Annotated in this window: 110 protein-coding genes, 2 tRNA genes, 1 pseudogene and 2 riboswitches (2 of these 115 running past the window's edge); of the genes and pseudogenes, 31 read left to right on the forward strand and 82 right to left on the reverse strand. The window is 69.4% G+C overall.

The features are described from left to right. Positions 1-235, reverse strand: the 5' portion of a protein-coding gene (locus tag ACYBYQ_RS12130) for a hypothetical protein (protein WP_459614446.1). 155 nt of this gene lie to the left of the window's left edge; the window shows 235 of its 390 coding nt (coding positions 1-235); its start codon is at positions 233-235; its stop codon lies beyond the left edge, outside the window. 57 nt (positions 236-292) lie between these two features. Further along, a complete protein-coding gene (locus ACYBYQ_RS12135; RefSeq protein ID WP_459614447.1) occupies positions 293-1,372 on the reverse strand; it encodes a sensor histidine kinase in 1,080 nt (359 codons plus the stop codon). A 206-nt stretch (positions 1,373-1,578) separates the two neighbouring features. On the opposite strand from ACYBYQ_RS12135, the gene ACYBYQ_RS12140 reads away from it, so the two are divergent. Together ACYBYQ_RS12140 and ACYBYQ_RS12145 are read left to right on the forward strand one after the other, a co-directional pair. Further along, on the forward strand, positions 1,579-2,274 hold the full coding sequence (locus ACYBYQ_RS12140; protein WP_459614448.1) for a LytR/AlgR family response regulator transcription factor: 696 nt from the start codon (positions 1,579-1,581) through the stop codon (positions 2,272-2,274). 94 nt (positions 2,275-2,368) lie between these two features. Beyond that, positions 2,369-3,610: a Bcr/CflA family multidrug efflux MFS transporter gene (locus ACYBYQ_RS12145; RefSeq protein WP_459614449.1), complete on the forward strand. Its 1,242-nt coding sequence runs from the start codon at positions 2,369-2,371 to the stop codon at positions 3,608-3,610. 48 nt (positions 3,611-3,658) lie between these two features. On the opposite strand, the gene ACYBYQ_RS12150 is transcribed toward ACYBYQ_RS12145, so the two are convergent. The 9 genes from ACYBYQ_RS12150 to ACYBYQ_RS12190 all read right to left on the reverse strand — a co-directional run bounded on the left by ACYBYQ_RS12150 (position 3,659) and on the right by ACYBYQ_RS12190 (position 10,919). Continuing rightward, positions 3,659-3,735, reverse strand: a tRNA-Pro gene (locus tag ACYBYQ_RS12150). A gap of 61 nt (positions 3,736-3,796) precedes the next feature. Next, on the reverse strand, positions 3,797-4,201 hold the full coding sequence (locus ACYBYQ_RS12155; RefSeq protein ID WP_459614450.1) for a MerR family transcriptional regulator: 405 nt from the start codon (positions 4,199-4,201) through the stop codon (positions 3,797-3,799). A gap of 105 nt (positions 4,202-4,306) precedes the next feature. Next, positions 4,307-4,657: an integration host factor subunit alpha gene (locus ACYBYQ_RS12160; protein ID WP_459618769.1), complete on the reverse strand. Its 351-nt coding sequence runs from the start codon at positions 4,655-4,657 to the stop codon at positions 4,307-4,309. 3 nt (positions 4,658-4,660) lie between these two features. Beyond that, positions 4,661-7,078 carry a phenylalanine--tRNA ligase subunit beta gene (pheT, locus tag ACYBYQ_RS12165; RefSeq protein WP_459614451.1) on the reverse strand — a complete coding sequence of 806 codons (2,418 nt, stop codon included), beginning with the start codon at positions 7,076-7,078 and terminating at the stop codon, positions 4,661-4,663. Between the two features lie 17 nt (positions 7,079-7,095). Further along, positions 7,096-8,118: a phenylalanine--tRNA ligase subunit alpha gene (pheS, locus tag ACYBYQ_RS12170; protein ID WP_459614452.1), complete on the reverse strand. Its 1,023-nt coding sequence runs from the start codon at positions 8,116-8,118 to the stop codon at positions 7,096-7,098. Between the two features lie 70 nt (positions 8,119-8,188). Further along, positions 8,189-8,548 carry a 50S ribosomal protein L20 gene (gene rplT, locus ACYBYQ_RS12175; protein WP_459614453.1) on the reverse strand — a complete coding sequence of 120 codons (360 nt, stop codon included), beginning with the start codon at positions 8,546-8,548 and terminating at the stop codon, positions 8,189-8,191. Between the two features lie 13 nt (positions 8,549-8,561). Further along, entirely contained in the window at positions 8,562-8,759 is a 198-nt protein-coding gene (gene rpmI, locus ACYBYQ_RS12180; protein WP_006387997.1) for a 50S ribosomal protein L35, read from the reverse strand. 265 nt (positions 8,760-9,024) lie between these two features. After that, entirely contained in the window at positions 9,025-10,542 is a 1,518-nt protein-coding gene (locus ACYBYQ_RS12185; RefSeq protein ID WP_459614454.1) for a YifB family Mg chelatase-like AAA ATPase, read from the reverse strand. Between the two features lie 89 nt (positions 10,543-10,631). Beyond that, a complete protein-coding gene (locus ACYBYQ_RS12190; protein ID WP_459614455.1) occupies positions 10,632-10,919 on the reverse strand; it encodes an accessory factor UbiK family protein in 288 nt (95 codons plus the stop codon). Positions 10,920-11,507: 588 nt separating this feature from the next. Here ACYBYQ_RS12190 and ACYBYQ_RS12195 point away from each other — a divergent pair. Beyond that, positions 11,508-11,846 (forward strand): P-II family nitrogen regulator, encoded by a 339-nt coding sequence (locus ACYBYQ_RS12195; protein WP_459614456.1) that lies wholly within the window; start codon positions 11,508-11,510, stop codon positions 11,844-11,846. A 34-nt stretch (positions 11,847-11,880) separates the two neighbouring features. Next, entirely contained in the window at positions 11,881-13,119 is a 1,239-nt protein-coding gene (gene amt, locus ACYBYQ_RS12200; RefSeq protein ID WP_459614457.1) for an ammonium transporter, read from the forward strand. A 158-nt stretch (positions 13,120-13,277) separates the two neighbouring features. Here the strand turns inward: amt and ACYBYQ_RS12205 are convergent, their stop codons facing one another. Continuing rightward, positions 13,278-13,883, reverse strand: a complete 606-nt coding sequence (locus tag ACYBYQ_RS12205) for a TetR/AcrR family transcriptional regulator (protein ID WP_459614458.1) — start codon at positions 13,881-13,883, stop codon at positions 13,278-13,280. Positions 13,884-13,964: 81 nt separating this feature from the next. On the opposite strand from ACYBYQ_RS12205, the gene ACYBYQ_RS12210 reads away from it, so the two are divergent. Continuing rightward, positions 13,965-15,257 (forward strand): MFS transporter, encoded by a 1,293-nt coding sequence (locus tag ACYBYQ_RS12210; RefSeq protein WP_459614459.1) that lies wholly within the window; start codon positions 13,965-13,967, stop codon positions 15,255-15,257. A gap of 28 nt (positions 15,258-15,285) precedes the next feature. On the opposite strand, the gene ACYBYQ_RS12215 is transcribed toward ACYBYQ_RS12210, so the two are convergent. Then, positions 15,286-15,960, reverse strand: coding sequence for an HD domain-containing protein (locus tag ACYBYQ_RS12215; RefSeq protein ID WP_459618770.1), 675 nt, complete (start codon positions 15,958-15,960; stop codon positions 15,286-15,288). A gap of 284 nt (positions 15,961-16,244) precedes the next feature. After that, positions 16,245-17,147 carry an ion transporter gene (locus ACYBYQ_RS12220; RefSeq protein WP_459618771.1) on the reverse strand — a complete coding sequence of 301 codons (903 nt, stop codon included), beginning with the start codon at positions 17,145-17,147 and terminating at the stop codon, positions 16,245-16,247. A 142-nt stretch (positions 17,148-17,289) separates the two neighbouring features. Here ACYBYQ_RS12220 and ACYBYQ_RS12225 point away from each other — a divergent pair, with 142 nt between their 5' ends. After that, positions 17,290-18,207 carry a pyridoxal-phosphate dependent enzyme gene (locus ACYBYQ_RS12225; RefSeq protein WP_459614460.1) on the forward strand — a complete coding sequence of 306 codons (918 nt, stop codon included), beginning with the start codon at positions 17,290-17,292 and terminating at the stop codon, positions 18,205-18,207. A gap of 10 nt (positions 18,208-18,217) precedes the next feature. Here ACYBYQ_RS12225 and ACYBYQ_RS12230 read toward each other — a convergent pair whose 3' ends face one another. Continuing rightward, positions 18,218-19,672 (reverse strand): sodium:solute symporter family transporter, encoded by a 1,455-nt coding sequence (locus tag ACYBYQ_RS12230; protein ID WP_459614461.1) that lies wholly within the window; start codon positions 19,670-19,672, stop codon positions 18,218-18,220. A gap of 109 nt (positions 19,673-19,781) precedes the next feature. Next, positions 19,782-19,896, reverse strand: a riboswitch (TPP riboswitch). 65 nt (positions 19,897-19,961) lie between these two features. Next, a riboswitch (TPP riboswitch) is annotated at positions 19,962-20,060 on the forward strand. A gap of 57 nt (positions 20,061-20,117) precedes the next feature. Here ACYBYQ_RS12230 and ACYBYQ_RS12235 point away from each other — a divergent pair. Next, positions 20,118-20,900 carry a 3-oxoacyl-ACP reductase gene (locus ACYBYQ_RS12235; protein ID WP_459614462.1) on the forward strand — a complete coding sequence of 261 codons (783 nt, stop codon included), beginning with the start codon at positions 20,118-20,120 and terminating at the stop codon, positions 20,898-20,900. A 20-nt stretch (positions 20,901-20,920) separates the two neighbouring features. After that, positions 20,921-22,207, forward strand: a complete 1,287-nt coding sequence (locus ACYBYQ_RS12240; RefSeq protein ID WP_459614463.1) for an LLM class flavin-dependent oxidoreductase — start codon at positions 20,921-20,923, stop codon at positions 22,205-22,207. Positions 22,208-22,258: 51 nt separating this feature from the next. Here ACYBYQ_RS12240 and ACYBYQ_RS12245 read toward each other — a convergent pair whose 3' ends face one another. Both ACYBYQ_RS12245 and ACYBYQ_RS12250 read right to left on the reverse strand, forming a co-directional pair. Beyond that, positions 22,259-23,062 carry a siderophore-interacting protein gene (locus ACYBYQ_RS12245; RefSeq protein ID WP_459618772.1) on the reverse strand — a complete coding sequence of 268 codons (804 nt, stop codon included), beginning with the start codon at positions 23,060-23,062 and terminating at the stop codon, positions 22,259-22,261. A gap of 17 nt (positions 23,063-23,079) precedes the next feature. Beyond that, positions 23,080-23,643, reverse strand: a complete 564-nt coding sequence (locus ACYBYQ_RS12250; protein WP_459614464.1) for a PadR family transcriptional regulator — start codon at positions 23,641-23,643, stop codon at positions 23,080-23,082. Between the two features lie 141 nt (positions 23,644-23,784). Between ACYBYQ_RS12250 and ACYBYQ_RS12255 the strand changes: the two genes are divergently transcribed. Then, the gene (locus ACYBYQ_RS12255) at positions 23,785-25,647 is read left to right on the forward strand and encodes an ABC transporter ATP-binding protein (protein ID WP_459614465.1); all 1,863 of its coding nucleotides are present in this window, start codon (positions 23,785-23,787) and stop codon (positions 25,645-25,647) included. 29 nt (positions 25,648-25,676) lie between these two features. On the opposite strand, the gene ACYBYQ_RS12260 is transcribed toward ACYBYQ_RS12255, so the two are convergent. Together ACYBYQ_RS12260 and ACYBYQ_RS12265 are read right to left on the reverse strand one after the other, a co-directional pair. Further along, positions 25,677-26,009: a hypothetical protein gene (locus ACYBYQ_RS12260; protein WP_459614466.1), complete on the reverse strand. Its 333-nt coding sequence runs from the start codon at positions 26,007-26,009 to the stop codon at positions 25,677-25,679. After that, positions 26,006-26,488, reverse strand: coding sequence for a BON domain-containing protein (locus ACYBYQ_RS12265; protein ID WP_459614467.1), 483 nt, complete (start codon positions 26,486-26,488; stop codon positions 26,006-26,008). The genes ACYBYQ_RS12260 and ACYBYQ_RS12265 overlap by 4 nt, the downstream gene beginning before the upstream one ends. Positions 26,489-26,740: 252 nt before the next feature. Here ACYBYQ_RS12265 and ACYBYQ_RS12270 point away from each other — a divergent pair, with 252 nt between their 5' ends. Beyond that, positions 26,741-27,739: an SDR family oxidoreductase gene (locus tag ACYBYQ_RS12270; protein ID WP_459614468.1), complete on the forward strand. Its 999-nt coding sequence runs from the start codon at positions 26,741-26,743 to the stop codon at positions 27,737-27,739. 3 nt (positions 27,740-27,742) lie between these two features. Here the strand turns inward: ACYBYQ_RS12270 and ACYBYQ_RS12275 are convergent, their stop codons facing one another. The 13 genes from ACYBYQ_RS12275 to ACYBYQ_RS12335 form a co-directional block, all read right to left on the reverse strand. Continuing rightward, a complete protein-coding gene (locus ACYBYQ_RS12275; RefSeq protein ID WP_459614469.1) occupies positions 27,743-28,732 on the reverse strand; it encodes an LD-carboxypeptidase in 990 nt (329 codons plus the stop codon). Further along, positions 28,729-29,178: a tRNA adenosine(34) deaminase TadA gene (gene tadA, locus ACYBYQ_RS12280; protein ID WP_459618773.1), complete on the reverse strand. Its 450-nt coding sequence runs from the start codon at positions 29,176-29,178 to the stop codon at positions 28,729-28,731. The genes ACYBYQ_RS12275 and tadA overlap by 4 nt, the downstream gene beginning before the upstream one ends. Positions 29,179-29,239: 61 nt before the next feature. Continuing rightward, positions 29,240-30,088 carry an HAD family hydrolase gene (locus tag ACYBYQ_RS12285; protein WP_459614470.1) on the reverse strand — a complete coding sequence of 283 codons (849 nt, stop codon included), beginning with the start codon at positions 30,086-30,088 and terminating at the stop codon, positions 29,240-29,242. Positions 30,089-30,217: 129 nt separating this feature from the next. Continuing rightward, on the reverse strand, positions 30,218-30,733 hold the full coding sequence (locus ACYBYQ_RS12290) for a hypothetical protein (RefSeq protein ID WP_459614471.1): 516 nt from the start codon (positions 30,731-30,733) through the stop codon (positions 30,218-30,220). A gap of 137 nt (positions 30,734-30,870) precedes the next feature. Next, complete coding sequence (mnhG, locus tag ACYBYQ_RS12295) at positions 30,871-31,206, reverse strand: monovalent cation/H(+) antiporter subunit G (RefSeq protein ID WP_459614472.1); 336 nt, start codon at positions 31,204-31,206, stop codon at positions 30,871-30,873. Then, entirely contained in the window at positions 31,203-31,484 is a 282-nt protein-coding gene (locus ACYBYQ_RS12300; protein ID WP_459614473.1) for a K+/H+ antiporter subunit F, read from the reverse strand. The genes mnhG and ACYBYQ_RS12300 overlap by 4 nt, the downstream gene beginning before the upstream one ends. Then, positions 31,481-31,960 (reverse strand): Na+/H+ antiporter subunit E, encoded by a 480-nt coding sequence (locus ACYBYQ_RS12305; RefSeq protein ID WP_459614474.1) that lies wholly within the window; start codon positions 31,958-31,960, stop codon positions 31,481-31,483. Before ACYBYQ_RS12305 ends, ACYBYQ_RS12300 begins: the two co-directional genes overlap by 4 nt. Then, on the reverse strand, positions 31,960-33,525 hold the full coding sequence (locus tag ACYBYQ_RS12310) for a monovalent cation/H+ antiporter subunit D (RefSeq protein ID WP_459618774.1): 1,566 nt from the start codon (positions 33,523-33,525) through the stop codon (positions 31,960-31,962). Before ACYBYQ_RS12310 ends, ACYBYQ_RS12305 begins: the two co-directional genes overlap by 1 nt. Positions 33,526-33,587: 62 nt before the next feature. Further along, positions 33,588-33,932, reverse strand: coding sequence for a Na+/H+ antiporter subunit C (locus ACYBYQ_RS12315; protein ID WP_459614475.1), 345 nt, complete (start codon positions 33,930-33,932; stop codon positions 33,588-33,590). Further along, on the reverse strand, positions 33,932-36,859 hold the full coding sequence (locus tag ACYBYQ_RS12320) for a monovalent cation/H+ antiporter subunit A (RefSeq protein ID WP_459614476.1): 2,928 nt from the start codon (positions 36,857-36,859) through the stop codon (positions 33,932-33,934). The genes ACYBYQ_RS12315 and ACYBYQ_RS12320 overlap by 1 nt, the downstream gene beginning before the upstream one ends. A 309-nt stretch (positions 36,860-37,168) precedes the next feature. Continuing rightward, positions 37,169-39,796, reverse strand: coding sequence for an AAA family ATPase (locus ACYBYQ_RS12325; protein ID WP_459614477.1), 2,628 nt, complete (start codon positions 39,794-39,796; stop codon positions 37,169-37,171). After that, positions 39,793-40,914 (reverse strand): metallophosphoesterase family protein, encoded by a 1,122-nt coding sequence (locus ACYBYQ_RS12330; protein ID WP_459618775.1) that lies wholly within the window; start codon positions 40,912-40,914, stop codon positions 39,793-39,795. Before ACYBYQ_RS12330 ends, ACYBYQ_RS12325 begins: the two co-directional genes overlap by 4 nt. Before the next feature lie 126 nt (positions 40,915-41,040). Further along, positions 41,041-42,345 (reverse strand): D-amino acid dehydrogenase, encoded by a 1,305-nt coding sequence (locus ACYBYQ_RS12335; RefSeq protein WP_459614478.1) that lies wholly within the window; start codon positions 42,343-42,345, stop codon positions 41,041-41,043. Between the two features lie 134 nt (positions 42,346-42,479). On the opposite strand from ACYBYQ_RS12335, the gene ACYBYQ_RS12340 reads away from it, so the two are divergent. Further along, positions 42,480-42,947: an Lrp/AsnC ligand binding domain-containing protein gene (locus ACYBYQ_RS12340; RefSeq protein ID WP_459614479.1), complete on the forward strand. Its 468-nt coding sequence runs from the start codon at positions 42,480-42,482 to the stop codon at positions 42,945-42,947. Here ACYBYQ_RS12340 and ACYBYQ_RS12345 read toward each other — a convergent pair. Beyond that, positions 42,913-43,617 carry a glutathione S-transferase gene (locus tag ACYBYQ_RS12345; protein ID WP_459614480.1) on the reverse strand — a complete coding sequence of 235 codons (705 nt, stop codon included), beginning with the start codon at positions 43,615-43,617 and terminating at the stop codon, positions 42,913-42,915. The two genes, ACYBYQ_RS12340 and ACYBYQ_RS12345, sit on opposite strands and share 35 nt — an antisense overlap. Before the next feature lie 153 nt (positions 43,618-43,770). Between ACYBYQ_RS12345 and ACYBYQ_RS12350 the strand changes: the two genes are divergently transcribed. The 4 genes from ACYBYQ_RS12350 (at position 43,771) to ACYBYQ_RS12365 (ending at position 48,087) form a co-directional block, all read left to right on the forward strand. After that, positions 43,771-44,454, forward strand: coding sequence for a DUF502 domain-containing protein (locus ACYBYQ_RS12350; RefSeq protein WP_459614481.1), 684 nt, complete (start codon positions 43,771-43,773; stop codon positions 44,452-44,454). Between the two features lie 118 nt (positions 44,455-44,572). Beyond that, positions 44,573-45,373: a DeoR/GlpR family DNA-binding transcription regulator gene (locus ACYBYQ_RS12355; protein ID WP_459614482.1), complete on the forward strand. Its 801-nt coding sequence runs from the start codon at positions 44,573-44,575 to the stop codon at positions 45,371-45,373. A gap of 23 nt (positions 45,374-45,396) precedes the next feature. After that, positions 45,397-46,995, forward strand: coding sequence for a glycerol-3-phosphate dehydrogenase/oxidase (locus tag ACYBYQ_RS12360; protein ID WP_459614483.1), 1,599 nt, complete (start codon positions 45,397-45,399; stop codon positions 46,993-46,995). A 192-nt stretch (positions 46,996-47,187) separates the two neighbouring features. Beyond that, positions 47,188-48,087 carry an alpha/beta fold hydrolase gene (locus ACYBYQ_RS12365; protein WP_459614484.1) on the forward strand — a complete coding sequence of 300 codons (900 nt, stop codon included), beginning with the start codon at positions 47,188-47,190 and terminating at the stop codon, positions 48,085-48,087. Here the strand turns inward: ACYBYQ_RS12365 and ACYBYQ_RS12370 are convergent. The 3 genes from ACYBYQ_RS12370 to ACYBYQ_RS12380 all read right to left on the reverse strand — a co-directional run bounded on the left by ACYBYQ_RS12370 (position 48,084) and on the right by ACYBYQ_RS12380 (position 51,114). Next, on the reverse strand, positions 48,084-49,070 hold the full coding sequence (locus ACYBYQ_RS12370; RefSeq protein WP_459614485.1) for a Bug family tripartite tricarboxylate transporter substrate binding protein: 987 nt from the start codon (positions 49,068-49,070) through the stop codon (positions 48,084-48,086). The genes ACYBYQ_RS12365 and ACYBYQ_RS12370 overlap by 4 nt on opposite strands. Before the next feature lie 61 nt (positions 49,071-49,131). Next, on the reverse strand, positions 49,132-49,941 hold the full coding sequence (locus ACYBYQ_RS12375; protein WP_459614486.1) for a citryl-CoA lyase: 810 nt from the start codon (positions 49,939-49,941) through the stop codon (positions 49,132-49,134). 30 nt (positions 49,942-49,971) lie between these two features. Then, the gene (locus ACYBYQ_RS12380) at positions 49,972-51,114 is read right to left on the reverse strand and encodes a CaiB/BaiF CoA transferase family protein (RefSeq protein ID WP_459614487.1); all 1,143 of its coding nucleotides are present in this window, start codon (positions 51,112-51,114) and stop codon (positions 49,972-49,974) included. A gap of 125 nt (positions 51,115-51,239) precedes the next feature. Here ACYBYQ_RS12380 and ACYBYQ_RS12385 point away from each other — a divergent pair, with 125 nt between their 5' ends. Continuing rightward, positions 51,240-52,190: a LysR substrate-binding domain-containing protein gene (locus ACYBYQ_RS12385; RefSeq protein ID WP_459614488.1), complete on the forward strand. Its 951-nt coding sequence runs from the start codon at positions 51,240-51,242 to the stop codon at positions 52,188-52,190. Here the strand turns inward: ACYBYQ_RS12385 and ACYBYQ_RS12390 are convergent. Next, positions 52,127-52,810: a type 1 glutamine amidotransferase domain-containing protein gene (locus tag ACYBYQ_RS12390; protein WP_459618776.1), complete on the reverse strand. Its 684-nt coding sequence runs from the start codon at positions 52,808-52,810 to the stop codon at positions 52,127-52,129. The two genes, ACYBYQ_RS12385 and ACYBYQ_RS12390, sit on opposite strands and share 64 nt — an antisense overlap. A gap of 23 nt (positions 52,811-52,833) precedes the next feature. Next, the gene (curA, locus tag ACYBYQ_RS12395) at positions 52,834-53,889 is read right to left on the reverse strand and encodes an NADPH-dependent curcumin/dihydrocurcumin reductase (protein WP_459614489.1); all 1,056 of its coding nucleotides are present in this window, start codon (positions 53,887-53,889) and stop codon (positions 52,834-52,836) included. 95 nt (positions 53,890-53,984) lie between these two features. On the opposite strand from curA, the gene ACYBYQ_RS12400 reads away from it, so the two are divergent. The 4 genes from ACYBYQ_RS12400 to ACYBYQ_RS12415 all read left to right on the forward strand — a co-directional run bounded on the left by ACYBYQ_RS12400 (position 53,985) and on the right by ACYBYQ_RS12415 (position 56,630). Then, the gene (locus ACYBYQ_RS12400; protein ID WP_459614490.1) at positions 53,985-54,467 is read left to right on the forward strand and encodes a YbaK/prolyl-tRNA synthetase associated domain-containing protein; all 483 of its coding nucleotides are present in this window, start codon (positions 53,985-53,987) and stop codon (positions 54,465-54,467) included. A gap of 5 nt (positions 54,468-54,472) precedes the next feature. Then, complete coding sequence (locus tag ACYBYQ_RS12405) at positions 54,473-55,249, forward strand: NRDE family protein (protein WP_459614491.1); 777 nt, start codon at positions 54,473-54,475, stop codon at positions 55,247-55,249. A 92-nt stretch (positions 55,250-55,341) separates the two neighbouring features. Beyond that, positions 55,342-55,575 carry a hypothetical protein gene (locus ACYBYQ_RS12410; protein ID WP_459614492.1) on the forward strand — a complete coding sequence of 78 codons (234 nt, stop codon included), beginning with the start codon at positions 55,342-55,344 and terminating at the stop codon, positions 55,573-55,575. 11 nt (positions 55,576-55,586) lie between these two features. Then, positions 55,587-56,630: an FUSC family protein gene (locus tag ACYBYQ_RS12415; RefSeq protein WP_459614493.1), complete on the forward strand. Its 1,044-nt coding sequence runs from the start codon at positions 55,587-55,589 to the stop codon at positions 56,628-56,630. 74 nt (positions 56,631-56,704) lie between these two features. Here ACYBYQ_RS12415 and ACYBYQ_RS12420 read toward each other — a convergent pair whose 3' ends face one another. Together ACYBYQ_RS12420 and ACYBYQ_RS12425 are read right to left on the reverse strand one after the other, a co-directional pair. Further along, entirely contained in the window at positions 56,705-56,932 is a 228-nt protein-coding gene (locus ACYBYQ_RS12420) for a hypothetical protein (RefSeq protein WP_459614494.1), read from the reverse strand. A 117-nt stretch (positions 56,933-57,049) separates the two neighbouring features. Further along, positions 57,050-57,349: a hypothetical protein gene (locus tag ACYBYQ_RS12425; protein ID WP_459614495.1), complete on the reverse strand. Its 300-nt coding sequence runs from the start codon at positions 57,347-57,349 to the stop codon at positions 57,050-57,052. Positions 57,350-57,502: 153 nt separating this feature from the next. Between ACYBYQ_RS12425 and ACYBYQ_RS12430 the strand changes: the two genes are divergently transcribed. After that, a complete protein-coding gene (locus ACYBYQ_RS12430) occupies positions 57,503-58,129 on the forward strand; it encodes a LysE family translocator (protein ID WP_459614496.1) in 627 nt (208 codons plus the stop codon). A gap of 18 nt (positions 58,130-58,147) precedes the next feature. On the opposite strand, the gene ACYBYQ_RS12435 is transcribed toward ACYBYQ_RS12430, so the two are convergent. Next, positions 58,148-58,375 carry an alpha-crystallin domain-containing protein gene (locus ACYBYQ_RS12435; protein WP_459614497.1) on the reverse strand — a complete coding sequence of 76 codons (228 nt, stop codon included), beginning with the start codon at positions 58,373-58,375 and terminating at the stop codon, positions 58,148-58,150. Positions 58,376-58,514: 139 nt separating this feature from the next. After that, complete coding sequence (locus ACYBYQ_RS12440; protein WP_459614498.1) at positions 58,515-59,921, reverse strand: GntP family permease; 1,407 nt, start codon at positions 59,919-59,921, stop codon at positions 58,515-58,517. Positions 59,922-60,073: 152 nt separating this feature from the next. On the opposite strand from ACYBYQ_RS12440, the gene ACYBYQ_RS12445 reads away from it, so the two are divergent. Further along, positions 60,074-60,544 carry an Hsp20 family protein gene (locus ACYBYQ_RS12445; protein ID WP_459614499.1) on the forward strand — a complete coding sequence of 157 codons (471 nt, stop codon included), beginning with the start codon at positions 60,074-60,076 and terminating at the stop codon, positions 60,542-60,544. 89 nt (positions 60,545-60,633) lie between these two features. Here the strand turns inward: ACYBYQ_RS12445 and ACYBYQ_RS12450 are convergent, their stop codons facing one another. The 9 genes from ACYBYQ_RS12450 to ACYBYQ_RS12490 all read right to left on the reverse strand — a co-directional run bounded on the left by ACYBYQ_RS12450 (position 60,634) and on the right by ACYBYQ_RS12490 (position 71,812). After that, on the reverse strand, positions 60,634-62,091 hold the full coding sequence (locus tag ACYBYQ_RS12450) for an N-acyl-D-amino-acid deacylase family protein (protein ID WP_459614500.1): 1,458 nt from the start codon (positions 62,089-62,091) through the stop codon (positions 60,634-60,636). A 12-nt stretch (positions 62,092-62,103) separates the two neighbouring features. Continuing rightward, the gene (locus tag ACYBYQ_RS12455; RefSeq protein ID WP_459614501.1) at positions 62,104-63,777 is read right to left on the reverse strand and encodes an ABC transporter ATP-binding protein; all 1,674 of its coding nucleotides are present in this window, start codon (positions 63,775-63,777) and stop codon (positions 62,104-62,106) included. Next, a complete protein-coding gene (locus ACYBYQ_RS12460) occupies positions 63,774-64,631 on the reverse strand; it encodes an ABC transporter permease (RefSeq protein ID WP_459618777.1) in 858 nt (285 codons plus the stop codon). The genes ACYBYQ_RS12455 and ACYBYQ_RS12460 overlap by 4 nt, the downstream gene beginning before the upstream one ends. A gap of 58 nt (positions 64,632-64,689) precedes the next feature. Beyond that, the gene (locus ACYBYQ_RS12465; protein WP_459614502.1) at positions 64,690-65,631 is read right to left on the reverse strand and encodes an ABC transporter permease; all 942 of its coding nucleotides are present in this window, start codon (positions 65,629-65,631) and stop codon (positions 64,690-64,692) included. 8 nt (positions 65,632-65,639) lie between these two features. Then, positions 65,640-67,229 carry an ABC transporter substrate-binding protein gene (locus tag ACYBYQ_RS12470; RefSeq protein WP_459614503.1) on the reverse strand — a complete coding sequence of 530 codons (1,590 nt, stop codon included), beginning with the start codon at positions 67,227-67,229 and terminating at the stop codon, positions 65,640-65,642. 72 nt (positions 67,230-67,301) lie between these two features. Next, entirely contained in the window at positions 67,302-68,546 is a 1,245-nt protein-coding gene (locus ACYBYQ_RS12475) for a D-amino acid dehydrogenase (RefSeq protein WP_459614504.1), read from the reverse strand. A 1-nt stretch (position 68,547) separates the two neighbouring features. After that, complete coding sequence (locus ACYBYQ_RS12480) at positions 68,548-70,224, reverse strand: thiamine pyrophosphate-dependent enzyme (RefSeq protein WP_459614505.1); 1,677 nt, start codon at positions 70,222-70,224, stop codon at positions 68,548-68,550. 3 nt (positions 70,225-70,227) lie between these two features. Next, positions 70,228-70,890 carry a TetR/AcrR family transcriptional regulator gene (locus ACYBYQ_RS12485; RefSeq protein ID WP_459614506.1) on the reverse strand — a complete coding sequence of 221 codons (663 nt, stop codon included), beginning with the start codon at positions 70,888-70,890 and terminating at the stop codon, positions 70,228-70,230. After that, positions 70,877-71,812 (reverse strand): DUF6963 family protein, encoded by a 936-nt coding sequence (locus ACYBYQ_RS12490; protein ID WP_459614507.1) that lies wholly within the window; start codon positions 71,810-71,812, stop codon positions 70,877-70,879. Before ACYBYQ_RS12490 ends, ACYBYQ_RS12485 begins: the two co-directional genes overlap by 14 nt. A gap of 209 nt (positions 71,813-72,021) precedes the next feature. Between ACYBYQ_RS12490 and ACYBYQ_RS12495 the strand changes: the two genes are divergently transcribed. The 5 genes from ACYBYQ_RS12495 (at position 72,022) to ACYBYQ_RS12515 (ending at position 75,189) form a co-directional block, all read left to right on the forward strand. Then, positions 72,022-72,210: a DUF3008 family protein gene (locus tag ACYBYQ_RS12495; RefSeq protein ID WP_459614508.1), complete on the forward strand. Its 189-nt coding sequence runs from the start codon at positions 72,022-72,024 to the stop codon at positions 72,208-72,210. A gap of 180 nt (positions 72,211-72,390) precedes the next feature. Continuing rightward, positions 72,391-73,580 (forward strand): IS3 family transposase gene (locus tag ACYBYQ_RS12500; protein ID WP_459614343.1). Its coding sequence is split into 2 segments (ribosomal slippage): positions 72,391-72,661 and positions 72,661-73,580, totalling 1,191 coding nucleotides; the frame shifts between segments, so codons are not numbered across the junction. 129 nt (positions 73,581-73,709) lie between these two features. Next, positions 73,710-74,102, forward strand: coding sequence for a type II toxin-antitoxin system HicB family antitoxin (locus tag ACYBYQ_RS12505; RefSeq protein WP_459614509.1), 393 nt, complete (start codon positions 73,710-73,712; stop codon positions 74,100-74,102). Positions 74,103-74,740: 638 nt separating this feature from the next. After that, complete coding sequence (locus ACYBYQ_RS12510; RefSeq protein WP_459614510.1) at positions 74,741-74,890, forward strand: hypothetical protein; 150 nt, start codon at positions 74,741-74,743, stop codon at positions 74,888-74,890. Between the two features lie 71 nt (positions 74,891-74,961). Then, on the forward strand, positions 74,962-75,189 hold the full coding sequence (locus ACYBYQ_RS12515) for a hypothetical protein (protein WP_459614511.1): 228 nt from the start codon (positions 74,962-74,964) through the stop codon (positions 75,187-75,189). A 149-nt stretch (positions 75,190-75,338) separates the two neighbouring features. On the opposite strand, the gene ACYBYQ_RS12520 is transcribed toward ACYBYQ_RS12515, so the two are convergent. Continuing rightward, positions 75,339-75,415: transfer RNA gene (locus ACYBYQ_RS12520), tRNA-Val, on the reverse strand. A gap of 143 nt (positions 75,416-75,558) precedes the next feature. Here ACYBYQ_RS12520 and ACYBYQ_RS12525 point away from each other — a divergent pair. Beyond that, positions 75,559-76,821, forward strand: a complete 1,263-nt coding sequence (locus ACYBYQ_RS12525) for a DDE-type integrase/transposase/recombinase (protein WP_459614512.1) — start codon at positions 75,559-75,561, stop codon at positions 76,819-76,821. 66 nt (positions 76,822-76,887) lie between these two features. Here ACYBYQ_RS12525 and ACYBYQ_RS12530 read toward each other — a convergent pair whose 3' ends face one another. The 14 genes from ACYBYQ_RS12530 to ACYBYQ_RS12595 all read right to left on the reverse strand — a co-directional run bounded on the left by ACYBYQ_RS12530 (position 76,888) and on the right by ACYBYQ_RS12595 (position 92,890). Further along, positions 76,888-77,550, reverse strand: a complete 663-nt coding sequence (locus tag ACYBYQ_RS12530; protein ID WP_459614513.1) for a phosphoribosylanthranilate isomerase — start codon at positions 77,548-77,550, stop codon at positions 76,888-76,890. Between the two features lie 11 nt (positions 77,551-77,561). Beyond that, on the reverse strand, positions 77,562-79,229 hold the full coding sequence (locus ACYBYQ_RS12535; protein WP_459614514.1) for a TRAP transporter large permease: 1,668 nt from the start codon (positions 79,227-79,229) through the stop codon (positions 77,562-77,564). Between the two features lie 2 nt (positions 79,230-79,231). After that, on the reverse strand, positions 79,232-79,855 hold the full coding sequence (locus tag ACYBYQ_RS12540) for a TRAP transporter small permease subunit (protein ID WP_459614515.1): 624 nt from the start codon (positions 79,853-79,855) through the stop codon (positions 79,232-79,234). A gap of 218 nt (positions 79,856-80,073) precedes the next feature. Then, a complete protein-coding gene (locus ACYBYQ_RS12545; protein WP_459614516.1) occupies positions 80,074-81,168 on the reverse strand; it encodes a TRAP transporter substrate-binding protein in 1,095 nt (364 codons plus the stop codon). 154 nt (positions 81,169-81,322) lie between these two features. Then, positions 81,323-82,126 carry a tRNA pseudouridine(38-40) synthase TruA gene (gene truA / locus ACYBYQ_RS12550; RefSeq protein WP_459614517.1) on the reverse strand — a complete coding sequence of 268 codons (804 nt, stop codon included), beginning with the start codon at positions 82,124-82,126 and terminating at the stop codon, positions 81,323-81,325. Between the two features lie 3 nt (positions 82,127-82,129). After that, on the reverse strand, positions 82,130-84,058 hold the full coding sequence (locus ACYBYQ_RS12555) for a FimV/HubP family polar landmark protein (protein ID WP_459614518.1): 1,929 nt from the start codon (positions 84,056-84,058) through the stop codon (positions 82,130-82,132). Between the two features lie 137 nt (positions 84,059-84,195). Next, a complete protein-coding gene (gene asd / locus ACYBYQ_RS12560) occupies positions 84,196-85,326 on the reverse strand; it encodes an aspartate-semialdehyde dehydrogenase (protein WP_459614519.1) in 1,131 nt (376 codons plus the stop codon). A gap of 286 nt (positions 85,327-85,612) precedes the next feature. Continuing rightward, a complete protein-coding gene (leuB, locus tag ACYBYQ_RS12565) occupies positions 85,613-86,686 on the reverse strand; it encodes a 3-isopropylmalate dehydrogenase (RefSeq protein WP_459614520.1) in 1,074 nt (357 codons plus the stop codon). A 70-nt stretch (positions 86,687-86,756) separates the two neighbouring features. Continuing rightward, positions 86,757-87,407, reverse strand: coding sequence for a 3-isopropylmalate dehydratase small subunit (leuD, locus tag ACYBYQ_RS12570; protein ID WP_459614521.1), 651 nt, complete (start codon positions 87,405-87,407; stop codon positions 86,757-86,759). 12 nt (positions 87,408-87,419) lie between these two features. After that, positions 87,420-88,823, reverse strand: a complete 1,404-nt coding sequence (leuC, locus tag ACYBYQ_RS12575; RefSeq protein WP_459614522.1) for a 3-isopropylmalate dehydratase large subunit — start codon at positions 88,821-88,823, stop codon at positions 87,420-87,422. A 220-nt stretch (positions 88,824-89,043) separates the two neighbouring features. After that, positions 89,044-89,877, reverse strand: a complete 834-nt coding sequence (locus tag ACYBYQ_RS12580) for a M48 family metallopeptidase (protein WP_459614523.1) — start codon at positions 89,875-89,877, stop codon at positions 89,044-89,046. Positions 89,878-89,924: 47 nt separating this feature from the next. Further along, positions 89,925-90,983 (reverse strand): chorismate synthase, encoded by a 1,059-nt coding sequence (gene aroC, locus ACYBYQ_RS12585; RefSeq protein ID WP_459614524.1) that lies wholly within the window; start codon positions 90,981-90,983, stop codon positions 89,925-89,927. Positions 90,984-91,049: 66 nt separating this feature from the next. Then, positions 91,050-92,522: a protein adenylyltransferase SelO gene (locus tag ACYBYQ_RS12590; protein ID WP_459614525.1), complete on the reverse strand. Its 1,473-nt coding sequence runs from the start codon at positions 92,520-92,522 to the stop codon at positions 91,050-91,052. Then, on the reverse strand, positions 92,519-92,890 hold the full coding sequence (locus ACYBYQ_RS12595) for a DUF2069 domain-containing protein (protein WP_459614526.1): 372 nt from the start codon (positions 92,888-92,890) through the stop codon (positions 92,519-92,521). Before ACYBYQ_RS12595 ends, ACYBYQ_RS12590 begins: the two co-directional genes overlap by 4 nt. Positions 92,891-93,007: 117 nt before the next feature. Between ACYBYQ_RS12595 and ACYBYQ_RS12600 the strand changes: the two genes are divergently transcribed. Next, positions 93,008-93,487 (forward strand): CBS domain-containing protein, encoded by a 480-nt coding sequence (locus tag ACYBYQ_RS12600; RefSeq protein ID WP_459614527.1) that lies wholly within the window; start codon positions 93,008-93,010, stop codon positions 93,485-93,487. Between the two features lie 15 nt (positions 93,488-93,502). Here the strand turns inward: ACYBYQ_RS12600 and dusA are convergent, their stop codons facing one another. Next, positions 93,503-94,492 (reverse strand): tRNA dihydrouridine(20/20a) synthase DusA, encoded by a 990-nt coding sequence (dusA, locus tag ACYBYQ_RS12605; protein WP_459618778.1) that lies wholly within the window; start codon positions 94,490-94,492, stop codon positions 93,503-93,505. A gap of 170 nt (positions 94,493-94,662) precedes the next feature. Between dusA and ACYBYQ_RS12610 the strand changes: the two genes are divergently transcribed. Next, the gene (locus ACYBYQ_RS12610) at positions 94,663-95,631 is read left to right on the forward strand and encodes a homoserine kinase (protein ID WP_459614528.1); all 969 of its coding nucleotides are present in this window, start codon (positions 94,663-94,665) and stop codon (positions 95,629-95,631) included. 62 nt (positions 95,632-95,693) lie between these two features. Further along, positions 95,694-96,497 carry a BPSS1780 family membrane protein gene (locus tag ACYBYQ_RS12615; RefSeq protein ID WP_459614529.1) on the forward strand — a complete coding sequence of 268 codons (804 nt, stop codon included), beginning with the start codon at positions 95,694-95,696 and terminating at the stop codon, positions 96,495-96,497. Between the two features lie 9 nt (positions 96,498-96,506). Here the strand turns inward: ACYBYQ_RS12615 and ACYBYQ_RS12620 are convergent. The 15 genes and pseudogenes from ACYBYQ_RS12620 to ACYBYQ_RS12690 form a co-directional block, all read right to left on the reverse strand. Beyond that, positions 96,507-96,719, reverse strand: a pseudogene (locus tag ACYBYQ_RS12620) (DUF192 domain-containing protein); the annotation flags it as partial. Continuing rightward, on the reverse strand, positions 96,716-97,594 hold the full coding sequence (locus tag ACYBYQ_RS12625) for a type II secretion system F family protein (protein WP_459614530.1): 879 nt from the start codon (positions 97,592-97,594) through the stop codon (positions 96,716-96,718). The gene ACYBYQ_RS12625 and the pseudogene ACYBYQ_RS12620, both read right to left, overlap by 4 nt. Before the next feature lie 9 nt (positions 97,595-97,603). Then, positions 97,604-98,449 (reverse strand): type II secretion system F family protein, encoded by an 846-nt coding sequence (locus ACYBYQ_RS12630; protein WP_459614531.1) that lies wholly within the window; start codon positions 98,447-98,449, stop codon positions 97,604-97,606. Then, the gene (locus tag ACYBYQ_RS12635; RefSeq protein WP_459618779.1) at positions 98,446-100,071 is read right to left on the reverse strand and encodes a TadA family conjugal transfer-associated ATPase; all 1,626 of its coding nucleotides are present in this window, start codon (positions 100,069-100,071) and stop codon (positions 98,446-98,448) included. The genes ACYBYQ_RS12630 and ACYBYQ_RS12635 overlap by 4 nt, the downstream gene beginning before the upstream one ends. Then, positions 100,068-101,501, reverse strand: coding sequence for a type II and III secretion system protein family protein (locus ACYBYQ_RS12640; protein ID WP_459614532.1), 1,434 nt, complete (start codon positions 101,499-101,501; stop codon positions 100,068-100,070). The genes ACYBYQ_RS12635 and ACYBYQ_RS12640 overlap by 4 nt, the downstream gene beginning before the upstream one ends. Then, positions 101,498-102,331 (reverse strand): Flp pilus assembly protein CpaB, encoded by an 834-nt coding sequence (gene cpaB / locus ACYBYQ_RS12645; protein ID WP_459614533.1) that lies wholly within the window; start codon positions 102,329-102,331, stop codon positions 101,498-101,500. Before cpaB ends, ACYBYQ_RS12640 begins: the two co-directional genes overlap by 4 nt. Continuing rightward, positions 102,328-102,993, reverse strand: a complete 666-nt coding sequence (locus ACYBYQ_RS12650) for a hypothetical protein (protein WP_459614534.1) — start codon at positions 102,991-102,993, stop codon at positions 102,328-102,330. The genes cpaB and ACYBYQ_RS12650 overlap by 4 nt, the downstream gene beginning before the upstream one ends. 44 nt (positions 102,994-103,037) lie before the next feature. After that, positions 103,038-103,712: a hypothetical protein gene (locus tag ACYBYQ_RS12655; protein WP_459614535.1), complete on the reverse strand. Its 675-nt coding sequence runs from the start codon at positions 103,710-103,712 to the stop codon at positions 103,038-103,040. Then, complete coding sequence (locus ACYBYQ_RS12660) at positions 103,709-105,064, reverse strand: hypothetical protein (protein WP_459614536.1); 1,356 nt, start codon at positions 105,062-105,064, stop codon at positions 103,709-103,711. Before ACYBYQ_RS12660 ends, ACYBYQ_RS12655 begins: the two co-directional genes overlap by 4 nt. A gap of 5 nt (positions 105,065-105,069) precedes the next feature. Continuing rightward, positions 105,070-105,360 carry a hypothetical protein gene (locus ACYBYQ_RS12665; protein WP_459614537.1) on the reverse strand — a complete coding sequence of 97 codons (291 nt, stop codon included), beginning with the start codon at positions 105,358-105,360 and terminating at the stop codon, positions 105,070-105,072. A gap of 143 nt (positions 105,361-105,503) precedes the next feature. Continuing rightward, the gene (locus ACYBYQ_RS12670) at positions 105,504-105,635 is read right to left on the reverse strand and encodes an entericidin A/B family lipoprotein (RefSeq protein WP_459614538.1); all 132 of its coding nucleotides are present in this window, start codon (positions 105,633-105,635) and stop codon (positions 105,504-105,506) included. Between the two features lie 11 nt (positions 105,636-105,646). Then, a complete protein-coding gene (locus tag ACYBYQ_RS12675; protein WP_459614539.1) occupies positions 105,647-106,342 on the reverse strand; it encodes a fumarylacetoacetate hydrolase family protein in 696 nt (231 codons plus the stop codon). Between the two features lie 229 nt (positions 106,343-106,571). Further along, on the reverse strand, positions 106,572-107,102 hold the full coding sequence (ppa, locus tag ACYBYQ_RS12680; protein ID WP_459614540.1) for an inorganic diphosphatase: 531 nt from the start codon (positions 107,100-107,102) through the stop codon (positions 106,572-106,574). Positions 107,103-107,137: 35 nt separating this feature from the next. After that, a complete protein-coding gene (locus ACYBYQ_RS12685) occupies positions 107,138-108,733 on the reverse strand; it encodes a heme biosynthesis protein HemY (protein WP_459614541.1) in 1,596 nt (531 codons plus the stop codon). Between the two features lie 3 nt (positions 108,734-108,736). Next, positions 108,737-109,786 carry the 3' portion of a uroporphyrinogen-III C-methyltransferase gene (locus ACYBYQ_RS12690; protein ID WP_459614542.1) on the reverse strand. The gene runs 141 nt beyond the window's last position, so 1,050 of the gene's 1,191 nt are visible here — the last part of the coding sequence; its start codon lies beyond the right edge, outside the window — the gene reads right to left on this strand; it ends in the stop codon at positions 108,737-108,739.

Genomic DNA, 109,786 nt, shown 5'->3' on the forward strand with positions numbered 1-109,786 from the left:
GTTCGGCGAGGTCGCGCCATTTGAGGCGTTCGCTCTCGGCGAGGCCGTCGGAAAAATACGCATCCTCGTGGAGCTTCCGGGCCAGGCACAGCCACAGCACCAGACCCACCTGCCGGCCGGAGTCGATCACCGCGGCGCAGAGGGCATGGAACTCTGCGCGGCTCAGCTCGGCGAAGCATGCGTCCCATTCCACCATTGTCTTCTTCGCCGCCAGCACTTCATCCACCGAGACCATATTCGTACCCTACGCGAAACCATCCATGCTGCGCCAAGCCGCCAGCCGGGTCAAGCGCTACAGCAGCACCGGCTCGCCGCGCAGCCTGATTTCGGCCAGGATGCTGCCGCCACGCTGAGTCAATGAAAAGGTGCTTCTGCCCGGATACCGCAGATCCAGACGCCGGCGCAGGTTGCCCAGGCCCCCGCCACTGCGCACGAGGTCGTTGGGGGCCTGCAGCCTGCCTGGGTTCTCCACTTCGATGACCAGGTCCTCGCCTTCGCGGCGGATGCGCATGTCGATGGCAAAGCGCTCCTGCACGCAGCGCATGCCATGCTTGATGGCGTTCTCGACCAGCCCCTGCAGCATCATGTGCGGCAGCCATGCCCCCAGCGTATCCGGATCCACCCTGCAACGGTATTCGAAACGCTCGTCGAAACGCAGCGCCTGGATGCGCATGTAGTACTCCGCGGCCTCCACCTCCTCTTCCAGGCGGCACAGGCCCGCCCCGCCCTTGTCCAGCGAGTAGCGCAGATAGAAGGCCAGGCGGCGCGTCATTTCCTCCGCGATGGCAGGCCGATCGGCAATCTCCGCCACGATCGTGTTCAGCGCATTGAACAGGAAGTGCGGCTCCACCTGCAATTGCAGGTGCTCGAGCTCCAGCCGCAGGGCGCGGGTTTCGGCGTTCATTTTCGACATGCGCTCGCCACGCGCAGCCAGCTCGGCCTTTACCCCGAAAAACGCCAGCGTCCAGATCGAGAATATCCCCAGGTAATAGAGGAACGCCAGCCGGTACTGGCTGGCCGGCGTGAGGTTGATGTTCCCCGGCGGAAACAACCCGTGTATGCCATAGGCAATGGACGCCAGCAGCGCTGCCGCCGCGAGGCACAGCAGCGCCGCGCACGCGAGCACCAGCGCCGGGGCGGCCGTCCTGGACGAATGCCGTCCATGCCAGCATGCGGCCGAGCTGGTCAGCACGAAAGCCAGGGGCTCCATGGCCACAGTGAGCCAGAACGCGGCAACCGCATTGCCGAAGGCCGCCCATCGGATGAAGAAGCCCGACACCCCGAGAAAGAGCCAGCCCAGCACCTGGGCACGCCAGAACCGCGCGGAAGACTCGGCGCCGTGGAGGTCGGAGGCAATCGGGTTGGCGCTCATGTGGGTCTTGCCATGGGACGATTTGTGCCATCATCCCGCCCGGCATACACGGACGATGAAAGATGGCCTATATTTTTGGGGAAACCACCCAATAAAGCTCGATTTTTTCGACGAATCGGCGATTTTCATCGTCCGGCGCACAACAAAGAAGGCATGGCCTGCAGGCCGCGCAAGCGGCGGCGCAAGGCCCACACCAGGGGGAGAAGATGCAGGGGGAGAAGATGCTGCGCCTGCTCATCATCGACGACGAGGCGCCCGCGCGGCGCTACCTGCGCCGCCTGCTCGAGGCCCGGCACGACGTACGGGTCGAAGGCGAAGCCGCTACCATCGGGGAAGCGCGCCAGTTGATCCAGCTGCACAATCCCGACGCCATCTTCCTCGACATCGGGCTCGCGCACGGCACCGGTTTCGACCTGCTGGACGAGCTCGACACCATGCTCCCCGTGGTCTTCGTGACGGCCCACGATATGTATGCCGCACGCGCCTTCGATATCGAAGCGGTCGACTACCTGCTCAAGCCCGTCGAGCCGGACAGGCTGGCCCAGACCCTCAACCGGCTGCGGCCCCGCGCCGGCAGCTACGTCGCCACCCGCACGCGCACCGGCACGCGCCTCATCAAGGCGCATGAGCTGACGGTGGCCCAGGCGCAGGGAGACTACGTCATGCTGCACAGCGCCGTGCACGGCAACACCCTCATGCACACCACCCTGAAGCGCCTGACGGCGCAGTTGCCCTGCCCGCCGTTCTGCGCCGTATCCCGGTCGCTCATCATCAACATCGAGCACGTCTCCCACCTGACGAACCTGTCCGCCGCCCAGATGGAGGTGGAGTTCGACAACGGGGTCCGCCCGCTCATCCTGGGCCGCACGGCATCGCTGCGCCTGAGACGCGCCATGCCATGACGGGAATGCCTCACGCCAAGACCCGCCCTGCAGGTCGGAGATAGCCCCGGATCCGGCCGCAATGGTGTACTAATAGGGCGTCGAAGCGGACCGCATGGGTCCGCTTTTCCTGTTTCCCGCCCGTATGCCCGCCCCGTCCTCGTTCCATGCGCCCGCCCAGGCGCAAGCCCATCCGCTGCGCGTACTGCTCATCCTCAGTGCACTGATGGCCTTCGCCTCCATTTCCACCGACATCTACCTGCCCGCCATGCCCGCCCTGGCGGCGGACTTTGGTGCGGGTACCGGGCGCGTCGAATTGACGCTCTCGGCCTTCCTCATCGGCTTCAGCCTGGGCCAATTGCTCTGGGGCCCCATCGGCGACCGCATGGGACGACGCCTGCCGATCATGGCCGGCCTGGTGCTGTTCATGCTGGGATCCATCGGCTGCGCCCTGTCGGACAGCGTCTCCCAGATGCTGGGCTGGCGCGTGGTGCAGGCGCTGGGGGCCTGCGCGGGCCCGGTGCTGGCGAGGGCCATGGTGCGCGACCTCTACGCGCGCGACCAGTCTGCGCGCATGATGTCGACGCTGATGTTGATCATGGGCATCGCCCCGCTCGTCGGCCCCCTGGCCGGCGGGCAGATCCTGGCGGTGTGGTCCTGGCGCGGCATCTTCTGGATCCTGGCGCTGTTCGGCGCACTGGCGCTGGCCGCATTGCGCTACCTGCCCGAGACGCTGCCGCCCGATCGGCGCGTCACCGCGCCGCTGCATGGCGTGTTCCGCGACTACCTGGCCCTGATACGGGATCCCAAGCTCATACGCTACGCCCTGTCGGGCGGCTTCTTCTATGGCGCCATCTATGCCTTCCTGGCCGGCACGCCATTCGCATACATCGATTACTACGGCGTGTCGCCGCAAGCCTACGGCCTGCTGTTCGGCCTGAACATCCTCGGCATGATGGCGGCCAACTTCCTGAATTCGCGGCTCGTCATGCGCCTGGGCAGCGAACGCATGCTGCGACTGGGCGCCTGGGTGGTCGCCATGGCCGGCGCGCTGCTGCTCGCGACCACCTACTTCGGCCTGGGTGGCCTGGCCGGCCTGGTCGTACCGCTGTTCTTCTTCGTATCCATGAACGGCTTCATCGTGGCCAATTCCGTCGCCGGCGCGCTCTCGTCCTTTCCCCAGCAGGCCGGTTCGGCCTCGGCCCTGGTGGGCGCGACGCACTTCGGCTGCGGCGTGCTGAGCGCCGCCATGGTCGGCTGGTTCGCCGACGGCACGCCATGGACCATGGGCTGGATCATGGCGGCGTGCGCGGGCGGCTGCCTGCTGTCGATGCTGGCGCCGAGCCGGCGGCGATAAATGGGAAAGGGGGCCAGTGATTTCCATCACTGGCCCCCTCGATACTGCTGGTCGGGACGGCGGGATTCGAACTCGCGACCCCTTGCACCCCATGCAAGTGCGCTACCAGGCTGCGCTACGCCCCGAAAGAACGAAAGTATATCAGAACCAAAAAATTTGTGCACGGGCTCGTGCACAACGCAGCGATCAGGATTGCGGCGCGCCGGCCTGCTCGAGGGCCTCGCCCAGCATTGTCGAGATGCTGTCGAGTTCGGCGCGCAGGGACTGCAGTTCGGTGGGGCTCAGGCGCACCGCTGCATCGGCTTCATGCGCCATTTCGCGCACGTCGCCGAGGCGATTGCGCGCGCCGCTGATGGTGAAGCCCTGCTCGTAGAGCAGCGAGCGGATGCGGCGGATCAGCAGCACTTCGTGATGCTGGTAGTAGCGGCGGTTGCCGCGCCGCTTCACCGGCTTGAGTTGCGTGAATTCCTGTTCCCAGTAGCGCAGCACGTGTGGCTTCACGCCGCACAGGTCGCTGACCTCGCCGATGGTGAAATAGCGTTTCGCCGGGATCGGAGGAAGTGTGACGGCGGTGGAGTCGGAGCGTGTCATAGAAGAATTTTATGCCGCGATGTCCGGGAAATCCGATGACAATTGCCAACAAAGGGTATCACTACGGGTATCACTGCAGGCATCGTCGTGATGCCGTTGCAGGATTCATTGCTCGGGCGCTTCCTGATCCTGCCCGTCCAGCGGCTTGGCCTGCTCGACGGCGCTCTTGAGCTTCTGGCTGGCATGGAAGGTGACGACGCGCCGAGCGGCGATGGGGATGGTCTCGCCCGTCTTGGGATTGCGGCCCGGGCGCGGCGGCTTGTCGCGCACCTGGAAATTGCCGAACCCCGACAGCTTCACCGGTTCGCCGCGCGCCAGGGCGTCGCGGATCTCTTCGAAGAAAGTATCGACGATATCCTTGGCTTCCCGCTTGTTCAGGCCCACCCGCTCGAAGAGCAGCTCGGCGAGCTCGGCCTTGGTGAGGGTACGCGGTTCGGCAAGCATGGCATTTCCTATTGATCAGGCGCGCTGGCGGGCGCCGTGGCCGGCCACCAGCGCATCGCGGACGCGGGCCACGCAATCGGCCACGCGCGCCTCGTCCAGTGTGACTTCAGTGTCCTGTAGCCAGAAACGGAAGGCAAGGCTTTTCTCGGTGGCGGGCCGGCCTTCTCCGGCACGCTCGCGCCACACGTCGAAGAGCCGCACGTCGCGCACCACGGCCAGCGCCGGGTCGGCGGCCACTGTGCTGGCAACGGTGTCCAGCAGCGCCTGCGCGGGCACGTCCAGGTCGACCCACAGGGCCAGGTCGCGGATCACCACGGGCTGGCGCGAGAGCTCCTGCACGCTGGGCATGCGGGCAGCCTGCAGGGCTTCGACGTCGAGCTCGAAGACCACGGGCGGATGCTGCAGCTCGGCCTGCTGCGCAAGGCGCGGATGCAGCTCGCCCAGCCAGCCGACGACCCTGCCGTCGAGCAGCAGGCGCGCGCCGCGCCCCGGATGCAGCGCGGGATGTGCGGCCGCCTCGAAGCGCAGCGCCTGCGCGCGGGCGCCGAACAGGGCCTGCACGTCCATCTTCACGTCGTAGAAATCGACCTGGCGCGCCGCCTCGCCCCACTGCTCTTCCGAGACGGGGCCCCAGGCGGCGCCGGCCAGCATCAGCGGCTGGCTTACGCCGCCCACGGAGAGGTCGCCGTCCGGGACCGCGGGGTCGCGCCGGAACACGCGGCCCAGCTCGAACACCCGCACGCGGGACTGCTTGCGATTGGCATTGTGGCGGATGACCGCCACCAGGCCCGCGATCAGGCTGGAACGCATCACCGACAGGTGGCTTGCGATGGGATTGACCAGGCGCACCGGGTCATCGTTGCCGGCGTAGTCCTGCTCCCAGGCAGCCTCGACGAAGCTGTAGTTGACCACTTCCTGGTAGTCGCGCGCGGCCGCGAGGCGGCGCAGCGCATGCGGGCCGCGCAGCGTCTCGGGCTGGGCGCGCATCTTGGCGCGCGCCACCGGCGGCACGTCGGGGATGCGCTCGAAGCCGTGGATACGCGCCACTTCCTCGATGAGATCCTCCTCGATCGCCAGGTCGAATCGATACGAGGGCGGCGTGACCACGAAGTCGTCCGCGCGGCGCTCGAACGGCAGGCCCAGGCGCGTGAAGATCTGCGCCACCTCGTCGGCCGGCACCGCCACGCCCAGCACGCGATGGCAGCGCGCCAGGCGCAGCGTGACCGGCTCGCGCACGGGCAGGTTGACGACCTGGTCGTCGACCGGGCCGGCCGCGCCGCCGCAGATGTCGAGGATCAGGCGGGTGATGCGTTCGATGTGCTCGGGAATGCTGGCGTAGTCCACGCCGCGCTCGAAACGATGGCTGGCCTCGGAGCCGAACTTGTAGCGGCGCGCCCGGCCGGCGATGGCCGCAGGCCACCAGAACGCGGCCTCAAGATAGATGTTCTGCGTGTCCAGCGTGACGGAGGTGGCCTCCCCGCCCATGATGCCGGCCAGGCTCTCGACCCGGTCGCCGGCGGCTACTACGCCGACGCGCGGGTCCAGCGAAACGGTCTGGCCGTTGAGAAGCTCCAGCGTCTCGCCCTCGCGCGCCCAACGCACGCTGATGTCGCCGTGCACCTTGTCGAGGTCGAACACGTGCGTGGGGCGGCCGAGCTCGAGCATCACGTAGTTGGAGATGTCGACCAGCGCCGATATCGGGCGCTGGCCGGCGCGCTCGAGGCGCCGTTTCATCCAGTCGGGCGTGGCCGCGCGGGCGTTCACGCCGCGGATCACGCGTCCGGCAAAGCGGCCGCACAGGTCCGGCGCCTGGATCGATACGGGCAGGCGCGCATCGATGGTGGCCGCGACCGGCTCGGCGGCGGGCAGCGTCAGCGGCGCCCCGGTGAGGGCCGCCACTTCGCGCGCCACGCCCAGCACCGAGAGGCAGTCGGCCCGGTTGGGCGTGAGCTTGAGGGTGAATACCGTGTCGTCGAGATCCAGGGCCTTGCGCAGGTCGGTGCCGGGCGCGAGGGTGTCCGGCAGCGCCAGCAGGCCGCCGTGGTCCTGCGACAGCCCGAGTTCGCGAGCCGAGCACAGCATGCCCGAGGACGCCACGCCGCGCATCTTCGCCACGCCGATCCGCATGCCGCCGGGCAGCTCGGCGCCCACGCGCGCCAGCGGCGCGACCAGCCCGGCCGCGGCGTTCGGCGCGCCGCAGACGATCTGCAGCAGCTCGCCGGAGCCGTCGTCGACCTTGCACACGCGCAGTTTGTCGGCATCGGGATGCGGCGCGATCTCGACGATGCGCGCAACCACCACGCCGCTGAAAGGAGGCGCCGCAGGCGCGGTCTCTTCGACTTCCAGCCCGGCCATGGTGAGCTGATGCGCCAGCTCGTCGGTGGAAACCGCAGGATCGACCAGCGCGCGCAGCCAGGATTCGGGTATTTGCATGATCAGCCGTGTCTGTCTTATTCGTTGAACTGGCGCAGGAAGCGCAGGTCGCCTTCGTAGAACTGCCGCAGGTCATTCACGCCGTAGCGCAGCATCGTCAGGCGCTCGAGGCCGGAGCCGAACGCGAAGCCGATGTAGCGCTCGGGATCCAGGCCGAAATTGCGCACCACCTGCGGGTGCACCTGCCCCGAACCGGAGATCTCCAGCCAGCGGCCGCGGTTCGGCCCGGAGGTGAACATCATGTCGATCTCGGCCGAGGGCTCGGTGAACGGGAAGAACGACGGGCGGAAGCGCACCACCAGGTCGTCGCTCTCGAAGAAGCAGCGCAGGAAATCGGTGTAGACGCCCTTGAGGTCGGCGAACGAGATGTCCTCGGCGATCCACAGGCCTTCGACCTGGTGGAACATGGGCGAATGCGTGGCGTCGCTGTCGACGCGGTAGGTGCGGCCCGGCGCGATCACCTTGATGGGCGGCTTGTGCATGCGCGCGTAGCGCACCTGCATGGGGCTGGTGTGGGTGCGCAGCAGCAGCGGCAGGCCTTCGGCATCGTTCATGTCGACGTAGAAGGTGTCCTGCATGGAACGCGCGGGGTGGTCCAGCGGATTGTTGAGGGCCGTGAAGTTGGTCCAGTCGTTCTCGACCTCGGGGCCGTCGGCCACGTCGAAACCGATGGAGCGGAATATTTCCTCGACGCGCTCCCAGCTGCGGATGACCGGATGGATGCCGCCGAACGCGCGGCCGCGGCCAGGCAGGGTGACGTCGATGGTCTCGGCGGCCAGTCGCGCATCCAGCTCGGCCTGCGCCAGCGCAGCGCGCCTGGCATTGAGCAGCGCTTCCACCTGCTGCTTGGCCTGGTTGATGCGGCTGCCCATCTCGCGCTTCTGCTCGGGGTCGAGCTTGCCCAGGCCCTTGAGCAGCACCGTCAGCGCTCCTTCCTTGCCCAGGAAACGCGCCTTGGCGTTCTCCAGCGAGGCGGCATCGGCGGCGGCCGCGAAACTTTCTTCAGCCTGGGAAACCAGGTCGTCGAGCTGTTGCGTCATTGTTGTGAGCCTTCAAAACGCAAACGGGGCCAACCAGCCCCGTTTGCAGCGATACGCGATGAGTCCGCGATCAGGCGGCCAAGGCAGCCTTGGCCTGTTGCACGATGGCGGCGAAACCGGCCTTGTCGTGCACGGCCAGGTCGGCCAGCACCTTGCGGTCGAGCTCGATCGCAGCCTTCTTCAGGCCGGCGATGAACACGCTGTAGCTCATGCCCTGCTCACGCACGGCAGCGTTGATACGCGTGATCCACAGGGCGCGGAACGTACGCTTCTTGTTGCGGCGATCGCGGTAGGCATACTGCCCGGCGCGCATGACCGCCTGCTTGGCGATGCGGAATACATTGCCGCGGCGGCCGCGGTAACCCTTGGCAGCGGTGAGGACTTTCTTGTGACGGGCACGGGCGGTAACGCCACGTTTGACGCGAGGCATAGTGGATCTCCTATCAAGCGAACGGCATCATCGCCTTGACCGAGGCGACGTTGGTTTCGTGGACCGCGGCCGAACCGCGCAGCTGGCGCTTGTTCTTGGTGGTCTTCTTGGTCAGGATGTGGCGCTTGAAGGCCTGACCCCGCTTGATCGATCCGCTGCCGCGGACCTGAAAGCGCTTGGCAGCGCTTTTCTTGGTCTTCATCTTGGGCATGATGATTCCTACTGGAACTTTGTTGATCTCACATGGCAACAGGTGCCCGCCGGGAATATCCCGCCGGAACTTGGGCGTTCCCACCCTGCCCCCCGGCAATGCGCAGCAAAGCTTGCAGCCCGCAGCACATAACCGGTAAAGCAAGGCAGGACGAACCTGCGCCACTTCTCTTGGGTCTTGCTCTTAGGTCTTGCTCTTGGGTCTTTTCCCCAAACCGGGAAAAGCCCTTGATTATATGGCATTTTTAAGCGGAGTGTCGAGCAGGTCAGCCCGACGGACCTGCGCTGCGGTACTGGACCGCCTCCGCCACATGCACCACCTCGATGCAATCGGCCTCGTCCAGGTCGGCCAGGGTGCGCGCCACGCGCAGGGCGCGATGCAACGCCCGCGCCGATCCGTCGAGCCGGCGCACCGCCTGCTGCAGCAGGCTGCGGGCGGCGGGAGCCATGGGGCAATGGTACTGCAGGGCGGCGCCGGCCAGCGCGGCATTGGCGCAACCCTGGCGTTCCAGCTGACGCCGGCGGCACCGCACCACCCGCTCGCGCACCGGGCCTGATGGTTCGCCCGGCGGCGCCTCGAGCAGCGCCGGATCGGCCGGCGGCACCGTCAGGTGCAGGTCGATGCGATCGTGCAACGGCCCCGAGACCTTGCCGGCATAGCGCGCCACCTGGTCGGGCGAGCAGCGGCATGGCCGCGTGGGGTGCCCCCGCCAGCCGCAGGGACACGGGTTCATGGCCGCCACCAGCTGGAAGCGGGCAGGATAGTGGATGCGGTAGGCCGACCGGGAGATCGAGACCTCGCCCGTTTCCAGCGGCTCGCGCAGGGACTCGAGGGCGCGCCGGTTGAATTCCGGCAGTTCGTCGAGGAACAGCACGCCATGGTGCGCCAGGCTGATCTCGCCCGGCCGGCTGCGCATGCCGCCCCCGCCCACCAGCGCAGCGGCCGACGAGGTATGGTGCGGGGAGCGGAACGGCGGCTGGCCGCCCGGCGACACCGGGGCGCCGACCAGGCTGGCCAGGGCGGCGGCCTCCAGCGCCTGCCTGGGCTCGAGCTGCGGCAGCAGCCCGGGGAGACGGCGCGCCAGCATGCTTTTGCCGGAGCCAGGCGGCCCCACCATGAGCAGGCTGTGCGCGCCGGCGGCGCAGACCTCCAGGACCCGGCGCGCCGCCGGCTGGCCGCGCACGTCGGACAGGCACGGCACCGGCGGCGCTTCGGGCCGGGCCGCCGGTTCGGCCCGGGCCAGCGGCGCGGCGCCGGCCAGGTGCGCCACCACTTCAGCCAGCGTGCCGGCGGCCAGCACGCGCAGCCCGGGCACCCAGGCGGCCATCGCGGCGCTGGCTGCCGGCAGCACCAATTCCGCTTCGGGGCAGTCGCGCGCCACGCCCAGCGCCAGCGGCAGCGGCGCCGCCACGGGGACGAGCGCACCGGTGAGCGAGAGTTCGCCTGCGAACACCATGCGGGCCAGAACCTGGGCCGAGACCGCCGGCGACACGGCCAGCTGCCCCGAGGCCAGCAGCACCCCAAGCGCCATCGGCAGCTCGAAGCGCGCCGAGGCCTTGGGCAGGTCGGCCGGCGACAGGTTGACGGTGATGCGGCCGGGCGGGAAATCGAAACCGCTGTTGATCAATGCGGCGCGCACGCGCTCGCGGCTTTCGCGCACCTCGGTGTCGGGCAGGCCCACCACGTTGAATCCCGGCAGCCCCGGCCCGAGATGGGTTTCCACCCGCACGGCGGGGGCATCGAGACCCGCCAGCGCGCGGCTGGCGAGTACGGCTAGCGTCATGGCGGGCTCCGCAGGCGGTTCGGGCCGGCCAGTATGCGCAATCGCCGCGCCGTGCGCGACGCAGGCGGGACATCATCGTCCCTTGCGGATCACCCCTGGGTGCCGCCCTGCTGCGCCGCCTCCTGGCCGCGCGCCTCCAGGGCATCCAGCCGCGCCTGCAGCTGCTGCACCTGCTCGGCCAGTTGGTCGGCGCGGATGCGGGCCCGCGCCAGCAGGTCGGCCTGGACCTCGAACTCGTCCCGGGTGACCAGGTCCAGGCGCGTGAACGCCTGGCCCATCATGGCGCGCACATTGCGCTCCAGGTCGGCCGCCGGGCTGCGGGCGATGAGGTCGGACAGGTTCTTCTGCAGATCTTCCATCCATTGTGTGCGGTTCATGGCTACCTCGCCTTCGTGTGTGTGACAGACCCCGCCAGTGTAGAGCCTGGCGCACGCACGCTACCGGTGCATGGAAATTAAATGGGGATTCGCCGCCCGGTTTCCAACCCTCTGCGTACGGCGAAAAAAAAGCGGTCCGTGAAGGAACCGCTTCTGAAAGCACAGGAGAAAAACTGAATCGCCGCAGCGATTCCGAGAAGCTGCCCTGAGGCACACCCCGGGTCGGCACGGTTGCCCGGCCGAGCGAACGACATCGCTGCCATTCACCGCCAGATTCTTCATGAGCCCTCGCCCGGCCACAAGCGGCTACGTGTAAACCCCCGTATCAGGCTTTACGGGAATCGGCCCCGGATTCCTGCAATTCGCTACAAATTCGGGCGCTTCCACATATTTCGTTTCATAAGCTTTGCCACAAAGCGCATTGTTCCGCTTTGGTGCACCCGGTTTTCGCCCGCAGCACAAAAATGATGCACAAACGCACCGAATCAGAGCATTCTCTTTGCTGTGCCGGGGCACGCTGGGCGCGAAGAATTGGCATGGAACTTGCTTGATTGCACTCGCCCACGCGCAACCACGAGAGGAATAGCCATGAAACTCATCATCGCCATCATCAAGCCCTTCAAGCTCGACGAAGTGCGGGTGGCTCTGTCCGGCATCGGCGTCCAAGGACTGACCGTCACCGAGGTGAAAGGCTTCGGACGCCAGAAAGGCCACACCGAGCTGTACCGCGGCGCCGAATATGCCGTCGACTTCCTGCCCAAGCTGCGGGTCGAGGCCGCCGTGCCGGATCACCTCGTCGACCAGGTCATCGAGGCCATCGAACAGGCCGCCCGCACCGGCAAGATCGGGGACGGCAAGATCTTCACCGCTCCGCTGGAGCAGGTGATCCGTATCCGGACCGGGGAGTCCGGCGAAGCTGCACTGTAAAACGCAAAATAAAGACTCATTGGAGCCATGAAAAATGGATAAAGCGGATATCTCCTGGTTGCTCGTTTCCACGCTGCTCGTGCTGATGATGGCCGTGCCTGGCCTGGCCCTCTTCTACGGCGGTCTGGTACGCAGCAAGAATGTACTGTCGGTGCTGATGCAGGTGCTCTGCACCTTCGTGCTGGCCCTGGTGCTGTGGTTCGTCTACGGCTACTCCCTGGCCTTCACGGAAGGCAACGCCTTCTTCGGCGGCCTGTCGCGTGCATTCTTCTCCGGGATGTTCACGCCCGCCGACGGCAGCTATGCCATGTCCGGCTCGCTCACCGAGATCCTGTTCGCCTCGTTCCAGGCCACCTTCGCCGGCATCACCTGCGCGCTGATCGTGGGCGGCTTCGCCGAGCGGGCCCGCTTCTCGGCGGTGCTGGTGTTCACCGCGATCTGGTTCACCTTCGCCTACGTGCCCATCGCGCACATGGTGTGGTTCGTCTCCGAAACCAACCCCGGCCTGCTCAATGCCCGCGGCGCGCTCGACTTCGCCGGCGGCACCGTGGTGCACATCAATGCCGGCGTGGCCGCGCTGGTGGGCGCCTACGTGGTGGGCAAGCGCGTAGGCTACGGCCGTGAAGCCATGCAGCCCCACAACATGCCCATGACCTTCATCGGCGCCGCCCTGCTTTGGGTAGGCTGGTTCGGCTTCAACGCCGGCTCCGCCCTGGCTGCCAACGAAGGCTCCACCCTGGCCTTCTTCAACACCATGGTCGCCACGGCCGGCGCGGTGCTGGCGTGGGTCTTCACCGAATGGGCAGTCAAGGGCAAGCCCTCGATGCTGGGCGCAGCCTCCGGCGCAATCGCCGGCCTGGTGGGCATCACGCCCGCTGCCGGCCTCGTGGGCCCGGTGGGCGCGCTGATCATCGGCGTGGTCGCCGGCGTGGTCTGCGTGTGGGGCGTCAACGGCCTGAAGCGCCTGCTGCGCGCCGACGATGCGCTCGACGTGTTCGGCGTGCACGGCGTGGGCGGCATCGTGGGTGCCCTGCTGACCGGCGTGTTCAACGCCCAGGCACTGGGCGGCCCGGGCCTGGAAAGCGCCGGTGAAATCGCCGGCCAGCTGTGGGTGCAGCTCGAAGGCGTGCTGCTCACCATCGTGTGGTCCGGCATCGTGGCCTGGATCGCCTACAAGATCGCCGACATGCTGTGCGGCCTGCGCGTCCCCGAAGACCAGGAACGCGAAGGGCTGGACGTCACCAGCCACGGCGAATCCGCCTACCACAGCTGATCCCTTCCCTCCCCGCCCCGCCCGCCGTCTCCCGGGCCGGGGCAATGCGGGAAGCAAGCGGCGCCCTCCGGGGCGCCGCTTGCCTTTGCGGCAGCCGAAGCAGGCCGCGCACCGTGACGGGCGCCCGCCGGCGCAGGCTGCGGGAAAGCCGGACGGCTTCAGCCGCGCGGCAGGCTGGCGTCGATCAGACGTTCGGCCACGGCAACCAAGTACTTCGGCGGTCCGTCGCCGCGGAACAGCTGGCCGGTGATGAAAGCGCCTTCCAGCAGCAGCATCAGGCCGTTGCCGAGCTCCACCGGATCGGTGGCGCCCATGTGCCAGGCCAGGTCGACCATGCGCTCGCGCAACAGGCGCTTGTGCGCCACCGCGACCTGCCGCGCCGGATGATCCGGTTCGGGGTATTCGACGCAGGCATTGCTCAGCCCGCAGCCGCGGTAGCCGGGCATTTCGCAGGCGCGCTGGGCCAGCCCGCGGAAATAGGCGAGCAGCTGCGCACGCGGGTCGTCGGGATGTTCCGGCACGCCGGCTTCGAAGCGGGCCCAGAACTCCTGCTCGTAGTCGCGCAGGTAGGAGGCGGCAAGCTCGTCCTTGGACGAAAAGGCGCGGTAGAGGCTGGGCTTGGTGACGCCGGCCTCGCTCACGATGGCGTCGACCCCCACCGCACGGATGCCGTCGCGGTAGAACATCCTGCGCGCCGTCTCGCGGATGCGGTCGGCGGCTTTGGGCGTACCGGCCGTGGCCGGATGCGGCTGCTTGGAACCCATCGTGACTCTCCACAAAAGCGCTTGACGACGTTACTGACCGGTACGTACGATTCCGGTTCCGCATACGTACCGGTCAGTAACATGAGTATAGCCCGCCTTCCCGCTCCCTTTCGCCGCGCCGGGCAGAAGTACGCATTCGTCGTGGTGGCGGTGATTTTTCTTGCACTGCTGGTTTCGGCGGGACTGCGCTCCACGCCCAGCGTGCTGCTGGTGCCGCTGCAGGAGCACTTCGGATGGAGCCGGGCCACGATCTCGTTCGCGGCGGCAGTGGGCATCTTCCTGTACGGGCTGGCAGGGCCGTTCGCGGCAGCCGCGATGGAGCGTTTCGGCCTGCGTCGCGTGCTGATCGGCGCACTGTCCATCATGGCCGCGTCGAGCGCGGCCAGCGCCTACATGACTGCCTCCTGGCAGCTGCTGCTCACCTGGGGCGTGTTCTCCGGCATCGCCTCGGGCGCCGTGGCAGTGGTGCTGGGCGCCACCGTGGTGAACCGCTGGTTCGCCACGCGGCGCGGGCTGATGATGGGGCTGCTCACGGCCAGCACCGCCACGGGCAACCTGCTGTTCCTGCCGGTGCTGGCAGCGCTGGCCGCCTCCGGCGACTGGACCCGGGTGGTGTGGGCCGTGGCTGCCGGCGCGGCGGTAATGGTGCCGCTGGCGTTCTGGCTGGTGCCCGACCGGCCGGCCGACGTGGGCCTGCGCCCCTTCGGCAGCCCGCCCGATGCCCCGCCGCCGTCGTCGGCGCCGCGCCCGGGGCTGCTGGCCGCAACCTTCGGCGCCCTGCGCCGCGCCATCCGCATGCGCGCCTTCTGGTATCTGTTCGCGACCTTCTTCGTGTGCGGCTTCACCACCAATGGGCTGGTGGGCACGCACCTGATCGCAATGTGCGGCGACCACGGCATCGCCGAGGTGCAGGCCGCCGGCCTGCTGGCGCTGATGGGCATCTTCGACCTGGTGGGCACCACGGCCTCGGGCTGGCTCACCGACCGCTACGACCCGCGCCGCCTGCTGTTCATGTACTACGCGCTGCGCGGGCTGTCGCTGATGTACCTGCCCTATTCCGATTTCTCGTTCTACAGCCTGTCGATCTTCGCGGTCTTTTTCGGCCTGGACTGGATCGCCACGGTGCCGCCCACGCTGCGCCTGGCCACGGAGGCCTTCGGCGAGCGCGACGCGCCGGTGGTGTTCGGCTGGATCGTGGCCGGCCATCAGCTCGGCGCCGCCAGCGCGGCGTGGATGGGCGGCCTGGTGCGGGCTGAAACCGGCAGCTACCTGCTGGCGTTCGTGCTGGCCGGCGCCACCGGACTGGTTGCCGCAGTGATCTCGCTGCTGATCGGGCGCCAGCGCCCCGCAGCGGCCGGCCCCCGGCCGGCATGACGCGCGACGCGCGGGCCGCGATGCGCGGCTAGCCCGGTGCCATGGGCGCCGGCATCCATTCCGGCAGCCATTCGGCCACGAACGTGTCCCGGAAGGCGCGCAGCCATGCCAGCCGCGACTCGGCCAGGCGCCGCGCAGCCTCGGTGCGCATGGTGGCCGGCAGGCCGGCCAGCTTGGTCTCGATGTGATCCAGCGCATAGGCCCGGTCGTCGAGGGGCCGCCCGCGGGCCAGCGGATCGTGCGGATGGGCGAAGGCGGAGCCCATGCGGCCCGCCGTATAGAACAGGCGCGCGAGCCCCACGGCGCCGAGGGCGTCGAGCCGGTCGGCATCCTGCACGATGCAGGCCTCGATGGTGCGCGGCTCGATGCCGGCGGAATAGCTGTGGGCCTCGATGGCGTGGCAGACGGCGTCGAGCCTCCCTGCGGGGAAGCCCTCTTGCTGCAGCCGGCGGCGGGCCAGCTCGGCGGCCATGCGCGAGGCCTGCGCACGCTCGGGGTGGTTCTTGGGCAGGTTGACCAGGTCGTGCAGGTAGCTGGCAGCCAGCACCACCAGCGCATCCGCCTCCGGATGCGCATGGAGCAGGGTGCAGGCCAGGGCCCGCACGCGATGCAGATGCTGCAGGTCGTGCGCGCCATCGCCGTCGGCTTCGCCGGCCGCGATGGCGATGAGGCGTGGGGCCCAGGACTCGGGCGTATCGGACATCATGATGAAACGGTGCTGATCCTGAAATGGGGCGGCCCGCTGAAATGGCGCCGACCATGAAATGACGCGGATGAAGAAGTGACGCGGACGAAGTGGCGCGGATGCAGTGGCGCGAGTCCGACACCCGCAGCCGGACCGCACTGTATGAATATACAGACGTCGTGCAGTGCTGCCAACCGGGCAGGACGCCGGGGCAGGACACCGGGCAGGTCCGCCCGGCGCAGGCGGGCCGCAACCGCCAATCCCTGGCCGCCAATCCCTGGCCGCCGACGCCTGGCCCCCCGCTAGCGCCCGGCAGGTCCGTCCACCGGCCCGGCCTCGGACACGGCCTGGTACTCCGGCAGCTCGGCGCCGCAGGCCTTGCAGAATTTCGCGTCCGCGTCGTGGCCTTCGCTGAGGCATTCATGGCAGGTGCGGGTGGTGAGCCTGCGCGCCAGCGCGTTCTGGGCCAGCGTCATTTCCACCGTGACGATGCCGGTGGGCACGGCCAGCACGCCCCAGCCCAGCAGCATCATGATGGAGGCGAGGAAGCGGCCCAGGCCCGTCTGCGGCGTGATGTCGCCGAACCCCACCGTGGCCAGCGTGGAAATCGCCCAGTAGACGCCGGCAGGAATGCTGGTGAAGCCGCGATCCGGACCTTCCACGACGTACATCACCGTGCCCATCACCAGCACGATGGTGAGCACCACCGACAGGAACACCATGATCTTGCGCGCGCTGGCCTTGAGGGCACGGCCCAGCATCAGGTATTCCTGCATGAACCGGCTGAGCTTGAAGACGCGGAATATGCGCAGCAGCCGCAGCGTGCGCACGCCGATGAGCAGCGCCAGCTCGGGCATGAACAAGGCGGCATAGGCCGGCAGGATGGCCAGCAGGTCTATCACGCCATAGAAGCTCGACGCATAGCGCCAGGGATGCCGCACGCACACCAGGCGCAGCACGTATTCCACGGTGAACAGCGCGGTGAATCCCCATTCCAGCGCGCGGAACAGGCCGCCGTATCGCTGCGACAGGGGCTGCACGCTGTCGGCCATGATGATGACCAGGCTGAGCAGGATGGCCAGGATCAGCAGCTGGTCGAAACGGCGTCCGGCCGGCGTGTCGGCCTCGAAGATCACGGTGTAGAGGGACAGGCGCCAGCCCGACAGCGGCTTGCCGAGCTCGTCGGCAGTGGGATAGGCGCCCATGGAACGGGAACGTCGCGACAAACCATCATCCTCCAGTCCGGACATGTGCGCCACCATACCACCGGGCGCGGCGTCCGGCATGCGCGGCGGTGGTATCGTGCAACGAACCGGCGCCGACAGCGCCTCCTGCCCGATCCCAGCCATGCTGCATGTCCGCACCCCCCTGATCCTGCACGAAACCCTGTCCACGCCCGAACGCCGCGTCTGGCTGAAGCTGGAGAACCTGCAGCCCGGCGGCTCGTTCAAGATGCGAGGCATCGGCGCGCTGTGCAGCCAGGCTCGCGCCAAAGGCTGCACGGCCGTGGTCTCTCCTTCCGGCGGCAACGCCGGCATCGCCGCGGCGCTGGCGGCGCGCCGGCTGGGCATGGCGGCCACGGTGGTCGTGCCCTCCACCACCCCGGAGACCACCTGCCAGCGCATCGCCGCGCTGGACGCCACGGTGGTGGTGCACGGCGAAGTCTGGGAAACGGCCAACGCCCATGCGCTGGAGCTGGCGGCCGCCTCGGGCGCGCAGTACGTGCCGGCGTTCGATCATCCCGTCATCTGGGAAGGCCACAGCACGCTGGTCGACGAGATCGTCGAGGACCTGCCTGAATTCGACGCGGTGGTCGCGTCCGTGGGCGGCGGCGGGTTGCTGGCCGGCATCCTCAAGGGGCTGCTGCGCCACGGACGCGAGGACTGCCGCGTGGTGGCCTGCGAGACCGACGGCGCGGCATCATTCCATGCCGCCATGCAGACGGGCCATCCGGTGCGCCTGGACGCCATCACGTCGATCGCCAAATCACTGGGTGCGCTGCAGGTGGCCGCCTGGCCGGTGCAGGCAATCGCCGCATTCCCGCATGCCTGCGCCGTGCTCACCGACAACGACGCCATGCAGGCCGTGGTGCGCTACGCGGCCGACATGCGGCAGCTGGTGGAGCCCGCCTGCGGCGTGTCGCTGGCAGTGGCCTACCAGGGCCACCCCGCGCTGGCGCAGGCGCGAGACGTGGTCGTGGTGGTCTGCGGCGGAGTCAGCATCTCGGCGCAGATGGTGGCGCACTGGGAAACCGCGCTGGCCTGAGAACCGGGATTCAGGCCGCCTCGCGGTCCAGCGGCCGCGCCGCGGACTGCAGCCGCGCCAGCTCGAACGGCGGCCGGCCGGCGCCGCGCAGCCGGCTCAGCAGCAGGGTCACCAGCACCGGCACCAGCGCAGCCAGCAGGAACGACTCCAGCAGATGCACCGGCTTCTCGTCCGGGGCGGGGAACAGCAGCAGGCCCGCCGCCAGCCCCGCGAGCGTGGCCCATGTGGCCGTGACGCCATCGTGGCGCCGACTGAAGAGGCCGAAGAACACGGGAAAGGCCGCTGCCGAGCACAGCAGGTCGGCCAGCAGGAACAGGTACAGCACGCTGTATCCCTGCGCGGCCACGATCATCACCGGCACGGCCAGCAGGCACACCAGCCAGCGCGACAGGCGCATCAGCGTGGCCGTGCGCGCCGCGGGCATGAGCCTGCCCAGATCCACCGCGATCAGGCTCGACACCGCGCTGATCGCGGTATCGGCGCTGCTCATCACGAGCGCCAGGCCCAGGGGAATGAGCGCCACCGCCAGCCACGCCGGCGCATGCGGCATCACCACGGAGAACAGCGCCACCGAGCTGTCGCCGCCGCTGCCCATGCCCACGAACACCAGGCCGAACAGGCCCATCACGAAAATGAACGGCATCACCAGCAGCCCGCCCAGCAGGAAGCCGTTGCGCATGGTGCGCGTGTCGCGCGCGGAATAGATGCGCTGCCAGTTTCCCTGGTGGAACACGCCTGTGAGCAGGATGGCGACGAAGAAGGTCAATCCCGCCTTCAGGCCCGCCATGTCGAAGGGGTCCAGCAGGCGCGGAGCCTGGGCCTGCAGGCGCTGCACAGCAGGCTCGATGCCGCCGGCGGCCTGCCAGCCCAGCACCATGAGCACCAGCAGCAGCGGCACGATGATGATCATCTGAAGCTTGTCGGTGAAGATCGAGGAACGCAGCCCGCCGTATGCCGTGTAGATGAGGGTCGCGCCCATCACCACCGCCGCGGTCGCCCACAGCGGCACCGGCGCGATCAGCGTCACCAGCTTGGCCATGGCGGTGATCTCCGCGCACAGCGCAATGAACAGGTAGAACAGCATGATGAGCAGTGTCAGCGCGTACATGGGCCGGCCATAGCGCGCAATGAGGAACTCGGTGAGGGTGTGGCCGCCCGGCATGAGTTCGCGCATGCGCCGGCCCAGCGGGATCATGACGAGCCGCGGCGACATGGCGCCCAGCGCGTAGCCGATGACGGCGCCCAGCCCGCCCCAGGTGGCGGCCTGAGCTGGGGAGAACAGGATCCACGCGCCGAGGGACGAAGCCAGCAGCGTCAGCAGCGTGGCCACCGCGCCCTGGGAATTGCGTGCGACGATGTAGTCTTCGAGGTTGCCGCGTTCGCGGCGCGCGTAGAGCACGCCGGACACGGTGAAAGCGGCCGAGAAGGCAATGAGCCAGCACAGGGCGGCCGGGCTGCTGAGCATGATGTCGCGTCTCCCGCCGGCGGACCGACCGCAGGCGTGTGGCATGGCGCGGGATTGCGCCGCCAGAAGGAAGGACCGGATCGGGGCGCGGGGATGGAATGGGCGGGCCGGGCCCGCGGACGTCCTTCCCTTCGCCGGCATGACCCGGATCAGGTTCGAAGGGTCACGGTGCGACGGACGCGCCAGCCGAATCTCAGCCCTTGCGGGCTCCCCCAGGAACGGCGCAAGATTAGGAGAGGCCGCCGGGCTTGTCAATGCCGCGCGGCGGGGCTTTGTGCTAACGTGCCGTCTTTGCGACACGGGGTGTCCCGGGCAGTTCGGGGCTGAGATGACACCCGTCGAACCTGATCCAGTTCACACTGGCGAAGGGATGTCCTGGCAACGCTGCGCGGCACATGGCCGCATGCGCGCAATGGCCTCTTCGCCGGGTTTTCCGAGGCCTGCCATGCACGCATCCGACTCCTCCCCTCCGATTTCCGCACAGGTCGTGCTCGTCACGGGCGGCGCCCGCGGCCTGGGCGCCCACATCACGCGCGCGTTTCTCGGTGCGGGCGCCCGCGTGGTCGTCAATTACCTGAGCAGCGCGGCGGCCGCCGCCGCGCTGGCCGAGGCCGCGCCCGGCCGCGCCCTGGCCGTGCAGGCCGACGTGTGCGACCCGGCAGCGGTGCAGGCGATGCTGGCGCGGGCGGAAGACCACTACGGCGCGCCCGTGACCACCGTGGTCAACAACGCCCTGCCCCGCTTCGCGTTCAACGGCGACGCGCGGCCGCACGCCGACACGCTCACATGGCAGCACATGCAGCAGCAGATGGAAGGCATCGTGCGCGGCGCGCTCAACACGGTGCAGGCGGCGCTGCCCGGCATGCGGCGCGCAGGGCACGGCCGCGTCGTCAACATCGGCACCAACCTGTTCCAGAACCCGGTGGTGCCCTACCACGACTACACGGCGGCCAAGGCCGCGCTGCTGGCCTTCACCCGCACCCTGGCGCAGGATCTCGGACCCGACGGCATCACCGTCAACATGGTGTCGGGCGGCCTGCTGCGCACCACCGACGCGTCGGCCGCCACGCCCGCCGAAGTCTTCGACCTAATCGCCGCCAGCACCCCGCTGCGCCGCGTGACCACGCCGGCCGAGTTCGCCGACGCGGTGCTGTTCTTCGCGTCCCCGTGGTCGCGCGCCGTGACCGGCCAGAACCTGGTGGTGGACGGCGGACTGGTCAAGGGCTGAGCGGGCGGGAGGCTTTCCTCATGATGCACCTCAATCTCTTCATCTTCGGCTGCGGCCACCATCGCGCCGCATGGCGGCACCCGCAGTCGGCCGTGGAGCGGCTGGGCGACATCGCCTACTACGAATCGCTCGCGCGCACGGCCGAGCGCGGCAAGCTGGACGCCGTGTTCTTTGCCGATGGCCACAGCGCCGACAACGTGGGCGACGGGCCGCGCTGGTTCCTCGAACCGCTCACGGCCATGGCGGCCATGGCGCGCGCCACCACGCGCATCGGCCTGATCAGCACGGTCTCGAGCACCTTCTACACGCCCTTCCATGCCGCGCGCATGATGGCCTCGCTGGACCACATCTCGCGCGGGCGCATGGGCTGGAACGTGGTCACCTCGATGTTCGACGCCGAGGCGCGCAACCATGGCTACGACGCCATGCCGGACCATGCCTGGCGCTATGCCCGCGCTGAAGAGTTCGTGGACGCGGTGCTGCGCCTGTGGGATTCCTGGAGCGACGACGCGCTGCGCTGCGACCGCAACGGCGACTACGCCGACCCCGCGCGGGTGCGGCCGGTGCATCATCGCGGGCCGCATTTCCGCGTGGACGGGCCGCTCACCGTGCCGCGCCCGCCGCAAGGCCATCCGGTGCTGTTCCAGGCCGGCGCCTCGGGGCCGGGGCGCGACCTCGCCGCCCGGCGCGCCGAAGCCATCTACGCGGTAGCCTACGACCTGCCGGCCGCCCAGGCGTATTACCGCGACATCAAGCAGCGCGTGCGCGCCGCCGGCCGCGCCGACCCGGTGCCCATCATGCCGGGCCTGGTGACGTACGTGGGAAGCACCGAGGCCGAAGCGCGCGCCAAGCAGCGCGAGCTGGACGAACTGCTGCCGGTGGCCGCCTCGCTGCGCCAGCTGGGCACGTTCGTGGGCCAGGACTGCACCGGCTGGGACCTGGACGCCCCGGTGCCGCCGCTGCCGCCGCTGGAATCCTTCAACGGACCGAAGGGCCGCTACGGCACCATCCTGCGCATCATCGAGACCGAGCAGCCCACGCTGCGCCAGTTGCTGGGGCGGCTGGCCGCGGGCGGCGGCCACTGCACCATGGTCGGCACGCCCGAACAGCTCGCCGACCAGATGGAGCACTGGGTGCGCAACGAAGGGGCCGACGGCTTCAACCTGATGCCGCCCGCCCTGCCCTCGGGCATCGAGGATTTCATCGACCACGTGGTGCCCGTGCTGCAGCGGCGCGGCCTGTTCCGGCGCGACTACGAGGCCGCCACGCTGCGCGGCCACCTGGGCCTGGCCCGTCCGGCGGCCTGACACTGCCCGCCCCAGGAGCACCGCGCGCGGGGATCGGACGGCAATCGCCGTTCAGTCTTCGTGGACTTCGTGCACCGCGGCGGCGCCGCGCTTCCAGTAGCTGGCAGCGCGGATGCGCGACTTGGGAATGGCGTGGCCATCGACCATGGCCTGGCGCACCTGGCGCGACACGGCGGACTCGGCCGCCACCCAGACGTAGCCGTCGCCCGGGGGCAGCTGCAGGGCCTGTGCCGCCCGTGCCAGGGCATCGGGCCCGTCGGCATCGCGATGCAGCCAGCGCAGGTCGAGGTCTGCCTGGGTGGCCAGCGGCAGCTCGGCCTCGGCCGTCTCGACCTCGATGCGCACGATGGCGCGCCTGCCGGCGGGCAGTTCCTCGAGCCGGCGCGCGATGGCGGGCAGCGCGCTGCTGTCGCCCAGCAGCACGTGCCAATCGAATCCGTCGGGGATCACGAAGGAGCCGCGTGGCCCGCCCACGCCCAGCCATAGCCCGGGGCGGGCCTGGGCAGCCCATTCGCAGGCCGGCCCGGTGCCGTGCAGCACGAAGTCCACGTCCAGCTCGCCGGCCTGCGCGTCGTAGCGGCGCGGCGTGTAGTCGCGCGCCACCGGGCGCGGGCCTTCAGGAAACACCAGGCCGTCCGGGCCCACCTGCGGGACGACCGGGCGGGCCTGCGGCGTGGCGGGGAAGAACAGCTTGATGTGGTCGTCGAAGCTGGCGGAGACGAAACCGGCCAGGTCGGGGCCGGCGAGCGTGACGCGCGCCATGTAGGGACTGAGGCGCGCCACCCGCGCCACCTGGAGCATTCTTATCTTGATGGGATGACGTACGCGCTGGACAGTGAGTTCGGACATGGTGATCGGAAGTTGAAGAGGGTTCAGGTACAGGAGGAGCCCGCGTCGATGTCGGCGACCGCGCGCCGCAGGATGGCGGCGATGCGCCGCTGCTCCGCCGGCGCCGCGCCCGAGCGGCGCAGCATCGCCGCCTTGAGGGCCTGGCGGGCATCGACGAACTCGGGCACCCAGCCGGTGGCCAGGTCCTGCCCTTCGTCGCCCAGGCGCGGCGCATCGCCCGACCAGGCGCGTTGCATCCAGGCCATCTTGCGGGCCACGTGAGCCAGGTTCTCGGAGATTTCGGCCAGCCGCTCACGCTGCTGCGCCAGCTGGGCCGCGCCGGCGTCGGTGAGGTGGTAGCGCTTCTTGCCGCCCTCGGCCGCGGCCAGCGCCAGGCCCTGGTCTTCGAGGCAGGCCAGCGCCGGGTACACCATGCCGGGACTGGGCGCGTAATAGCCGTTGGTGCGCGCCGCCAGGGCCTTCATCAGCTCATAGCCGTGACTGGGCCCGGCCTCGAGCAGGCCGAGCAGCATGAGCTGGAGATCTTCGCTGGAGAATTTGCGACCGCGCCGCCAGTCGTGTGCGCCGTCGGGAATGGGGGGCTTCATGGTGAAGATATATCGTAAGACATATCTTAAGATATACTCCTGTGCCACGGCCCGTCAAGCATTGCGTCAACCCGCGCTTGCTACACTGGCCGCAGCACGTGCGCCGTGCGCCCCGCGGCGCCGCCGCAGGGATACGAGACAATGACGCAACGCAGGCAGGTTTCACGCGGACAGGCGTTCCAGGACGTCCTGGGATTCACTTTCGGACACTGGCGGCGCCAGCCGCTGCGCATCGCGGCCATCGCGGCCATGGTGCTGCTGTCGGCGATGGCCGACGTACTCACGCCGTTGTTTGCCGGCCGGCTGGTCGACGCCGTGGCCTCTGCCCCGGCCGGCGAAGCGGCATCCTGGGAAGCCGCCCTCGCCGCGTTCTGGACGCTGGCCGCGCTGGGCGTGGGCAGCACGCTGCTGCGCCAGGGGGTCTATCACAACATCATCCGGCTCACGCTGCGCATGATGAGCGATATCGCCGCCCATGCCTTCCATCGCGTGCAGCGCTTTTCCACCGACTGGCACGCCAACAGCTTCGCCGGTTCCACCGTGCGCAAGATCACGCGCGGCATGTGGGCCCTCGACCTGCTCAACGATACGCTGCTGATCGCCCTGTTCCCCTCGCTGGCCATGCTGGTCGGCGCGACCGTGCTGCTGGGCTGGCACTGGCCGCTGATGGGGCTGGTGGTGGGCGCGGGATCCCTCGTGTACATCAGCGTCACGGTGGTGCTGTCGCTGGCCTACGTGGCGCCGTCGGCGCGCCTGGCCAATGCCTGGGATACGCGCATGGGCGGCGCGCTGGCCGATGCCGTAAGCTGCAACCCCGTGGTCAAGGCCTTCGGCGCCGAGGAGCGCGAGGAAGCCCGCCTGGCGCGCGTGGTGGCGAAATGGCGCAGCCGCACCCGCCGCACCTGGGTGCGCGGCACCATCAACGGCGGCGTCCAGGGCGGCATGCTGGTCGCCATGCAGGCCGCCATCCTCGGCGTGGCGCTGCTGATGTGGTCGCGCAATGAAGCCAGCGTGGGCGACATCACCTTCGCGCTCACCATGTTCTTCATGCTGCAGGGCTATCTGCGCGACGTAGGCATGCACATCCGCAACCTGCAGCGCTCGGTCAACGACATGGAAGAACTGGTGGCCCTGGAACGGCAGCCGCTAGGGGTGGAAGACGTGCCCGGCGCACGCCCGCTGCGCATCACCCGCGGCGAGATCCGCTTCGAGCACGTCAGCTTCCACTACGGCCGCCACGACACGCCGCTCTACCAGGATTTTTCCGTACGCATCGCGCCCGGCGAGCGCGTGGGCCTGGTGGGCCATTCAGGCTCGGGCAAGACCACTTTCATCAAGCTCATACAACGGCTGTACGACGTGAGCGGCGGACGCATCACGATCGACGGGCAGGACATCGCGCGCGTCTCCCAGGCCTCGCTGCGCAGCCAGATCGCCATCGTCCAGCAGGAACCCGTGCTGTTCCACCGCACGCTGGCGGAGAACATCGCGTACGCCCGCCCCGGCGCCACCCGCGTCGAGATCGAAGCGGCGGCACGCCAGGCCAGCGCGCACGACTTCATCATGGCCCTGCCGCGCGGCTACGACACCCTGGTCGGCGAACGCGGCATCAAGCTGTCGGGCGGCGAGCGCCAGCGCGTCGCCATCGCGCGCGCCTTCCTGGCCGACGCGCCCATCCTCATCCTCGACGAGGCCACGTCCAGCCTGGACAGCGAGAGCGAGATGCTCATCCAGCAGGCCATGGAGCGCCTGATGGTGGGCCGCACCACGCTGGTGGTGGCGCACCGCCTCTCCACGGTACGCGCGCTCGACCGCCTGCTGGTGATGGAGCGCGGCAAGGTGATCGAGGAAGGCACCCACGAAGCGCTGATCCAGCTGCCCAGCGGCGCGTACCGGCGCCTCTTCGAACGCCAGGCGCTGGAACTGACGCGAGGGCTTCCCGGCGCCACGTCAACCGCGCCGGATGCGGGCCGGGATGCCGCGGCCCGGATCGTCGCATCCTGAGACTGAGCGCCGCCGCACACGCCCCGGCATCAGCGATGGGCGTCGTGCTCGCCGTGGGCGCGGCGCTCGGCGGTGTCCCGGCCCACGAGCTTGTTGAAGCGCCCGCCGGGCTCATACAGCAGCGCCAGTTCGTGCGATTCGAAGGTGTCGAAGAACTCTTCCCACGGGATCTCCATCAGCGCGTCGTGGTCTGCGTCCGGCGCATCGGGAAAGAGAAAGCGCAGGATGCCCGCCCCGCCCTGGCCGTGGGTGCGCTTCACGGCGGCTGGCCGGGCCTGCTGGCGTTCGGCCCAGTCGCGGATGGTCTGTCGGTCGGTGGTGGTCTCGGCCATCTGGCGTGCTCCCGGATGATGGGTCTTCAATGGACGCTGCCGGCGCGGACGCTGCCGTCGCCCTGCAACGCCGGGTTGCGCCCCGGCGCGTCGTGGACCGTCAGGCGGTCGTCCACGGCAGTGACGCCGTCCATCGCGGCAACGGCGGAGACGAGACGCTCGTGCTCATCGGCCAGGATGCTGCCTTCCAGCGTGATGCAGCCCTCGGCCGCCGTCACGTGGATGGCGCCTGCCCGGCTCACCATGCGCCCCAGCCGGGATCGCACCCGGCCTTCCAGTTGCGCGTCGCTCTCGACTTCGCGGCCGCCCTGCAGGCGCGCGGCGGCGCCATGGATGCGGTCGGCGACATAGCGCGTGCGTGCGCGCGCGCGCCGCTCGACCTGATGCCGGCCCGCGCTGACCTTGTCGCGCACGAGCGCCCGGCGGCGCGCTCCCGATTCGGGATCCAGGTAGTACATGGCCGCGGCTCCGGCTGCCAGGGCGGCGGCGCAATTCAGCAAGGCTTTCATGAATGCCTCCTCGATATCCATTACATGGCATGGCGCACGCCAGGGTGCGCCGGCGATGCCGCGGCAAGATGCCGCGGATCGGCCGGGGCAGCACGGGGCGTGCCCACGCCCTGCCCCGGGCGTCGCAGGCCGGGACGGCGCCATTTTTTCACTGCCGTGTAGATCCGCACGGCCGCCTTCCCCCAGCTCGCTCGGCATGGGGCTTGCTGCGACGCGCGCATCGCCGCAGCGCGGCAAAGGCGGGGGAGCGCGATGGAAAACGCGACCGTGGTGATATGCGGAGGCAGTGCCGGCGTGGGGCGGGCCACGGCCCTGGCATTCGCGCGCGCAGGCTACCGGGTGGGCCTGCTGGCGCGCGGCCGCACCGGGCTGGCGGAAGCCGAGCAGGAACTGCAGGGCCTGGGCGCCCGGACGCTGGCGGTGGCGGCCGACGTGGCGGACGCCGAAGCGGTGGAACGGGCCGCCGTTCGCTTCGAGGCCGAGCTGGGGCCGATATCGGTATGGGTGAACGCGGCCATGGCCACGGTTTTCGGGCCCGCGGCCGAACTGACGCCGCAGGAGATCCGGCGCGTCACCGAGGTCACCTACCTCGGTTATGTGCACGGCACCCTGGCCGCGCTGCGGCGCATGCGCGCACAGGGCAGCGGCACCATCGTCCAGGTGGGATCGGCGCTGTCCTACCGCGCCATTCCGCTGCAGTCGGCCTATTGCGCCGCCAAGTTCGCCGTGCGCGGCTTCACCGACGCGCTGCGCTGCGAATTGCTGCACGAGGGCAGCCCCATACGGATCACCATGGTGCAGCTGCCGGCGCACGACACGCCGCAGTTCGATTGGGCCCGCAACAAACTGCCGCGCCGTCCGCAGCCCGTGCCGCCGATCCACACGCCTGCCGTGGCCGCCCGGGCCATCCTGCGCGCTGCCGAAGAGGCGCCGCGCGAACTGTGGCTGGGCAGCGCCACCCTGAAGTCCATCGTGGGCGGCATGGCGATGCCGGCGCTGGCCGACCGCATGCTGGCGCGCCAGGCCTATGCGGGGCAGATGGACACCGAGCCGGAGACGCCCGGCCGGCCAGACAACCTGTACGAGCCTGTGGACGAACCCGGCCGGCATCGCACTGCTGGGCGGTTCGGGCAGCAGGCGCGCGACAACGCAGTGAGCGTGTCGTCGCATGCCGCCGGGATGCTGCTGGCCGGGGCCGGATTGCTGGCGGCCGCCGGCATCGCCGCACTGGCGGCGTGGCTCGCCGCCTGAGCCTCAGTGCCGGTGCTCGTCGATCACCAGATGCGCCATGCCGGCTTCGGTGGCGATGCCTATGCGCTGGCCGATGGGCAGGGTGGCCTTGGTGGCCACATGCCCGTACGGCAGCCCCGTGACCACCGGCACCTTGCAGGTGCTGCGCAGCCAGGCCACGACCTCGGGCATGTCGTAGCCGGCGTCGTGCGGCGCCAGCCGGTAGTCGGTGAACCGGCCCAGCACGATGGCCTTCTGGCGCTGCAGCACGCCTGCGAGGCTCAGCTGGGCCAGCATGCGCTCCACGCGGTACGGATGCTCGGCCACGTCTTCCAGGAACAGGATGCCGCCGCGCACGCGCGGCAGGTACGGCGTGCCGACCAGCGAAGCAATCATGGCGAGGTTGCCGCCCCACAGCACGCCTCGCGCGTCCACCGCATCGGCGTCCTCGGTCTCGAAGCTGAGGATCTCCAGTTCGCCGCGCATCACCTCGCCGAACAGGGCCACGGTGAGTTCATCGGCCTTGCGCCCGCCGAAGTCGGCCACGGCCGAGGCGCCGGTATAGCTCACCGCGCCCGTCTGTGCCAGCAGGGCCAGGTTGAAGGCGGTGAAATCGCTCATGCCCACGAAGCGCTTGCCGCTGTCGGCCATGGCGCGCCAGTCGATCTGCGGCAGCAGCCGGCTCAGCCCGTAACCGCCGCGCGTGGCCATCACGATGGGATGCTTCTGCGCAATGGCGCGATTCAGGGCCGCGAGGCGCTGCGCGTCGGTGCCGGCGAAGCGCTGGTGCACGGCCAGCGCCGTGCGGTCGACGCGCACCTTGAAGCCTTCGGCCTTCAAGCGCTCGCAGGCGCGTTCGAGCGCCTGCGGATCCCGCACCGCCGATGAGGGGGAGACCAGGTAGATGCCGCCGGCGCCGGGCCCGGGGCCATGCTGGTGCGCGTGGTCCTGGTCGCAGCCGGGCGGGCAGGCGTCGTCGTGCGTGGCAGGGCGGGAAGCGGATTTGCGGGTCATTCGGTGGATTCCTTGCCGCGGCGCTGGCGGAAGAACCGCCGCAGGATGTCTCCGCAGGGTTCGGCCAGCACGCCGCCGCTGACGTGGGTATGGTGATTGATCCGGGGTATGCCGGCGACGTCCAGCACGCTGCCGCAGGCGCCGGTCTTGGGATCGGTGGCACCATACACCACCCGCGCCAGGCGTGCATGCATCATGGCTCCCATGCACATCACGCAGGGTTCCAGCGTGACGTACAGGCTCAGCCCCGGAAGGCGGTAGTTGCCCAGTGCGCGCGCGGCGGCGCGCAGCGCCACGATCTCGGCATGGGCCGTCGGATCGTGGTCGATGATGGTGCGGTTGTAGCCGCTGGCCACGACCTCCCCGGCCGCATCCACCACGACGGCGCCCACCGGCACTTCGCCGATCTCCATGGCGGCCTGCGCCTGCGCCAGGGCCAGCTGCATCATGCGCGCGTCGAACGTGTCAGCCGGGGCATCCGGGCCGGCAGGCAACTGCGGCTGCGGCTCAGCCACGGTACACCCGGGATTTGAGCGTGATGCGGCCGGCAAGGCTGGTGACGGCCTCTTCGAGCCACTGGTACAGCTCGGCGTCCTCGTCGTAGCGCGCCTGGTTGAGGTTGGACACGCGCCCTTCCTCGATGAAGCCCCAGGCGCGGCTGCGCTTGTCGCGATGCCGGGGGTCCCAGACACCGAAGGCGTAGCCGCCGCGGCTGCGCACCAGCGAGAAGCACGGCACGTCGGTATAGCCGTCGCCCACGAACACCATCTGGTCGAACGGCACGCGCAGGCGGTCCTCGGGGATCTTGCGGTTCACTTCGAAGGGCTTGTTGCGGTACTCGCGGCCGACGATGCCCTTCTGGATGTGGAACAGGTAGCGGGTCTTGTCGGTGAAGCTCACGAGCCGCCGCGGAAAGGCGATGCCGCCCTCCTCGTCGTAGACGAATTCGGAAGCCCAGATCTCGGTGAACTCGTGCGCCACCGGCGTGGCGCGCACCACGTCGCCGATGCCGCTGGAAATCAGGTAGAACTCCAGCTGCACCTTGGGGTGTTCGGCCCGGACGGCGTTGCGCAGGCGCTGGAATAGCGTGGTGACGCCATCGTGCAGCGGCAGCCGGGCGCCCCATTCGCGCAGGCGCTGCTGCGTGATGCGGCCGTATTCGCCCGACCGGGACAGGCGGATCATTTCATGGAGATAGGCCGGCACAGGCTCCCAGTCGTGCTCGGCGAGCAGCGGACCGACGCGGTCTTTCCAGAATGCCGCGGTATCGACGCCTATGCTTTCCAGGAAACCCGATGTGCTGTCCGGCGCCAGCGTATCGTCGAAATCGAAGATGAGGGCAATGACGTCGGACATGGCAGGCGGTTCAGGTAGCGGGAACCGCCATTTTGCCTGAATGCGCCCCCGCCCGAACGTCCGTGCATCAAGGCCGCGCGGGAGCGGCCCGCCGGCGCCGGGCGGGAGCCGGAGAACCTCCGCGAAGGATCAGCGCACCGGCGCGGGCGTGGCGCTGCCGGCCGGCGGCATGGCGGGAGGCGCCAGCGGCGTGCCGGGCGCCGTGGTGCCGGCAGGCGCCATGGTGCCCGTATCGGCCGGCACCGTGATCACGGACTCGCGCAGCACCCCGCCGCCGCCCACGCTGCCGTAGGTCTTGGTGGGCGAAGTGGTGGCGGTGACGCAATCCTCGCGCTGCCCGGCCGGCAGGCGGTTGCAGCGCTCCAGGGCGTTCTGCTGGCGGCTGGCGTCGGACTCGCCGCGCATCAGCCGGCCGCGGCGCGCCTCGTCGCGGGCCGCGCCGGCTTCGCGCAGGCACGACGTGCGGTCCTGGTCGGTCTGGCCGCTGTTGCAGCGCTGCACGTCGAGGCGGTATTGGGCATCGATATCGGCCATGCTGCTGCCGGTGGCGGCGCCCTGCGCCGAAGCCGCACCCGACAGCAGCGTTGCGCCCAGGGCCAGGGCGCCGCACAGGGGAACGAAACGGAAATTCGCGGGTTTCTGCATGGTTTCCTCCGATTGAAGTGAGGTGAGCGGCATCGCGGAGCTGCTCCGCCGCCCTACCCGCTTACGTTACGGGAAAACCCGCAAACTGCTACGCAGAATGTGTAACAAGCTTCAGGCAAGCGTAAATGTGCCGGGCTTCAGGGGCGATTGGGCCCGACCTCGGCGCGGCGATTGCGATAGACGGCGGCGCGCATCAGCAGCATGGCCGTGACCGGCGAGGTCAACACCAGCAACAGGGCGATCACGATCTCGTGGAAAACCACGCGCTGCGTCGTCGACGAGAACACCAGGATCGAGGCGGCCAGCACGCACAGCGCGCCCAGCGTGTTGCCCAGGGTGGGGGCGTGGATCCGCGCGTAGAAGTGGCCGAAGCGCAGCAGCCCCACGGCGCCCGTGAGGCTCAGCACGCCGGCCAGCACCAGCAGGATGGCGGCCGGGATGCCGGCCCACAGGGGAACTTCGTTCGGCATCATGGTTCGATCACCTCCCCGCGCAGCAGGAACTTGGCCATGGCCGAAGACCCCACGAAACCGAACAGCGCCACCAGCAGGGCCACGTCGAAGTAAACGGCCGTGCCGGACCGGATGCCGAACACCAGCATGGCCAGCATGCCGCTGATGTAGAGCGCGTCCAGCGCCAGCACGCGATCCTGCGCAGTGGGACCCCGCAGCAGGCGCACCGTGGCGCAGGCCATGCCTATGCCGAAGCACACCAGGGCGAACCAGGCGCACCAGTACAGAACGATATTCATTCGAACACCTCCATGAGGGCGCTCTCGTAGCGGTCCTTGACCAGCGAGACCCAGTGGGCCTCGTTCTGCAGGTCCAGGACGTGCAGCGTGAGCACGTTGTCCTCGGACACATCGACCCATACCGTACCCGGCGTATAGGTCAGGAAGCAGGCCAGCGCGGCCAGGCCGTGCGGGTCGCGCATGTCCAGCGGGATCGACAGGAAGCCGGGCGACATCTCGCTGCGCGGGCGCCAGATCAGCTTGGCCACTTCCAGGTTGGAGCGCGCGACGTCGAAGGCCACGCGGCCCAGCAGCCTGAGCATCACGCCGATACGCCGGGGACGGCTGCGCAGGGGCCTCAGGCGGCTGGAAGCCCAACCCAGCCAGGCTGCCAGCGCGGCGCCCAGCAGCAGGTGCCCGGGCGAGAGCGACTGGTTGAGCAGCAGCCACAGCGCAAACAGGAAGAGCGGAAGCAACAGCAGGTGCAGACGCGGCATCAGTGCCCTCCTGCGCCGAGCTGGCGCACCGGCTGCGCCCCCAGCACGGCATCGACGTAGTCGGCCGGACGGTCGAGCGACTGCGCGGCATCGTCGAGGTAGGCCGACACCGGGCCGGCGCCGGCCGCCAGCGCCACGCACAGCAGGATCAGCACGCCCACCGGACCGGCTTCGCTCCAGCGCAGGCGCGGCGTGCTGCGGTCGCCGGAGCTCCAGAAGATGCGGATGCCCGCGCGGCCCAGCGAGACCAGGCCTGCCAGGCCGGACAGCAGCACGGCGGCCACCAGCACCCACGCATCGATGTGGCGCACCGCGTCGTTGGCGGCGGACACCGCGGCCGACAGCAGCGAGAACTTGGCCACGAAGCCGGACAGCGGCGGCAGCCCCGTGACGAGCAGCGCGCAGGACACGAAGGACAGTCCCAGGAAAGCCATGGCCGCCGGGATGGCCACGCCGACCACGTCGTCGGAACGGTTGGGCGAAGCGGGGTCGTCCAGGTCGAATACGTCCATGGTCACCGCCAGCACGTTGGCGCCGAAAGCGCGGGTGCGTTCGATCAGCTCGACCAGCATGAAGAGCGCCGCCGTTCCCAGCACCGAGCTGATCAGGTAGAACAACGCGGGCCCGGTGAGCGTCACGCCGGGCATTCCCAGCGCGGTGAGCAGCGTGCCGGCCGACACGATCACGCAGTAGCCGGTGAGCTGGCCCAGCTGCTGCGTGGCCAGCAGCCCCAGGCCGCCGAACAGCAGCGTGGCCAGGCCGGCCGCGTACATCCAGTCGAGGCTGAACGCCGCCGGCGCGCCGCTGGGCAGCAGCAGCGAGCCGATGCGCAGCAGCGCGTAGATGCCCACCTTGGTCATGATGCAGAACATCGCCGCGATGGGCGGGGCAGCCGCGCCATAGCCGCGCACCAGCCAGAAGTTCAGCGGCCAGGCGCCGGCCTTCACCAGGAAGGCCACGCCCAGGATGGCCGCGCCCGCCTCGAAGAGGCGCCGCTCGCTGCCCTGCAGGGCGCCCGCGCGCACGGCCAGGTCGGCCAGGTTGAGCGTGCCCACCACGCCGTAGATCAGCGCGATGCTGATGAGCAGCAGGAAGGATGCCACCAGATTGACCGCAATGTAGTGCAGCCCCGCGCCGACGCGGGCCGTGCCGGAGCCATGCAGCATCAGGCCGTACGAGGCGGCCAGCAGCACTTCGAAGAACACGAACAGGTTGAAGAGGTCGCCCGTGAGAAACGCCCCGTTGAGGCCCATCAGCAGGAACTGGAACAAGGCATGGAAGTGCACGCCCGCCTTGTCCCAGCGCGGCAGCGAATAGATCAGCGTGGCCAGGCCCAGCACCGACGTGAGCGTGAGCATGACCGCAGCCAGGCGGTCGACGACGAGCACGATGCCGAACGGCGCCGGCCAGTCGCCCACCAGGTACACGCCCACGCCCGAAGGCCAGACCTCATGGGCGCCGGCAGCCAGCACCAGCAGCGCCACGGCCGCCGCCAGCTGCGCCAGCGTGGCCGCCACGCCGATGGCGGCGCGCAGCCGGCGCTGCGCGTCGGACAGCAGCAGCATCGCCGCGCCCGCAACCAGCGGCACGACGATGGGATACACGGGAAGGTCGCGCAGCTCGCCGATCACGCTTCAGGCTCCTGTCCGTCGACGTGGTCGGTGCCGGTGAGCCCGCGCGAGGCCAGCAGCACCACCAGGAAGAGCGCCGTGGTGGCGAAGCCGATGACGATGGCGGTGAGCACCAGCGCCTGCGGAAGCGGGTCGGCCATTTGCGACGGGTCGGGCGCGACGGCGGGGTCGATCACCGGCGGGCGGCCCACCGTGAGGCGGCCCATGCCGAAGATGAACAGGTTGACGGCATAGGACAGCAGCGACAGGCCGACGATGACCTGGAAGGTGCGCGGGCGCAGCAGCAGCCACACGCCCGAACCCGCCAGCACGCCGATCGCGAGGGCATAGACGATTTCCATCAGGCATGACTCCCGGACGAGGCTTCGGCGGCGGCCTGCGCGTCGGCCACCGCCTTGCGCTGGGCACGCAGCGATTGGTGGGCGATGGCGACCAGCACCAGCACGGTGGCCCCCACCACCAGCATGTAGACGCCGAGATCGAACAGCAGCACCGTGGACACGTGCACATGCCCCACCACGGGCAGGGCCAGGTCCCAGGCCAGCGCGGACAGCAGCGGGCGCCAGGCCACCCAGGCCAGCATGGCGGCCGTGCCCGCGGCGATGAGGCCCATGCCGATCCAGTGCTGGGGGTTGAGCCGGCTGCGCGACTCCACCCAATAGACCCCGCCCACCATGTACTGGAGCGTGACCGCAGTGGCCATCACCAGTCCGCCGACGAAACCGCCTCCCGGCTGATTGTGGCCGCGCAGCAGCAGGTACACCGAGACCAGCACGGCCACCGGCAGGCACAGCCGCACGAGCACCGCCGGAACCATCATCGAGCCACGCGGGATGAGGCGCCGGATGTCGGGCGCGATGTCCTCGGGTTTCTCGGGCAGGCCGTCCTGCTCGCGTTGCTGGCGCGGCAGGCCCACGCTTTCCGGCGCCGGACGGAAGCGGCGCAGCAGCGCATACACGGTGAGGGCGACGATGCCCAGCACCGTGATCTCGCCCAGCGTGTCGAAGCCGCGGAAGTCCACCAGGATGACGTTGACCACGTTGGTGCCGCCGCCCTCGGGCAAGGCGTTGTGCACGAAGAACGAAGAGATGGTCTCGCCCTGCGGGCGCATCAGCACGGCATAAGCCAGCGCCGCGGCGCCGGCGCCGGCCAGCACCGCCAGCAGCAGGTCGCGCGCGTGGCGCAGGTGGGCCCGTACATCCACGCCGCCGTCCCGGGAAGGACCTGCGATGCGGCGCGGCAGCCAGCGCAGCCCCAGCAGCAGCAGCACCACCGTGACCACCTCGACGGCGAGCTGCGTCAGGGCGAGGTCGGGCGCGGAAAACCAGACGAACGTGAGGCAGGTGACCAGCCCTGCCCCGCCCGACAGCGTCAGCGCGCCGAGCCGGTGATACTTGGCCTGGTAGGCGGCGCCCAGCGCGCAGGCGGCGCCCACGCCCCAGAGGATCACGAAGGCCGGATCGGGTGCCTCGGGGAACCTGCCGGCGAACCAGCCGCCGCCACGCAGCGGCAGCCAGGCGACGAACAGCGTGCCGACCACGATGAGCAGCATCTGCACCTGCAGGCGCGCCGATTGCAGCCACTCCAGCAGCCGGTCGGACAGGATGGCGGACGCCTCGAGCAGATACTCGAAGGTGCGCCGGCCGTCGAGATGGTAGATGAACGGCACGCGGCCGGGATGCGTGCCCTGGCGCGTGCGCAGCACCCAATACAGCAGGATGCCGCCCAGCATGGCGACAATGCTCATGGCCAGCGGCAGCGTGAACCCATGCCACAGCGACAGGCTGTAGGCCGGCATGGCCGGACCCAGTATGCTGCGCGCCGCGAGCTCCAGCATGGGGCCCAGGGTGATGCCCGGCAGCACGCCCACCACCAGGCACACGCACACCAGCAGCGCGCTGGGCAGCAGCATCCACCGCGGCGGCTCGTGCGGCGCGCGCGGCAGGTCGCCGGCCGGCGGGCCGAAGAACACCTGCAGGATGAAGCGCAGCGAATACGTGACGCTGAAGGCGGCCGCCACCGTGGCCAGCAGCGGCAGGCCGGTCTGGATCAGCCTGTCGCCGCTGACGAACGTGGTCTCGGCGAAGAACATTTCCTTGGAGATGAAGCCGTTGAGCAGCGGCACGCCCGCCATGGAAGCCGCCGCCACCATGGCCAGCGTGGCCGTCAGCGGCATGGCCGAATACAGGCCGCTCAGGCGCGTCATGTCGCGCGTGCCGGTTTCGTGGTCCACGATGCCGGCCGCCATGAAGAGCGAGGCCTTGAAGGTGGCGTGGTTGACCATGTGGAAGATGGCCGCCACCAGGCCGAGCGAGCTGTTCATGCCCAGCAGCAGGGTGATCAGCCCCAGGTGGCTGATGGTGGAGTAGGCCAGCACGCCTTTCATGTCGCGCTGGAAGATGGCGGCGTACGCGCCCAGCAGCAGCGAGCAGAGCCCCGCCCCGCCGATGATCCAGAACCATTCCGCGGTGCCTGCCAGCACCGGCCAGAAGCGCGCCAGCAGGAACACCCCCGCCTTGACCATGGTGGCCGAATGCAGGAAGGCCGACACCGGCGTGGGCGCGGCCATGGCGTTGGGCAGCCAGAACTGGAACGGAAACTGGGCGCTCTTGGTGAGGGCCCCCAGGGCGATGAGCACCAGCACGGCCGGATACCAGGGGTCGGCCCGCACGCGTTCGCCCGACTGCAGCACCGCGTCGAGGTCGTAGCTGCCCACGATATGGCCCAGGATCAGCACGCCGGCCAGCAGGCAGAGGCCGCCCGCGCCGGTTACCGTGAGGGCCATGCGCGCCCCGCGCCGGGCGTCGAGCCGGTGGTGCCAGTACGCAATGAGCATGAAGGATGCCAGGCTGGTCATTTCCCAGAACATCACCAGCTGGATCAGGTTGCCGGACAGCACCACGCCCAGCATGGCCGCCATGAAGGCCTGGAAGAAGGAGAAGAAGCGCGGCACCGGATCCTGCGGCGACATGTAGTAGCGCGCGTAGAGCACCACCAGCGTGCCCATGGCCGAGATGATCAGGCTGAACAGCCAGGCGTATCCGTCCATGCGCAGCGTGAACTGCAGACCCAGCGCCGGGGCCCAGGCCAGGTCGGCGCGGATCACCGCGCCGTCGGCAATCTGGGGGTACAGCGTGGCCACCAGGATCGCACAGGCGAGCGAAGTGGCTCCCGACAGCCAGGCTTCCGCGTTGCGGGCATTGGCCGGCAGCAACGCGGCGCACAGGCTGCCGGCAAAGGGCAGCGCGAGGATCAGGACAAGCAGCATGGCGCTCCGGGAGAAATCCGGCCGGAAATCGCGACGGACACAGCGCGAGCGGCCGGGCAGTTATGGATCGACCCGAAATCCGGCGCGGCAGCCGTCCCCTTCCCGCATTCTGAGGGAAGTTCGCCGGCCGAGGCGGCAAAAAAACGGAGGCGGATGAGGCGGATCGGGTGGGAAGCCCAGGCGAAAAATATCAGATTCTGGCGTTCTATGCACGAAATGAGCAAAGAACCGGGCGTTTCACCGCACGTTCTCGCCAAGATATCGACAGAGCCGCGCCCCTGGACTGATCCGCCCCCAAAAGCTTTGGCGTCACCCCAGGCGCCGCACCGGTACGCCCATGTCCGTCCAGGACTCGGCGTGGCAGGTGAACAGCAGTATCTGGTGCCGCGACGCGGCGTCGAACAGCGCGCGCTTCATGCGGTCGCGGCGCTGGGCATCGGCATGCACCAGCGTGTCGTCCAGGATGAGCAGCGCCGGCCGGCCCGCCTCGCGCAGCAGGTCCGCATAGGCCAGCCGGGCCAGCACGCCCAGCTGTTCGCGCGTACCGAAGCTCAGCAGCGGCAGCGCCTGCCCCTGGCCGTCGCGCTCCAGCATGGCCGGCAGCAGCTGCTCGTCGAACTGCACGCGGGCGTCCGGCAGCAGCAGCGGCAGATAGTGCGCCAGGCGGCGCGCCAGGGGATCCAGCAGGCGGCGGGTGGCCGCCTCGCGCTGCGCCGCCAGCATGCGCCAGAGCAGGTCCAGGGCGCCGGCATGCCGCGCCACGTCGTCGCGCCGCCGCGCCAGGCGTTCTTCGTCGGCGCGGGCCTGGGCCAGGCGCTCGCCCAGGCCCTGGGCGCCGGCCTGCTGCAGCCTGCCCTGCAATTGCAGCAGCTCTGCCTGGCGCGCCTGGTGGGCCAGGCGCTCCAGGGCGGCGGAGCGTTCATAGCGCTCGGCGTCCTGGGCAACCAGCTCGGGCTGCTGGCTGGCCAGCCTGGCCTGCGCTTCGGCGACGCGTGCCTGCAGCGCGTCGCGCAGCGCCCGCGCCTGCGCGGCGCGCGCCGCCCTGGCCTGGCGTTCGGATTCGCGCGCCGTGTCGGCGAACTCGTCCTGCAGCGCCCGGGCCTGCTCGCCCAGCAGCCGCGCCTGGGCGGCATGGCCGTCGGCTGCGCGCTGGGCTTCGGCCCACGCCGCCCTGGCCTGCGTCGCAGCCTCTTCGGCGAGCCGCAATGCCCGCGCCGCTTCCTCGGGGTCCGGCGCTTCCTGCGCGGACGGCGTATCGGCCAGGGCGGCGCGGCGCGCCTGCAGGCGTTCCAGGCGCTGCGCCGCCTCGGCTCGCGCTGTCCGCAGGGCGTCCTGGCCGCGGGGCGCATGGATGGCCAGCTCGCGCCGCGTCGCCTCGAGCTCGACCGCCAGCCGTTCGGCTTCGCGGGCGTGCGCCTCGGCCTGCGCCAGGTCGGCGGCGCCCAGCCGGCGCAGCAGCTGCGCGCGCACGGCGTCAAGGTCGGCGATGCGCGCCTGCAGGGCCGGCAAGTCCTGCCCGCCCGGCTCGATGATGAATTCGCCCACCGCCGGCAGCATCAGCCGCCCCGGCCCGGTGAGCAGGCATACGCCCTCGGCGGCCAGCGGCGCATCGTCCAGCCGCGCGTCCGCGCCGCCCTCCAGGCGATAACGCAGGCGCGTGGCGACGGCACGTTGCTGGGCCGACAATTCGACCCGTTCCTGCTCGGCGGCGCGCAGCCGGGCGAGGTCGCCGGGATCGGCGTCGCGTTGCAGCCGCCGGGCCTGCAAGTCCTGGACGCGGGCAGCGAGCGCTGCGGCCTGGTCCAGCGCGCCGTCGAGCCGGGCCAGCTCCTCGCCCAGGCGCGCCAGCTGCTCGTCGAGATCGCGGCGCTCGGCCTGTGCCTGCGCGGCGGCCAGCCGGGCCCGGCCGGCCTCCAGCTGGCCGGCCAGCGCGTCCATGCTGCGGCGCGCCTCGTCGGCCTGGACGGCGGCCTGCGCCGCAGACTCGCGCGCGGACTGCTCGCGCACCTGCAGCGCCGCCAGCGCCTGGCGGTCGCGCTCGTCGCGGGCCATCTGCTCCTGCAGTAGCGCCAGCGTGCTGCCGGCCTGGGCCTGCTCATGCTGCAGGCGCTCCAGTTCCTCGCGCTCGCGCGCCAGCTCCGCCAGACGGGCACGGGCCTGGGCGGCCCGGGCTTCGAATTCCCGCCAGGGCGCATCGCGCCGGGCCCGCTCGTCTTCCGCGCGCAAGCGGGCGAGCTGGTCCACATCGGCGTCGAGGGCGGCGCGCTCCCGCGCCAGCTGCTCGCACCGCTGCGCCGCCTGCGCATGGGCCTCCTCGGCTTCGCGGTATACCCCCTTGGGCTTGCCGCTGCGCGCGTCGAACAGCTCGGCGCGCTCGGCAGCCACGCGTTCGAACAGGCGGTCGCCATCGCCGGCGGCGAGTTCGCCGGTGAGCTGCGTGAGCAGCTCGCGCACCTGGGTGTCGGCATGGCGCGCCGGCGCCAGCAGTTCCTGCCCCTCGCCCTGCGCGATCCACAACAGGCCCGGCAGGCCCGCATGCTCGGGGCGGCTCTGGCCCTTGGCCGGGAAACCGAAACCCAGCAGACCGGCCAGCGCATCCTCGGCCTCCTCGCCCTCGAGCCGCCGCGCGCCGCCGTCCACCACCAGCTCGCAGCGCGGCCGGCTCAGGAAGGATTTCTGCAGCACGTACTCGTGGCCGCCGTGCGCGAAGGCAAGCTCCACGGTGGGCCGCGCACCCGGCATGTCCCAGGGCGCGAAATCGGCGACCGTGCGGGTCTTGTAGCGCTCCAGGAAAGCCGCGCGGATGGCGGCCGCGCAAGTGCTCTTGCCGGCCTCGTTGGGCCCGAAGAAGATGTTCAGCCCCGGCTCGAGATCGTCGAGCTCGGCCGTTTCGCGGAACCGGCGGAAGGCCGAGAGGCGCACGCGGTGCAGTTTCATGCCCGGCCTCCGCCCGTCTCGCGGTGCAGGCGCAGCAGCAGCCGCAACGCCTCCCGCGCCGTGGCGCCCTGCGCCGGATCGTCCTGCATGGCCTGCAATTGCGCAGCCACGTCGGCCACGTAGCCGCCGGCCCGCAACGCGGCCAGGTCTTCGGCCTGCGGGGCTACCGCCAGCGCGGTGGCGTCGGTGACCACGGCCCGCGCCTGGGCAGCCGCCTGGCCCACCGCGCGCTGCAGCTGCTCCCAGCCGGCCATCGATGCCGTGCCCTCGAGCACCAGGCGCAGCACCTTGTCGCCCTGCAGCTGCGCCAGCCGGTGCGCCAGCGCCTCCGCATCGCTGTCCAGCGCCAGCCGCTCGTGCCAGTGGAGCCATTCGTAGCGCCCGACACGCTGCGGCGTCACCTGCGGCAGCGCGCCGGGCGCGTCGAGCACCACCTCCAGCACGAATCCGGGCGCATTGCCGCGAAAGCGGTCCTGCTCGGGCGTGCCCGCATACCAGGTGCGCGGGCCGATCTCCAGGCAGCCGTGCCAGTCTCCCAGCGCCAGATAATCCAGGCGGGCGCGCTCGGCCCGGGCCGGATCGATGGGATTGGCGGCATCGGCCTCGCCTGGCAGGCGGTCCCGGACGCTGCCGTGGGCCAGGCCCACCCGCGCCAGGCCGGGCGGGCTTTCCAGCGTGTCGAAGGCCTGGGTGACGTCGTCGTAGGTATGGCGCTGCGTGAGCGGCGCGGCCAGCACGGCCAGGCCGGCGGATTCCAGCGTGATCACCTCGCAGCGGCGCGCCACCCGCACGTTGGGCGGGATGCAGCCCAGGCGCTCGGCGCGGGTCCAGACGCTGTCGGCCAGCATCGCGTCGTGATTCCCGGCAATCATCACCCACGGGCCGGCATAGGCCTGCAACGCGCCGAAGAGCCGCCGCAAGGTACGGTCGGACACGGCGTGCGTGTCGAACACGTCGCCTGCCACGAGCACCGCGTCGGCGGCGCGGGCGGCGGCCAGCTCGGCGAGCCGCGCCACCGCCTCGTAGCGCGCCTCCGCCAGGACGGCGGCGTCGTCGGTATCGAACTGGCCGTACTGGCGGCCGATCTGCCAGTCGGCGGTATGCAGGAAACGGATCAAGTCAGCCATCCACCATGCGGGGCGCGGCCGCGGCGGCTCGAACGGAAAGCGTCCTCACCGTGCACCCGGGCCGCCGGGAACATGCCGCGATTGTGGCATGAACCGACCACCGTCCCGAGGCGCCCCTCAGCCGGCGGCGCGCTGCCCCGCCAGGGGCGCAGCCGTACGGGCGCCGTCGCGCCCGTAGCGCGACAGCGCCAGGTCGTCGGCGCGGATCGCGGGCTGGCGGCCGCCGATGAGGTCCGCCACCAGGCGGCCCGAGCCGCACGACATGGTCCATCCCAGGGTGCCGTGGCCGGTGTTCAGGTAGAGGCTGGGATAGCGGGTCGGCCCGACGATGGGCGTGCTGTCGGGCGTCATGGGCCGCAGGCCCGTCCAGAACTCGGCCCGGGCCAGGTCGCCGCTGCCCGGATAGAGATCGTTCACCACGCGTTCCAGCGTGCGCCGCCGGGCGTCCCTGAGCCGGAGATCATAGCCGGCCAGTTCGGCCATGCCGCCCACGCGGATGCGCTGGTCGAACCGCGTCACCGCCACTTTGTAGGTCTCGTCGAGCACGGTGGAAACCGGCGCAGCCTGCTCGTCGACCAGCGGGATGGTGAGCGAATACCCCTTCACCGGATACACCGGCAGGTCCAGGCCCAGCGGCCGCAGGAAGTCGCGGGTATAGCTGCCGAAGGCAGCCACATAGCAGTCGGCGCGCAGCAGTTCGTCGCCGATCCGCACGCCCTCGACGTCGCCGCCGCGCAGCGCCAGGCCGTCGACCTGCCGGCCGTAGCGGAACGTCACGCCCAGCCCCCGGCACAGCTCGGCCAGGGCCAGCGTGAAGCGCCGGCAGTCGCCGGTCTCGTCGTTGGGCAGCCGCAGGCCGCCCGCCAGCCGGTGCAGCGTGCGTGCCAGGGCGGGCTCGGCCGTGGGCAGGCGGTTGCAGTCCAGCAGTTCGTAGGGCACGCCGCACGCTTCGAGCACCGCGATGTCGCGGCGTGCGGCCTCGAACTGCGCCTGCGTGCGGAACAATTGCAGCGTGCCGAGCGTGCGCTGTTCGTACTGGATGCCGGTTTCCGCGCGCAGGTCGCGCAGGCAATCCCGGCTGTATTCGGCCAGCCGCAGCATGCGCGACTTGTTCACCGCATAGCGGCCGGTGGTGCAGTTGGCCAGCATGGCAGCCAGCCAGCGCCATTGGTAGAACGAACCGTCGGCCCGGATGGAGAGCGGCGCATCTTTCTGGAACAGCCACTTGAGCGCCTTGAGCGGGATGCCGGGCGCGGCCCAGGGCGTGGAGTATCCCGGCGAAACCTGGCCCGCGTTGCCATGGCTGGTTTCCGCGGCCGCCTCCTGGCCGCGGTCCAGGACCGTGACGCGGGCCCCTTGCCGGGCCAGGTAGTAGGCGGTGGTGGTGCCTATGACACCACTACCCAGGACGATGACGTGCATGGACCACTCCGGATCGATTGTTTCGTGAAAATCTGGAGTCTATTCCTCCATTTACAGGGAAAATCACTAAAATCTGCCGCTTGTCCAGTGTCAATCACCACGGAGGCCGGGGCTGCGCCGCCCGCGGCAGTGAAATGCGCCAGCTCGATCGCGTAGACCTGAAGATCCTCGACATCCTGCAGCGCGACGGCCGGATTTCCATCACCGAGCTGGCCGAGCGCGTGAGCCTTTCGGCCACGCCCTGCTCCGAGCGCGTCAAGCGCCTGGAACGCGACGGCGTGATCACCGGCTACCATGCGCGCGTCAATCCCGCGGTGCTCGACAAATCGCTGCTGGTGTTCCTGGAGATCAAGCTGTCGGCCAAGTCCGGCGACGTGTTCGACAAGGTGCGGCAGGAACTGCTGTACCTGCCCGAGGTGATGGAATGCCACCTGGTGTCCGGCGACTTCGACTACCTGGTCAAGGCGCGGCTGTCGGGCATGGGCGAATACCGCCGCCTGCTGGGCGAGATCCTGAAGCGCCTGCCGGCCTCGGCGGAATCGCGCAGCTACGTGGTGATGGAGGAAATCAAGGAGACGCTGTACCTGCCGGTGGATCGCTGAGGTTGGCGCGCACCGGGCCATCGGGAAACAGCGCGGGCGCATCGCCCGGGCGCCACGGCGCGTAGCGGCGCATCACCGCAGCGAACAGCGCCGAACCCAGTATCGTGTCCAGCCAGCGCTGCAGGCCCGTCCACGACTGCTCGGCGAACCACCCCGGGTCGGTGGCCGCATATTGCCGCACGAAAGGCGCGATGGCGGCGTCGGCGAAGCTGGGCCGTGCGCCGTACAGCCAGGGCTGGCGCTGCAGCCGGTCATCGAGCTCGCGCAGATAGCGCGCACCTTCGGCGCGATGCGCCAGCGCCCCGCCGCCCGCATGCCGCTCCGGATACTTGTAGCGGTCCAGGTGGAACTTGAACTCGTCGTCGCACACGGCCACCAGCGCCCAGCCGTCGCCGGGGGCGCCCTGGGGCACCATCCAGCCATGGGGATCGGCCCGCTGCAGGGCCCACGTCATGATATCCAGGCTCTCGTCGATCACCTTGCCGCCCGGCTCCACCAGCACCGGCACCGTGCCTTTCGGCGAGGCTCGCAGCAGCGCCTGCGGCTTGTCGCGCAGCACGACTTCGCGCAGCTCGCAGACCTGCCCCGACGCGGCCAGCGCCATCCGCGCGCGCATGGCATAAGGGCAGCGCCGGAACGAATACAGTATGGGCAGGTCTGCGTCGGGCATGGCGGGTGCGAGGCGGAAGTGGAACACGGACGCCGGGCCGTGAAGCCCGGTCCCCTGTTGTTTTGTACCATCTCGGCGTCACCTGCGTTCCACCCGGTGCTGCTATGCTGCGCGGTCCGGCCGGAACGCCGTACCGGCCACGGAGCCTTCACCATGACGCGCATCTATCGATACTTCTTTCGCGGTCTGATCACCGTACTCCCCGTCGCCCTCACGCTGTACCTGCTGTACATCTTCCTGGCCTGGACGGAATCCGTGGCGCTGACCTTCCTGCGCCCTTTCGTCGGTACGTTCTACATCCCCGGCATGGGCCTGCTGCTGGGCATACTCGCCATCCTGGCCATCGGCTACCTGGTTTCCAAGGAGCGCGTGCAGCGCGTGCTGCTCTTCCTCGAGATGCCCTTCACCAACCTGCCGGTGATCAAGAGCATCTACTCCTCGCTCAAGAGCTTCGCCGACTATTTCTCGCCCAGCGCCAAGAGCGCCACCAGCCAGCAGGTCGTCATCCTGCGCATGCCCGGCCATCCCATGGAGCTGGTGGGCCTGGTCACCCGCCGCAGCGTGGACGGCCTGCCGGACGGCTTCCTGCAGGGCGACCGCGTGGCCGTCTATCTGCCCATGGGCTACATGATCGGCGGCTACACCGTCTTCGTGCCGCGCGCGTGGGTGCAGCCGATCGACATGTCGGTGGAAGAAGCCATGCGCTCGTCCCTGATCGCCTGGATGGCGCGCACCGATACGACGGCGCCCGCGACCGGCGTGCCGCCCGTGCCGCCGGCGCCGCCGCCCGCGGCCACCGGCCCTGCCGGCACGCCGCCCCCGGGGCCGGGCCACTGAGCCGACGCCTGCGCCGGCGGCCTGCAGTGCTCCCGCCGGCGCGCTTCCCGCGAAACCGAAAACAACAGCAACCACAGATGCGCTGTTGTTTTCGGTTTTGTTGTTTTATGATGCGACCATGTCGTTCAATCCGCGCCAGCTCGCGCTGGTCGAGCTGGTTCGCACCCAGGGCTCGGCCAGCATCGAAGCCCTCGCCCGGCATTTCGACGTCACCCTGCAGACCGTGCGGCGCGACGTCGGCCTGCTGGCCGAAGCCGGCATGGTGGCGCGCTTCCACGGCGGCGTGCGCGCCGGCACGGCCTCCACCACCGAGAACATCGCCTATCGCCAGCGCCAGAGCCTGCACGCCGAAGCCAAGCAGCGCATCGCCGAAGCCGTGGCGCGCGCGGTCCCGGACGGCTGTTCGCTCATCCTGAACCTGGGCACCACGGTCGAGGCCGTTGCCCGCGCGCTGGCGCACCACCGCGGGCTGCGCGTCATCACCAACAACCTGCACGTGGCCGACATCCTGGCCGAACATCCCGACTGCGAGGTCATCGTCGCCGGCGGGATGGTGCGCGCGCGCGACCGGGGCATCGTCGGCGAGGCCACGCTGGACTTCCTGCGGCAGTTCAAGGTCGACATCGGGCTGATCGGCATTTCCGGCATCGAGCCGGACGGCACGCTGCGCGACTACGATTTCCGCGAAGTCCGCGTCTCGCGCGCCATCATCGAACAATCGCGCGAAGTCTGGCTGGCCGCGGACAGCAGCAAGTTCCTGCGCCAGGCCATGGTCGAGCTCGCGCATATTTCGCGCATCCACCGCCTGTTCACCGAAGCGCCGCCCCCCGCGCCCCTGGCGCACGTCTTCCGGGAAGCCGGCGTGCGCTGCGAGATCGCCGCGCCGGCCGGCCGCGTGTCGCCGCTTTCCCGCCACTGAACCCATCTTCCGGCCGTCCCGCCATGAATCCAGCCCATCGCCCCGAGTCCCCCGCCGCCGAGCGGACCCGCAAACTGGCCGAACTGCAGCAAGGCACCTGGGACGTCGTCGTGATCGGCGGCGGCGCCACCGGCCTGGGCACCGCCGTGGACGCTGCCGCGCGCGGCTACCGCACCCTGCTCGTGGAAGCCGCCGACTTCGCCAAGGGCACGTCCAGCAAGGCCACCAAGCTGGTGCACGGCGGCGTGCGCTACCTCGCCCAGGGCAATATCTCGCTGGTGCGCGAAGCGCTGCACGAACGCGGACTGCTGCACCACAACGCCCCGCACCTGGTATGGCCGCTGGGCTTCGTGGTGCCGGCCTACGGCCTGCTCGACCAGCCCTTCTACGGCGTGGGGCTGAAGCTCTACGACATGCTGGCCGGCCGGCTCAACCTCGCGCCCAGCCGCTGGCTGTCGCGCAGCCAGACGCTGGAACACACATCGACGCTGGCAGAAGTGGTGGGCGGATGCGGCCTGCGCGGCAGCGTGCTCTACTACGACGGCCAGTTCGACGACGCCCGCCTGGCTGTCACGCTCATGCGCACCCTGCAGGACCTCGGCGGCACGGCGCTGAACTATGTGCGTGCCGCCGGACTGCGCCGCAGCGGCGGCCGCATCGACGGCGTGACGCTGCAGGACGTCCAGGGAGGGGCAACGCTGGAAGTTCGCGCCGCCTGCGTGATCAATGCCGCCGGCGTGTGGGTCGACGACATCCGGCGCCTCGACGATGCCCAGGCCCGGCCCATGGTGGCCCCCAGCCAGGGCGTGCACCTCACCCTGCCGCGCCATTTCCTGCCCGGCGACCAGGCCATCCTGATTCCCAAGACCGACGATGGCCGCGTGCTCTTCGTCGTGCCGTGGAATGGCCACACGATCGTGGGCACCACCGACACGCCCCGCCACGACCTGCCGCTGGAGCCGCGCGCCAGCGACGGCGATGTGGATTTCATCCTGCAGACCGCCGGGCGCTACCTCAGCCGCCGCCCCACGCGGGACGATGTCACCAGCGTGTGGGCCGGCCTGCGGCCGCTGGTGAAATCCACCAGCGACACCACCACCAAGTCCTTGTCGCGCGAGCACACCATCGCCGTGTCGGCATCCGGCCTGGTCACCGTGACCGGCGGCAAATGGACCACGTACCGGCGCATGGCCGAGGACGTCATCGACACCGCCATCGAACGCCGCCTGCTCGCCGCCGCACCCTGCCGCACGGCCAGGCTTGCGCTGCATGGCGCCCCCGGCGGCGCCGCCCAGGCCGGGCACGCCGGCGCGCCGGACCAGTACTACGGCACGGACCTGCCCGCGCTGCGCGCCCTGCCGGGGGCCGACCGGGCGCTGGTGCGGGCCAGCGGGCTCACGGAAGCGCATGTGCGCTACGCGGCCCGCCACGAGCTGGCCCGCACGCCGGAAGACGTGCTGGCGCGGCGCAACCGTGCGCTGTTCCTGGATGCCGAGGCGGCATGCCTGGCCGCCCCGGAAGTGGCCCGGCTGCTGGCCGAGGAACTGGGCCATGACGCGGCATGGCAGCGCCGCAGCGTGGCGGAATTCGAGGCCGTGGCCTCCGGATACCGGCTGGCCTGAACCTCCCGCCCATGCATCGACAGCGTCGATGCATATCCCTCAAATTCTTCATTTCCTGCGTCGTGCGCGCGTGCCTATAGTGTCTGCGCCGGGCCGTGCATGGCAACCATCGCCGGCCCTGCGCACCTTCAGCCACCATAAGGACAACAAATGGTAGAAGCACATGGGCGCCGGCAGGAGACACTGCCCCGCATGAACCGCCGCACGCTGCTGCGCGCCGCCGGCACGCTGGCCGCGATCGCCGCCGCGCCGGGCCTGGCCAGGGCCGGCGCAACGACGCTGCGCAAGGTGCGTTCGTCGGCCAGCGACGCAGTCGAGCTTGCGGTATACGAAACGGGCAACCCATCGGCCCGCAGCGTGATCTTCATACATGGCTACTCCCAAAGCCACGCGAGCTGGGTCCGGCAACTGGACGATCCTGGCCTGCGGCAGGCCCTGCACATGGTGGCCTTCGACCTGCGCGGCCACGGCGAATCAGGCAAGCCCATGACGGCCGAGGCCTACCGCGATCCGCGCCGATGGGCCGACGACCTGGCCTCGGTGATACGCGCCACCTGCCGGACCCCCCCCTGTCTGGTCGGCTGGTCCTATGCGGGCCGGGTGATCAACGACTACCTCTGCGTGTACGGCGACGCCGCGATCGCCGGCATCGATTATGTGTCGGCCACGTCCACCTCCGCCCCCGGCACCCTGGGCCGTTCGGCGGCGCTGATGCGCCCCCTCGCGTCGGAAGATCCCGCCGTAGCGGACGCCGCCATCGAGCCATTCCTGCGGGCCTGCTTCGAACGCCAGCCCACGCCCGAGGCCATGGCGCAGATGGTCCGCTTCAACAGGCAGACGCCGCCCGCGGTGCGCCGCTACCTGGGCGGGCGGCCCGCCGACTACGACGCCGTCCTGCGGCGGGTGCGCAAGCCCGTGCTGGTGAGCCACGGCGAGCTCGACCAGATCTCGGCCGTGGCCATGAGCCGGCACACCGCCAGCCTGATCCCGCAGGCCCTGCTCTCTCTCTACCCGGGCATCGGCCACGCCTGCTTCTACGAAGACCCGCAGCGCTTCAACGCGGAGCTGCTGGCCCTCGTTGACATGCCTTAGTTCACCCGCGCCCCGGACTTCTCCACCAGGTCGGCCCACTTGTCGATCTCGGACTGCTCGAAGCGCGCCAGGTCCCGGGTGTTCTCGCCGCCGGGCTCGACACCCTGGCCCAGCAGCTTGGCCGCCACCTCGCCGTCGGCCAGCGCCCCGGTGGCGGCCTCGCGCAGTGTCGCGAGCGCGGCGTCGGGGGTGGCCGCGGGCGCGTACAACATGAACCAGGCCACCAGGTCGAAGTCGCTGCCCGTCTGCTCGGCAATGGTGGGCACCTCGGGAGCGGCAATGCTGCGGCGGGCGCTGGAGACGCCCAGCGCCTTGAGCTTGCCGGCCTTCACATGGGGCAGCACCGCTGCCGGGTGATAGAACATGAATTGGGTCTGCCCCGACATCACGTCGGACATCGCCATGGCGCCTTCCTTGTAGGGCACGTGCATCATTTCGCCGCCCACGCGCGCCTTGAGCAGCTCGCCCGCGAGATGCCCCGAGGTGCCGCTGCCGGCCGAGGCGAACGCCACGCCCGGCGGCTTGGCGGCCATGTCGGCAAGCTGCGCCAGCGTGTCCGGCCCGCCGGCGCCCGCCACCAGGAAGGTCGGCGTCTGGCCGACGAACGCCACCGCAGCGAAGTCCTTCATGGGGTCATAGCCCGGATTCTTGTAGAGCGACTCGTTGATGGCATGCGTGCCCACGGTTCCCATCACCACGGTGTAGCCGTCGGCCGCGGCACGCGCCACCTGGCCGGTGCCGATGGTGCCCCCGGCGCCCGCCCGGTTCTCCACGATCACCTGCTGGCCCAGGCGGCGCCCCATGGCCTCGGCCACGATGCGCGCAATCGTGTCCGTGGTGGTGCCCGGCCCGAACGGCACCACCATCGTCACGGGGCGGGTCGGAAAGTCGGCCGCCCGTGCGCCTGCGGTCCAGCCCAGGCCGGCCGAGGCCAGGACCAGGCCGAGCAGGGTCCGGCGCGCAATGGATCGTGGCAGTTTCATCGTTGTCTCCTCGCTTTTGGTTCTGTGTATGTGTTTGAAATGCGGGACAGCAATACGGCCGTTATCGAGGGGGTGTCCCGAACCCTTCCGGCACTTCGCCTTCATACTGCACGTCGCGGCTGGCCTGGTACGACAGCGCGAAGCCGATGGGCGACTGCAGCTCTTCGTTGAGATGGGCGATGAGCCCCGCGGTGCGCGCCAGGATGGGCACGCCCCGCAGCGCCGCCAGCGGGAATCCCACGCCCAGCAGCACCGCCGGAATGGCGGCCGACACGTTCAGGCGCAGGTCCTTGCCCACCACGTCGGGGATGGCCCGCTCCACCACCTCGGCGATGTCCACATAGCGCATGTCGGCGCCACTGTCGCGCGCCACGGCGAACAGCCGCGCCACACGGGGGTCGCGGTCTTTGTGCAGGGGATGCCCATAGCCGGGGATGGCGCGGCGCGCGGCGCGGTATTCGGCCAGCACGGCGCGCGCCGCTTCTTCCGCGTCGCCCTGTTCGCCGGCGCGCAGGTGGATCTCGTGCAGCATGCGCCCGGCATTTTCCGATGCGCCCAGGATCACCGAGCCGCATCCGAGGATGCCGGCCGCCACGGCGCCCTGCAGCGCATCGGGCGCGGCGGCCAGCGTCATGCGGCTGGCCTGCACGCTGGGCACGAGGCCGTGCTCGGCGATCGCGACCAGTGTCGCGTCCAGGACCGCGCTCGCGGCGGGCGCGGGACGCCGCCCCGTGACCAGCAGGTGGAAGTAGTCGCTGAACGAGACCTTGCCTATCAGGTCCTGGCACAGGTCCGCGCCGCGCACGACGATGGTGTGTTCATCGGATGTGCAGATGGACGTACGCGGCACGGTTTGCTTGCCGATCTTCATGGTGGAACTCCTCGATTGAAGCGCTGCGCGTCAGGCCGCCGGCTTGCCCAGCGACGACCTGATCTCCTCGTTGTGTTCGCCCAGTACGGGAGGCGGGCGCACCTGGGTGGGCCGCACGCCATCGAAACTGACCGGCGAGCGCACCGTGCGCCACTTGCCCAGCGCGGGATGCTCGCCTTCGATCTCCAGGCCCAGGTGCCGGGCCTGCGGGTCCTCCAGCACCTCGCGGGTGTCGTACATGGGCGCGTGCGGCACGTCCTCGGCCTGCAGCCTGGCGCACCAGTCCGCGCGCGTGCGGCCGGCGAATATGCCGCCCAGCAGATCGATCAGGGCCTCCTGGTTGGCGATCCGGCCCTCCCGCGTCGCGAAGCGCGGATCGTCGAAGATGTCCGGCCTCTCCATGGCCCTTGCCAGGCCGCGCCAGAACTTCTCGGGCGAAGACATGTGCAGCGCCAGCCACTTGCCGTCGGCGCAGGCCAGCACGTACGACTGCGAGACGCGCGGCCGGCTGTACGGGCCCATGATTTCGCCCTGCGAGAAGAAGTGGGTGAAGGCATCCAGGTTGAAGTGGCACATGGCCTCGAACATCGACACCTCCACCGTGCGTCCCAGGCCCGTGCGCGCACGCTCGACCAGCGCGCCCAGGATCCCGTAAGCCGCATAGAAGCCGGTGAGCGCATCGGCGATCGCCGGCCCCACGACCCGCGGGTTTTCGGGATTGACCAGCAGGTTCAGGAAGCCGCTGGCAGCCTGCGCCACCGTATCGTAGGCCGGCCGCGCCGCGGCAGGCCCAGTCTGCCCGAAGCCGCTGATGGCGCAATAGACGAGCCGCGGGTTGAGTTCCCGCAGGCGCTGCTCCCCTGCTCCCAGCCGCCCGGCCGCACCCGGGCGGAAGTTCTGGATGTAGACGTCGGCGTCGCGCACCAGCGCGTCGAACAACTCGAGGTCGGCGGGCGACTTGGTGTCGAGCTCTATGCTGCGCTTGTTGCGGTTGTAGGTCTGGTAGTGCGGACTGTAGAGCCCGCCCTGGAAGGCGCGGAACGGGTCGCCCGTGCCGGGCTGCTCGACCTTGATGACGTCGGCGCCCAGGTCGGCAAGCAGCATCCCGGCCGCCGGCCCGGTGATGAACGTGCCCTGCTCGATGACCGTGATGCCGTCCAGTACTTTTGCCATGCACGCTCCCTCGCGATGAATCCACAACGGGGAACAAGGCTATTCGGCGCTGACAAAAGATGGAAATGATTAATTTCGTCATTTATCATTGACAGCATCGATGGAAAGCGCGGAGGGCAAACGGCATGGAACTGCGGCACCTGCGCTACTTCCTCGCGCTGGCGGGCTCGCTCAATTTCACACGGGCGGCGGAACGCGTGCACGTCACCCAGTCCACGCTGTCCCACCAGATACGGCAGCTCGAGGAAGAGATCGGACAGCGCCTGTTCGACCGCAGCGGCAGGCGCGTCGCGCTCACCGAAGCCGGCCTGTCGTTCCAGGCCTATGCGGCGCGCGCGCTGCGCGAAATCGACCAGGGGCTCGGGGAGCTGAAGCAAGGCACGGCAGCCATCACGGGCGTGGTGCGCATCGGCACCACCCACACCTTCAACCAGGGCTTCATCCCGGACGCGGCCGCGCGCTTTCTCGAGCAGAACGGCACGGTGAAGGTGGTGGTGGAAGAACTCGCCGCAGACGTCATCGCGGCCCGTCTCGAAGAAGGAGAGCTGGATTTCGGCGTGGCCTACAGGCCCGACGCGCCCGGCCGCCTGCAATTCGAGCCCTTGTACAACGAGGAACTGGTGCTGGCCGTCGCCCCCTCCCATCCCCTGGCGGCACGGCGGCGCATCCGCATGATCGAACTGCATCGCGAGCCGCTGATATTGCTTCCGGCCAGCTACTCCACGCGCCGCCTGCTCGACGAATGCTTCCGCGCGGCAGGGGCGCAACCCAATGTGGTGGCCGAAATGAACGCCATCGCCGCCATGCTGGGGGTGGTGGCCCGAACGCGCATCGGCGCCATCGTTGCGGCCAGCGCCATGACGGTCGGCTCCACGCTGCGCATGATCCCGATGGAAAGCCCCACGCCGATGCGCACGCCGGGGTTGCTGTTCAACGCGGCCCGGCCGCTGGGCCGGGCCAGCCGCGCCTTTGCCGCGCTGTTGCGCAAGCAGGCCACCAGCGGCCGCCCGCGTCAGCCCCCGACCAGGCAGGCCAGCAGGGCCCGCGCGGCCGGCGCCGAGGAAGCCGGATTCTGACCCGTCACCAGCAGGCCGTCGCTGGCCACGTGCGGCTGCCAGTCCTCGGCACGCTCGTAGCGGCCGCCCAGGCGGCGCAGCGCGTCCTCCACCAGGAAAGGCACCACCTCGCTCAGGCCGATGGCGGCCTCCTCGCTGTTGCTGAAGCCGGTGACGCGGCGGCCCGCCACCAGCGGCTCGCCAGTCGCAGACCTGGCATCGCGCAGCACGCCGGGCGCATGGCACACCGCTGCCACCGGCTTGCCGGCGGCCAGCATGGCCTCGATCAGGGCGATGCTGGCCGTGTTCCCGGCCAGGTCCCAGAGCGGACCATGCCCGCCCGGATAGAACACGGCGTCGTAGTCGGCCGCGCTCACGCGGGCCAGCGGCACGGTGGCCGCCAGCCTGGCCTGGGCCTGCGCATCGCCGCGCAGCCTCGCGGTGGCGTCGGTCTGGGCCTCGGGCGCCTCGCTGCGGGGATCCACCGGCGGCTGGCCGCCCTGCACCGAAGCCAGCGTGATCTCGGCGCCCGCGTCCAGAAAGACGTAATACGGCGCAGCGAACTCCTCGAGCCAGAAACCCGTCGGGTGACCTGTGTCGCCGAGCACGGCGTGGGAAGTCAGGACCATCAGTATCTTCATGCTGTCCGCCTGCTTCTGCGTATTCATGCCGCCACCCCTGTGTCGTGGCCTACGCGCACGACGCGCTTGCCGGCGTTCTCGCCGCGCAGCAGGCCGATGAGGCCGCGCGGCGCCTGCGACAGGCCCTCCACCACGTCCTCGCGGTACTTGATGCGGCCCTCGTCCACCCACGCCGTCATGGCGGTGCGGAACTCGTCGTAGCGGTGGCCGTAGTCGAGGAAGATGATGAAGCCCTGCATGTGGATGCGGCGCGACAGGACGGTGCGCATCAGCTGCGGCACCCTGTCGGGCCCCTCGGGCAGGCCCGTGGCGTTGTAGTCGGCCACCAGGCCGCACACCGGCACGCGGGCGCGCGGGTTCAGCAGCGGCAGCACCGCCTGGAACACCTTGCCGCCCACGTTCTCGAAATACACGTCGATGCCGTCCGGCGCCACCTCGGCCAGCCGCTGCGCGAGATCGTCCGCGCGGTGGTCCAGGCAGGCGTCGAAGCCGAGCTCCTGCACCGCATAGCGGCACTTGTCGGCGCCGCCGGCGATACCCACCACGCGGCAGCCTTTGAGCCTGGCGATCTGCCCAACCACCGCGCCCACCGCGCCGGTGGCTGCGGCCACCACCACGGTTTCGCCTGCCTGCGGCCGCCCGATGTCGAGCAGGCCCATGTAGGCCGTGAAGCCCGGCATGCCCAGCACGCCCAGGGCCCAGGAAGGATGGGCGGGATCGCGGCCCAGCGGCAGCAGTCCGGTGCCGTCGGACACGGCGTAGTCCTGCCAGCCGGATTGCGCGAGCACCCAGTCGCCCTCGGCGTAGTCGGGATGGCGCGATGCCGCCACGCGGCAGACGGTGCCGCCCACCATGGTTTCCCCCAGCGCCACCGATGGCGCATAGGAGCGTGCGTCGCTCATGCGTCCGCGCATGTAGGGATCGAGCGAAAGGTACACCGTGCGCAGCAGCACCTGGCCGTCGGCGGGTTGCGGCACGGGGCCGGTCTCCAGGCGGAAATCGCTGTCCTTGGGCTCGCCCACGGGGCGGGCGGCCAGCACGATGCGCCGGTTCACATCGGCGCGCTGGGTCTCGGGCATGGGATTCTCCTCGGGCGTACGGACAATGGGTCCACTCTACTACGGCCGCCGCCGGCGGCGCTATCATGCCGGCATCCCTACCGTAGCCGAATCCCATGACCGTCTTCGACCAGCTGCAGCACCTGCTCGACACGCATCACGTCTCCTATCGCCTGCTCGAGCATCCCGCGGCAGGCCGTTCGGTGGAAGTGGCCGCCATCCGCGGCACTGCCGTCAGCCAGGGCGCCAAGGCCCTGGTGTGCCGCATCAAGATCACGTCCAACCAGCGCCGCCACGTGCTGGCCGTGTTCCCTGCCGACAGGCAGGCCGACCTGGAGGCCATCGCCGCGGCCGCCGGCGGCAAGAAGGCCTCGCTGGTGCCGCACGAGGTGGCGCGCGCGCTCACGGGCTGCGAGATCGGGGCCATCCCTCCCTTCAGCTTCAACCCCGAACTGGCGCTGCTGGTCGACCCGACGCTGCGTACCCGCCACGACGAGATCGTATTCAACGCGGGACGGCTCGACGCTTCCATCCTCATGCGGGCGGACGACTATTTCCGCGTGGCCGGGCCGCAGCTGGCTCCCATCGTGCGCGACTGACCGCCATGTGCCTCGCCGTCCTCGCCCTGCATCGCGTGCCCGGCATTCCGGTGCTGATCGCGGCCAACCGCGACGAGTTCCACGCCCGCCCTGCGGCGCCGGCCGCGGCCTGGCCCGGCAGCCCCGTCCTCTACGCCGGCCGCGACCTGCAGGCCGGCGGCACCTGGATGGGCGTGACCGACACCGGCCGCTTTGCCGTCGTCACGAACTTCCGCGATCCCGCCCACGTGCTGCCCGGCGCGCCCTCGCGCGGCGCGCTGGTCGAGCGCTATCTGCGCGGCACCGCCACGCCTGCCGAATACCTCGCGGCGCTGCATGCCGAGGGCGCGCGCTACAACGGCTTCAACCTGATCGTGGGCAATGGCGGCACAGCCTGGTACGCCAGCAATCGCGGCGCCGCCCCGCGCGAGCTGCCCGCCGGCATCTACGCCCTGTCCAACCATCTGCTGGACACGCCCTGGCCCAAGCTGGCCCGCACCAAGGCCGCCTTCGCGCGCCTCATCGACGGCGCGGGCCGCCAGCCAGACCTCGCCGGCCTGTACGCCGCCCTGGCAGACTCCCGGCCTGCGGACGACGCCGAGCTGCCGGACACCGGCGTGGGGCTCGCGCGCGAACGGCTGCTGAGCAGCCCGTTCATCGTGAGCCCGGACTACGGCACGCGCGCCTCCACCCTCCTCGCGCTGCATGCCGACGGCAAAGGCGAACTGCACGAGCGGCGCTTCGATCCGGCCGGCCGACCCATCGGCGACACCGAGCTGCAATTCCGCTGGCAGCCCGCCTGAGCCGCTGCGCCGGCTGCTCGGCGCAGCGGGCATGGCGATTGCTCTCCGACATGACGGGTGGCCGAGCCACCCCCGATGCGCCGGAGATCCCAATGCCTTATCTGCTCAGTACCGCCAATACCGGCCTGCCCACCGAAGCCCAGGTCGAACGCCTCGCCGAGATGATGCAGGCCGACGGCCACGACGTGGCCTACACCGACGACCCGCATGCCGAACAGGAGCACGACATCCACGGCAGCCCCGTCACCTGCCCTGTGGCCGAACCCGACTTCAAGCGCTACCTGGCCCTCGCTGCGGCACTGGGCAGCGACGGCCCGCAGGGCTGAGCTGCACCGTCATGTCGTGGCTCACCCGCCTGCGCTCCGGGCAGGTACGCGCGCCCGTACGCGAATCCCTGCGCGTGCCGCTGCAGACCATCGCCGCGGTGCTGTGCGCCTATTTCGCCATGCGCCTGCTGGCGCTGCCGGAACAGGGCTGGGCCGCCTTCTCGGCGCTCTTCGTGGTGCGCGCCAGCATGGAAGGCACAGTGGGCGAGGCCGGTGCGCGGATACTTGGGGCGCTGGTCGGCGTGGCCATCGGCGTGGTGCTCGCCCTGCTGCACCGCAACGGGTGGCCGGCGGTCATGGTGCTGAGCGTGGGCATCGGCCTGATGAGCGCGATTGCCACGCGCTGGCCCATCCTGAGCTACGGCCTGGTCACCGTGGCCATGCTCACGGTGGAACCCGACCCTGACATCCTGGACGGCGCCTGGGACAAGATCTGCGCCATTGCCGTAGGGTCGACGGCCGGCGCGGCCGCCGGCCTGGCGATATTTCCGCTCTCGGCCCGCCGCCTTGCGCGGGCCAACCTGGCTGACTCGCTGGAGTCGCTGGGCGAGGTCGCGGAACAGTGCCTCGCGACCTTCATCGACCATCACGCCAAACCGCGCGAGACCGACTACTCCACCATGGAGCCCGCCTCCGAGTCTGCCCGCCGCGTCCTCATGCAGGCGCGCGTGGGGCCCCTGCGCCGCCTGCACCGCGTGCGCGCCGCGCGCGCGCTGCAGGAGCGGGTCGACAGCCTGTGGCGCGTGCTGCCCATCCTCGATCATGCCACCTCGCAGCCCCTGTCGGCCCCTGCCTGCCAGGCCATGGCCGAATCGCTCGAGTGCATCGCCCGGGCGTTCCGCGAGGACACGAGCCGGCTTGCCGACTGCATACGCCGGGAGCGGGGCGACGACGCCGAGCTGGCCGCAGCGTCGGCGTGCCGCGAGGCATTCGAACGGGCCGCCCGGGCCGAACTGGACGGCACCGACCGCCAGGCGCTGCAGTTGGCCCGCTGGGCCTGGGAAGTCATGCTGCGCGAGACGCGCTTCCTGCAGCAAAGCCTGCCCGCCCGGTAAGCGCGCCGACGTTGCCGGGAAGCACCGCGTCCGGGCGCAACATTACCGACTGCGCCGGCGCAGGTCTCAACGGGCTACCAATAGGCCAGCACCAGCCCGACGACGATCACGGCAATGCAGATTCCCAACGCCACCCGGATCCAGTGCGGCGATGGCTTGCCGTGCCGCCGGCGCATCCAGGCGCGGACCCAGCGCTCGTCCGTCTCGTCGTAGCGTCCGACCGTCAGGTTCTCCTGCAACGCATCTTCGCCGTACTGGCCGACCCATCGCTGCACGTCCTGGATACTGCGGAATTCTGCCATCGCTCAGCCTCCGTATCGTCCTGGGAACAATACTAGCGGGGAGCCCGGCGCGCGAGGCTACAGAACGTGCAAGGCGGCAACGGTCCGCTTCGGCGTCCCGCGGCCGCGCGGCCTGTGTCAGCGGATCACCGCCGTCCCGGTGATCACCACGCCCGGCTGGACGGGATAGACCGGCGCGGGCACGACGACGGGCGCATAGCCGGCCGGCTTGCACTTGCGCTCTTCCTTGTACTCGCCGTTACCCTTCCACTTGCGCTCCACCTTGCAGCCGCCCTCCCAATATTCTTCCTTGTAATCGCCACGCTTGTGGCCACCGCGATAGCCGCCGTGGCCGGACTCGTCCTTCCAGGGGTCGGCCATGACGGGGGCTGCTGCCATGGCGGCCATGCCCAGGAACACAATCAGTCGGATTTTCATGATGTCTGCTCGATACGAAATCAGGAATGGCAGCATCTTAGGCGGGGCTGCCCATGACAGGCCGCTACATGTGTAAGGATCTGCAGAGATCACCGTGGTTCGCACGGGGTATTCCGGCATATCATCGGGCCTGATCACATCCCGGGAAAGGCCATGTCCACGCCGCTGATCCTCACCTACACGCTGGTGGCCGCCGCTTCGGTCGTCAGCCCCGGCCCCGCCACCATGCTGGCCATCCGCAACGGGCTGAGCGGCAATTTCCGCCATGTTTTCTACGGCGCGCTGGGCAACGTGACCGGCCTGTTCTGTCTCTCGGCTGCCTCCATGCTGGGGCTGAGCGTGCTGCTGCAGACTTCGGCAGCGCTGTTTCTCGGTGTCAAGATCGTGGGCGCGGCCTACTTGTTCTATTTGGGCTTCAGGCACCTGCGGGGTCGCGGCATGCTGCCGCCTGCCCGGGAAGAAATCCAGCCGGCGCGGCCGGGCTGGCTCTACTGGCGCGAGGCCTGCACGCTGGCCATCACCAACCCCAAGCCCATCCTGTTCTTCGGCGCGCTCTTCCCCCAGTTCCTCGCGGCCGACGAGCCGCCATGGCCGCAGTTCCTCGTGCTCACCGGCATATTCTGTGCACTGTCCCTGATTTCGCTGCACGGCTATGCGCTGCTGGCCTACCGGGCACGCGGGGCGCTCGTGCGGCCGCGCGTGATCCGCTGGCTGGACCGCACGGTGGGCAGCCTGTTCGTGGCGTTCGGCGCCGGGTTGCTGGCCCTGAGGCGTACGTAGCCGCCGGCAGCGGCTGCACTATTGCGCCCGGTGCTCGAGTTCGAGCTGGATGCGCGCGCCCTGCTTGCGCAGCGCCTCCTCGGCCGGCCCCTGGCCGTCTTCTATGCTGGCGAATCCGTACTTCTGCCGGATCTGCCTCACCACGGAACCATCCGACCTCTCGAACCGCAGGATGAAGCGCCACAAGCCGTTCCGTTCGTCCTGCTCCCAGTCCACATGCCCGCTGATACGCAAATTCTGGTCCATTGCCCTTGCCCTCCTGTTGGTTGGCCGGCCCAGAATAATGCACGCGCATTTCAGCATCGATACAGAACCTGTCCCCCAACGAGCGGCCAGAGGGGTGCCAACGGGGGAGGCGGCCGGCGCGGCCAGCCTGCCGCGCCCGCTAGAAGCTGCCGAACAGCGTTCCGAGCGTGATCACCAGGGCCAGCGCCGGCAGCGGAACCAGGATCGTGACCGCAGCGATGTCCCCGTACGACTGGCGATGGTTCAGCTTGCAGATCGCCAGCAAGGTGATGATCGCGCCGCAATGCGGCAGGGTGTCCATGCCGCCGGCCGCCATGACCGCCACGCGGTGCATCAATTCGGGGCTGATCCCCGCCTCCTGCGCCATGCGCAGGTAATCGCCGCCCAGGGTCTGCAGCGCGATGCTCAGCCCGCCCGACGAGGACCCCGTGATCCCGGCCAGTACGTTCATCGCGACCGCTTCGGAGATCAGCGGGTTGCCGGGCGTCAGGTTCAGCACCGCATCGCGGATGATGGCGAACCCCGCCAGCCCCGCGATGACCGCCCCATAGCCGACCTCGGACGCCGTATTGAACAGGGGCAGCATGAAACCGAACACGCCCTTGTTGACCGTGTCCTTGAGGTCGGACCAGCGTCCCAGGCGCACCAGCACCAGCGTCGCGCACGCTGCCGCCAGGGCAATGATGAGCGACCAGAGGCCCACGATCTTCCCCGGCTCCACCTGGGGGAAGCGGCCGGCCAGGAACGAGAAATCGACGCGCGGGAAAATGGCATAGGTGAACAGCGCATTGATGCCCACCACCATCAGCAGGGGCAGCAGGGCCAGTGCGACCGGCATCACGGACCAGCGCCCGCCCTCCTCGCGCCCGGCCTGCTCCTGCGCCGTTTCCTCATGCTCTCCGAAGCCCTCCCCGGCGGCCCGCGCACTTGCGGCACGGCGCTGCAGCCACCAGAGGCCGCCGCCGAGCATGACCATCGCCGCCATCACGCCCAGCCCCGGCGCGGCGAACACGTTGGTCCCGAAATACGGGATGGGAATCGCGTTCTGGATGGCCGGCGTGCCCGGCAGCGCCGTCATCGTGAAAGTGAAGGCGCCCAGCGCGATCGTTGCCGGAATCAGCCGCTTGGGAATCTGCGCCGCCTTGAAAAGGTCCAGCGCAACGGGATAGATGGCGAACGCCACCACGAACAGCGACACGCCGCCATACGTCAGCAATGCGCAGGCCAGCACCACGGTGACGATCGCCCGCCGCTCGCCCACGTTGCGCACGATCCAGCGCGCCAGGGTGTTGGCGGCGCCCGAATCGGCCATCAGCTGCCCGAACAGCGAGCCCAGCAGGAAGATGGGCAGGAACTGCAGCACATAGCCGCTCAGGGCCGACATGAACGTGCTGGTATAGATGGGCAGCAGCCAGCCGGCATCGCCGGACAGCAGCACCGCCAGCGCGCCCATCAGCGGCGCCAGCAGCAGAACGGTGATGCCGCGGTAGGCCAGGTACATCAGCAGCGCCAGCGAAACGGCAATGGCAAGCGTACTCGGGATCATGGAGCTCCTCTGACTGTTCCGGTTGCGAAGGATTACAGAATCATCGCATGCGCAGGGACTTGAAATTATGGCGGGCACCCAGAAATCAGGTTCAGGGGATGCCGTACCGGGTCCTCTATTGAAGCTTGCTGAAATATCAGGAGGTTCGAAACATGAATACTGCTTTCTCTCTGGCTCCGTTGTTCCGCCACTCCGTTGGCTTCGACCGTTTCAACGATCTGTTCGAGTTCGCCCTGCGCAACGACACCGGCAGCACCTATCCGCCCTACAACGTGGAAAAGCGCGGCGACGATGACTACCGCATCGTCGTGGCCGCCGCCGGCCTGTGCGACCAGGACCTGGACGTGCAGGTCGAGCGCGGCATGCTCACCATCACCGGCGGCCGCCGCGAGAAGGGCGACGACAAGGTGACCTACCTGCACCAGGGCATCGCGCAGCGCGCCTTCAAGCTGTCGTTCCGCCTCGCCGACCACATCGAAGTGCGCGGCGCGCACCTGGAGAACGGCCTGCTCCACATCGACCTGGTCAGGAACGTTCCCGAGGAAGCCAAGCCCAAGCGCATCCCGATCGGCGGCGTGAACATGGCGCAGGATCCGCAGCCCGCGCTGGCCAACGCCGCCTGAGGCGGCCGGACCGCAACGCCGCGCACGGCATGCCTGTGCGCGGCGTTTTTGCGTTGGCGCGGCGATGTTGCCGCACGGCAACGGGAAGTTCAGGCCTCCGGCTCTCGCCGCAGTACCCGGCCGGGCCGCGCCCCGCTGGGCTTGCCGTTGCGCCAGACCACTGCGCCGTTGACCAGCACGGTGTCGATGCCGGCCGAGGGAGCGACAGGCCTTTCGAAAGTGGCCCGCTCGTTCACCGTCCCGGCGTCGAAAAGCACCAGGTCGGCATAGGCGCCTTCGCGCACCACGCCGCGATCGGCCAGGCCGAATCGCGCGGCGGTCAGCCCGCTCATCTTGTGCACCGCCTTCTCCAGCGGAAACAGACCCAGGCCGCGCCCATAATGGCCCAGCACACGCGGAAACGTGCCCCACAGGCGCGGGTGCGGCTGCTCGTCGTGCGGCAGCCCGTCCGAACCGATCATGGTTTCGTCGAACTGCAGGATGCGCTGCACGTCGGCGTCGTCCATGCGGAAGTAGATCGCCCCGGCCGGCTGCAGGCGGCGGACCGCCTCTTCCAGCGAGCAGTCCATCTCATGCGCGACGTCGGCCAGGTCGCGGCCGGCGTACTGCGGCAGGCTCCGGGACCACGTCACGATGGTGCGCGACGATCCCGCCGCCTGCTTGTGGGTGAGGATCGTGGACGATGCCGGATAGGGATAGCAATCCAGGCACACCGGCTGCTGCGCCATGGCCTCGCGGATGCGCTGCAGCGTCTGCACCGAGCGCCCATGGTTTTTCACGCCCGCCAGCTTGTGGTGCGAGATGACCACCGGCACGCCCAGCTCGCGGCCGATGCGGAAGGTTTCCTCCAGCGCCGCCATGATGTCGTCGCCTTCGTCGCGCATGTGGGTGCAGTACAGCCCGCCGTACCCGGCCAGCGGGCGGCAGATGTCGATCACCTCTTCGGCCGGAGCCGCCATGGCCGGGGCGTAGGCCAGGCCGGTCGATACGCCGATGGCGCCGGACTCCATGGCTTCGATCACGTGGTCGCGCATGGCGGCGATCTCGGCGGCGCTGGCGGGCCGCGCCACGTCGTCCATGGTGATCACGCGCAGTGTGGAATGGCCCACCAGCATGGCGCAGTTGGTAGCCGCGGGCTGGGCGCGCAGGGCATCCAGATAGTCGCCGAAGCGCGCATACCGGTACCATTGGCCGGTGTTGTCCAGCAGGTCCAGCGGCGGCGTCATGGTGGCGGGCGCGGGCTGGGTCATCGGCGCCAGCGAAATGCCGCAATTGCCGCCGATCACCGTGGTGACTCCCTGGCTCACTTTGGCCGCCATGTCGCCGCCCGACAGCATGGCGCGGTCGTCGTGGGTATGCGCGTCGATGAAGCCGGGTGCGGCCACCAGACCGCGCGCATCGATCTCCAGGCGCCCGCGTGCGCCGTTCAGGTCGGCCACGCGGGCGATGCGGTCGCCGTCGATGCCGATGTCGCCGTCAAACCGCATCGCGCCGGTGCCGTCGACGATCTCGGCGTGGCGGATCAATACGTCATAAGTGGCTTGCATGATGGCACCTCGTCAAGAAAGCCCGGCTGCGGCGTCGGCCACCGGGCAGAAATGGCGGAAATCCCAGCCGCGCCCCGGCGCCGCATCGAGCAGCGCCTGGGTGTACGGCTGCTGCGGGGCGGTCAGGACCTGTGCGGCCGGCCCGCTCTCCACCATGCGGCCGTGCTGCATGACCATGATGGAATCACATATCTGCGCCGCCACGCGCAGATCGTGCGTGATGAACAGCACGGCCACGCCGGTGCGCGCCCGGATGTCGTCCAGCAAGGACAGCACCTGGGCCTGCACGGAAACGTCGAGCGCCGAGACGGCCTCGTCCGCCACCAGGATGTCGGGCTCCAGCGCCAGCGCCCGCGCGATGCAGATGCGCTGGCGCTGGCCGCCGGAGAACTGGTGCGGGTAGCGCTGCAGCACGCCGGCGTCCAGCCCCACCAGCTCCATCAGCGTGCCCGCGCGGTCCAGCGCCTGCGTGCGCGGCATGCCGTAGTTGACCAGGCCCTCGATGATCGATTCGCCGACCTTGACGCGCGGATTGAGCGACCGGTAGGGATCCTGGAACACGATCTGCACCCGCTGGCGCAAGGGCCGCAGGCGCCGCCCGCCGACGCCGGCGATCTCGTCGCCGTGCACCCGGATGCTGCCCGAGCTGGGCTCCTGCAGGCGCACGATGCAGCGCGCGACGGTGGATTTGCCGGATCCCGACTCGCCCACGATGCCGAGGATCTCGCCGCGCCGCAGCGTCAGGCCTATGTCCACGGCAGCCGCCACCACCCGCGAACGGCCGAACAAGCGCCGCTCGGCATAAGTCTTGTGCAGCCCTGCCACTTCCAGCACCACGCCTTCCTGGTTCGGGGCGCGCGGCTCGGGCACCAGGCTGGGCACGGAAGACACCAGCATCCGGGTGTAGTCCTGCGCCGGGGCCGCCAGGATCTGGCGGCGCGCCCCCACCTCCACCACCTGCCCGCGGTTCATCACCGCGACCCGGTCCGCGATCTCGGCCACCACGCCGAAATCGTGCGTGATGAACAGCACGGCGGTATTGTGCTTTTCCTGCAGCTCGCGGATCAGGGCCAGGATCTGCTTCTGGGTCGTCACGTCCAGGGCGGTGGTGGGCTCGTCGGCGATCAGCAACCGGGGCTCCAGGATGAGCGCGATGCCGATCACCACCCGCTGGCGCTGGCCGCCCGACAACTGGTGCGGATAACAGTCGTAGATGCGCTCCGGCTCGGGCAGGTGCACGGCGGCCAGCATCTCGAGTACCCGGCGCCGGCGCTCGCGCTTGTCGTAGTCGCGATGGATGCACAACACCTCGTCGATCTGCCGGCCCACCGTCTCGACCGGATTGAGGGCGGTCATGGGCTCCTGGAAGATCATCGCCATCCGGGTGGCGCGCAGTTCGCGCAGGCGTTCCGGACTGGCGCGCAGCACGTCTTCGCCATCCAGCAGGACGCGCCCGCCGGTGCATCGCAGGTCGTCCGGCGGCAGCAGCCCCATCACCGAGAACGCCGTGACCGACTTGCCCGATCCCGATTCGCCCACCACGCAGACGGTCTCGCCGGGCCGCACGTCGAAACTCACGCCGCGCACCACGCTGCGGGCCGGCTGCCCGGCCAGGCCGACCGAGAGGTCCTCGATGCGCAGGACGGGCTGCGCCGCGGCGCCGGACTGCATGGATGTTTCGCTCATGATCTCCTCGCCATCTTGGGGTCGAGCACGTCGCGCAGCACGTCGCCCAGCACATTGACGCTGAGCAGCGTCAGGGCCAGCACCACGCCGGGATACAGCACCAGCCCGGGCTTCAGCTGGAAGTACATGCGGCCGTCGGCCATCATGTTGCCCCAGGACGGGATCTCGGTGGGCAGGCCCGCGCCCAGGAAGCTCAGCGTGGCCTCGGTGAGGATGGCCGACGCAAAAATGAAGGTGCCCTGCACGATCAGGGGGGCCACGGTGTTGGGCACCATGTGGCGCAGCAGCAGGCGATGCAGCGGCGAGCCCAGCGACACGGCGGCCTCGACGTAGGGCTCGGAGCGCACGTTCAGTATCACGCCCCGGACCAGCCGTACCACGCGGGGGATCTCGGGCACCGTGATCGCCACCAGCACGGTGACCAGCGTGCCCCCCGTCAGCGACACCAGCGCAATGGCCAGCAGGATGCTGGGAATCGCCATGATGCCGTCCATCACCCGCATGACGATGGCGTCGGCAGCGCGGAAATAACCGGCGATAACGCCGATCACCAGCCCCAGCAGGACGCTGGCGAGCATGGCGCCCAGGCCGACGATGAGCGAGACGCGTGCGCCGTACAGCACGCGCGAATAGGTGTCGCGGCCGAAGGCGTCGGTGCCCAGCCAGTGCTCGGCCGACACGCCGGCAAAGCGCCGGGCCGGGTCGATGGCGATCGGGTCCATGGTGCCGAGTACCGGCGCGAGCACCGACAGCAGCACCACGACGCTGAAGATCACGGACGCCACCAGCACCGGCGGGCTCTTTAGCGCCTGTCCGAGCTGCGTCGCCAGCGTCTGCGCGGCCGGCATGGGCATGCCGGCCGGGTCGCCGGCCTGCAGCGCGGGGCGGACGGGGTCGATGTTCATGGTTGCCTCAGTATCGGATGCGGGGATCGAACACGGTGTAAAGCACGTCCACCACCAGGTTGATCAGGATGTAGGTGAAGGAGAACAGCAGGATCAGGCCCTGGATGACCGGGTAATCGCGCGCCAGCACCGCCTCCACCACCAGCCGGCCCAGGCCGGGCAGGTTGAAGACCGACTCGGTCACCACTACGCCAGTGATCAGCGACGCGATGCCGATGCCGATGATGGTGACGATGGGCACGGCCGCGTTGCGCAGCGCGTGGCGCAGCAGGATGGCGCGTTCCCGGGCCCCCTTGGCCCGCGCGGTGCGGATGAAATCCTCGCCCATCACTTCGATGATGCTGCTGCGCGTGATGCGCGCCACCAGGGCGATGTAGATGCCGCTGAGCGCCAGCGTGGGCAGCACCAGGCGATGGGCGAACGGCCAGAATCCGCCCGCCGCCGGCTTGTATCCCTGCACGGGGAACCAGCCCAGCTTCAGTGCCAGCAGGTAGATGAGCAGGTAGCCGATCACGAAAGTCGGCACGGAGAAGCCGAACACCGAGAGGGTCATCACCAGACGGTCCAGCAGCTTGCCGCGCTTGCGCGCCGCGACGATGCCCATCGGCACCGCCACGATCACCGTCACCACGATGGTCGCCAGCGCCAGCGCCAGCGTGGGGCCGACACGGTTGCCGATCAGGTCCAGCACCGGCTTGCCGGACAGCAGCGATACGCCCAGGTCGCCCCGTGCCAGCTGTCCCATCCACACGCCGAACTGCGTCAGGATGGGCTGGTCCAGCCCCATGCTCTTGCGGATCTGTTCGAGCTGCGCGCCCGTGGCGTCATCGCCGGCCAGAATGGCCGCCGGATCGCCCGGGGTCAGGCGCAGCATGGCGAACACCACCACCGCCACCATGATCATGACAGGCACCGTGGCCAGCAGCCGGCGAGCAATGTAGGCAAGCATGGAGGACCTCAGTCGGCTGACTTCTTGATATTCCAGAATACGGTGACCGGCGATTCCATCACGCCGCTCAACTTGGTGCTGTAGGCCGCCGGGATGCGGAACTGCCCCAGCGGCGCCACCACGCCCTCATCGATGGCCAGCTTCTGGATCTGCGCGGTGATCTCCTTGCGTTCGGCCGGGTCGGTGGCGCGCGCGAACTTCAAACGCAGGGCTTCGATCTCCGGCACATCGGGCCAGCCCGCCCACGACTTGCGCCCGGCCGACGCCAGCGTGGTGTTGCCGAACGGGTCGCCGCTGGTGGCCAGGATGCTGTAGGTGGAAAAGATGTTCCAGCCGCCTTCGGCGGGCGGCTTCTGGTTGCCCTGCTGGGTCACCACCGTCTGCCAGTCCATGGTCTTCATGTCCACCTTGAAGCCGGCCTTGCGCAGCGCGGCGCCGATCACGATGGGCTGAGCCGCCAGCATGGCGATGTCGGTGGGCTGCAGGATCACCACCGGCGTGCCGTCGTACTTGGCTTCCTTGAGCAGGGCGCGCGCCTTCTCGATGTTCGAGGGCACCACCCACTCCTCGCCATACGTGTTGCCATAGGGATTGCCGCAGCCCATCACGGCCGCGCAGGTCTGGTAGTACTCGGGATTGCCCACCAGCGCCTTGAGCACGTCTTCCTGTCCGACCGCCGCCATGGCGGCCTGGCGCACCAGCTTGTTGTCGAACGGGGGATACAGGTGGTTGAAGCGGTAGTAGGTCCAGGCGCCCAGCTTGTCCAGCACCTGCACCTTGACGTCATCGCGGTTCTGCACGATGGGCAGCAGGTCGAACGGCACCTGCTGGATGAAATCCACCTCGCCGTTCTGCAGCGCGTTCAGCGCCGTCATCTGGTCCGGCATGCTGACCCATTCGACGCGCTCGACGTTGACCACCTTGCCGCCCGCCGTCCAGCTCGCGGGCTCGGCGCGCGGCACGTAGTCGGCGTTCTTCTCGTAGACCACCTTCAGGCCCGGCTTGAACTCCGACGCCACGAACTTGAACGGCCCGGAACCGATGTATTCCTTGATCGGCGTGGAAGCCGGCGTCTCGGCGATGCGCTTGGGCATCATGAAGGCCGGCCGCGAACTGAGCTTGGACAGGCCCTCCAGCAGCAACGTGGTGGGCTCCTTCAGCTGCACCTCGAAGCGTTTGTCGTCGAGCGCCTTGATGTGCTGCACCATCGGCATCAGCACCTGGCCGGTGGAGTCCAGCTGCGCCCAGCGCTGCAGCGAGGCCACGCAATCCTCGGCCTTGACCGGTGCGCCGTCGTGCCACTTGAGGCCGTCGCGCAGGGTGAAGGTGTAGGTCTTGCCGTCGTCCGAGGCCTGCCAGCTGGCCATCTGCGGCTGGATCTTGAAATTCGCGTCCACGCCCAGCAGCGTGTCGTAGATCATGTAGCCATGATCGCGCGTCAGGAATGCCGTGCTCAGCACCGGGTCCATGACCCGCAGGCCGGATTGCATGACGGCGGTCACGGTCTGTGCTTGCGCCGGCGCCGCCAGCAGGGATGCGGCCAATGTGGCGCCGCACAGAAGGCGGATGGCTTGCGGCAGATAGGTCTTCGTCTTCATGTTGCTTACCCCCTGGTTCGGTTGTCGATGCATGCTCGCCGCCGGTCCGGGCGCGGTGCCGGCGGCCCGGTGCTACAAGGTGAAACTGCGGTCGAGCGCCGAGGCGCGCCCCGCGATACCGTCGGCCAGCAGGCCCGCGCTGCCGGCGGCCAGCGTGAAACCGAGCGCGCCGTGGCCGGCGTTGATCCACAAGTTGCGGTAAGGGGTGGCGCCGATCACCGGCTTGCTGTCGGGCCGGGCCGGCCTCAGGCCGGCCCAGGCCCGTGGTTCTCCCGCCGGCTCCAGACGCGGCAGGTAGCGCGCCACCTGGCTCTTGAGGCTGGCGATGCGCCGCCCGTCGAGCGTGGCCGAGCGGTCGCCGATGTCCATCATGCCGGCCACGCGCAGCCGGTCGCCCAGGCGCGCGTACACGACCTTGTTGTGCACGTCGCTCAGGCTGGTCAGCGGCGCGCGGCTGCGCTCGGTAAGCTGATAGGTCAGGCTGTAGCCCTTCAGCGGATAGATCAGCGGATTGATGCCGATCTGCCGGGCCAGCGCCTGCGCACCCACGCCATTGGCGATCACATAGCCGTCGGCCTCAATCGCGCCGGCCCCGGTGTCCAGGGCTTCCACGCGGCCATGCCGCACGCGCAGGCGGCGCGCCTCCGTATTGAAGTGGAAATGCACCGGATCCGGCCGGGCGGCCAGCGTGCGCTGCAGTTCCTCGCACAGCTTCAGGCAGTCTCCGGCGTCTTCGGTGGGCGTGAAGATGCCGCCCACCACCCGCGCCGCGATGTCGGCCAGCGCCGGCTCGAGGTCCAGGCACTCGCGCGCATCCAGGGCGCGCTGCTCGCAGCCCAGCGACGCCTGATAGCGCATCTGTGCCAGCGCGCTGCGGTAGGCAGCGGCGTCCTGGTACACCAGCAGCTTGCCGGACGAGGCGAAATTGAAGTCGAGCCGTTCGCGCGCCACCAGCTGGTGCATCAGGGCGCGGCTGCGCAGGCCGAGCTGCAGCAATTCGCTGGTGCTGCGCCGGACCGTGGCGTGCCGGCAGGCGCGCAGGAACCCCAGCCCCCAGCGCCACAGCTCCGGGTCGGCCCGCAGGCGTAACCGCAACGGGCCGTCGCGGTCGGTGAGCCAGGACGGCAGCTTGGGCAGCACGGCCGGGTCGGCCAGCGGCGCGACGAAGCTGTAGCTCAGTTGCGCCCCGTTGGCCTGGCTGGTGGCCAGGCCGGGGCGCGGACCGGCGTCGATCACGCTGACCGAATGGCCGTCCTGGCGCAGGAAATAGGCGCTCATCATGCCGATGATGCCGGCGCCGATCACGACGATGTGCATGCTAGCTCCGCCCGCCCGCCGCGCGGGCGCGCAGCTGCCCGATCGTGGCCGCGGCCGAGATGTGCTGCAGGCTGGTGCGCACGGCGACGATCGCCGGCCGCCGCGCCGCCAGCGCCGCCTCCAGCGCGGCATCGATCTCGCCGCTGTGCTGCACCGCATAGCCCAGCGCGCCGTAGGTGCGCGCCAGCGCCGCGAAATCCGGGTTGTGCAGCGCCGTGGCGCTGACCCGCTCGGGAAAGTGCTTCTCCTGGTGCATGCGTATGGTGCCGTATGACCCGTTGTCGGCCACGATGAGCACCGGCCGGGCGCCGCACTGCATGGCGGTGGCCAGCTCGTTGCCCGTCATCAGGAAGCCCCCGTCGCCGACGAAGCACACCACCTGGCGCTCGGGGCAGCGCAGGCTGGCCGCGACGGCGGCCGGCACGCCATACCCCATCGCGCCCGACGACGGCGCCAGCATCGTGCGCCCGCCGCCGAAACGCATCAGCCGCTGCACCCAGCCGCCGAAATTGCCGGAATCGATGGTGATGATGGCATCGTCGTCGAGCAGGCGATCGGCCGCCTGCGCCACCGCGCCGAACACCATGCCGTCCTCGGCGTCGCGCGGCCCGTCCCAGCGCCGCAGGCCGGCGGCAACCCGGTGCAGGCGCTCGCTCCAGGCCAGGTGCGCGGCAGCCGGCCGCGCCGGCGCGAAGGCGCGCAGGTCGGCCAGGAAGACGGCCGGGTCGGCCACCAGCCCCAGCGCCAGCTGGCGGATGTGCCCCACCGCTGCGGCATCCGGCCACACGTGCACCACGTCCTGCGCCGGCCGCGGCGCCGCCGGAAACGCGTAGCCCTGCGTGGTGACGTCGCCCAGCCGGGTGCCGATGCCCAGCACCAGGTCGGCCTCGCGCACGGCGTCGGCCAGCTCGGCCGGCGCGCCGTAGGCCAGATGGCCCGCATACTGCGGATGGTCATTGGGCAGCAGGTCGGCATGGCGCACCGCGGCCGCCACCGGCAGGCCGAACGCCTCCGCCACGGCCTGCAGCACGGCGCGCCCCGCCTCGTGCTTGAGCAGCCCGCCGGCGATCAGCAGCGGACGCCGCGCCGCGGCGATCAGCGCGGCCACGCGGCGCAGGTCGTCCTGGCTCGCGCCGGCGCGCGGGCGCGCCAGCGGCTGCGCCGCCGTGCCGTCGACCGCATCCTCCAGCATGTCCTCGGGCAAGGCCACCACCACCGGCCCGGGCGTGCCGCTCTGCGCGGCATGCAGCGCGGTCGCCACCGTGTCGGCCAGCCGGGCGGCATCGCGCACCTCCACCACCCACTTGGCCATGGCGCCGAAGACCCGCTCGTAGTCGATCTCCTGGAAGGCGCCCATGTGGCGGTGCGCGCGCTCGACCTGGCCGATGAACAGCACCAGCGGCACGGCATCCTGCTGCGACGAGTGCACCGCGATGGCGGCGTTCATCGCCCCCGGACCGCGGCTGACGAAGGCCACGCCGGGACGACCGGTCAGACGGGCATCGGCCAGCGCCATGAAGCCCGCCCCGCTCTCGTGGCGTGCGGTCACCGCCGCGACGTCGGTACGGCCGGCCAGGCCGTCCAGCACGCTCAGGTAGCTTTCTCCCGGCACGCAGAACACGCGGTCCACGCCATGCGCCGCCAGGGTATCGATGAGCAGATCCGCCGCCCGTCTCATGGGTCAATTCTCCTTGGAAGGATCGTGGCCGGGCCGCGCCGCGGCCTCCAGTGCGCTCAGCGAGCGGTGCCTGAGCTCGTCGGGCAGGCTTTGCGTCAGCGTCTCGAGCGCCGCATACAGCCGCGCCCAGCCTTCGTTGGTGCGCAAGGGCACGCCCAGAAAATGGCTTTCCGTCTTCGAGCGCAGCATCAGGTACAGCACACCGGCCAGCATGATGCTCACCATCGCCGGCACATCCGCCTCGCCGGTCAACCCGTCGACGCGGTCGATGAACTGGCGCGCTGCCTGCTCGCGCCGGTCGGCCAGCTGCGCCGTGACCTCGTTGCGCTCGATCAGTTCCCAGCGGCGCACCTCGCGCAGCGGCTCGTTGCCCGCCAGCGCCTCGATCTGGGCGCGCAGCATCGACAGGATCAGGTCTGCCGGCGTACGCTGGCTCGACTCGCCATCCTTCAGCAGGTGGTCCGAGCGGCCGGTCCAGAAGTCCTGTTCCTTCATCCAGGCCAGCATCAGGCCCGGCATGCCATCGAAATAGCGGTAGATCAGTTCCTTGCTGACGCCGGCCCGCTTGGCAATCACGTTGATGCCCACGCCCGCCATGCCGGTCTCGCAGATCTGCGCCTCCAGCGCGGCCAGGATCTGCCGCTCGGTCTGTTCACGCCGCGACATCGAGGTTTCTCATCAACAGGGTGCGCGGCGCCAATCCCTCGAGGGGCCGGGCGATACCGGCCGCGACATCGGCCTGGAGCTCGGTGGCCGCATGGCCCGCGAGCGACCCGTCCCGCCACACCTCGGCTCCCAGATAAACCGCGGTACCCCGGCGCTCCAGCGTCGGCAGGTGCGGGTCGGCCGACTCCAGGGCCACGATCACGCCGTCTGCATTGATATGTACGCGGTCACGCGCGGCGGGCCGCACGGGCAATGGCTGCGCCAGCGTCAGGAAACGCCAGCGCGCAGTGCGATCGGCGAGTGCGGCCCATGCCAGCTCCGCCAGCGCATCAGCCAGCGTCTCGCCCTGCAGGTCTGCGTGAATGGAGTTGTGCAGCAGGGCCAGCCGGGCCCCTGCCTCGCCACGCTGTGCCTGGCCGGCGTCGGGCCGGGCAGCCACCCGCGCGCTGTTGCCCCAGCCCAGCCGGCCCTCGGCACACAGCGCAATCAGGCCGGCATCGGCCTGTGCGCAATCGGCCAGCACTGCGTCCACCGCCTGCTGGGGATGCTGTCCCTTCGCAAGCCGCGCGAGCACCGCCTCATTCAGGGGCACACCATCGGCGCCAGGACGGTTCGGCAGCCGGTGTCCGGTCACCAGGCCTATGCCGGATGCACCTGGCAGAAATTGCGCCAACGGTTCAGGGCGATCGGGGCCGCTGGAGATGACGGCGGCGGCGTCCGCCTCCAGCCAGGCGCCAGGAATGTCCAGCGCACCGATGCCGCCGCGCTGAGTCTCGCAATGGCAGTACCGGCCCTGCCCGTCCAGCACGGCAAATACCGCGAAGCCGCCGATGGCCCCGCGGCCCAGCAACTCGGCGCCCAGCACCGCGGCGCGGACAGCCGCGCCGGCCCGTGGCCCGCTGGCGGCAATTCCGATGGTCATGCCTGCAGCTCCCTTTGCTCTGCCAGCGCACCGAGGCAGAAGTTCAGACTGAATTCCAAATATGTGACCATGTGGTCACATTGGCACGATCCTACACCCGCGCGCACCGCCGCAACAAGACCGCATGCATAGGGAAAAACCCGCCCTGCTTTCAGGCACGCCGCTTGCGGCGCCTGGCATTCGCATCGGCCTTTTCGATGGAGGTGACCATGCCAGCCAAATCCCAAGCACAGCAACGCGCGGCCGGCGCCGCGCTGGCCGCCAAGCGTGGCGAGCAGAAGAAAAGCGAACTGAAGGGCGCGTCGAAATCCATGTACGAGTCCATGGACGAGAAGGAACTGGAAAAAATGGCATCCGGCTCCACCCGGGGCAAGCCGGAGCACAAGCGCGATTCCTGAGCGGATCCGCCTGCGCCTACCGGTGAATGCAGGAGCCAAGGCTCCTCAGCCATCAGCCAGTATCTGCTCAAGCCCTGTGGCGCTTCGCCCCGCAAGCTTCGGCAGGCCTCCGGTGGGGGTCTGACTGGATTTGCCCCGGTTTGACGGACACCTTACCCTTAGTGGAACAAGGAGTCCGCAATGCCCAAGACACGCCCGCCGTATCCGGCGGAATTTCGCCAGCAGATCGTGGAGTTGGTCGCAGCCGGCCGAACTCCTGCCGAGCTGTCCCAGGAGTTCGGTTGCTCGGCCCAGACGGTCGTCAACTGGGTGGCTGCTGCCGGCCTGAAGGCAGACAAGCCGGCCAAGTCGGCAGGCAGTGCCTTGAACGAGGCCGAGCGTGAAGAACTCATCCGACTGCGTCGCCAACTGCGCCAGGTCCAGATGGAGCGCGACATCCTGGCAAAGGCTACGGCCTGGTTCGCAAACAAAAGCGAGAAGACGTCCACGCCGTCTTCGAACTCATGAGCGCGCACCAGGCCGACTTCCCCGTGAGAGCCATGTGCCGAATACTCGGCGTGTCGCACAGCGGCTTCTACGACTGGCAGCACCGAGGGCCATCGAAGCGGGCGATCGCCGATGCAGTGCTCAGCGAGCGTATCCGCACGATCCACGCCGACTCGCGCCAGACTTACGGCATGCCGCGTATCCGGGCCGAACTGGCCGAGCACGGCGTGCGTGTCGGGGGTAAGCGCATCGCCCGGTTGATGCGCGCGGCCAAGTTGCGCGGAGTCAGCAAGCGTCGGGGCTTTACGATCACCACGCAGCGCGAGCCTCGCCAGCGCCCGCCGGCCGACCTGGTCAACCGACGTTTCCAGGCCGATGGCCCGAATCAGTTGTGGGTAGCGGATATGACCTACGTGCCAACCTGGGCGGGGTTCGTCTACCTGGCCATCGTGCTCGATGTCTGGAGCCGGCGTGTGGTGGGATGGTCCATCGGCGAACGCATGACGACCGATCTGGTGCTGACCGCGTTGAACATGGCGCTGGCGCAGCGCAAGCCCGACGAGGTCATCCATCATAGCGATCAGGGCAGTCAATACACCAGTGTGGCCTTCGGCAAGCGCTGCGCGCAAATGGGTGTCAGACCTTCGACCGGCAGCGTGGGCGATGCCTATGACAACGCCATGGCCGAGAGCTTCTTCGCTACGCTCGAGTGTGAACTGATTGAACGCAACGTCTTTAAAACGAAGACCGAGGCCCGCATGGCGCTGTTCAGTTACATCGAGGGCTGGTACAACCCGCGGCGCCGACACTCCGGCCTGGGGTATCTGTCGCCTGCCAACTTCGAACGCTCAAATCAAGCAATACCTGAACCCGTTCCGGCTTGAAAACCAAGCCCTAACCTGTCCGTGAAAGCGGGATAAATCCAAATCCAAACTTCTTAAGCAAGCAGGACTGAAGTAAGACCAAGCCCCAGCAAGACCGGGGCGCGGTCCGATACCGTTACGGAGCCAACTATGAAATATCCCATCGCCATCGAGCCCGGTAGTGATACACAAGCCTGGGGTGTCGTCGTCCCCGATCTGCCCGGCTGCTTCTCTGCTGCTGACGACGGAATTGACCAAGCCATAGAGAATGCCAAAGAAGCTATTGAAGCGTGGATAGAGGCCGCCATAGACAATGGCGACCCCATCCCGCCGCCCAGCAACATTACGGAGCTGCAGCGCAATCCGGACTATGCCGGCTGGATCTGGGCAATCGCCGAGATTGACCCGGCAGTCATGGATGAGACAGTCGAGCGCATCAACATCACCTTGCCCCGCAGGATATTAGCTCGCCTTGATGCCAAGGCACGCGCGGCGGGCGAGAGTCGGTCTGGCTTCATCGCACACTTGGCACTGACTCACTGAGCGGCGACTACCCACCCTTGCGGGTCGGGATAGCGCTCGACCGCTACAAGCAAGCAAAAGCCCCCAGATGGGGGGCCTCTTGGTTCGAGAGTGGGGATGCTACTTGAGGTTCAGCGGGGCAATAAACCTGCCCACCATACTGATGTTTCCGCCCATTTCCTTGAATGCCCCTGAGATCGTAAAACTGCTGGAGTCCGCCGATCCGGCACATTGCACTCCTTCTTGCCTCCGCAAGTTCTGCGGGACTCGTGGCGACACTAATTGACAGCCAAGCCTAAAAATCCCTTGCCTGTGCGCGGCTGCGGATGTCATGGTCGCAATGACCCGGCGCTATTGGCGCAGTTTGCGTCGCAAAAAGCAGGGACAAATGTGACAATTCCGCCCACTGGTAGACTGATCCCTTCGTTCCCTGGCCCAGCCGCACGATGTGGCCCGCCACCAGGATACCCGCACTTCGCGCGCACGCGCTTCGACAGCATCACGGGAAAGATAGTGCTGGGTGCAGTGCTGGTAGCACAGAGGCGGGGCGCGCGATATGGCCGAGCGCGTGCTGAGTTGGATCGACTCGGTATGCCGCTATGCCGTCGGCGCCGGCCGCGTCAACGCCGATGTCAACCCCGGGCTGCTGAATTTCCTTGATGAGAAGCCGCCAGCACTTCCCGCACGCGGACATCGGCACGCTGCCCGAGCTGCTGCGCAGGGTGGAGAGCTACCAGAGCCGGCCCGAGACACTGCTGGCCATCAAGATCATGATGCGAACCTTTCCGCGCACCAATGAACTCCGCTAGGGGAATGGGCGGAAGTGCGCCGCGATCAGGGCCTGTGGATGATCCCGCCGCAGCGTATGAAAGGCACCGTCATGATGAAGCTCAACGGCGATCCTCACGTGATCCCGCTGTCGCGACAGCGCAGCGGGTTCCGCCCCGAGGTGATAGAGCGGCAGCTGGCACACAAGGAAAAGGACAAGATCCGGCGCGCCTACAATCACGCGACATACTTGGACGAGCGGCGCCAGCTGATGCAGTGGTGGTCCGACTTCCTGGATCAATGCGCGGCGGGTCAGGACGGCATACCCAATAAAAACTGAGCCGTACCCGATCCCGTACCCATTCAACGACGTTGCTCCGGCTTGCCGTCACTTGGCAACATTAGGCAAGCTAAACGCAAAAAAGCCCGCTGGCACATAGGCTTAGCGGGCTTTTCTTGGCGCTGCTTGGCAGCACTTGCAGGAATCCTTGGTAGGCGGTATTGGAATCGAACCAACGACCTCCACGATGTCAACGTGGCGCTCTAACCATCTGAGCTAACCGCCTGCAGAGAAAAAGATTATATCGGGCTTTTTTACAGCGCGCAAATCAGAGCCTTGTCCAATATGACATGAGTCTGGAGCGGGGGGTCTGATTCCAACATGAGATGAGTCTGGAGCGGGGTTGAGCAGGACGTCGATCATCAGGAGATGATGTTGACCCTGCAAGATGATCGGCTCACGAGCCTAGAGAGCCTGGAGGCGTTTGTCGCCGGTACTGCCGGCCTGGCGCCGCAGGTTTCGGACCGCGAGGCCGAACGCCACGCCCACGTCCAGGACGTGCTCCAGCGCTTCAGATACGCCAAGTTGTCTCGACGCCACAAGGGCGTGGTGTTGCGTTATCTATTGCACACCAGCGGCTACTCGCGCCAGCACCTCACCCGGCTGGTGGGCCGGTTTGTGTCGCACGCCCCGCTGGGTCAGCGCAAGTCGCCCGCGCAGGGGTTTCGGCGCCGCTACACCGAGGACGATGCCCGGCTGCTGGCGTACACCGATGCCGTGCACGACACGCTCAGCGGGGCGGCAACCTGCCACCTGTTGCGCCGCGCCTGGCTGGTCTATGGAGATGCCCACTACCGGCGCCTGGCCACGCTCTCGGTGTCACACCTGTACAACCTGCGCAAGAGCCGCGCCTACCGCAACGCCCGTGGCCACTGGGACGGCACTCGCCCCAGCAAGGCGGTCTCCATTGGACTGCGACAGCCACCGCGCCCCGAAGGCCGGGCGGGCTTCATCCGCATCGACAGCGTGCACCAAGGCGAGGTCGACGGCGCCAAGGGGGTCTACTACATCAACGCCGTGGACTGCGTCACCCAGTGGCAGGTCCTGGCCTGCTGCCAGCGCATCTCCGAGGCCTTTTTACTGCCCGTGCTCGAAGAACTGCTCGCCGGCTTCCCCTTCCAGATCCTCGGGGTGCACGCCGACAACGGCAGCGAATACATCAATCATCGCGTCGCCGAGCTACTGCACAAGCTCAATGTCGAGTTCACCAAGTCCCGGCCCCGACACAGCAATGACAACGCCCTGGTCGAGTCCAAGAACGGCAGCGTCGTACGCAAAACCTTCGGCTACGCCCACATCCCGCAAAAGCACGCCCAGGCCGTCAACGCCTTCTGCCAGCAACACCTCAACCCGTACCTGAACTTCCACAGGCCCTGCCTGTTCGGCAGGCAACGAAGCGATAACCGAGGAAAGATCAAGATCGACTACCCCGCCAAACTGGTCAAGACGCCCTTGGAAAAACTCCTCAGCCTGGCCCCCGAACTGCGTAACCTCAAAGACGGCATCTCCGAGCAAGACCTCCTCTGGCAGGCCCGCGTCATGAGCGATAATCAGGCCGCCGAGCAGCTACAAAAACACCGTTCGGCGTTGTTCGATTCCATTATCCGACGTCGGGCTGAACTGGCCGCTTAAAACCCTCTCGGCGGCCTCCGTTCAGACTCATCTCCGAATTGGAAACGACTATCAGGCAACCGCCAGTCATGCAGGCACGGAGCCTGCATCGGCTGCGCGCACGGCGTCGATGAAGGCGCGGATGCGCTCGGCCGACTTGATGCCGGGGGCGTCCTCGACGCCGCTGCTCACGTCGACGGCCCACGGGCGCACTGCCCTCACCGCCTGCTCCACGTTCGCGGGCGTGAGACCGCCCGCCAGTATCATGGGCCGCGCCGCGGCATCGGCCTGTACGCCCGCCAGCAGCGCCTGGTCCAGCGCCAGTCCGCTGCCGCCGTAGCCCGGGCTGTAGCTGTCGAACAGCCAGCCGGCGGCGTCGCCGTAGCGGGCACACTCGGAAGCCAGCGCCTGCGCGCTGTCCTGCCGGGGCGCGCCCACGCGGAAGGCGCGCACGTAGCGCGCGCCATGGCCGCGGCATTGCTCGGGAGGCTCGTCACCGTGGAATTGCAGCAGGTCCGGTCCGACGGTGTCGACGATCGCGCGCAGCGTCTCGGCGCCAGCGTTGACCACCAGGGCCGACACCGTGACGTAGGGCGGCACGAGGCGGCGCAGGCGCGCCGCCTGTTCCAGCCCCACGCAGCGGCGGCTCTTGGGGTAGAACACCAGGCCCAGCGCGTCGGCGCCCGCCTCGCAGGCGGCCGCCACGTCGGCTTCCCGGGTCAGGCCGCAGATCTTGACGCGCGTGCGCATGGGGCGTCCGCCTACTGGAACGCGGCAGCGGGATCGCCGCTGTCGGAGCCGTAGATGTTGGTGCCGTAATTGCCCTCGATCTCGATCTTGACCGAGTCGGGGTCGACCTGGCTGGCGGTGCCCTTGTAGTGCATCACCAGCCCCGGGAAGAGCATGACCACGGCCACCATCAGCAGCTGGATGCAGATGAACGGCACCGAGCCCCAGTAGATCTGCCCGGTGGTCACCGGCGCGATCGTCTTGCCGGTGATCTTGTCGGTGTAGGCCTCCTTGGGCGCGACCGAGCGCAGGTAGAACAGCGCAAACCCGAACGGCGGGTGCATGAACGAGGTCTGCATGTTCACCGCCAGCAGGATGCCGAACCAGATCAGGTCGATGCCCATCTTGTCGGCCACCGGCCCGAGCAGCGGCACGATGATGAACGCCAGCTCGAAGAAGTCCAGGAAGAACGCCAGCACGAAGGTCAGCACGCTGACCACGATCAGGAACCCCCACTCCCCGCCCGGCAGCCCCAGCAGCAGGTGCTCGACCCACAGGTCGCCGTTGACGCCGCGGAAGGTCAGGCCGAACACCGTCGAGCCCACCAGGATGAACACCACGAAGCACGACAGCTTGGTCGTGGTGTCCATCGCCTGCTTGAGCAGGTCCAGCGTCAGGCGCCGGCGGATCAGCGCCATGATGATCGCCCCCACCGCGCCCATCGCACCGCCCTCGGTCGGCGTGGCCACGCCGATGAAGATCGTGCCCAGCACCAGGAAGATCAGGAACAGCGGCGGGATCATCACGAAGGTCACCCGCTCGGCCAGCGCCGAAAGCACCCCCAGCCGGAACACCTTGTTCACGATCGCGATCACGAAGGCCGTCAGCCCCCACAGCAGCAGGCTCACCACCACCTGCTCGTCGACCGGCGCCGTGTCGTTCTCCAGCCACTGACCCAGCACGTACGCCGAGGCCGCCGAGATCAGCATCAGCACCAGCAGCGAGCGCCCGCCGCGCGTGCCGTTGGCCTCGCGAAACGTGCGCGCCTCCTCCGGCAGCGCCGGCGCCGAGGCCGGCTTGATCAGCGACATCACGATGATGTAGAGCAGGTACGCCCCCATCAGCATGAAACCCGGCAGCATCGCCCCGCGGTACATGTCGCCCACCGAGCGGCCCAGCTGGTCGGCCAGCACGATCAGCACCAGCGACGGCGGGATGATCTGCGACAAGGTCCCCGAGGCCGCGATCACCCCGGAGGCCAGCCGCCGGTCATACCCGTAGCGCAGCATGATCGGCAGCGAGATCAGCCCCATGGAGATCACCGAGGCCGACACCACCCCCGTGGTGGCCGCCAGCATCGCGCCCACGAACACCACCGCGATCGCCAGGCCCCCGCGCAGCGGACCGAACACCTGCCCGATGGTCTCCAGCAGGTCCTCGGCCATCCCCGAGCGCTCCAGCACCAGCCCCATCAGCGTGAAGAACGGCACCGCCAGCAGCGTGTCGTTGGCGATGATGCCGAACACCCGCTGCGGCAGCGCCTGGAACAGCGCCGGCGTCAGCAACCCCAGCTCGATCCCCACCAGCCCGTACAGAATGCCGTTGGCCGCCAGCGCAAACGCCACCGGAAAGCCCAGCAGCAGAAACACCACCAGCGTCCCGAACATGATGGGCGCCAGGTTGGCAATGATGAACTCCATGATCAGCGCCCTTCTTTCATCTGTTGTTGCAGTGCCGCCTCGCGGGCCTGCGCCTCGCGCGCAATCTGCTCGGCCAGCTCCTGCTCGGCCGTCTTGCCCGCCTCACGCGCCGTCGGGTCCGGGCACTGCCCGCGCAGGTAACCCACGCACTTGATCAGGTGCGACACCCCCGCCAGCACCAGCAGCGCAAACCCCACCGGAATCAGCAGCTTCACCGGCCAGCGCACCAGCCCCCCGGAATTGGACGACTGCTCGTTCGACAGGTACGAATCCATGAACACCGGCCACGACAGATACATGATCAGCCCGCACGCCGGCAGCAGGAAAAACACCACGCCGAAGATCTCGATCCAGATCTGCTTGCGACGCGACAGCATCGACGACAGGATGTCCACCCGAACGTGCTCGTTCTTCAGCAGCGTGTAGCCGGCCGCCAGCAGAAAAATCGCGCCGAACATGTACCACTGCAGCTCCAGCCACGCGTTCGAACTCGTCTGGAACACCTTGCGTACCACGGCATTGCCGGCACTGACCAGCACGACCAGCAACGTGACCCATGTCACCGCCCGGCCGACCCGCAGATTCAGCGCGTCTATGCCGCGCGACAGGGCGAGTAAAGCTTTCATGATGGGAAGTAATAAGAAAAAGGAGTGGGCGCTTCTTTCGGAACGCGGGAACTACGCGTGCCGACGTCGGCACGGGACCGTGCTCCGGGGTTGCCGGACAGTGGTTCCGCGTGCGGGCGCCGCGATCGGCGCCCGCTTTTGACGGGCGCGTGCCGGGCCGAATCGCAGGATTTTAACGCCTGCTGCGAGCCGACGCCGGCACGGCAACCCGTGGGGCCCTACTTTTGCCGCGAAATCGTGGCCATGAAGCCGTCGAAGCTGCCTTCGGCCACGCGGAACCACGGGATTTCGTTGTCGCGGAAGGCCACCATGCTGTCGTACAGCTTCTTGAACATGGGGTCCTTGGCGGAGAACTCCTCGTAGACCTTGAGCGACTCGGCGTAGCAGGCGTCCATCACGGACTTGGGGAAGGCCTTGAGCTGGGCGCCCTGGGAAACCAGGCGGCGCAGCGCGGCCGGGTTCTCGGCGTCGTACTTGGCGATCATGTCGTTGGTGGCCGCCGCGGCCGCCTGGGCCAGCACGGCCTGGTAGTGCTTGGGCAGGTCGTTGTAGGCCTTTTCGTTCACGTACAGCGACACCTGCAGCGTGCCCTCCCACCAACCGGGGAAGTAATAGTTCTTGGCAACCTTGTGGAAGCCCAGCTTCTCGTCGTCGTAGGGGCCGATCCACTCGGCGGCATCGATGGTGCCCTTTTCGAGCGCGGGGTAGATGTCGCCGCCCGCGATCTGCTGCGGCACCACCCCCAGGCGCGACAGCACCGCGCCGGCGAAAGCGCTGGCGCGGAACTTCAGGCCCTTGAGGTCGTCGACCGACTTGATCTCGTTGCGGAACCAGCCGCCCATCTGCGTGCCGGAGTAGCCGCAGGGGAAATTGACCACGTTGTACTTCTTGAAGAGCTCGCGCGTGAGCTTGAGGCCGTCGCCGTGACGCATCCACGCGTTCATCTGGCGGGTATTCAGGCCGAAAGGCACGGCGCCGTCGAAGCACAGCGCAGGGTCCTTGCCGAAGTAGTAGTAGGAAGCCGTATGGCCGCACTCGATGGTGGCGTTCTCGACGGCGTCGAGCACCTGCAGCGCGGGCACGATTTCGCCGGCGGGGAAGGCACGGATGTTGAACTTGCCCCCGGTGGCTTCGCCGACGTAGCGGGCCAGGTTCTCGCCGCCGGTGAAGATGGCATCGGCACTGCGGGGGAAGCTGGAAGCGAGGCGCCAGTTGAGCGTGGGCGAGTCCTGAGCGAAGGCCGGAGCGGCCAGCGTGGCGCCTCCGGCGGCCGCGCCCAGCGTGGCCTTCTTGAGGAACGAACGGCGTTGCATTACGAGTGTCTCCTGGGTGTGGAAGAAAGCGATGCGCTTCCTGCCCGCTTAGGGCAGGCGCGCGAGGGGCTGCCCGGTTTGGGGGCGCCCCATGGCATTTTTTCGGTCGCAATGATATCGGGAATGCAACAGGGCCGCCCCCTGCGGTTTACCCTTAATAAAATGTAAACGGCGCCAGTTGCGATGCCGCGCCATCGAGCGCGGGGAGGTCGAAGTCGGGATACTCGATGGCCGAGAGATAGAGTCCGTCGGGCGCGAAGGTCGGCGCGCCCCGGCGCCGATCGCGGGCCGCCAGCAGCCCTGCCATCCATTCCACGGGCTCGCGCCCCTGGCCCACCTGCAGCAGCGCGCCGATCAGGTTGCGCACCATGTGATGCAGGAAGGCGTTGGCGCGCAGCGTGAACACCACGAAGTCGCCGCGCTCGGCGATCTCCAGACGATGCAGGGTGCGCACCGGGTGCCGGGCCTGGCACTGGGACGAGCGGAAGCTGGAGAAATCATGCTCGCCCAGCAGGCATTGCGCCGCAGCGCGCATCGCATCCAGGTCCAGGGGCTGGAAGCACCAGCCGGCGCGTCCGGCCCACAGCGCGGGCCGTACCCTGCCGCGCCAGAGCAGATACAGGTAGGTGCGTGAACGCGCCGAGAAACGCGCATGGAAATCCTCGGGCACGGGCTGGGCCCACTGCACGGCGATGCTGTCGGGCAGGAAGGCATTCACGCCGCGCACCCAGGACTCGTCGCGGCGCTGCAGCGGCGTATCGAGATGCACCACCTGCATCGCCGCGTGCACGCCGGTATCGGTGCGGCCCGCGCAGACCGTGGGCACGGGCCGCCCGCTGCCGCTGAACCGCCCCAGCGCCGCCTCCAGGTGGTCCTGCACGGTATGGCCATGCGGCTGCGTCTGCCAGCCTTGCCAGGCCGAGCCGTCGTAAGACAGCCCCAAAGCGATGCGGGGCATGGCTCAGGTGCGCCGGCCTCGCGGCGCCTCGTCGGTGGGCGGCTGGTCCAGGTCGAGGCTGATGCCTTCGAGCCTGCGATTGAGCGTCGCCTGGTCCACAGCCTGGTCCGTGGAGGACTCGGGCAAGGGCTCGCCGTAGTCGTAGACGTCGTCGTCCTCGGTGCGGCGCGCGCCGGCGCGGCGCAACGCCCATGCCACGATGAAGACGATGAGGGCCAGCACCGCGGTGACCAGCACCAGCAGGTTCTCGACGAGCCACGAACGGGTAGCGCCGGCCTGCCCCGCGGCATCGGGTGCCGTACCGCCGGGCAGCCCGCCCATGGCGCCGGCCGAGCCGGATCCTGAGTCGGCATTGGGCATGCCCGTGCCTGCTGCGGAGCCATTCGTGCCTGCGGTACCGCCTGCAGCTGCGCCGCTTGCGGGGCCGTCGGCCGTGCCGCTTGCTGCGCCGCCGTTGGCCGTGCCGCTTGCACCGCCTGTTGGTGCCCCGCTTGCCCCGCCCGTTGCCGCGCCGTTTTCCGCCCCGTTGGAGGGGCTCACGCTAGCCCCGGGCGCGCCTGCTGCAGCCCCTCCACCTGCCGCGCCTGGGGCAGCGCCCTGTGTGCCGTCGGCAACACCGCCACCGCCTGCAGCAGTGCCACCGCCTGCGGCAGTGCCGTTGCCTGCAGCACTGCCGGCCGGGCCGCCGCTGGCGCCCGGCGCGGCGCCCGAGGCGGAAGCGCCCGCATCACCCGCAGCATCACCCGCAGCAGGACCCGAGGCGGCGCCTGTGCCGGCGCCATTGCCTGTGCCTTCGCCGGCAGCTCTCGATGCAGCCGTACCGCCCGCGGACGAGGCAGCGCCAGCCGCCCCGCCGGACGCGCCCGATGCAGCGCCGCCCTGATCTCCCGGCTTGGCGCCGGCTGCGTCGCTGAGCGCCCGGACATTGCCTTCGAGCGTCTGGACGCGCTGCTGGGCGTCCGACATGGCGTGCCGCTCCGATGCCTGGGTATCCGCCTGCGCCTCGGCACGGGCCGCCTCGCTGCCTGCGGGGCTGGCGCTGGACAGCCGCAGGCGATCCTGCGGGGCGCCCGCCGGACCCGCCTGGCTGGCCGAGGCCTCGTTGCCCACGCGGCCGGCATTACCTTCGGCCCCTTCGGGCAAGGCCGCGGAACCGCCGGCCGCCCCTCCGAACCGGGCGCGATAGCGCGCATAGGCCGCGGCATGCTCGAGGAAAATGCGCCGGGCCTCGGCAGGATCGATGGCGCGCACGGTGGCGGCATCGGGCAGCGTCAGCGTGTCGCCGGCGCGCACGAGGTTCATGTTGTTCTGGATGAAGGCATGCGGATTGGCCTGCCACAGCGCCGCCAGCATCTGATAGAGCGTGGCGTCGGGGACGGCATGGCGTACCGCGATGCCGGACAGGGTCTGGCCGTAGCGCACACGCACCTCGCCCGCTGCAGGCATGCTGCCGCCAGGCGCACCGCCCACCGACGCAGCCTGCACATCGGGCACGGTGGCGCGCACCGGCGTGAGGATGGTGACCTGCAGCAGGCGCTGTCCTGCGCTGGAGCGCAGGGCCAGGAGGATGTCCACCGTGCCGGTGGACGGCGCCTGCGTCGACTGCACCCGCACCACGCGGCTGGACGCATCGGCACCGGGCTCCACGCTGAGTGAGAGCGTCTCGAGAGGCGCCGGAGGCTGCAGTCCGGCGCGCTGCCAGTCGGCCGCCGGGGCCAGCGCCACCTGCAGCGTCGCGGCCTCGTCCGCGGCCAGCGCCTGCAAGGGCACGACGACCGACAGCGGCGCGCCCGGCGCGGAAACGACGCGCGAATGCCCCAGGCTGGCCGCCTCGCCCATCATCGGCGCGCCGGCGCCGAGCGCCAGTGCAATGGTCCAACCCAGCGCACGGGCCCGGGAAACGTGCTGCAAATCGCGCGAATGCGAACTCATAGACTTGGATATCCGTGGTCGAGGACTGGCCGGCTGAAGCAAAACTGTAAATATATCGTGAATGCGCGCGCAGCCGGCGACCGCATGCAAAAAGGGCACCGCATGGGTGCCCTGTGTTCGACCGGCAGGAAACCGCGTCAGGCCTCGCCGATCGCGATGCGCAGCATGCGGCGCAGCGGCTCGGCGGCACCCCATAGCAGCTGATCGCCGACCGTGAAGGCGCCCAGGTACTGCGGCCCCATGGACAGCTTGCGCAGGCGGCCTACCGGGATGTCGAGCGTGCCGGTGACGGCCACCGGCGTGAGCGACTGCATGGTGGCTTCCTTGGTATTGGGAACCACCTTGGCCCACTGCGTACCCTCGGCGATCATGCCCTCGATCTCGTCGAGCGGCACGTCACGCTTGAGCTTGATGGTGAGGGCCTGGCTATGGCAGCGCATCGCGCCGATGCGCACGCACAGGCCATCGATGGGCGTGGCGGCGCTGCCGAACGCCGGGCCGCGCCCCAGGATCTTGTTGGTCTCGGCCTCGGCCTTCCATTCCTCGCGGGAAACGCCGTTGCCGAGGTCCTTGTCGATCCAGGGAATCAGGTTGCCGCCCAGCGGCACGCCGAAATGCTCCCGGGGCAGCGCCGGATCCTGCTGGCAGGCCAGCACGCCGCGGTCGATCTCCAGGATGGCGGAGGCAGGATCGTCGAGCAGCGGCCTGACGGCAGCGTTGATGAGGCCGAACTGGGTGAGCAGTTCGCGCATGTGCTGGGCGCCGCCGCCGGACGCGGCCTGGTAGGTCATGGAGGTCATCCATTCGACCAGGTCGTTGTTGAACAGGCCGGCCAGGCCCATGAGCATGCAGCTGACGGTGCAATTGCCACCGATGAAGTTGCGCACGCCGCGCTGCAGGGCGGCGTCGATGACCGGGCGGTTCACCGGGTCGAGGACGATGATGGCGTCGTCGGCCATGCGCAGCGTGCTGGCCGCGTCGATCCAGATGCCGTTCCAGCCGGCGTCGCGCAGGCGCTTGTAGATCTCGGTGGTGTAGTCGCCGCCCTGGGCAGTGAGGATGATGGGCAGTTTCTTGAGCGCTTCGATGTCGTAGGCGTCCTGCAGCGGGCCGGCGCCTTCGGCCCAGGACGGGGCCTTGCCACCGGCGTTGCTGGTGGAGAAGAACACGGGTTCGATGAGGGAGAAGTCGTTCTCGTCGCGCATGCGCTGCATGAGCACGGAACCGACCATGCCACGCCAACCGACGAGGCCTACTGCTTGCGTCATTTTGAAGCGCTCTTTAAAGATGTAAGTCGAAGAATGGAAAAGCCGTTGATTTCCCGACAATTTATCAGAATGTGCGGGGAAGCGTCTTGCGGAGGGTCGTGGGCATGCGCCACGGCAGGACGGGCGGCGGCGCCGGGGCCTGGGCGGCCGACTCGGGCGCTGGACGCGCCCTCGGCCGGCATCCCTGCGCACAGGGCGGGCCGCGGGGCCGCCGCCCGTCCTGCCGTGGCGCATGCAGCCGACGATGGCGGAATACCGGAAGCCCGGCCGCTTCAGCGCGGTGCGATCACAGCGCCTTCAACACCGCATCGCCCATCTGCGCCGTGGACACCTTCGTGGTGCCCGGTTCGAAGATGTCGGCGGTGCGCAGGCCGTCGGCCAGGACCTTGCGTACTGCGCTTTCGATCCGGTCGGCCTGGCCGCCCTCATCGAGGGAGTAGCGCAGCAGCATGGCGGCCGAGAGGATGGTGGCCAGGGGATTCGCGATGCCCTGCCCGGCGATGTCGGGCGCCGAGCCATGGCTGGGTTCGTACAGGCCCTGGCCGGAAGCGTTGAGCGAGGCCGAGGGCAGCATGCCGATGGAGCCGGTGAGCATGGCGGCTTCATCGGAGAGGATGTCGCCGAACAGGTTGCCGGTGACGATCACGTCGAACTGGCGCGGGTTGCGCACGAGCTGCATGGCGGCGTTGTCGACGTACATGTGCGAGAGCTCCACATCGGGATACTCGCGCGCCACTTCGATGACCAGGTCGCGCCAGAATTGCGAGGTCTCGAGCACGTTGGCCTTGTCGACGCTGCAGAGCTTCTTGCTGCGCTTGCGGGCGGACTCGAAGCCGATGCGGGCGATGCGGCGCACTTCGGATTCCGCGTAGCGCATGGTGTCGTAGCCTTCGCGCTCGCCGGCGAACGGGCCGTCGGCGGCGCTGCGCACGCCGCGCGGGGTGCCGAAGTAGATGTCGCCGGTGAGTTCGCGGATGATGAGGATGTCCAGGCCCGAGACGATCTCCGGCTTGAGCGAGGAGGCGCTGGCAAGCTCGGGATAGAGGATGGCGGGACGCAGGTTGGCGAACAGGCCCAGGGCCTTGCGCAGGCCGAGAATGGCCTGCTCGGGGCGGAACTCGCGCGGCAGCGCGTCGTATTTCCAATCGCCCACGGCGCCGAACAGCACGGCGCGGGAGGCCTTCGCCAGGTTCAGCGTGTCGGGCGGAAGAGGATGTTCGAACTGGTCGAAGGCAGCGCCTCCCACGGGAGCCTGCCGGAGCTCGATGTCCAGGCCCAGGGCGCTCAGGACACGCACGGCCTGTTCGATGATTTCGGGGCCGATGCCGTCGCCCGGCAGCACTGCGATGTGATGTGTCATGGGGAAAATCCTGTCTATCTGGAAACGCGGCGGCCCCCGGGCCGCCGCGGAAGAAAAGCCGGTGGCGCGCTCAGGCCACCGGGCGGCTTTCCAGCCACGGATGGCGTGCCAGACGCTCGGCCTCGAAGGCCCGGATCTTGTCCGACTGGCGCAGCGTGAGGCCGATGTCGTCCAGGCCGTTGAGCAGGCAGTATTTGCGGAACGGCTCGATGTCGAACGGCATTTCCCGCCCGTCGGCGCCGATCACCACCTGGCGGTCCAGGTCTATGTTGAGCTTGTAGCCGGGGAAGGCCTTGACCTCGTCGAACAGCCGCGACACTTCGAGCTCGGACAGCACGATGGGCAGCAGGCCGTTCTTGAAGCTGTTGTTGAAGAAGATGTCGGCGTACGACGGGGCGATGATGGCGCGGAAACCGTACTGCGTGAGCGCCCAGGGCGCGTGCTCGCGGCTGGAGCCGCAGCCGAAGTTCTTGCGTGCCAGCAGGATGGAGGCGCCCTGGTAGCGCGGCTGGTTCAGCACGAAGTCCGGGTTGAGCGGGCGCTTGCTGTTGTCCATGCCCGGTTCGCCGTGGTCGAGGTAGCGCAGCTCGTCGAAGAGGTTCGGGCCGAAGCCGCTGCGCTTGATGGACTTGAGGAACTGCTTGGGAATGATCAGGTCGGTGTCGACGTTCTCGCGGTCGAGCGGCGCGACCAGGCCTTCGTGGGTGGTGAATGCTTGCATGGGAACTCCGGATCAGCGCAGGGTGCGCACGTCGACGAAATGGCCGGCCACTGCAGCGGCGGCCGCCATGGCGGGGCTGACGAGATGCGTGCGGCCGCCCTGCCCCTGCCGGCCCTCGAAGTTGCGGTTGGAGGTGGAGGCGCAGCGCTCTCCGGGCTCGAGCCGGTCGGCGTTCATGGCCAGGCACATCGAGCAGCCGGGCTCGCGCCATTCGAAGCCGGCCTCGATGAAGATCTTGTCCAGCCCTTCGCGCTCGGCCTGCAGCTTGACCAGCCCGGAGCCGGGCACCACCATGGCCTGCTTCACGTTGGAAGCCACGCGCTTGCCGCGCGCCACGGCCGCAGCCGCGCGCAGGTCTTCGATGCGGGAATTGGTACAGGATCCGATGAACACGCGGTCGATGCGCACGTCGGTAAGCGGGGTGTTGGGCTTGAGGCCCATGTACTGCAGGGCGCGCTCCATGCCGCTGCGGCGCACGTCGTCCTTTTCCTTGTCGGGATCGGGCACGCGGGCATCCACCGGCAGCACCATCTCGGGCGAGGTGCCCCACGTGACCTGCGGCTTGATGTCGCGGGCGTCGATCCTGACCACGCGGTCGAAGACGGCGCCTTCGTCGCTGTGCAGCGTGCGCCAGTAGGCCACGGCCTGGTCCCAGAGCGCGCCGGTCGGCGAGAACGGGCGGCCGCGGAAATAGTCGATGGTCTTGTCATCCACTGCCACCATGCCCGAACGCGCGCCGGCCTCGATGGCCATGTTGCACACGGTCATGCGCCCTTCCATCGACAGGCCGCGGATGGTGCTGCCGGCGAACTCGATGGCATGGCCCGTGCCGCCGGCCGTGCCGATCACGCCGATGACGTGCAGGACGACGTCCTTGGCGGTGCAGCCGAACGGCAGTTCGCCGTCGACCTGGATCAGCATGCTCTTGGCCTTCTTCATGAGCAGCGTCTGGGTGGCCAGCACGTGCTCGACCTCGGAAGTGCCGATGCCGAAGGCCAGCGCGCCCATGGCGCCGTGCGTGCTGGTGTGCGAATCGCCGCACACCACCGTCATGCCCGGCAGCGTGGCGCCCTGCTCCGGCCCGATCACGTGCACGATGCCCTGCCGCAGGTCGTTCATGCGGAATTCGGTGATCCCGTACTTCTCGCAGTTGAGGTCCAGCGTGTCGACCTGCAGGCGCGAGATGGGATCGTCGATGCCCTGGGCGCGGTTGAGCGTGGGCACGTTGTGGTCGGCCACGGCCAGGTTGGCCCCGGTGCGCCAGGGCTTGCGGCCGGCAAGGGTCAGGCCCTCGAAGGCCTGCGGGCTGGTGACTTCGTGCAGCAGGTGGCGATCGATGTAGAGCAGACAGGTGCCGTCGGACTCTTCGTGGACGACGTGGTCCCGCCAGAGTTTGTCGTAGAGCGTTTGGGCCATGATGGTGTGTCTCTTTGTAGTGGCTGCCGCCGCAGCGCGCATGTTGCCGGTGGGCGCCGGCGACGGGTCGGGGATGACCAGTGCATTATGCCGGCCCGTTCAAGCTAGTACAATTGCACCTCTTATCCTAGTACCAATACCACCCCCCAGCAGCAGCACCCAGCACCCACGGCACTGCCTGGCAACCGTATCACAGCCGTGCCAGCCCCGCCCTCGGGCTTCAGCGCCGGGCCTGCGACTGCTCGTACAACGGCAGCACCCGCTGCGACGCGGCCTGCAGCTCGCTGATGCGGGTGGCGGCCGACGGATGGGTGGACAGGAATTCGGGCTGGCCGCCGCTGTCGGCTGCGCTCATCTTCTGCCACAGCGTGACCGCCGCGCGCGGGTCGTAGCCTGCCCGGGCGGCCAGTTCCACGCCCATCAGGTCGGCTTCGGTCTCGTGCGTGCGGCTGTTGGGCAGCGTGAACATCACCTCGGCCAGCTTGCCGCCCAGGTCCGATACGCCGGGCGTGCCCAGCGCGATCGACAGCACCGACACGCCCAGGCTGGTGGCCATCTGCTGCGACACCCGCTCGCGCGCATGTTCGCGCAGCGCATGGGCGATCTCGTGGCCCAGCACGGCGGCGAGTTCGGCGTCGGTGGGCTTGATCTGGCTCAGCAACCCCGTATACACGGCGATCTTGCCGCCCGGCATGCACCAGGCGTTGACCTCGTTGCTGGAGATGACATGGACTTCCCAGTCCCAGGCGGCGGCATCGGGCCGGAAGGCGCCGACCTGCGCGATGAGGCGCTGGGAAATGGCGCGCACGCGCTTGACCTGCGCGGCGTCGCGGTCGAGCAGGCCCTTGCCGGACGCCTGCTGCACGATCTCCGCATACTGCTTGTCGGCTTCCTGCTCCAGCGCCTGCTCGGGCACCATGCTGGACATGTACTGCGTGCGGTCTATGCCGACAGTGCCGGACTGCGTGGTGCTGACGCCGGCACAGCCGGCCAGCGAGACGGCCAGCGTGGTGGCGGCCAGGCATCCCGGCCAGCGGAATCGGTTTCGGTTCATGGCTCCTCCGTGGTGCAAGGCCGAACCCCCAGGCGCTTCGGCAGATTTCAGCCGCACTGCGCCCGATGGCGCAGCGCATGGTCCATCAGCACGAGGGCCAGCAGCGCCTCGGCGATCGGCGTGGCGCGGATGCCGACGCAGGGGTCGTGACGCCCCAGTGTCTGGACCATGACCGGCTCCCCGGCCCGGTCGACCGAGCGGCGTTCGACGCGGATGCTGGACGTGGGCTTGATGGCCAACGATACCGTAACGGGCTGGCCGGTGGAAATGCCGCCCAGCACCCCGCCGGCGTGATTGGTGACGAACCCGTCGGGGGTGATCTCGTCGCCGTGCTCCGAGCCGCGCTGGGCCACGCAATCGAAACCCGCGCCCAGCGACACGCCCTTGACCGCGTTCAGGCCCATCATGGCGTGCGCGATGTCGGCGTCCAGCCTGTCGTAGATGGGCGAGCCCCAGCCGGCCGGCAGCGATTCGGCCACGACCTCGATGCGGGCCCCCACCGAATCGCCGTCGCGGCGCAGCTGGTCCATGTAGGCCTCCAGCTCGGGCACGATGCCGGCGTTGGGCGCATAGAAGGGGTTGCCCGGGACGTCGTCCCAGGACACGAAGGGGATGCGGATGGGGCCGAGCTGGCTCATGTAGCCCCGCACCGCGGTGCCGTGCTCGCGCGCCAGCCACTTCTTCGCGATGGCGCCGGCGGCCACCGTGGGGGCGGTGAGCCGCGCCGACGAGCGCCCGCCCCCGCGCGGATCGCGCACGCCGTATTTCTTCCAGTATGCGTAATCGGCGTGGCCGGGACGGAAGGTGTCGGCGATGTTGCTGTAGTCCTTGCTGCGCGCATCGGTGTTGCGGATCAGCAGGCCGATCGGCGTGCCCGTGGTCTGGCCCTCGTACACCCCGGAGAGGATCTCCACCTGGTCGGCCTCCTGGCGCTGGGTGACATGGCGCGAGGTGCCGGGGCGGCGGCGGTCGAGTTCGGCCTGGATGTCGGCCGCTTCCAGCGGCAATCCCGGGGGGCAGCCGTCGACCACGCAGCCGATGGCCGGGCCGTGCGATTCGCCGAAATTGGTAACGCGGAACAGGGTGCCTAGGGTGTTGCCGGACATGATGATGAAGGTGCGAGCTGCGGGGCAGGCTCGATTATGACACCGATGCGCATGCCCGCCCCGGCGTCAGGACGAGCAGCTCACCTCGATGCCGGATGCCCAGTCCGGCGGCAGCGCGGCATAGGCCTCGCGCCCCGGGCGCGGCGTATAGGGATCCCGCAGCAAATCGAGCAGCACGTCGATCTCCGAGGCATCGCCCTCCTTGGCGGCGCGGATCGCCTGCTCGGCCAGGTGGTTGCGCAGCACGTACAGCGGGTTCACCCGGTCCATGGCGGCGGCGCGCGCTTCGGGCGCGCCGCCGTCGGCCTGGTGGCGCGCCTGCAGGCGTGACAGCCAGGCATCCGCCGCTTCGCGGTCGATGAAGAGGTCGCGGAACGGCTGGGGCTGGCCGCGCACCGCATCGGCCAGGCGGCGGAATGCCAGCGTGAAATCGGCCTGGCCGGCGTGCATGGTGCGCAGCAGGTCGTCGACCAGGGCCTCGTCGCCCTCCTGCCACGACGCCAGGCCCAGCTTGGCCGCCATGCGGGAATGGAAGGCCTCGGTGAAATGCGCCTCGTAGCCGTCCAGCACCGCGCGCAGCGCCTCGGCATCGGGCGCCATGGCGTGCAGCGCCCCGCCCAGCCGATAGAGGTTCCAGAGCCCGACCGAGGGCTGGCGATGCCAGGCATAGCGCCCTTCGGTATCGGAATGGTTGCACACGTGATCGAGCCGGAAGGCGTCCATGAAGCCGTACGGGCCATAATCCAGGGTGAGCCCGAGGATGGACATGTTGTCGGTGTTCATCACGCCATGGCAGAAGCCCACGGCCTGCCAGTCGGCCATCAGCTCCGCCGTGCGGCGCATCACCGCATCCAGCAGCGCCAGCACCGGGCCGGCATCGCCCGCAGCCTCGCGGCATCCGGGATAGAACCGGTCGATCACGTAGTCCACCAGCATGCGCAGCGAGTCGGGATCGCGGCGCGAGGCCCAGTGCTCGAAAGAGCCGAAGCGCACGAAGCTGGGCGACATGCGGGTCACCACGGCCGCAGTCTCGACGGTTTCGCGCATCACCGGCTCGTCGGAAACCACCAGGGCCAGCGCGCGCGTGGTGGGTATGCCCAGCCCGTGCATGGCTTCGCTGGCCAGGTATTCGCGCACCGACGAGCGCAGCACCGCCCGGCCGTCGCCCATGCGCGAGTACGGCGTCATGCCCGCGCCCTTGAGCTGCAGCTCCCAGTTGCCCTGCGGGCCGACCACCTCGCCCAGCAGGTGGGCTCGCCCGTCTCCGAGCTGGCCCGCCCACACGCCGAACTGATGGCCGCTGTAGACCGCGGCCAGGGTATCGCCGCCCGGCAGCGGGGCCATGCCGGAAAACACGTCCAGGAAGGCCTGCGTGGAGAAAACCGCCGGGTCCAGCCCGATCAGGGCCGCCGCGTCGGGGTTGGCGTGCAGCAGCCGCGGCGCAGCCGGCGGGCGCGGCGCCAGCCGGGTATAGAACACCGGCGGCAGCCTGGCGTAGCTGTTGTCGGTGACGAGATCTTCGAGTCGGGTGATGCTCATGCCCCTCTCCGGCGTGCGGCCTGCTTGGCGGGCCGCACATAAAAAATGGCGCTCAGGAAGAAGGCGGCGGCCAGCACGGCCTCCAGCGCGCCCAGCGCCGCCGAGGCAGGGCCGGGGTCGGACATGGCGCGCACCACGCCTTCCATCAGGTACAGCAGCGACAGCATGGCCGCCCACTGGTAGGTATAGATGTTGCCCCGCAGCACCCCGCGCAGCGGAAACGCCAGCGGCAGTGCCTTCAGCAGCAGCCAGGAGCCGCCGGGCCGCAACGGCGCGAGCACGGTTTCCCAGGCCACGCACAGGACGATCAGGGCCAGCAGCGTTGCGGCGGCGACGCGGCGCAATACGGGATTGAGTTCGGCATCCATGCCCCATTATCACCCGCCCGCACTGGATCATCCGGCCGGGCTGGCGCACAATACGGCAATCGGCCCGCCACGCCGGGCCGACGCCCCGCGCGGGCATGCAGCTTCCAGGAGATCCCCATGTTGAAAGTCAGCGAAATCCTCCGCGTCAAGGGCGACACGCTCTATACCGTGGCGCCCGATACCCCCGTGTCGGTCGCCGTGCAGACGATGGCCGAGAACGACATCGGCTCGCTGGTCATCATGGAATCCGGAATGCTCGCCGGCATGCTCACGTTCCGCGAGATCATCCGCCACCTGCATGCGCGCGGCAACGGCCAGGATTGGGGCGAAAGCACCGTGCGCTCCATCATGGACGACGCGCCCGTCAGCGTCACGCCCAATACCAGCGCCGAAGAGGTGCAGCGCCTCATGCTCGAGAAGCACGCGCGCTACATCCCCGTCATGGACGGCCCCACGCTGATGGGCGTGATCTCGTTCTACGACATGGCCCAGGCCATCGTGGCCGCCCAGCAGTTCGAGAACAACATGCTCAAGGCCTATATCCGCGAATGGCCCGCGGAAAACGAAGACGCGGCGCCCGCCGCCGGCAAGGCCTGAACGCCGGCCTGGCCGTCAGGCCGCATCGCGCGAGGCCGTCTCGCTGAACGACTCGTGCGATGCCATGGGCACGCGGGCCTGCAGGCTGCGCCACGCCTCGTAGATCACCCCCGGATCGTTGCCGTTCAGGCGCTGCGGATCCGACAGGATGCGGCGCCAGCGGCGCGCGCCCGACTGGCTGTTCACCAGGCCCAGCAGGGGACGCACGATCATCCGCAGCGGCACGCCGGCCGCCACCTGCCCGCGGGCATATCCGGTCATGGCATCCACGACTTGCGCGTCCGTGGGCAGCCGCACCGAGGGCCACAGGCGCAGCGAGATTTCCGACAGCACGCGCGGCGTATGCCACGCCGCCCGGCCCAGCATCACGCCGTCGAACTCGCCGGCCGCCTGTATCGCCGCGGCGGCGTCGGCCAGGCCGCCATTGAGCACGATGGTGCAATCCGGGAAATCGCGCTTGAGCTGCCGCACGGCGTCGTAGCGCAGCGGCGGGATCTCGCGGTTGTCCTTGGGCGACAGGCCCTTGAGCACGGCATTGCGGGCATGCACCACGAACACCCGGCAGCCCGCGTCGTACAGCGTGCCCACGAAATCGCGCACGAAAGCATATGACTCGTCGTAGTCCAGGCCCAGCCTGTGCTTTACCGTGACGGGGAGGTCCACGGCGTCCTGCATGGCCTTCACGCAGTCGGCCACCAGCCCGGGCTCGGCCATCAGGCAGGCGCCGAACGCGCCCTTCTGCACGCGCTCGGAGGGGCAGCCGCAATTGAGGTTGATCTCGTCGTAGCCCCACTGCCGGCCCAGGCGGGCCGCCTGCGCCAGCGCCTCGGGCTCGCTGCCGCCCAGCTGCAGCGCCACCGGATGCTCGGACGCGTCGAAGTCCAGGTGCCGCGCCACGTTGCCATGCAGCAGCGCACCGGTGGTGATCATCTCGGTGTAGAGGCGCGCACGCGGCGCCAGCAGCCGGTGCAGGAAGCGGCAGTGGCGATCGGTGACGTCGATCATGGGGGCGACGCACAGCCGCCAGTCGGAAGAATCCAAGAATTGCTCGAACGCGGGAAAAACCGCTATTTTACGGCCGCGCCGCCGCGCCCGGGCCTGCATGGCGGGCGTGGTCTAAAATTGCCCCGCGCACCGCGCCACGCCACGTTCCCCAACCCCTGCCCCCTTCTTCCATGGCTGTTTTCACTCCCGTATCCGATGACGACGCACGCGGCCTGCTGGCCCGCTACAACCTGGGAGAGCTGGTGTCGCTGCGCGGCATCACGGCGGGCATCGAGAACACCAACTATTTCCTCCACACCACCTCCGGCGAGTATGTTCTTACGCTGTTCGAGGTGCTGACGCAGGAACAGCTGCCGTTCTACATCGAGCTGATGCACCACCTGGCGCAGCGCGGCGTGCCGGTGCCCGAGCCGCAGACGCTGCGCGACGGCACCCGGCTGACTGCGCTGCACGGCAAGCCCTGTGCCATCGTCTCGCGGCTGCCGGGCGGCTACGAGCCGGCCCCCGGGCCGCGCCACTGCGCCCTGGCCGGCGACACCATGGCCCGCGCGCACCTGGCCGCGCGCGACTTCCCGCTCGTGCAGCCCAACCTGCGCGGCCTGCCCTGGTGGCGCGTCACCGTGCCCAGGATCCTGCCCTACCTGGAAGCCGGCCAGGCCCGGCTGCTGCAGGACGAGCTGGCCGCCCAGGAGGCCGCCGCGGCCTCCCCCGCCTGGGCCAGCCTGCCCAGCGGGCCGGCGCACTGCGACATGTTCCGCGACAACGTGCTGTTCGCCGGCACCTTCGACAGCCCCCTCATGGGCGGCATCATCGACTTCTATTTCGCGGGCTGCGACCACTGGCTGTTCGACGTCGCGGTCAGCGTGAACGACTGGTGCATCGTGCGCGAGACCGGCGAATTCGTGCCTGAACTGGTCGAGGCCTGGCTCGCCGCGTACGCGGCCCGGCGCCCGTTCACCGACGCCGAGCGCGAGGCCTGGCCCCTGATGCTGCGCGCCGCCGCGCTGCGCTTCTGGATCTCGCGGCTGTACGACTTCCACCTGCCGCGCCCGGCCCAGACGCTCAAGCCGCACGACCCGCGCCACTTCGAGCGGGTGTTGCTCGCGCGCCACCAGGCCGGCCAGCCCGTCTTGCCCTGACCGGCCGGCCCCGCATAATGATGACTGACCGTCGTCCCGTCCCCATTCTGTCCTAGACCACTATGCAAGCAGTATCCCTACCCGCAAGTTCCGGCTGGCAATGGATACGCGACGGCCTGCAGTTATTCCGCAAGCAGCCGCTGGCCATGTTCGTCTGGGCCATGCTGCTCAGCCTGCTGGTGCTGTTCGCCAGCGCCACCCCGCCCATCGGGCCGCTGCTCTTCGTGACGGTGATGCCGGCGATCACGCTCATGACGCTGTCGGCCTGCAAGCACATCGAGGCCGGGCGGGTGATGCTGCCCTCCATGTGGCCCAAGGCGGTGCAGCGCCCGGGCGTGCTGAAGAAGCTGCTCCTGCTGGGCGCGCTCTACGCCGGCACCTGCACCCTGGCCGGCCTGCTGGCCTTCCTGCCCTTTGCCGCCTCGCTGGCCGAGGGCATGGAACTGGCTTCCGCCGCCAAAGACCTCACGCCCTTCATCGAGGCCATGCGCGTGCCGCTGATCCTGTTCGCGGTGCTGTACGTGATGATCGCTGCGCTGTTCTGGCATGCGCCGGTGCTGGTGGGCTGGCACAACCTCAGGCTGGCACAGGCCCTGTTCTATTCCGGCGTGGCGTGCTGGCGCAACAAATGGGCCTTCCTGGTATACGGCGCGGCCTGGATCATGATCTTCCTGTTCATCGACCTCTGCACCGGCCTGCTGGTGGCCGCCGGCGTGCCCGCTTCAGTGGCCGGCACGCTGCAGGTACCCATCAACATCGCCGCCGGCGGCATCCTGTATTGCAGCTTCTACCCGGCCTATACCTCCGTGTTCGACGTCGATGACTCCCGCGCGGGTCTCGACCACCGAGACAGCGCCCACGCATAGCGCACAGCGCCACGGCGCCAGCCGCACCACCCGCAACACCCGGCCCCGCCGGTCGATGAAGGCCACGTCGATGACATGGCGCATGCCCATGGTGTGCACGGCACTGCAGTGCAGCAGCCAGATGCCGCTGCGCGGCCCGGGCGGACGACGCCGGCACAGCAGCCCGCGCAGCCGCCCCAGCGGCCCGCGCACCACCCGCAAGCGCAGACGCTGCGGCCTCATGGCGACTGCAGCGCCGGCAGCAGCTGCAACGCGATCGGAAACCCCAGCACGATGAAGGTGCACGGGAAGATGCAGCCGATGAGCGGAAACAGCATCTTCACCGGCGCCTCCATGGCCAGGCGTTCGGCGCGCTGGTAGCGGTCGGCCCGGCACTGCGCCGCCTGGCCGCGCATCAGGGGCCCCAGGCTCATGCCCATGGCATCGGCCTGGGCCAGCACCGCGACCCAGGCGGCCAACGCCGCGCTGCCGCTGCGCTGCGCCATTTTCTTCATGGCGGCTCCGCGCGACAGGCCGGCGCGCATGTCGGCCAGGGCCCCCTCCAGGGCATCGCGCAGAGGTCCGGGCGGCCCGCACTGGGCCGACTGCTGCAATGCCCCGTGCAGGCCCAGCCCGGCCTCCACGCACAGTGTCATGAGGTCCAGCACGAAGGGAAGGTCGCGGTCGATGCGGCGACGCCGCTCGGCCGCGACACGGGCCAGCCACAGGCGCGGCGCCATGCCCAGCGACATGCCGCCCAGCAAGGCCGCCAGCCAGGGAGACCCGCCCAGCCAGGCGCCCAGCAGGAACCCGGCACCGGCACCGCCCAGGATTGCAGCCCAGGCCAGCGCCGCGAGGTCGGCTTCCCCCACTTGGGGCGGCAACCCGGCGCGCGCCTTGCGGCGTTCCCAGCGGGCCCGGGCTTTCCACGACAACAGCGGCATCACCAGCCGGGCCAGGCCGCTGCTCCAGGGCCACAGGGCGCGCCACCACCACGGCAGCGCCGGGTCGGTGCGCGGCGGCGCGCTGGCCTTGCCGGACCACAGCGGCGCCCCCAGCACGTGCACCAGCACGGCCACGCACGACGCGCCCAGTATCACGGCCAGCTCCTGGAACATGGCGCCTCCTCAGATATCGATATTGACGATGCGGCGGATCATCATCACGCCCGCCACTTCCAGCACCACCACCACCGCCAGCACCGCCCAGCCGCGCGGCGTGTTCCACAACAGGGCCATGGCCTGCGGCTCCAGCCGGTTCAGCACCAGGGCCAGCAGCACGGGCAGCGCCCCGACGATCCAGGCCTGCATGCGCCCCTGCGCGGTAAGGGCGTGGATCTTGCCCTGCAGCTGCAGCCGGGCGCGCAGCGTATCGGCGATGCGCTCCAGCGCCTCGGCCAGGTTGCCGCCGGTCTGCCCGGCCACGCGCAACGCCGCCACCACCAAGACCGTGGCCTCGGACGGGACGCGCGCCTGCAGGCGGTCCAGTGCCGTGGCGAACGGCACGCCGAGGCGCTGCTCGCGCAGCATCAGGCCGAACTCCTGCGACAGCGGCGCTTCGCTCTGCTCGACGATGTGCTTGAGCGCAACCGCCAGCGAAGCGCCGGCCGACAGCCCGCCTGCCAGCGACATCAGGGCGGCGGGCAACTGGCGTTCGAAAAGCCGGTGCCGCCGCCGGCGCAGCGCCTCCATGCCGCGGGATGGCAGTCGCGTGCCCAGGGCAGCCGCCACGCCCGCGATCAGCAGGCTCTGCGTGAAGGCCCACGCCAGCAGGCCCAGCGTCGTGGCGCTGAGCATGGCGGCCACCCAGAGCTGGGCGGGATCGACGAAGAGGAACAGTTCGCCCAGCTTCACGCCTGCCTCCTGCGTGTAGACCGCGCGGTAGCGCTGCAGCGCAGGCCGCATCCACGCCTGGGCCTGCCAGGCGAGCATGGCGACCGCCGCCATTGCTGCAGCCAGTGCTATCCAGATCACGCCGCCGCCCCACCCTGCATGCCCTGCTGCAAGGGATCGGCGTCGTACAGCGACGGGCGGATGCCCGTATCGACGAAGCCACGCCCCGGCTCATGGCGGAACAGCTCCTGGAGCTGGATGCGGCCGCTTTCCATCCCGACCACCTCCACGATGGCCGTGACCAGGCGCCGCCCATCCGACAGGCGCGCCTGCTGCACCAGCACGTCGATGCTGGCGGCGATGTGTTCCCTTACCACGGCGAGCGGCAGGTCCAGGCCGGCCATGAGCGTCATGGCCTCCAGGCGCGACAAGGCATCGCGCGGCGAATTGGCGTGCAGCGTGGTCAGCGAGCCCTCGTGGCCCGTGTTCATGGCCGTGAGCATGTCGAAGGCCTCGGGCCCGCGGCACTCTCCCACCACGATGCGGTCGGGCCGCATGCGCAGCGCATTGCGCACCAGGTCGCGGATGTCGACCCGGCCCCGCCCTTCGAGATTGGGCGGCCGCGCTTCCAGGGCCACGAGGTGCTCATGATGCAGGCGCAGCTCGGCGGCGTCTTCGATGGTGACCACGCGTTCGCCCGACGGGATGGCGTTGGAGAGAATGTTGAGCAGCGTGGTCTTGCCCGAGCCCGTCCCGCCCGACACCACGATGTTCTTGCGGGCACGCACGCAATCGGTCAGCAGGCTGCCCATGGCGGCGCTGAGCGAGCCGCCGGCGATGAGGTCGGCCAGCTGCGGGCGCCGCATCGGGAACTTGCGTATGGTGAGGCTCGCGCCGCGGATGGCGATCGGCGGGATGACAGCGTTTACCCGGGAGCCGTCGCGCAGGCGGGCATCGACCATGGGCGCGCTCTCGTCGATGCGCCGGCCCAGCGGTGCCACGATGCGCTCCATCACCCAGCGCACCGACTGCTCGCTGCTGAAGACAGCCTCGTGACGCGACAGCCGGCCGGCGCGCTCGACGTAGATCTCGTCATGGCGGTTGACCATGATTTCCGTGATGGTGGGATCGGCCAGCAGGGGCTCCAGCGGCCCCAGGCCCACGGCCTCGTCGCGCACCGCCCGCCGAAGCTGCGTACGGTCGATGTGGGCAGGCAGTTCGACATCCTGCTGCACGAGCTCGTCGAGCAGACGGTCCGCTTCTGCCCGCAGGGCCTCGTCGCTCATGCCGGCCACGTCGCGACGCCGCAGGTCCAGGGCGCCGAGCAAGGCGGCGTGCAGGCGGCGGCGATGGGGCAGCAGTTCGAGCGCATCGCGCAGCATGGCTGCGCCCCCCGGGGCCTCGTCGGGCTGGAAGCCGGCCGGCACAGCCGGCTCCCCGGTTCCTGCATTGGGCGGTGAGCCCTCGCCGGGTGCTTCCAGCACGCGGACCCGGATCTGGCACGGGCCCACCACGATGCGGTCGTCAGGCAGCACCGGCGCGTGCGACGCGACCCGCGCATCGTTGACCAGGGTGCCGCTCAGGGTGCCGAGGTCTTCGAGCAGCAATTCTCCGCCCCGCCACGACAATCTCGCGTGCTGCCTGCCCACCCGCCAATTGGAGATGCGCGCGGCACAATGCGGCGCACGGCCGATGAGTACCGGCGCGGCGGCGGCAAGCAGTTGCTGGGAGCCGTCTTCGTAGGTGAGGCGCAGTTCGATCATGGTGGGACGGGAAGCGCAGTGGTGGAAACAGGCGCTGCCGGCGCAGGCAGCCATTGCGAGCCTGCGCCGTGCGGATCGCTCCAGCGGCGGCCGGCCGCGGGCGCGGGGATGGGCAGCAATTGGGGAGCCTCGGGAAAGGCCTGTTGCAGCACGGCCTGTTTGCGCCGGACCATGCCGTCGAAGCCGTCGTCGGACATGATCAGGCTGGGCGTGACGAAAATCGCCAGCTCGCTGTCGCGCAGTTGGGTACGCCGCGTGGAGAACAAGGCGCCCAGCAACGGGATGTCGGACAGCCATGGCAGGCCGTTGCGCTCGTCGGCCCGTTCGCGCGACAGGAAACCGCCTATCACCAGCGTCTGGCCGGAACGCACGTTGAACTCGGTGGTTGCCCGGCGCGTGCGCAGCGCCGGGCCGGACGGCAGGCTCATGGAGGCGTCCACCGAACTCGCCTCGACTTCGATGCGCGATCGTATCGTGCCGTTGCGGTCGATGCGCGGCGTGATCTGCAGCGACACGCCATAGGGCTTGAACGTGGTGGTCGGCGTGCCGTCTTCGTCCACCGCGGCGTACGGCACCTCGCCGCCGGCCAGGAACGAGGCGGTGCTGCCGCTGCGGGCAAGGAGCTGGGGTTGGGCCAGCAGCACGGCCTCGCCGCGCTGGGCCAGCGCCGTGAGGCCGGCCGCCAGCATGGCGTTCACGCCGAAATAGCCGGCTGGGCGGCGCGATGGCCAGGAGGTCTCGAGCGGCCCTTCCCCGGGGCGTTCCGCCAGCCCATGGAGCGCAGATCCGCCCTCCCACGCCAGGCCGGCCTGCAAGCCGCCCTGCGTGGCGGTATCCCAGCGTATGCCGAATTCCCGCAGGCGCGAGCGCGGCAGCTCGACCACCTGGACATCGAGCAGCACCATGCGGTCCCAGCCGACCTGGCCTGTGAAATCCAGTATGCCCGGGTAGCGTTGCGCCAGAGCCGCAATGCGCGCACGGTCGTCGTCGGAGATGTCGTTGCCTTCGATGACGATGTTGCCTCCCACGCGCGTACTGCGCGCCGCGGGGATGCGCTCGAGCAAGCGGTCGACCTCCTCGCGCATGTGCCGCAGGCCTGCGGGGAGCACCCGTACCGAATAGGCCTCGGGCGCGTGCGCATCACGCCACACGTGCACGGAAGACAGCCCCTCCTGGCGCGCAAAGAGCACGACCTCCCGCCCATCGGTGGCCATGGCGGTGAGCACCTGGCCGTTGCCCACGGCGACGCGATGCGCGCCTGGCGCGGCGAGCACGCGCGTCTCGCCCACCTCGAGTTCGAGTTCGACATCGGCTGCCTGTACCGCGGCGGCCGGCGACGCGGCCTGTGCCGGCACCTGGCGGGACGGCGCCATGCACAGCGCAACCGACGCCAGGGCAGCCAGCATGCGGCGCAACGGTGGTGTCGTCATGGCTGCTCCTGAACCGGGGACTCGTCCGGCATGTCGGCGCCATCGAGGCGGTCTCCGTAGATGATGCGTACGGGCCTCGGGCCCTGGGGCGTCGCGCGGTTCAGCCCCAGCAGGCCGGCCAGGTCGCGCGGCGTACCGGCAGCCGCCGCGGCGACGGTCTCCGGCTGCGCGTCGTTGGCCCGCAGCACCGCCGTCAGCTCGCCGGCCTGCCGTGCTGCGATGACCTTCATCGCATCGGCCTGGGATGCCTCGAGCGCAATGTGCTCGAGCTGCGCGCCATCCTCGCCCGGCTCCATCGCCAATACGCGGCTGCCTTGCAGCAAGGGCACGACGACCTGCCGCCCCTCGTGCGCGAACGACGCATAGAGGTCGATGCGGTCTTCCGGGCGCACATGCGGCGGCAGGTTGCGGATCTCGGCAAGCGGGAGGCTGATCGCGCGCCGACCGGCCCCCAGCTGCTCGGCCATCGGGCGCACCGGCTGCGCGTGCAGCACCTGATGGCTCATGACGGGTTCCCCTGCCTTGAGCGCCACCGCCAGGATGGCCCCCTCCACTTCGTGCAGTTGCTCCGGGGCCAGCGACGCCGACGCCGCCCACGGCTCGGGCACATCCCGCACCGCCAGTTGGTCTGCCTGCAGGGATGCCCCGGCCGGCAGGTCGTGCGCCGCCACCAGCCTGGGCATCGTAGGCACCCGGCTTTCGGCCTCGAGCTCCAGCGTGCGCTGCCGGATGTGCTCGTGCACGGCCCATGCCGCGGTAAGCCCTGCAACGGCGGCAAAGGCATACCCGCCAAACGCACGCGCCAGGCCGATGTACATGGGCAGGTTCATGGCCTGCTCCCGTCGGCGCCGGGCCCGCTGAGCAGCCATGCCACGACGGCGCTGCCCTCCCCAGCAGGAACGACATCCAGCGACAGCGAACGGCCGGCGCGCTGCCACGCCTGGCCCGCCTCGCCGGGCCGCGTTACGGGCGTCCAGCCCGCCTGGACCAGCCGGTGACGCAGCATGGCCCGCAATGCGGGCGGCCGGGCCGGATGGCGCCATACCTGCTGCTGCGTTGCCATGCCCTCGTCGTGCGACACGAAGTCGAACATGCCGACCGATCCTACCGGCAGCCAGTCGGGCGCAATGGCCGGCTCCCCGGACGGCGCCGGCCAGCACACGTGCGACAGCGTGCCTGCGCTGCGCCCCGCGGCCGGCTCCGACACGGTGGCAGCCAGGGTGCAGCCATCCCGGCTACCCGACAGCACCACCATGCCGGGCAAGACCGCCAGGTCACGCAGCCAGGGATGATGCGCCTCGAAATACGCAATCATGTCGGGTACGGCGAGATCGGCCTCGTAATAGCGGATGTCTGCGGCAACCCCATACAGCCGCGTCTCGCTTCCGAAGGCAGCCTGGCTGGCGCCGTCGGGCAGGGTCCAGCCTGGGCTTGCGCCGCGCGCTGCGCCCAGGCCGGCGACCATGCACAGCAGCCCGCACGACAGTGTCATGGCCCGTATGCGCCACCGCGGGGCGGGCTGGAATGGACGGTGGATCATGGTCGGCGCCCGCCCAGACGGTCCGAAGGCACCAGGTCGGCCCAGCGCCGGACCCAGTCGTCCTCGGGTGCGCGATTGCCCCAGGCCGTCTCCATGGCCCCCACGCGCGAACGCAGGCTCTGCCCAAGGCTGCGCGAGACGTTTCCGGCACGGCCCCAGCCCTCATGGCTGCGCAGCAGACGTTGCTGGGCCTGCAGCTCGGAAGCAGCGCGGCCGTCTCCGGCGGCAAGGGTCGTGTGCCGGCGCAGCGAGATCGGCGCTGCCGTACCCAGGCCGCGCTCGAGCCCGGCCGCGGGCGTGACCATGCGCCCCGCCTCGATGCGCAGCAGGCGGGTATCGACGGCCAGCCAGTCTCGGGCCAACGCATCGAGGGCGCCGGCCCCTGCGCCCCCACTGCGTGTGCCCGCCCGGACGTCTCGCGTGGACTGCATCGACATGCCATCGTGCATTCCGGGCACGCCATACCCTTGCGCCGCGGCGAATGCCATCGCGCGACTGGCCTGCCCGGCTGCCAGCGACTGGGACTGCAGCCGCCCGGTCCAGCTCATGGCGTGCACCAGGGCGAGCAATGCCAGCACCATGGCCAGGGCCTCGACCAGCGCCTGGCCGCCCTGCCGCCCGACGCAAGCGGCGGCGCCCCACCTGACGCTGCAGCAGCCGGCACGGCTCATGGCGCCCGCCCGGCGGCCTGCTGGGTGGAGGCGGACACCGCAACGCGGCGTGCCTGCCAATTCGGCCGGAACAGGGTGGCGAGCTCCTGGCGGCCATCGCCGCGCGGCTCGTCGCGCGATTGGAAGATCTCGGCCGCCGTCGTCACCGTGAGCGTGTCGGCCGCGTCGAAGACGCGCCAGCGGAACTGCCCGGCCATCGGCGCCTGCAGCGGGAAGCTGTCGGTGGACTGCTGCACGGCCACGGCCATTCGTGGCCCGGCCTGCATGCGCGCGTGGGGCACCTCGTGGAAATCCGGCAGGCCTTTGCCGGAAGCCGATACCAGGCCCGCGCCTGCGTAGGCAGAAGCCAGCGGATTCCCTGTGCCGCTGAAGATGTCCCATGACGTATTGGCGTGCACCCAGCGCCAGAAGTCCTGCTGCGAGAAATCCTCGGGCGCGCGCTCGACCACCGTGCCGCCACCGCGCTTGCCCGCAAACCCCCACCCCATGGCGTACTCGCGGTAGTAGCAGCCGATCCAGCGGTTGGAACGCAGCGCGTGGAACGACAGCGTGTCGGTGGCGCTCCAGCGTCCGCGCGCGTCCATCTGCGTGGCGCCGCGGCGGCGCAGTTCGTGGCGGCGATGCGGGCACCGGGTCTGCACGATCCAGGAACTACGCCTGGTGAAGTTGCGCGGACGAAGGAAGTCATGGCGGGCCGCCGCCGCGCCTACCATCTCGGCAAGCGGCGTTTCCCCCCGGCCCGGGCGCGACTGCACGAAGCCGGGCCAGGTGTCTTCCAGCCATTGCCAGCGCAGCGCACCAGGCCGTGCCGCCAGTTCGGGATAGTTGGCGCGCAACACGGATTCGAACATGGCGTCGCGCTGAGGCGCAGCCTGGGCCAGCTGCCGCTGCGCCGCGCGGGCCAGGACCTCGTGAACGATCGTGTCGTGCTCGGCGACCTGCCGCGCCAGCCGTGACGGCATGTCGCCCACGTCGCGGGCAGCCTGATAGCCGCGGCCGGCCTGCGCCCCGAACAGGCTGGAGATGAGATAGGCCGGCGGATTGCCGATGGTGCGGCGGCCCGCCTGCGAGGACGAGAACTGCGCCCATGCAGCCAGGGTGACCAGGTGCGCCATCGCGACCTGGTGCGCCACCTGGGCGCGATTGACATAGGCCAGCAGGTTGAGCGCCCGGGCCTGCGCCAGCGCAGCGCTGTAGACCGCCGCGTCGCTTGCATGAGTGAGCCGCGCCCGCGCGCCCGCCGTCTGGCCCACCTGGTACACGCCCACCCACGCAATGCCGCCCACCGCGAGCAAGGCCATCGCCGGCACGAGCGCCTGGCCGGCAACCGAGGCCGCAGAACGGGCGGACACAGGCATCACTTGGCCGCCTGGGCGTTGCCCGTGAACGACTGCAGCGAGCGCGACTTGGTCTGGCCGGCCGCCGTGCTGGCCGCCGTGCGCGCCTGCCGCGCCTGCGCCGAGCCATCCTCGCCGGCGAGTTCGCGCGCCATGGCCGCCGTCTGCGAACGCACCACCTGGCCGAACAGCTGGTACACGGCGATTGCGGCAACTGCAATCAGCGCGACCACGATGATGTATTCGGTCATGCCCTGGCCGCGCTGGCGCATCGGCGTACGGATGTAGCGGGAAGTATGGAGAACTTGCATGGTGCCCCCGAGGCGTCGATGAACGTGGAGGCAGTATGGGCGCCGGCAAGCGTGCCGGCTATTCGCACAAACCGAGGCGGGAAAATGCGCGCGGCCGCCTTGACACAGGCGGCCGCGTGGATGGAAGGGAGTGCGGAACCGGGCTAGCGTTCGGCGGCGCGCGTGATGGCGCTGCCCGCCGTGGATACGTCCTTGCCCATGCCGGCCACGGTATTGCAGCCATGCAGGACGAAACCGAACACCACGAATCCCATGAGCACGATCTTGCTGCGCATGGTGCCTCCGGTCAGGCGATGCGCACGCGCAGTTCGCCCAGGCCCTCGACGCCGCCGGCGATGACGTCGCCCGCCACCACGGCGCCCACGCCTTCGGGCGTGCCGGTGAAGATGATGTCGCCCGGCTGCAGTTCGAACAGGCCCGACAGGTAGGAGATGCTTTCGGGGATGTTCCAGATCATCTGCGAGATGTCGCTGGACTGCTTGCGCTGGCCGTTCACGTCGAGCCAGATGGCGCCCTTCTCCAGCGTGCCCACGGCGCTGCGCGGATGCACGGGGCCCATGGGCGCGGAGTAGTCGAAGGCCTTGCCCACTTCCCACGGACGGCCCTGCTTCTTGGCTTCGCCCTGCAGGTCGCGGCGGGTCATGTCCAGGCCCAGCGCGTAGCCCCAGACGCATTCGCCGGCCGCTTCCACCGACAGGTTCCTGCCGCCCTTGCCCAGCACCACGACGAGTTCCATCTCGTAGTGCAGGTTGGACGTCTTGGGGGGATACGGCATGGAACCCGTCTCGCCATCGGCCACCGCGACGATGGCATCGGCGGGCTTGCAGAAGAAGAACGGATCTTCACGGCCGGTGAAGCCCATTTCCTTGGCGTGCTCGGCGTAGTTGCGGCCCACGCAATAGACGCGGCGCACGGGGAAGCGTGCGTCGCTGCCGGCCACCGGCAGGGAGGCCGGCGCGATCGGGGGAATGACGTAATCCATGTTGACGGAACCTCTACGATGCATGACCGGCGCGGGCCGGGGCGGAAAATCCAATGCGCGAGTTTATAGCGCCGCGGGCGGGTTGTCATACATCCGTCCGCAAATACAAAGGCGGCAGACCGGAAGGTCTGCCGCCTTTGCGCAAGGGTTCAGCAAGCAGTCAGGCGGGCCTGGCCGGCACCTGCCCAGGTCATGGGCCGGCGACGCCCGGCGCCTGCCGCCCCGGGCTTCAGCCCTTGTTGTAGCGCTCGGCGCTGCGCACGATTTCCTCGTGCGCGGCGGCGACGTCTTTCCAGCCCTTGACCTTGACCCACTTGCCCTTTTCGAGGTCCTTGTAGTGCTCGAAGAAGTGCTGGATGCGGCCGATGTCTTCTTCGGGCAGGTCGGTGTACGACTTGATGTTGCGGTACGGCGGATACAGCTTGTCGACCGGCACGGCCAGCAGCTTGGCGTCGCCGCCCGATTCGTCGTCCATCTCGAGCACGCCGATGGCGCGGCAACGCACCACGGCGCCGACCTGGATGGGGAACGGCGTGACGACCAGCACGTCGGCCGGGTCGCCGTCTTCGGAGAGGGTCTGGGGGATGTAGCCGTAGTTGCACGGGTAGTGCATGGCGGTCAGCATGAAGCGATCGACGAACACCGCGCCCGAGTCCTTGTCGACCTCGTACTTGACGGGATCGGCATTCATCGGGATTTCGATGATGACGTTGAAGTCTTCCGGCAGGTTCTTGCCGGCGGAAACGCGCTCGAGACTCATGGTTCAACCTTCTCGTGTTTGTATGGGGAAACGCTTCAGGACCGGCCCGTGCCGCCCTGGGAGGACGGCTTGGACGCGGGCCCCTTGTCGGGTTCGACGGGCTCGGCGGCGGGCGTGGCGGGCTCGGAGACCGGGGGCTCGAGCGCGGACGCCGGCAACGGCGCGCTGTCGAAGTATTCCTCGATGTCGACAGCCGAACGCTGCGGCACTTCGGCCTGCGTGTCAGGCGCAGGCTCGGGCCTGTCCTGGTGGCCGCGCGCGTCGGGATCGAGCACATAGTCGGCGGCGGAGGCCGCCTGGGGCACGTCCTCGCCGGCATCGAGCGGCGAGGCGGCATGGGTTTCAGGCAGCAGGGCCTCGTACTCGCCCTCGGCATCAAGGCGGTCGGGATCGGCGCCCACGTCGGCTGCCGGCAGCGCAGCGTCGGTGGCCAGCACCGGCAGCGCCATGCGCGCCGCCGTGGCCAGGCGCCAGTGGCGCACGGCGTCGGCTGGCCGGTCGAGACGATCGTAGAGGCTGCCCAGCAGCGCATGGCAGTGCGGATCGTTGCGGCGATTCAGGCTGCGCTGCAGATAGCGCTCGGCCTGGCCCCAGAGCTGTCCGTTCAGGCACAGCACCCCCAGGGCGGTAAGCAGTTCGGTGTCGTTGGGACGCTGGCGCAGCCAGGTCTCGGCCTTGGCCAGCCGGCGCGGCACCTGGCTGGCGTCGCACTGGGCATAGGCGGCCACCAGCGCGGGATTGAACTGGTCTTCGATGGCCGCCTCGAGTATGCGCGCCGCCTCGCCGGACTCGCCCGCCGCCTCGAAGGCCTGCGCGCCGGCCAGCGCGATCCCGGGCAGCAGCCGCTCTTCGGTCTTGAGATCCTTCCAGATGGCGCGCCAGCCGTCTGTTCCGATGCCGGCGCGCAGGCGCGCCGCACCGGCGTGATCGAGCAGCTGCATGCCTTCGGCCCGGGGCAGCGCATTGCGGCGCAGCAGTCCGCGCGCCAGCGTGAAGACGCGGTCGTGGTGCGCGAGCGCGGTTTCGGCGCGCAGCAACAGGCGCATGGTGTGCAGGTGCCGCGCGCCGCCATCCTGCAGCGGCGCCAGCACCTCCAGGGCCTGTTGCGCATGGCCCTGGTCGAGCAGCATGTCGGCAGCCACGGTGGCCGTGGCTTCCTGCAGGCCTGCATCGGTGCCGGCGTGTTCGCGCGCCGACTCCAGCATGCGGTCGCGGCGCGCGAATTCGCCCATCTCGTGCGCGGCCCGCGCGGCCGACAGCGCAGCCAGCACGCGCCGGCCGGGCTGCCGGGTCTGGGAGAGCAGCCGGGTGAGGTCTTTCTCGGCCTGCCCGAAGCGGCCCTCCAGCATGCCGATCCAGCCGCGCTCGAGCAGTTCGTGATCGCGCGCCTGGGCGCGCCGGCCGCGCCAGGCCCGCACGCGGTCGGGGATGGCCAGCAGCCAGCCCAGCAGGCGCAGGCCCACGTAGAGCAGCACGAACAGCGCGATCAGCAGGAGCACCGTCAGCGTAAGCGAAAGCTCGATCCGCCACGGCGAGACCAGCAACAGCACGTTGCCCGAATGCTCGCGCAGCATGACGGCCAGCGCGACCGCGACGACGGCCAGCAGGATGGTCCAGAACCAGGTACGCATGCGTCAGTCCTGCCCGTCTTGGTTCAGCTCGGCGGCGCGCACCGCAGCCAGGTTGCTCAGGCTGTCGGAGACGTCGGGCACGCGCGTGTCGATCTGGACGGCGGCGAGTTCGCGCGCCAGGGTCTGGGCCGCCCGGGTGTCGGGCGAGCGCGTATCGAAATACCTGGCCAGGGTGTCCTGCACCGTCTGGAGTTCGCTGGCCCATACCGACTGCTGGCGCATCAGCATGGCCAGCTGCACGGTGAGCAGGCGCTGGCGCAGCATGGCGCGCAGCTGGTCGGCCTGCTCGGCGGAAAGCAGCAGCGCGGCCGGCGCGTCGACGCGCTGCACGCTGATGAGGTCGCCGAATTCATGCGCGATGGTGGCGCCGGCGCGTGCCGGCCACGATGCCATCTCGGCGCGCCAGCGTTCCCACCACGGGGCATCGGGCGGCAGCTGGGCGGCCGGGTCCGGGAGGGGCGCCATGGGCTTGCGCTCGGCGTCGCGCAGCGCCGCGTCGGGGGCGGCGGCAGGCGCGGCGGAGTCCGGCACGAGCAGCGGCGCGCGCCCCACCAGCGCCGACAGGCGCTCGATGCGGGCCGACTGCGCGGCGATATCGACGGTGCTGACGGCGCGCAGGCGGTCGAGATCGCCGTTGATGCTCTGCTGCAGGCTGGCAAAACGCGGGCGGTCGGCCTGGGCCAGGCGCGACTGCGCGGTCTCGAGGGCGACGATGGCATTGCTGACGTTGCCGGCCAGGCGCAGTTGCTGGCTGGCCAGCATGACCATGCGCTCGACGTCGTTGAGCACGATCTCGTCGCTGGCGCCATTGCTGAAGCTCTGCCAGGCCTGCTGCAGGGCCGAATTCTGGCTCTGGACTTCCCGTATGCGCGATTCGAGGTCGGCCAGCTGCGCCGCCTGGGACTGCGCCAGCGCCAGGGCCTGGCGGCTGTCCTGGCGCGCCTGGGCCAGCTCGCGGCTGGCCTGGTCGAGCCGCGAGGCGACTTCCTGGCCCGTGGCCAGGAATTGCTTGCGCTGGGCCCACAGCGCCGCGCCGAGGGCGACGGCGATGAG

It is taken from the genome of Bordetella sp. 2513F2 (assembly GCF_054642735.1).

Bases quoted from the DNA above. Each gene is read 5' to 3' on its own strand.
- ACYBYQ_RS12135 (WP_459614447.1), bottom strand. From the start codon at position 1,372: ATGAGCGCCAACCCGATTGCCTCCGACCTCCACGGCGCCGAGTCTTCC.
- ACYBYQ_RS12140 (WP_459614448.1), top strand. From the start codon at position 1,579: ATGCAGGGGGAGAAGATGCTGCGCCTGCTCATCATCGACGACGAGGCG.
- ACYBYQ_RS12145 (WP_459614449.1), top strand. From the start codon at position 2,369: ATGGGTCCGCTTTTCCTGTTTCCCGCCCGTATGCCCGCCCCGTCCTCG.
- ACYBYQ_RS12155 (WP_459614450.1), bottom strand. From the start codon at position 4,201: ATGACACGCTCCGACTCCACCGCCGTCACACTTCCTCCGATCCCGGCG.
- pheT (WP_459614451.1), bottom strand. From the start codon at position 7,078: ATGCAAATACCCGAATCCTGGCTGCGCGCGCTGGTCGATCCTGCGGTT.
- pheS (WP_459614452.1), bottom strand. From the start codon at position 8,118: ATGACGCAACAGCTCGACGACCTGGTTTCCCAGGCTGAAGAAAGTTTC.
- rplT (WP_459614453.1), bottom strand. From the start codon at position 8,548: ATGCCTCGCGTCAAACGTGGCGTTACCGCCCGTGCCCGTCACAAGAAA.
- rpmI (WP_006387997.1), bottom strand. From the start codon at position 8,759: ATGCCCAAGATGAAGACCAAGAAAAGCGCTGCCAAGCGCTTTCAGGTC.
- ACYBYQ_RS12185 (WP_459614454.1), bottom strand. From the start codon at position 10,542: ATGACGCTAGCCGTACTCGCCAGCCGCGCGCTGGCGGGTCTCGATGCC.
- ACYBYQ_RS12190 (WP_459614455.1), bottom strand. From the start codon at position 10,919: ATGAACCGCACACAATGGATGGAAGATCTGCAGAAGAACCTGTCCGAC.
- ACYBYQ_RS12195 (WP_459614456.1), top strand. From the start codon at position 11,508: ATGAAACTCATCATCGCCATCATCAAGCCCTTCAAGCTCGACGAAGTG.
- amt (WP_459614457.1), top strand. From the start codon at position 11,881: ATGGATAAAGCGGATATCTCCTGGTTGCTCGTTTCCACGCTGCTCGTG.
- ACYBYQ_RS12205 (WP_459614458.1), bottom strand. From the start codon at position 13,883: ATGGGTTCCAAGCAGCCGCATCCGGCCACGGCCGGTACGCCCAAAGCC.
- ACYBYQ_RS12210 (WP_459614459.1), top strand. From the start codon at position 13,965: ATGAGTATAGCCCGCCTTCCCGCTCCCTTTCGCCGCGCCGGGCAGAAG.
- ACYBYQ_RS12215 (WP_459618770.1), bottom strand. From the start codon at position 15,960: ATGTCCGATACGCCCGAGTCCTGGGCCCCACGCCTCATCGCCATCGCG.
- ACYBYQ_RS12220 (WP_459618771.1), bottom strand. From the start codon at position 17,147: ATGGGCGCCTATCCCACTGCCGACGAGCTCGGCAAGCCGCTGTCGGGC.
- ACYBYQ_RS12225 (WP_459614460.1), top strand. From the start codon at position 17,290: ATGCTGCATGTCCGCACCCCCCTGATCCTGCACGAAACCCTGTCCACG.
- ACYBYQ_RS12230 (WP_459614461.1), bottom strand. From the start codon at position 19,672: ATGCTCAGCAGCCCGGCCGCCCTGTGCTGGCTCATTGCCTTCTCGGCC.
- ACYBYQ_RS12235 (WP_459614462.1), top strand. From the start codon at position 20,118: ATGCACGCATCCGACTCCTCCCCTCCGATTTCCGCACAGGTCGTGCTC.
- ACYBYQ_RS12240 (WP_459614463.1), top strand. From the start codon at position 20,921: ATGATGCACCTCAATCTCTTCATCTTCGGCTGCGGCCACCATCGCGCC.
- ACYBYQ_RS12250 (WP_459614464.1), bottom strand. From the start codon at position 23,643: ATGAAGCCCCCCATTCCCGACGGCGCACACGACTGGCGGCGCGGTCGC.
- ACYBYQ_RS12255 (WP_459614465.1), top strand. From the start codon at position 23,785: ATGACGCAACGCAGGCAGGTTTCACGCGGACAGGCGTTCCAGGACGTC.
- ACYBYQ_RS12265 (WP_459614467.1), bottom strand. From the start codon at position 26,488: ATGAAAGCCTTGCTGAATTGCGCCGCCGCCCTGGCAGCCGGAGCCGCG.
- ACYBYQ_RS12270 (WP_459614468.1), top strand. From the start codon at position 26,741: ATGGAAAACGCGACCGTGGTGATATGCGGAGGCAGTGCCGGCGTGGGG.
- ACYBYQ_RS12275 (WP_459614469.1), bottom strand. From the start codon at position 28,732: ATGACCCGCAAATCCGCTTCCCGCCCTGCCACGCACGACGACGCCTGC.
- tadA (WP_459618773.1), bottom strand. From the start codon at position 29,178: ATGCAGCTGGCCCTGGCGCAGGCGCAGGCCGCCATGGAGATCGGCGAA.
- ACYBYQ_RS12285 (WP_459614470.1), bottom strand. From the start codon at position 30,088: ATGTCCGACGTCATTGCCCTCATCTTCGATTTCGACGATACGCTGGCG.
- ACYBYQ_RS12290 (WP_459614471.1), bottom strand. From the start codon at position 30,733: ATGCAGAAACCCGCGAATTTCCGTTTCGTTCCCCTGTGCGGCGCCCTG.
- mnhG (WP_459614472.1), bottom strand. From the start codon at position 31,206: ATGATGCCGAACGAAGTTCCCCTGTGGGCCGGCATCCCGGCCGCCATC.
- ACYBYQ_RS12300 (WP_459614473.1), bottom strand. From the start codon at position 31,484: ATGAATATCGTTCTGTACTGGTGCGCCTGGTTCGCCCTGGTGTGCTTC.
- ACYBYQ_RS12305 (WP_459614474.1), bottom strand. From the start codon at position 31,960: ATGCCGCGTCTGCACCTGCTGTTGCTTCCGCTCTTCCTGTTTGCGCTG.
- ACYBYQ_RS12310 (WP_459618774.1), bottom strand. From the start codon at position 33,525: ATGCTGCTGCTGTCCGACGCGCAGCGCCGGCTGCGCGCCGCCATCGGC.
- ACYBYQ_RS12315 (WP_459614475.1), bottom strand. From the start codon at position 33,932: ATGGAAATCGTCTATGCCCTCGCGATCGGCGTGCTGGCGGGTTCGGGC.
- ACYBYQ_RS12320 (WP_459614476.1), bottom strand. From the start codon at position 36,859: ATGCTGCTTGTCCTGATCCTCGCGCTGCCCTTTGCCGGCAGCCTGTGC.
- ACYBYQ_RS12325 (WP_459614477.1), bottom strand. From the start codon at position 39,796: ATGAAACTGCACCGCGTGCGCCTCTCGGCCTTCCGCCGGTTCCGCGAA.
- ACYBYQ_RS12335 (WP_459614478.1), bottom strand. From the start codon at position 42,345: ATGCACGTCATCGTCCTGGGTAGTGGTGTCATAGGCACCACCACCGCC.
- ACYBYQ_RS12340 (WP_459614479.1), top strand. From the start codon at position 42,480: ATGCGCCAGCTCGATCGCGTAGACCTGAAGATCCTCGACATCCTGCAG.
- ACYBYQ_RS12345 (WP_459614480.1), bottom strand. From the start codon at position 43,617: ATGCCCGACGCAGACCTGCCCATACTGTATTCGTTCCGGCGCTGCCCT.
- ACYBYQ_RS12350 (WP_459614481.1), top strand. From the start codon at position 43,771: ATGACGCGCATCTATCGATACTTCTTTCGCGGTCTGATCACCGTACTC.
- ACYBYQ_RS12355 (WP_459614482.1), top strand. From the start codon at position 44,573: ATGTCGTTCAATCCGCGCCAGCTCGCGCTGGTCGAGCTGGTTCGCACC.
- ACYBYQ_RS12360 (WP_459614483.1), top strand. From the start codon at position 45,397: ATGAATCCAGCCCATCGCCCCGAGTCCCCCGCCGCCGAGCGGACCCGC.
- ACYBYQ_RS12365 (WP_459614484.1), top strand. From the start codon at position 47,188: ATGAACCGCCGCACGCTGCTGCGCGCCGCCGGCACGCTGGCCGCGATC.
- ACYBYQ_RS12370 (WP_459614485.1), bottom strand. From the start codon at position 49,070: ATGAAACTGCCACGATCCATTGCGCGCCGGACCCTGCTCGGCCTGGTC.
- ACYBYQ_RS12375 (WP_459614486.1), bottom strand. From the start codon at position 49,941: ATGAAGATCGGCAAGCAAACCGTGCCGCGTACGTCCATCTGCACATCC.
- ACYBYQ_RS12380 (WP_459614487.1), bottom strand. From the start codon at position 51,114: ATGGCAAAAGTACTGGACGGCATCACGGTCATCGAGCAGGGCACGTTC.
- ACYBYQ_RS12385 (WP_459614488.1), top strand. From the start codon at position 51,240: ATGGAACTGCGGCACCTGCGCTACTTCCTCGCGCTGGCGGGCTCGCTC.
- ACYBYQ_RS12390 (WP_459618776.1), bottom strand. From the start codon at position 52,810: ATGAAGATACTGATGGTCCTGACTTCCCACGCCGTGCTCGGCGACACA.
- curA (WP_459614489.1), bottom strand. From the start codon at position 53,889: ATGCCCGAGACCCAGCGCGCCGATGTGAACCGGCGCATCGTGCTGGCC.
- ACYBYQ_RS12400 (WP_459614490.1), top strand. From the start codon at position 53,985: ATGACCGTCTTCGACCAGCTGCAGCACCTGCTCGACACGCATCACGTC.
- ACYBYQ_RS12405 (WP_459614491.1), top strand. From the start codon at position 54,473: ATGTGCCTCGCCGTCCTCGCCCTGCATCGCGTGCCCGGCATTCCGGTG.
- ACYBYQ_RS12410 (WP_459614492.1), top strand. From the start codon at position 55,342: ATGCCTTATCTGCTCAGTACCGCCAATACCGGCCTGCCCACCGAAGCC.
- ACYBYQ_RS12415 (WP_459614493.1), top strand. From the start codon at position 55,587: ATGTCGTGGCTCACCCGCCTGCGCTCCGGGCAGGTACGCGCGCCCGTA.
- ACYBYQ_RS12420 (WP_459614494.1), bottom strand. From the start codon at position 56,932: ATGGCAGAATTCCGCAGTATCCAGGACGTGCAGCGATGGGTCGGCCAG.
- ACYBYQ_RS12425 (WP_459614495.1), bottom strand. From the start codon at position 57,349: ATGAAAATCCGACTGATTGTGTTCCTGGGCATGGCCGCCATGGCAGCA.
- ACYBYQ_RS12430 (WP_459614496.1), top strand. From the start codon at position 57,503: ATGTCCACGCCGCTGATCCTCACCTACACGCTGGTGGCCGCCGCTTCG.
- ACYBYQ_RS12435 (WP_459614497.1), bottom strand. From the start codon at position 58,375: ATGGACCAGAATTTGCGTATCAGCGGGCATGTGGACTGGGAGCAGGAC.
- ACYBYQ_RS12440 (WP_459614498.1), bottom strand. From the start codon at position 59,921: ATGATCCCGAGTACGCTTGCCATTGCCGTTTCGCTGGCGCTGCTGATG.
- ACYBYQ_RS12445 (WP_459614499.1), top strand. From the start codon at position 60,074: ATGAATACTGCTTTCTCTCTGGCTCCGTTGTTCCGCCACTCCGTTGGC.
- ACYBYQ_RS12450 (WP_459614500.1), bottom strand. From the start codon at position 62,091: ATGCAAGCCACTTATGACGTATTGATCCGCCACGCCGAGATCGTCGAC.
- ACYBYQ_RS12455 (WP_459614501.1), bottom strand. From the start codon at position 63,777: ATGAGCGAAACATCCATGCAGTCCGGCGCCGCGGCGCAGCCCGTCCTG.
- ACYBYQ_RS12460 (WP_459618777.1), bottom strand. From the start codon at position 64,631: ATGCCCATGCCGGCCGCGCAGACGCTGGCGACGCAGCTCGGACAGGCG.
- ACYBYQ_RS12465 (WP_459614502.1), bottom strand. From the start codon at position 65,631: ATGCTTGCCTACATTGCTCGCCGGCTGCTGGCCACGGTGCCTGTCATG.
- ACYBYQ_RS12470 (WP_459614503.1), bottom strand. From the start codon at position 67,229: ATGAAGACGAAGACCTATCTGCCGCAAGCCATCCGCCTTCTGTGCGGC.
- ACYBYQ_RS12475 (WP_459614504.1), bottom strand. From the start codon at position 68,546: ATGCACATCGTCGTGATCGGCGCCGGCATCATCGGCATGATGAGCGCC.
- ACYBYQ_RS12480 (WP_459614505.1), bottom strand. From the start codon at position 70,224: ATGAGACGGGCGGCGGATCTGCTCATCGATACCCTGGCGGCGCATGGC.
- ACYBYQ_RS12485 (WP_459614506.1), bottom strand. From the start codon at position 70,890: ATGTCGCGGCGTGAACAGACCGAGCGGCAGATCCTGGCCGCGCTGGAG.
- ACYBYQ_RS12490 (WP_459614507.1), bottom strand. From the start codon at position 71,812: ATGACCATCGGAATTGCCGCCAGCGGGCCACGGGCCGGCGCGGCTGTC.
- ACYBYQ_RS12495 (WP_459614508.1), top strand. From the start codon at position 72,022: ATGCCAGCCAAATCCCAAGCACAGCAACGCGCGGCCGGCGCCGCGCTG.
- ACYBYQ_RS12505 (WP_459614509.1), top strand. From the start codon at position 73,710: ATGAAATATCCCATCGCCATCGAGCCCGGTAGTGATACACAAGCCTGG.
- ACYBYQ_RS12510 (WP_459614510.1), top strand. From the start codon at position 74,741: ATGAGAAGCCGCCAGCACTTCCCGCACGCGGACATCGGCACGCTGCCC.
- ACYBYQ_RS12515 (WP_459614511.1), top strand. From the start codon at position 74,962: ATGATGAAGCTCAACGGCGATCCTCACGTGATCCCGCTGTCGCGACAG.
- ACYBYQ_RS12525 (WP_459614512.1), top strand. From the start codon at position 75,559: ATGATGTTGACCCTGCAAGATGATCGGCTCACGAGCCTAGAGAGCCTG.
- ACYBYQ_RS12530 (WP_459614513.1), bottom strand. From the start codon at position 77,550: ATGCGCACGCGCGTCAAGATCTGCGGCCTGACCCGGGAAGCCGACGTG.
- ACYBYQ_RS12535 (WP_459614514.1), bottom strand. From the start codon at position 79,229: ATGGAGTTCATCATTGCCAACCTGGCGCCCATCATGTTCGGGACGCTG.
- ACYBYQ_RS12540 (WP_459614515.1), bottom strand. From the start codon at position 79,855: ATGAAAGCTTTACTCGCCCTGTCGCGCGGCATAGACGCGCTGAATCTG.
- ACYBYQ_RS12545 (WP_459614516.1), bottom strand. From the start codon at position 81,168: ATGCAACGCCGTTCGTTCCTCAAGAAGGCCACGCTGGGCGCGGCCGCC.
- truA (WP_459614517.1), bottom strand. From the start codon at position 82,126: ATGCCCCGCATCGCTTTGGGGCTGTCTTACGACGGCTCGGCCTGGCAA.
- ACYBYQ_RS12555 (WP_459614518.1), bottom strand. From the start codon at position 84,058: ATGAGTTCGCATTCGCGCGATTTGCAGCACGTTTCCCGGGCCCGTGCG.
- asd (WP_459614519.1), bottom strand. From the start codon at position 85,326: ATGACGCAAGCAGTAGGCCTCGTCGGTTGGCGTGGCATGGTCGGTTCC.
- leuB (WP_459614520.1), bottom strand. From the start codon at position 86,686: ATGACACATCACATCGCAGTGCTGCCGGGCGACGGCATCGGCCCCGAA.
- leuD (WP_459614521.1), bottom strand. From the start codon at position 87,407: ATGCAAGCATTCACCACCCACGAAGGCCTGGTCGCGCCGCTCGACCGC.
- leuC (WP_459614522.1), bottom strand. From the start codon at position 88,823: ATGGCCCAAACGCTCTACGACAAACTCTGGCGGGACCACGTCGTCCAC.
- ACYBYQ_RS12580 (WP_459614523.1), bottom strand. From the start codon at position 89,877: ATGAACCGAAACCGATTCCGCTGGCCGGGATGCCTGGCCGCCACCACG.
- aroC (WP_459614524.1), bottom strand. From the start codon at position 90,983: ATGTCCGGCAACACCCTAGGCACCCTGTTCCGCGTTACCAATTTCGGC.
- ACYBYQ_RS12590 (WP_459614525.1), bottom strand. From the start codon at position 92,522: ATGAGCATCACCCGACTCGAAGATCTCGTCACCGACAACAGCTACGCC.
- ACYBYQ_RS12595 (WP_459614526.1), bottom strand. From the start codon at position 92,890: ATGGATGCCGAACTCAATCCCGTATTGCGCCGCGTCGCCGCCGCAACG.
- ACYBYQ_RS12600 (WP_459614527.1), top strand. From the start codon at position 93,008: ATGTTGAAAGTCAGCGAAATCCTCCGCGTCAAGGGCGACACGCTCTAT.
- dusA (WP_459618778.1), bottom strand. From the start codon at position 94,492: ATGATCGACGTCACCGATCGCCACTGCCGCTTCCTGCACCGGCTGCTG.
- ACYBYQ_RS12610 (WP_459614528.1), top strand. From the start codon at position 94,663: ATGGCTGTTTTCACTCCCGTATCCGATGACGACGCACGCGGCCTGCTG.
- ACYBYQ_RS12615 (WP_459614529.1), top strand. From the start codon at position 95,694: ATGCAAGCAGTATCCCTACCCGCAAGTTCCGGCTGGCAATGGATACGC.
- ACYBYQ_RS12625 (WP_459614530.1), bottom strand. From the start codon at position 97,594: ATGTTCCAGGAGCTGGCCGTGATACTGGGCGCGTCGTGCGTGGCCGTG.
- ACYBYQ_RS12635 (WP_459618779.1), bottom strand. From the start codon at position 100,071: ATGATCGAACTGCGCCTCACCTACGAAGACGGCTCCCAGCAACTGCTT.
- ACYBYQ_RS12640 (WP_459614532.1), bottom strand. From the start codon at position 101,501: ATGACGACACCACCGTTGCGCCGCATGCTGGCTGCCCTGGCGTCGGTT.
- cpaB (WP_459614533.1), bottom strand. From the start codon at position 102,331: ATGAACCTGCCCATGTACATCGGCCTGGCGCGTGCGTTTGGCGGGTAT.
- ACYBYQ_RS12650 (WP_459614534.1), bottom strand. From the start codon at position 102,993: ATGACACTGTCGTGCGGGCTGCTGTGCATGGTCGCCGGCCTGGGCGCA.
- ACYBYQ_RS12655 (WP_459614535.1), bottom strand. From the start codon at position 103,712: ATGAGCCGTGCCGGCTGCTGCAGCGTCAGGTGGGGCGCCGCCGCTTGC.
- ACYBYQ_RS12665 (WP_459614537.1), bottom strand. From the start codon at position 105,360: ATGCAAGTTCTCCATACTTCCCGCTACATCCGTACGCCGATGCGCCAG.
- ACYBYQ_RS12670 (WP_459614538.1), bottom strand. From the start codon at position 105,635: ATGCGCAGCAAGATCGTGCTCATGGGATTCGTGGTGTTCGGTTTCGTC.
- ACYBYQ_RS12675 (WP_459614539.1), bottom strand. From the start codon at position 106,342: ATGGATTACGTCATTCCCCCGATCGCGCCGGCCTCCCTGCCGGTGGCC.
- ppa (WP_459614540.1), bottom strand. From the start codon at position 107,102: ATGAGTCTCGAGCGCGTTTCCGCCGGCAAGAACCTGCCGGAAGACTTC.
- ACYBYQ_RS12685 (WP_459614541.1), bottom strand. From the start codon at position 108,733: ATGCGTACCTGGTTCTGGACCATCCTGCTGGCCGTCGTCGCGGTCGCG.